52 protein-coding genes and 2 pseudogenes are annotated in these 89,107 nt (G+C 71.5%); 15 read left to right on the top strand and 39 right to left on the bottom strand.

Annotated elements, in window-relative coordinates; translation table 11 throughout:
• Positions 1-160 precede the first annotated feature (160 nt).
• The 10 genes and pseudogenes from sbnA to JM949_RS02535 all read right to left on the bottom strand — a co-directional run bounded on the left by sbnA (position 161) and on the right by JM949_RS02535 (position 14,589).
• Complete coding sequence (gene sbnA / locus JM949_RS02495) at positions 161-1,144, bottom strand: 2,3-diaminopropionate biosynthesis protein SbnA (protein ID WP_203146834.1); 984 nt, start codon at positions 1,142-1,144, stop codon at positions 161-163.
• 4 nt (positions 1,145-1,148) lie between these two features.
• Complete coding sequence (gene sbnB / locus JM949_RS02500; RefSeq protein WP_203146835.1) at positions 1,149-2,213, bottom strand: 2,3-diaminopropionate biosynthesis protein SbnB; 1,065 nt, start codon at positions 2,211-2,213, stop codon at positions 1,149-1,151.
• A gap of 27 nt (positions 2,214-2,240) precedes the next feature.
• The gene (locus tag JM949_RS38390) at positions 2,241-3,347 is read right to left on the bottom strand and encodes a non-ribosomal peptide synthetase (RefSeq protein WP_203146836.1); all 1,107 of its coding nucleotides are present in this window, start codon (positions 3,345-3,347) and stop codon (positions 2,241-2,243) included.
• The gene (locus tag JM949_RS02510; protein WP_203146837.1) at positions 3,296-4,612 is read right to left on the bottom strand and encodes a non-ribosomal peptide synthetase; all 1,317 of its coding nucleotides are present in this window, start codon (positions 4,610-4,612) and stop codon (positions 3,296-3,298) included. The genes JM949_RS38390 and JM949_RS02510 overlap by 52 nt, the downstream gene beginning before the upstream one ends.
• A gap of 367 nt (positions 4,613-4,979) precedes the next feature.
• A complete protein-coding gene (locus JM949_RS02515) occupies positions 4,980-6,233 on the bottom strand; it encodes a cytochrome P450 (RefSeq protein ID WP_203146838.1) in 1,254 nt (417 codons plus the stop codon).
• Positions 6,234-6,286: 53 nt separating this feature from the next.
• Positions 6,287-7,294: a glycosyltransferase gene (locus JM949_RS02520; protein ID WP_203146839.1), complete on the bottom strand. Its 1,008-nt coding sequence runs from the start codon at positions 7,292-7,294 to the stop codon at positions 6,287-6,289.
• A gap of 188 nt (positions 7,295-7,482) precedes the next feature.
• Positions 7,483-7,623: pseudogene (locus JM949_RS39525) on the bottom strand (glycosyltransferase); the annotation flags it as partial.
• A gap of 232 nt (positions 7,624-7,855) precedes the next feature.
• Entirely contained in the window at positions 7,856-9,013 is a 1,158-nt protein-coding gene (locus JM949_RS02525; RefSeq protein WP_203146840.1) for a sensor histidine kinase, read from the bottom strand.
• 145 nt (positions 9,014-9,158) lie between these two features.
• The gene (locus tag JM949_RS02530; RefSeq protein ID WP_203146841.1) at positions 9,159-10,361 is read right to left on the bottom strand and encodes an NYN domain-containing protein; all 1,203 of its coding nucleotides are present in this window, start codon (positions 10,359-10,361) and stop codon (positions 9,159-9,161) included.
• A 247-nt stretch (positions 10,362-10,608) separates the two neighbouring features.
• Entirely contained in the window at positions 10,609-14,589 is a 3,981-nt protein-coding gene (locus JM949_RS02535; protein WP_203146842.1) for a PA14 domain-containing protein, read from the bottom strand.
• Between the two features lie 542 nt (positions 14,590-15,131).
• Here JM949_RS02535 and JM949_RS02540 point away from each other — a divergent pair.
• Positions 15,132-15,782: a response regulator gene (locus JM949_RS02540; RefSeq protein ID WP_203146843.1), complete on the top strand. Its 651-nt coding sequence runs from the start codon at positions 15,132-15,134 to the stop codon at positions 15,780-15,782.
• Positions 15,783-15,803: 21 nt separating this feature from the next.
• On the opposite strand, the gene JM949_RS02545 is transcribed toward JM949_RS02540, so the two are convergent.
• Genes JM949_RS02545 through JM949_RS02555 form a run of 3 tightly spaced genes read right to left on the bottom strand, consistent with a single transcriptional unit; the run spans position 15,804 to position 17,842 of the window.
• Positions 15,804-16,640 carry an ABC transporter permease gene (locus JM949_RS02545; RefSeq protein WP_203146844.1) on the bottom strand — a complete coding sequence of 279 codons (837 nt, stop codon included), beginning with the start codon at positions 16,638-16,640 and terminating at the stop codon, positions 15,804-15,806.
• A gap of 16 nt (positions 16,641-16,656) precedes the next feature.
• Positions 16,657-17,607, bottom strand: coding sequence for an ATP-binding cassette domain-containing protein (locus JM949_RS02550; protein ID WP_309231967.1), 951 nt, complete (start codon positions 17,605-17,607; stop codon positions 16,657-16,659).
• A 13-nt stretch (positions 17,608-17,620) separates the two neighbouring features.
• Positions 17,621-17,842, bottom strand: a complete 222-nt coding sequence (locus JM949_RS02555; protein ID WP_203146845.1) for an MbtH family protein — start codon at positions 17,840-17,842, stop codon at positions 17,621-17,623.
• Between the two features lie 354 nt (positions 17,843-18,196).
• Between JM949_RS02555 and JM949_RS02560 the strand changes: the two genes are divergently transcribed.
• Positions 18,197-18,961, top strand: a complete 765-nt coding sequence (locus JM949_RS02560) for a thioesterase II family protein (RefSeq protein ID WP_203146846.1) — start codon at positions 18,197-18,199, stop codon at positions 18,959-18,961.
• 79 nt (positions 18,962-19,040) lie between these two features.
• Here the strand turns inward: JM949_RS02560 and JM949_RS02565 are convergent, their stop codons facing one another.
• Entirely contained in the window at positions 19,041-25,334 is a 6,294-nt protein-coding gene (locus JM949_RS02565; RefSeq protein ID WP_203146847.1) for a non-ribosomal peptide synthetase, read from the bottom strand.
• 134 nt (positions 25,335-25,468) lie between these two features.
• On the opposite strand from JM949_RS02565, the gene JM949_RS02570 reads away from it, so the two are divergent.
• Positions 25,469-25,921 (top strand): hypothetical protein, encoded by a 453-nt coding sequence (locus tag JM949_RS02570; protein ID WP_203146848.1) that lies wholly within the window; start codon positions 25,469-25,471, stop codon positions 25,919-25,921.
• 99 nt (positions 25,922-26,020) lie between these two features.
• Here the strand turns inward: JM949_RS02570 and JM949_RS02575 are convergent, their stop codons facing one another.
• Positions 26,021-27,202, bottom strand: a complete 1,182-nt coding sequence (locus JM949_RS02575; protein WP_203146849.1) for a cytochrome P450 — start codon at positions 27,200-27,202, stop codon at positions 26,021-26,023.
• Between the two features lie 197 nt (positions 27,203-27,399).
• Here JM949_RS02575 and JM949_RS02580 point away from each other — a divergent pair, with 197 nt between their 5' ends.
• Both JM949_RS02580 and JM949_RS02585 read left to right on the top strand, forming a co-directional pair.
• Positions 27,400-28,413, top strand: coding sequence for a TauD/TfdA family dioxygenase (locus tag JM949_RS02580; protein ID WP_203146850.1), 1,014 nt, complete (start codon positions 27,400-27,402; stop codon positions 28,411-28,413).
• 50 nt (positions 28,414-28,463) lie between these two features.
• Entirely contained in the window at positions 28,464-29,402 is a 939-nt protein-coding gene (locus JM949_RS02585) for a TauD/TfdA family dioxygenase (RefSeq protein ID WP_203146851.1), read from the top strand.
• A 155-nt stretch (positions 29,403-29,557) separates the two neighbouring features.
• On the opposite strand, the gene JM949_RS02590 is transcribed toward JM949_RS02585, so the two are convergent.
• The 19 genes and pseudogenes from JM949_RS02590 to JM949_RS38945 form a co-directional block, all read right to left on the bottom strand.
• On the bottom strand, positions 29,558-33,250 hold the full coding sequence (locus JM949_RS02590; protein WP_203146852.1) for a non-ribosomal peptide synthetase: 3,693 nt from the start codon (positions 33,248-33,250) through the stop codon (positions 29,558-29,560).
• Positions 33,139-34,527 carry an AMP-binding protein gene (locus JM949_RS38395; protein ID WP_203146853.1) on the bottom strand — a complete coding sequence of 463 codons (1,389 nt, stop codon included), beginning with the start codon at positions 34,525-34,527 and terminating at the stop codon, positions 33,139-33,141. The genes JM949_RS02590 and JM949_RS38395 overlap by 112 nt, the downstream gene beginning before the upstream one ends.
• On the bottom strand, positions 34,524-36,596 hold the full coding sequence (locus JM949_RS02600) for a condensation domain-containing protein (RefSeq protein WP_203146854.1): 2,073 nt from the start codon (positions 36,594-36,596) through the stop codon (positions 34,524-34,526). Before JM949_RS02600 ends, JM949_RS38395 begins: the two co-directional genes overlap by 4 nt.
• Positions 36,497-43,036, bottom strand: coding sequence for a non-ribosomal peptide synthetase (locus tag JM949_RS02605; RefSeq protein WP_203146855.1), 6,540 nt, complete (start codon positions 43,034-43,036; stop codon positions 36,497-36,499). The genes JM949_RS02600 and JM949_RS02605 overlap by 100 nt, the downstream gene beginning before the upstream one ends.
• Complete coding sequence (locus tag JM949_RS39530; RefSeq protein WP_407664681.1) at positions 42,922-44,481, bottom strand: non-ribosomal peptide synthetase; 1,560 nt, start codon at positions 44,479-44,481, stop codon at positions 42,922-42,924. Before JM949_RS39530 ends, JM949_RS02605 begins: the two co-directional genes overlap by 115 nt.
• Positions 44,461-61,295 (bottom strand): annotated as a pseudogene (locus tag JM949_RS02615) (amino acid adenylation domain-containing protein); the annotation flags it as partial. The gene JM949_RS39530 and the pseudogene JM949_RS02615, both read right to left, overlap by 21 nt.
• Before the next feature lie 95 nt (positions 61,296-61,390).
• Positions 61,391-61,858: a hypothetical protein gene (locus JM949_RS02620; protein WP_203146858.1), complete on the bottom strand. Its 468-nt coding sequence runs from the start codon at positions 61,856-61,858 to the stop codon at positions 61,391-61,393.
• Complete coding sequence (locus JM949_RS02625; RefSeq protein WP_203146859.1) at positions 61,768-62,346, bottom strand: prephenate dehydrogenase/arogenate dehydrogenase family protein; 579 nt, start codon at positions 62,344-62,346, stop codon at positions 61,768-61,770. Before JM949_RS02625 ends, JM949_RS02620 begins: the two co-directional genes overlap by 91 nt.
• Entirely contained in the window at positions 62,343-64,448 is a 2,106-nt protein-coding gene (gene pabB / locus JM949_RS02630; RefSeq protein WP_203146860.1) for an aminodeoxychorismate synthase component I, read from the bottom strand. The genes JM949_RS02625 and pabB overlap by 4 nt, the downstream gene beginning before the upstream one ends.
• A 38-nt stretch (positions 64,449-64,486) precedes the next feature.
• Positions 64,487-64,801 (bottom strand): chorismate mutase family protein, encoded by a 315-nt coding sequence (locus tag JM949_RS02635; RefSeq protein ID WP_203146861.1) that lies wholly within the window; start codon positions 64,799-64,801, stop codon positions 64,487-64,489.
• A gap of 35 nt (positions 64,802-64,836) precedes the next feature.
• A complete protein-coding gene (locus tag JM949_RS02640; RefSeq protein WP_203146862.1) occupies positions 64,837-66,045 on the bottom strand; it encodes a cytochrome P450 family protein in 1,209 nt (402 codons plus the stop codon).
• Positions 66,046-66,275: 230 nt separating this feature from the next.
• Positions 66,276-68,798 (bottom strand): ABC transporter permease, encoded by a 2,523-nt coding sequence (locus JM949_RS02645; RefSeq protein ID WP_203146863.1) that lies wholly within the window; start codon positions 68,796-68,798, stop codon positions 66,276-66,278.
• Positions 68,798-69,571, bottom strand: a complete 774-nt coding sequence (locus JM949_RS02650; protein ID WP_238432444.1) for an ABC transporter ATP-binding protein — start codon at positions 69,569-69,571, stop codon at positions 68,798-68,800. Before JM949_RS02650 ends, JM949_RS02645 begins: the two co-directional genes overlap by 1 nt.
• A gap of 356 nt (positions 69,572-69,927) precedes the next feature.
• On the bottom strand, positions 69,928-70,956 hold the full coding sequence (locus JM949_RS02655; RefSeq protein WP_203146864.1) for an isocitrate/isopropylmalate dehydrogenase family protein: 1,029 nt from the start codon (positions 70,954-70,956) through the stop codon (positions 69,928-69,930).
• A 9-nt stretch (positions 70,957-70,965) separates the two neighbouring features.
• Positions 70,966-72,135 (bottom strand): pyridoxal phosphate-dependent aminotransferase, encoded by a 1,170-nt coding sequence (locus JM949_RS02660; protein ID WP_309231968.1) that lies wholly within the window; start codon positions 72,133-72,135, stop codon positions 70,966-70,968.
• Positions 72,132-72,767 (bottom strand): 3-isopropylmalate dehydratase small subunit, encoded by a 636-nt coding sequence (gene leuD, locus JM949_RS02665; RefSeq protein WP_203146865.1) that lies wholly within the window; start codon positions 72,765-72,767, stop codon positions 72,132-72,134. Before leuD ends, JM949_RS02660 begins: the two co-directional genes overlap by 4 nt.
• Before the next feature lie 11 nt (positions 72,768-72,778).
• Positions 72,779-74,176, bottom strand: coding sequence for a 3-isopropylmalate dehydratase large subunit (leuC, locus tag JM949_RS02670; protein WP_203146866.1), 1,398 nt, complete (start codon positions 74,174-74,176; stop codon positions 72,779-72,781).
• Positions 74,176-75,411 (bottom strand): LeuA family protein, encoded by a 1,236-nt coding sequence (locus JM949_RS02675; protein ID WP_309231969.1) that lies wholly within the window; start codon positions 75,409-75,411, stop codon positions 74,176-74,178. The genes leuC and JM949_RS02675 overlap by 1 nt, the downstream gene beginning before the upstream one ends.
• Positions 75,412-75,595: 184 nt before the next feature.
• A complete protein-coding gene (locus JM949_RS38945) occupies positions 75,596-76,552 on the bottom strand; it encodes an ArsR/SmtB family transcription factor (RefSeq protein ID WP_309231970.1) in 957 nt (318 codons plus the stop codon).
• Positions 76,553-77,158: 606 nt separating this feature from the next.
• Between JM949_RS38945 and JM949_RS36310 the strand changes: the two genes are divergently transcribed.
• The 6 genes from JM949_RS36310 to JM949_RS02710 all read left to right on the top strand — a co-directional run bounded on the left by JM949_RS36310 (position 77,159) and on the right by JM949_RS02710 (position 82,073).
• Positions 77,159-78,094, top strand: coding sequence for an ATP-binding cassette domain-containing protein (locus tag JM949_RS36310; protein ID WP_309231971.1), 936 nt, complete (start codon positions 77,159-77,161; stop codon positions 78,092-78,094).
• A 25-nt stretch (positions 78,095-78,119) separates the two neighbouring features.
• Positions 78,120-78,965 (top strand): ABC transporter permease, encoded by an 846-nt coding sequence (locus tag JM949_RS02690; RefSeq protein ID WP_203146868.1) that lies wholly within the window; start codon positions 78,120-78,122, stop codon positions 78,963-78,965.
• 441 nt (positions 78,966-79,406) lie between these two features.
• A complete protein-coding gene (locus JM949_RS02695) occupies positions 79,407-79,559 on the top strand; it encodes a keywimysin-related RiPP (protein WP_203146869.1) in 153 nt (50 codons plus the stop codon).
• A 192-nt stretch (positions 79,560-79,751) separates the two neighbouring features.
• On the top strand, positions 79,752-81,437 hold the full coding sequence (locus JM949_RS02700; protein ID WP_203146870.1) for an asparagine synthase: 1,686 nt from the start codon (positions 79,752-79,754) through the stop codon (positions 81,435-81,437).
• Positions 81,400-81,654, top strand: coding sequence for a lasso peptide biosynthesis PqqD family chaperone (locus JM949_RS02705; RefSeq protein ID WP_203146871.1), 255 nt, complete (start codon positions 81,400-81,402; stop codon positions 81,652-81,654). The genes JM949_RS02700 and JM949_RS02705 overlap by 38 nt, the downstream gene beginning before the upstream one ends.
• Entirely contained in the window at positions 81,651-82,073 is a 423-nt protein-coding gene (locus JM949_RS02710) for a lasso peptide biosynthesis B2 protein (protein WP_203146872.1), read from the top strand. The genes JM949_RS02705 and JM949_RS02710 overlap by 4 nt, the downstream gene beginning before the upstream one ends.
• A gap of 18 nt (positions 82,074-82,091) precedes the next feature.
• On the opposite strand, the gene JM949_RS02715 is transcribed toward JM949_RS02710, so the two are convergent.
• A complete protein-coding gene (locus tag JM949_RS02715) occupies positions 82,092-83,555 on the bottom strand; it encodes a class II 3-deoxy-7-phosphoheptulonate synthase (RefSeq protein ID WP_407664680.1) in 1,464 nt (487 codons plus the stop codon).
• Between the two features lie 452 nt (positions 83,556-84,007).
• On the opposite strand from JM949_RS02715, the gene JM949_RS02720 reads away from it, so the two are divergent.
• Together JM949_RS02720 and JM949_RS02725 are read left to right on the top strand one after the other, a co-directional pair.
• Positions 84,008-84,373, top strand: a complete 366-nt coding sequence (locus tag JM949_RS02720; protein ID WP_203146873.1) for a hypothetical protein — start codon at positions 84,008-84,010, stop codon at positions 84,371-84,373.
• 134 nt (positions 84,374-84,507) lie between these two features.
• Positions 84,508-84,867, top strand: a complete 360-nt coding sequence (locus tag JM949_RS02725) for a hypothetical protein (RefSeq protein WP_203146874.1) — start codon at positions 84,508-84,510, stop codon at positions 84,865-84,867.
• Positions 84,868-84,923: 56 nt separating this feature from the next.
• On the opposite strand, the gene JM949_RS02730 is transcribed toward JM949_RS02725, so the two are convergent.
• From JM949_RS02730 to JM949_RS02740, 3 genes are read right to left on the bottom strand one after another with little or no spacing between them, the layout of a single operon-like run.
• Positions 84,924-85,256 carry a hypothetical protein gene (locus JM949_RS02730; RefSeq protein ID WP_238432445.1) on the bottom strand — a complete coding sequence of 111 codons (333 nt, stop codon included), beginning with the start codon at positions 85,254-85,256 and terminating at the stop codon, positions 84,924-84,926.
• Complete coding sequence (locus JM949_RS02735; RefSeq protein ID WP_203146876.1) at positions 85,232-86,113, bottom strand: phenylacetate--CoA ligase family protein; 882 nt, start codon at positions 86,111-86,113, stop codon at positions 85,232-85,234. The genes JM949_RS02730 and JM949_RS02735 overlap by 25 nt, the downstream gene beginning before the upstream one ends.
• 11 nt (positions 86,114-86,124) lie before the next feature.
• Positions 86,125-86,301: a hypothetical protein gene (locus JM949_RS02740; protein ID WP_203146877.1), complete on the bottom strand. Its 177-nt coding sequence runs from the start codon at positions 86,299-86,301 to the stop codon at positions 86,125-86,127.
• 61 nt (positions 86,302-86,362) lie between these two features.
• Here JM949_RS02740 and JM949_RS02745 point away from each other — a divergent pair, with 61 nt between their 5' ends.
• Positions 86,363-86,593: a thioesterase II family protein gene (locus JM949_RS02745; protein ID WP_203146878.1), complete on the top strand. Its 231-nt coding sequence runs from the start codon at positions 86,363-86,365 to the stop codon at positions 86,591-86,593.
• Positions 86,581-87,150, top strand: a complete 570-nt coding sequence (locus tag JM949_RS02750) for a thioesterase II family protein (protein ID WP_203146879.1) — start codon at positions 86,581-86,583, stop codon at positions 87,148-87,150. Before JM949_RS02745 ends, JM949_RS02750 begins: the two co-directional genes overlap by 13 nt.
• On the opposite strand, the gene JM949_RS02755 is transcribed toward JM949_RS02750, so the two are convergent.
• Positions 87,119-89,107 (bottom strand): thioesterase domain-containing protein (locus tag JM949_RS02755; RefSeq protein ID WP_203146880.1); only part of this gene is annotated, 1,989 nt, incomplete at its 5' end. The two genes, JM949_RS02750 and JM949_RS02755, sit on opposite strands and share 32 nt — an antisense overlap.

An 89,107-nucleotide genomic window follows, 5' to 3' on the forward strand; every position in this document is an offset into this window, starting at 1 on the left:
GGCGGGGTGGTGACGCCGAACCCGGCGCGGCCGAGGAGCAGCCCGCGCCAGCCGGCGGATCGGGGTCGAGCCGGTGCGCCGACCGAGCGCCACCCGCGCGTTCGGCCGGCGGGCGGCCTACGCTCCCGGGTGTTCGATCAGGACCAGACGCGACCGTCGGTCAACGTGGGTGCACCAGGGCCTCATCTGCTGCCAGCGCCTCAGATCCGTATATCTCACGGATCCAGCTCTGGTGGAAGAGCGTGTCGAGATACCGCTCGCCCAGGTCGGGCGCGATCGCCACGGCCGAGGCCACGCCGAGCAGGCCGTGATCGGTCAGCCAGCGCCGGGCGCCGCTGAGCACCGTGCCGGTCGAGCCCCCGAAGAGAAAGCCCGCCCGGGCCAGGCGGTGACAGGTACGGACCGTCTGCACCTCTGGCACGTAGATCGTGTCATCCACCAGCGACTGGTCGTAGATGCCCGGGCGGACTCCCGCGCCGAGCCCGGGAATCATGCGGGGGCCAGCCGGCCCGCCGAAGGTCACCGAGCCCTCGCTGTCGACGGCGACCACTGTCACCCCGGGCCGGTGCTGCCGGAAGTATCGGGCGCAACCCATCAGCGTGCCGGTCGTCCCGGCGCCCACGAACAGCACGTCCAGCGCCGGGAAACTCCCGGCGATCTGCGGCCCGGTGGTGCGGTAGTGCGCCTCCCAGTTGCTCGGGTTGGCGTGCTGGTTGAGCCAGACGTACCTGTCGTCGGAGGCGCACAGCCGGCGCACGTATCCCAACCGCGCACCGAGGAAACCCAGCTCGGGATCGGGCTCGGTAACGACAGTCACCTCACCGCCGAGCGCCTCCATCAACTGGCGGGTGGCCAGGTTGCAGCGCGGGTCGGTGACGCAGACGAACCGGTAGCCCCGGTTGGCCGCGACCACGCTCAGCGCCACGCCGAGATTGCCGGACGAGGACTCCACCAGGATGGAACCGGGCGACAGCACGCCCGCGCGTTCGGCCGCCTCCACCATCTCGGTGGCGGCCTTCAGCTTGATCGACCCGGCGAAGTTGAACCCCTCGCACTTGAGGTAGACGGGCAGGTCGATGACGGTGCGCAGATCGACGTAGAGGTCGTCCACGTTGAATTGATGGGCAGCGGAGATGACGGGCACGGCGTCACCCGGGTAGGCGCGCCGGCGCCACGTCGTCCCCGTACCGCCGCAGCTCCTGGAAGAAGTCGGGTACGGTCTGCAGCCGCCCTGACCGTGCCAACGCGTCGTGGACGTACTGGCCGACGGCGAGGTCCAACACGCCGAGCCCGAACGGCGAGAAGACAGTGGTGCGATCTCCGGAGTGCCGCGCGACGGTGCCGTTCAGCACGTCGACGAGCGTGCCGTCGATGAAATCCCGGCCACCGGTCACCTCCTCGGCGAGGTGCACCGAGGTCTGCGCCTTCAGGCAGTGCTCGACGTCGTCGACGATGTTCCTCGCGCTGAGGATCACCTCCGGCGACAGGTCGCGCAACGACAGGTGCAGCACCAGCGGATGGCCGCTGAACAGGTCCGGGTCGCTCACGTGCGGCGTACCCGCCGTCGTCGCGAACACCACCAGATCGCTCGACCGGAGCAGCTCCTCGGCGCTGGAGCGAATAGTCACCGGGCCGCCCCCGGCTCGCCGCACGTGCTCGGCGAACGCGCCAGAGTAGTCGGCGTCCAGGTCGTGCACGCCGATCTCGTCGAATTCCCACCCGGTCTTCACGAAGTACCGGTGGACGTACCGGGCGATGAGGCCGGTGCCGAAGTAGCCGATCCGCCGGGGGCGGCCGGCCGTCGGGCACAGCCGCTCCGCGGCGAGCACCGCCGAGGCCGCGGTCCGGGTGGCACTGATGATTGACGACTCCAGGCAGGCGAACGGGTAGCCGGTCGTCCGGTCGTTGAGGATCAACACCGCCGAGGCGCGCGGCAGACCGTCGCTGATGTTCGCCGGGAAGCTCGAAATCCACTTGATGCCCGCCACCGGCGCCTTGCCGTCGACCGCCGCCGGGAGGGCGATGATGCGGGATCCAGGGTCGTCGGGAAAGCGCAGGAAGTACGACGGTGGGTTGACCGTCTCCCCCGCCCCGTGCAGCCGGTAGGTGGACTCGACGAGTTGCACGATCTCGTGCTCGCCTCCGGTCAGCACCTGCTCCACCTGCGCGCCGGAGACCACCGAGAACGATGGGACCGATGCTGTCTCAGACATCCATACTCCTTCGCGTCCGTCGACCGCTCAGGTGCGCTCGACCAAGTCGGCCAGGTCAGCCAGCACCGGCCGGCGGGTGACGTCGCTGAGCGAAAACGCGCCGTCGAGTTTGACGATCATCCGGATCGCCGTGATCGATGTGCCGCCGCTGTCGAAAAAGTGATCGTCACGGCTTACCTCATCGAGGCTCATGTTCAGTACCTCTGCCCAGGCGGCCGCGAGGCGCTGTTCTGCCGAAGTTCGCGGCCTGGGGCGAGCCGCGGCGGTACGCGGCCGGTCGGCCAGCCACGCCGCGAGCGCCTTCTTGTCGATTTTCCCGTTGTCGGAAGTGGGCAGCGACTCCCGACGGTGCAGCACACTGGGCACCGCGTACTCGGGCAACCACCTGCCGAGAGCCGCGCGTACCTCCTGCTCCGGGACGTCGTCGGCACCGGTGGCGTAGAACCCGGCCAGGGCCCGGTCGCCGCCGGCTTCGCCGGTCACCACCACCGCGCTGCCGCGTACCCCGGCGACGCGCAGCATCTGCTCCTCGATCTCGCCCAGCTCCACCCGGTGGCCGCGAATCTTCACCTGCGCGTCGCGGCGGCCGAGAAACTCCAGCTTGCCGCCGGCTATCCAGCGCCCGATGTCGCCGGACCGGTAGAGCCGCTGTCCCGGCCGGTGCGGATCCCGCAGGAAGACCGCGCCGGTGCGTTCCGGATCGTTGATGTAGCCGCGGGCCACGCACACACCGGAAAAGACGATCTCGCCGGGCGCACCGAGCGGAACGAGTTCGAGGTTTTCGTCGACGACCCGCGCGGTGACGTTCTGCACCAACCGGCCGAGGGGCACCCGACGGTCCTCGGGCGCCCGGTCGAGCACCTCGTGGTTCGTGTCGTCCGAGGTCTCGGTCAACCCGTACGCGTTGACCAGCTTGATGTCCGGGAAGCGCCGGAACCAGCGGGCCGCCAGCTCCCACCGCAGCGCCTCGCCGGTCACCGAGACGAACCGGACCCGGCCCAGACCACCCGGGCGCTTCTGCAGGTGGTTGAGGATGACCTCGAGGTAGGACGGCACCAGCTGGACCACCTCGACGCCGCCGGTCACCACCTCATCGGTGAACCGGGCCGCGTCCAGGATGACGTCCTGCGGCACGATGGTGGTGCGGCCACCCACCATCGGGCGGCCAGGAGCTGCCACAGCGAGATGTCGAAGCACTGCGGCGCGGTCTGCGCCACGACGGTGTCCGGCCCGATGCCGAGGTCCGCGATCTTCGCGAGCAGATGGTTGAGCATGCCCGCGTGCTCGCACATGACCCCCTTCGGGCGGCCGGTCGAGCCCGAGGTGAAGTAGATGTAGGCGAGTTGGTCGGCCCCGACGCGCACGCCCGGGTCGTCGTCGGCGTAGCCGTCCAGCGCGCTCGGATCGAGGACCAGCCGCGGCAGTTGGGGGACCACCTCGTCGCGGTCGCTGCCGACGGTGACCGCCAGTAACCGGCAGCCGCTCTGCTCGGTCATGGCATGGATCCGGTCGGCCGGGAAGTGCGGTTCGATCGGCAGGTACACCGCGCCCGCCTTGAAGATGCCGATCACCGCGGCCATCCACCAGGAGTCCCGCTCGGTCATCACTCCGACCACGTCCTCGACGCCGAGGCCACGGTCGGCCAGCGCCCGAGCGACCCGGTTGGCCCGCCGGTTCAACTCGGCGAAGGTCAGCGTGACGGTCCCGGCGGAGACGGCCACCGCGTCCGGCCGCAGGCGGACCTGTTCCTCGAACAGCTCCGCGAAACGCCGATCCGGTAGCTCCACGACCGGCCCGCTGAACTCGGTCAGCTGGGCTGCCTGCTCCTCGTCGGAGACCAGTTTGCACCGATGGTGGTCGCCGGCCAGGCCCTCGGCCAGCGACTCGAGCGCGCTCACGTAGTAGCCGACCAGGCGGGTCGCCTGGGCCGCGTCCAGCACGTCGTGCCGGTGGCTCAGGTGCACCGACAGGTCAGCTCCGACACCGTGGAACTGAACCTGCAACTTCACGCCCCGCGGTAGCGGAGACGGCGTCGGGGCGTCCGCGCCGTCGGCCACGACGGTGTCGACACCATCGGTGGGCTCGCTCGCCGCCGTCTCCGCCCGCCGCACGCGATCCAGGAGGTCCTGCCACGAGCCGTCGGGCACGTCGATCCGGACCGGTCGCAGGTCCGCGCCGGGGTCGGAGCGGAGGGCGGTCACGACCGCCGTCTCGCCGGTCAGGGTGCGCAGTACCCGGGCATGCGCGGCGAGGAGCACCGACGTCATCGGTACGCCCGTGGCCGTGGCCAACTCGACCAACCGTCCGGCCACGTCGGCCGCGAGGCGCTGACTGCGAATGCCGACCGACAGCGCGCTCGACGTCTCGCCTGGGGTCCACCAGACGATGGGTGCAGCCATGGATCGCCTCCTCACTCGCCGTCCACCTGCGGGGACGCGGTGCCAATTTAGCTTCGGGCCAGGTCGCTGGCCGGTTCGGATCGAAGGATCAACATCGCCACCGGGAGCATGAAGCCCGCTTGCCTCGGCGGCGTCCTTCTGCTACTCGCGTGGCGACATCCGGGAGACCGCTTCAGCGGAACGTCCACACCGGCGCGTCCTCCAGGTGATGGTCGCCGGGCTCGGTCGTTCCGCCCCGGGACGCCCCGCCAGCGCATGGTGGACTGGCGGGGGCCGGGTGGCACCCGGGGAGATGCGCAGCGACCTGCGCGGCGCTACCGCGAACCGGGGTGGGTCAGCGTGTCGAATCCCGCGCCCGGGTCTCGTGCTACTGCCCGCCGGAGGCCAGACCGGCTTCGTCGGCGGCGAACCGGACCGGTAGGTACGACATGCCGGTCATGATGTTGGAATGGATGCGCCGGGGCGTGCCGGTGACCTCGAAGTCGGTGGTGAAGGTGCGCAACGCGTCGAGCATCTCCTTGACCTCCACCCGGGCCAGGAACGCGCCGAGACAGAAGTGCGGTCCGTAGCCGAAGGTCACATGCTTGTTCGGCGACCGGCCGAGGTCCAGGACGTCCGGGCGGTCGAAGGCCGTCTCGTCGAGGTTGGCGGAGCCGTTCCAGAGCGTCACCACGTCGCCCTCCGCGATGACACCGCCGGCCACCGGAATGTCGGTGAGCGCGCGCCGGCCGAAGCTCATGGCGGGCGTCGCCCAGCGCAGGACCTCCTCGGTCGCCGACTCCAGGCTCACCGAGCCTTCCTTGAGCCGCCGCCACTCCCCCGGGTCGCGGCTCAGCGTGTAGACGGCGTCGATCATCGTCAGCCGGCTGGTCTCGTCGCCGCCCAGGATCAGGCTGTAGCAGTTGAAGACGATGTCGTGGTCGGACAACGGCTCACCGTTGATGGAACTCTTGGTGAGCACGGTCAGCACGTCGTCCTGCGGGTCGTTTCGCCGCTCGTTCACCAGGTCGTTGAAGTACAGCAGGATCTCGTTGCGGGCGAGCCAGGCGTCCTCGGGAGTCTGGTCCGCCTCGTCGGAGCTCAGCGCCGACTTCGACAACCCGTGCAGATAGGAGTGGTCCCGCTCGGGCACGCCGAGCAGGTTGGCGATGGTGCTCAGCGGGATGAGCGCGGCGACCTCGGCGGCGAAGTCGGCCTCGCCGCGTCGCACCGCCTGTGAGACCAGCTCCCGGGTGTTGCTGCGAACCAGCTCGGCCACCTTGGACAGCGCCCGCGGTGAGAATGCCCGCAGCATCACGTTGCGCAGATCCTTGTGCCGCTGGCCGTCGGTCACCGCCAGCATCTGCCCGGACGCCGTGTCGCCACCCGCCAACAGCGTCACCAGGACGTTGCCTCGCTCGGAGGTGAGCCGCTGGTCGTCGCGGTAGAGCGCCATCACGTCGGGGTAGCGGGTCACCACCCAGAAGCCGGGCTTGTCGTCCACCGGGCGGTGCCAGTACAGCGGATGCTCGGTACGCAGGCGGCGCCAGAACTCGTGCATGTCGTGCTCGAAGTACGTGTTCGGGTCCACCAGATTCACTGCCGAAATCTCATCCGGCACGGCGGTGAGTTGATCACTCATATCGTCACCATTTCTGCTCAGGCGGGATCGGCCGGCGACGCGCTGGCCGGCGCTCAGGCCCGGGCGAGCACGCCGGTGCTGGCGGCCCGCTCGACGACCTCCACGGCCAACGCGGTGCCGGGCTCCGCCTGGATCGTCTCGCGGACCCGGCCCGCGGCGGCCCGCAGGGATTCGTCGGCAACGAGCCGCCGCATCCCCTCGGCGAGCGTCGACGCGGTGAGCTGCTGCTGCCAGATCGGCGCCAGCCCGGCGCCGGTACGGCGGACCCGCTCGGCCCACATCGCGGTTTCCCGGAACATCGGACACGGCAGGGTGGGAACTCCCGCCGCCAGGGCGTAGTGCGCGGTACCGGTCCCGCCGGAGTAGACCATGCCGGCGATTCGCGGATTGAGCCAGTCGAACGGCACGTTGTCCACGACGAACATGTCGTCGGTCGGCTCGTCGATGACGATGCCACCGCCGCCCCGGACCACGACGGCTCGCACACCGGCGGCGACCACCGCCTCCCGGATCATCCGGCCGGTCGCGCCCGGATCGGGGTTGGTCACGCTGCCGAACCCGACGGCGACCGGAGGGGGGCCGGCGGCGAGGAAACGTTCGAGCCCCTCCGGCGGGTTGTAGTCGGCGCGGGCCGGGAGGAACGGAAAGCCCATGTTGTGCACCGACGTGGGCCAGTCCGGCGCGGGTGGGCAGAGCGCGGTGCTGAACATGTGCAGCATCGGCACCCGCCGCCCCTGCGGGTCCGTGAGCCGGTCGTGCCGGCCCCGCCGCAGGGGCAGACCCAACGACTCGACCCGCCACCGGTCGACCACCTTGCGATTGGGCACGATGAGGGTCGACATCAGGTGGCTGAGCCGGTTCAGGGTCTTGGGCAGGTTCTTGGCCTGCAACGCCATGTTCGGGTAGTACCGCGAGGGTTGGTAGAAGGGGTACAACTCGGCCACCACACGCGGAACACCCATCTTCTCGGCGACGAAATGGCCGAAGTCGGAGTTGGCATGGGTGTGCACGATGACGTCGGGCCGATGCGTGCGTGCTGCCTGGTATTGCTCCTCGGACATTGTCGAGAAGAGCGTTTTCTGGATCGGCCGACCCGTTCCATGAGGGCCTTCGCCCGTACCTTGAGATCCCGGGACTGCTCCTTGGTCATGAGACCGAGCGTCTGGAAACCGTGCATGTACATCAGATACTGCACTTCGGGCTCTTCGAGGAGCTTGAGATTGGTGTCGTCGCGCGGGAAGAAATCGATCCCGTATTCCGCGGCCGAGGCCGCCGAGGGCGCCGGAGCTGCCAGCACCGCCTGGTGACCGGCCTGGACGAGGGCGTGCCCGAGCGCCAGATACGGCTGTACGTCTCCTCGACTGCCCCAGGCGTAGATCAGCACCTTCATAGCCGCCCCTTAGGATCGCTATCGCATCGGCCAATACCGTTGCAGGATGCTATAGGCCGGTCGGGGCGCTGACGTGTTGGAACAAGACTTTCGATACCGCCGCCCGGTCCGCGCCGGCAACTGAAGGCTGGCACCTGGGGCGACACATCGATTCGTCGGCAATTGCGTCCACGGGACCGTTACCCGTTATGACAGGCTCAGCCCCGTTGCCGGCGCGAGGAGCCGCCCGCTGTCAGCGGCAGCGCCGCGGTGACGCGCCAACCGCCGCCGGGCGCGGCACCCGCGACGAGTGTGGGCCGCCGAGCGCCTCGGCGCTGGCGGTCAACGCGAGCAGTCCCGAGCCGCCGTGGCGACGCCCCCCGTCGCTGGCCCCACGTCCAACGACTGTGCTGTTCACGACGCTCGCCTCGAGCACGTCCTCGACGCGACGCACTGTGACCCGGACGCAGTCCGCAGCCGGCGCGTGGCGGCGGATGTTGGTGAGCGCCTCGACCACGATGCGGTAGATGGTGATGCCCACCTCGCGAGGCGTCGCCTCATCGACCGCCACGTCGATGTCGGCGATCACCTGGGCGAAGCTCGACGCCTCGAAGCGGCTCACCAACGCGGGCAGGTCCCGCACGCCGCGCTGCGGGGTCAGGGCCACCGGGTCGTCGCTGCCCGTCTCGTCCCCCAGCATGTGCACAGTTCGGTCGAGCGAGGTGAGTGCCTCCAGCCCGGTCTGCTCGATCTGCCGGAACATGGCGACCGCCTCGGCCGGATCCCGCTCGGCCACGATCTGGCCGGCCTGCGCCTGGGCGAGCATGGCGCTGATGTCGTGCGCGACGAAGTCGTGCAGGTCACGCGCCAGCCGGGCTCGCTGTACGCGCCGGGCGTCCTGGACGCTGCCGGCTCGCTTGTTCTCCAACGCGCGCAGGTACAGCCCGACGACGCCAGCGCCGACGGCTGCCAGCCCCCAGATCGTGCAGCCGGCCAGCGTTTCGAGGGTCAGACTGGGCGAGCCGAAGCGCAGCACCCAGGTCGCCATGCCGACGCCGGCGGGGAACACCGCCGGAAGCACCAGCCGGGCCGGCACGTCCCGGACGATCAGCACGATCAACCCCGCCAGCGCACCGATCTCCAGCAGGGCGAAGCCGATGTCCGGGGAGTCGGCGTGCGCCGGGCGGTGCAGCAGCACGGCGCAGGCGGTGGCGGCCGTGGAGGTGACGCCCGCGCCCGCGGCGAGCAGCGGGTCCCGCAGCGCCCAGCGGGACCGGGTGACGAACACGACGCCCAACGCCGCCAGCCCGACCACCGCCGGTAGCACCACCAGCACCGCGAAGGAGACCACCGCCGCACCGGCCGCCGCCACCGGCGCGGCCATGGTCACCTGCCCCGCCGACACGGGCATCCGCCCCCGGCGGCGGTTCTCATGCGGCGATCGTACGACACCGCACCGCCGTCGTTCGGCGTCGCGACACCAGCGGCGTTCGGCGTCGCGACACCACCGTCGCGCGGCCTCCGACCCGCCGTCCGGACCGGACGGGTCGGACGGGTCACGCCCGCTCCGCCTCGACCGACCGGGTCCGGGCCTCGGTGGAGACCGGTTGCGCCTGACCGGCCGGCCGCGTCTCGCCCCGTCCGCAGACCGGGCAGACGGCGGTCCTTCGCCGGAGGTGGTAGGCGTACGTCGCGGCACCGAGAGCGAAACCCCACAGTGGCCAGAGCCAGGCAGGCCAGGTCATGGCCCAGGCCTCCGGCTTGAGCCCACGGATCGCGTCCATCCGGATCTCCATGATGCCGGCCGGGATGATGAACACCGCCACGATCGTGGCCGGGATGATGGCCAGCAGCGGTGGGACCCGCTTGCCCGCCTTGAACCAGATCCAGCGCGGGTAGATCTCGCCCCACCGCTGGACGAGCCCCAGGGTCAACACCGCTCCACCGATCGCCATCAACGCGATGAGCAGGCCGCCGAGGAACATGCCGCTGTGCTTGTTCTCCTCGTAGAAGTCCCGTGGGATGCCCAACGGCCAGCCGACGGCCCAGGCGATCCGAGTGGCCGCATAGAGGCACGGGATGGTGAACGCGACCCAGACGGCCCAGCGCCCCCACCGCAGCGCCTGCCCCGGCGAGGTCCAGTTGGGCGACGCCGAGTCGGCCCGACCGCAGACGTCGCACACGTCGGACGTGCGTCGCTGGTAGGCCGTCGCGGCCATCCCCCACAGCAGCCCACCGATGACGATGACCAGCAGGTTGAGCCGCGGCCAGGGCAGGAAGGCGCCGACGCTGTTACCGCCCGGCATGCCGAAGATCGGCGAGACGATGATGAACGGGATCCGGGTCAGCAACATCAACAACCGATAGTCCGGGATGATCAGGCACAGGCAGGCCGCGACCGTCCAACCGAACGTGAGCAGCACCCAGCGCAGCGCTCCCCTGCCGATCCCCCTGGCCATCAGCACCCCGACCAGCACGCCGATCACGCCCAGGGCCACGATGATCGGGCTGGCCACGGCGGAGCGGGCCCCGTCGAGGATCAACACCTCCTCGGATTCCGGGTCGCCCTCACCGAACGGGAACCCGGCGCCGCCCAGCGCCCAGAACAGGCCCAGCGCGCCGTAGCAGGCCGACCAGGCGGCCGCGGCGTATCCGGCGAACCAGGGCCAGTTGGACCACCACCGTCGCCGGACGCCCGGCTGAGCGGTCGCCGCCGCGTCAGCCGGCACCACCAACCGGTGCGGGTGCCCACGTGTCATAACGCCTCCTCGTATCCGCCCCGCCCGCGAACGGCCAGGGCGCGCTGCTCCTCGCTTCAGGCTGTCAACGGAAACGCCAACCGACCATGTGCCGTTCGGCAGGATTAGGGGCCTCCACCAGCCCGCGGCTGTGCCGGTCCGCACCCGACCCGGCCGTCCGCCTCGGGTCGGCTGCCGGACCACGCCAGCAGGTGAAACACGAATGGGGCCGCCGTCGCCGGCGGCCCCACCCATGTCACCTACCGGCTCAGCCGGCCCCACCGAGGTACTGCGGCAGCCCACCAAGGTCGGGCTGGTTCGGCTGGGTCTGGAACCCGTTCAGGTCAATCAGGTTGATCGGGTCGCCCTGTGCGTACTGGTAGGTCGCACCGCTCGGGTTGCCAACCTGGCTCATCGCCAGGGCACGCCCGGTCAGCTGATCCACGGGCGTCAGCGCCATGAAGACGGCCGACAGTGAACCCGCACCCTCGTGGTGCCGCCGGTACTGGCCGAGCCAGCCGAATTCCTGCCCACGGGGCTGGTTCGGCGGCTGGTGGTCCGCGTCGACGCGGCCGTCCGCCGTCAGCGGAGCACCGTGCGGCGTGTACCGGTACAGGTCACCCGACTGGGCCCCGGTCGCACCGGTGCCGAGCGCCACGTCGCCGTGCACGTTCGGGTGGCTCCAGTACTCGTTGGCGCCGGTCAACGTCACCAGCACGCCACCGGGCAGGGTGAGCGTCCGGCTCAGCACCCGCCGGTCACGGTCCATCACCAGCGATTCGGTGATGTCGGTCGGGTTGACGTGCAGCAGCGTCACCGAATCGTCGTCCTTGGAGCCGGTCACCGTACGGGTGACGACCTGGTCGAGGACGTTGCGCCCGTAGGTCACCCGGGCCGGATCCGGCCCGGCCACGGCGATGCTCGTGAACCGCTCCGCGATGTCCCACCCGAGCGTGACCCGGTCCTTGTCGGCGGTGTAGGCCGCCGTGTGGCCGGAGTCGGTGTACGAGACCTCGCCGATCGTGTGGGCGCCCGACGCGGCCAGGATGCGGTCCGCGCTGTCGAAGCAGTAGCTGGTGACGGCCCGACCCGCGGTGGTCTCGTCGGCCACCGCGACGGCGTTGGAGTTGGCACCCGCGTTCGGCGCTGTGCCGGTGGGGCAGCTCGACGCCGACGCCGAGGTGTAGTCGTATCCGAAGTGGTGTCCGACCACCCACGCCTCGGTCAGTCGCCCCGCGGCGTCGTAGCGGTAGTTCGGTCCGGACGGACGGGCGTCGACGCCGGCGAGCTGGTCGTCGACCACGGTACCGGCCCTGGACCGCTCGACGGCGCTGACCACCCGCTGGCCGTTGCGCAGCGACCAGGTGAGCCGGGTGACCCGACCCGTCGCGTCCCGCCCGACCTCGGAGAGGGCGGTGCCGTTCGCGTATCGCACGGACCGCAGTTCACCGGCCGCCGAGTACTCGCTCGTCGCCATCGAACGTCCGCCGTACCCGACCGACAGCAGCCGCCCGGCGTTGTCGTAACGACGCGTTGTCGTCACCGGGTTGGCGCCGGCCGCTCCGGACACCGACTTGGTCACCACGCGGCCGGCCCGGTCGTACGTGGACTTGGTCTGCACCCCGTACACGTCGGTGTAGGCGATGGTGCGGCCGGCGAGGTCGGTGGTGGTGCGGATCGTCCCGGTCGGGTCGGTGGCGCTCATCGTCAGCGGGTCCCCGCCGGTCGCGTAGTCGTAACGACTGCGCCGCTCCGGTCCGGCCGCGTTGCCGGGAACCAGGATGCCGGTCGTACGACCCCGGTCGTCGTAGAAGCCGCACGCCCAGGATCCGCTGCCGAAGTTGACAGCGACCTCGAAGCCCCGGCTGTTGTAGACGTACCGGTCCTCGCGGACCGCGCCGTCGGCCGCCGCGGGCGACCTGGTCGACTTCAGCAGGCCCCGCTGGTTGACCTGCGCTGCCTGCGGATCACACGGGTTGGCCGTCGTCTCCGTCGGCCCGTAGTATGCGAAGGTACTGGTGGCGCCGTTCGGCGCCGAGATGCTCGCGGGCCGGAAGAACGGGTCGTACTGGGTGGTGCTGGTCAGCCCGAGCCCACCCGGGTCGAGCGTCCGGGTGGCCGGCAGACCGACCGCGTTGAGCCCGAGCGCGACCCGCTTGTCCGGCAGCCCGTCGGACTCGAGCGTCGTCGTGACGAGCGCGGTCCCGTCGAACTCGGTGCGGCTGACCGGCACCCGCTCACATCCGGCCGGCGGTCCGCTGACCAGATTGCCGTCGGGGCCGAAGCACCGCGTCGGCGCCGGGCCGTTCGTCACCGTGCCGGTCTGGGTGGGCACGGTCGCCGTCCGCCGCCCCGCCGCGTCGGTCTTGGTGAGCGGCTGGTCGGTGGGGGTCCAGGTGTACGCCGTGCTGACACCGGTTCCGTCGGTGTCGGTGAGCATGCGGCCGGCGATGTCCCGGGTGACGATTCGGGACGGTCTACCGGTGTCCAGTCCGGCGACCTGGACCCGGGTCTGGGTTTCGCCGTAGGTGTACGACCGCTGCGGTCGCTGCGACACGGCGCGGGGCAGGCCCGTCGGCTCGGGCGCCGACACCCGCAGTGCTCGGCCGTCGGCGTCGTACTGGACCAGGTACGCCGCGGCGTCGCTGTCCCGTCGACGCGGGTCCACCGCGATCCAGTCGGTCACCGTCGGTGGGCGCATCGCGGTGAGCAGGTTCGCGCCGTTGTAGCCGAAGTCAGTGATCTCGCCGCCGGGGTTGCGGATCCGGGCCAGCTGACCGTTCAGGTAGGACAGGTACGTCACCGAGCCGTCCGGCAGGCTCACCGCGCAGAGGTACCCGGCGGGCGCCGAGGTGTCCGCACAGCGCTCGTCCCCGGCGAAGTGATACTGCATAGACGGCTGCTCGGCGGCGAGAGTCCGGGCCGACCCGGCCGACTTGGCCGCTGCCGAGGTCGCCGCCGGCCCGCGCGGCGCGTACGCCGTCGGTGCCTCGGCGGACAACGACCTGACCAGGGGGTTGATCGGCCGCACTAACGGCGACGTCAGCGAATCAGCGGCCGTGGTCGGGGCGTCTGCCGGCACGGCAGCGTCCGCTTTCCTGGTCGTCGACGCGGCGGCCGGCTGGATCGCCTGCGGCGGCGGGTTCACCGACCAGCCGGCGGGCAGGACGCCGCCCGGCTGGGTGAGCCAGGACGCCGGCACGGGAGCCTGTCGCTTGCCGTCGCCGGTGCTGATCCACAGTTGCGCGAGCGCGGGCAGCGCGCTGGCCCGGTAGTCGACCTCGATCGGGTAGTCACGGTTCGCCTGCAGGGTCACCCCGGTGCCGTAGTCGACATGGCGAGGGCTGCGCGGCTCACGGTTCCAGGCGTCGAGGACCTGCTGACCATCGACCCGGATGCGCAGGCCGTGCCGGTACCCCCCACCCAACCGGTAGACGCCGGTGGTGGGAACCCGGATGGCGCCGGTCCAGCGGACCCGGAACGCGGTCCCCTCGATGCCCGGCGGTCGCTTGGCGCCACCGCCCCAGAACACCGACACCTGCGGCTCGTTGCGGACCAGGGCCGGCTTGTCCGCCTCGGTGATGCCAGCGGGCGAGTCACCGGTGTAATAGGACGCCCGCAACCCCTGACGGGCCGCGGCGAGCGAGTTGTAGCTGAACTGCGCCGCCTGCGGACCCATACCGGTCAGGACGTAGGAGGAGTAGAGCGCGGTCGTCACGTTGCCGGTGGAGAGGTTCACCGTCAGCGGGCCGGTGGTCTCGGTGGGGATGGGACCTCCGGGCTGCTGCGGACCGAGCCTCAGGTTCACGCTGAGGGTGCGGGCCGTTGCGGACGGCCCACCCGGATCCGACGAGCCGGTGCGGGCCGACGCGCTCCAGGTGTACCGTCCGCCGTCGGCCAGGACGCCGGACGGCACCGTCCACTCCACCCTGTCGGTCCACCCCGACGTGGCGACGCTGCCCTCCTCCGCGGAGCCGTCGACACCGATGCTGAACCGGTACTGCGTCGCGCCCTCGGTGGGCTGGATCCGCAGCACCGGACGCGCGGTGGCCACCGTGGCGCCGTCGCTCGGCGACACCAGCCTGGGCGCGGCCGTGGTGGCGGACGTCGCCCGGGCGGAGCCGGTACGCTCGGCCGGGGTGAAATCGGCCGCGTCGGGCCAGCTGATCGTGGTGGTCGATCCACGCTGGTCGAGCATCGGCACGTTGCCGGGCTTGGCCGCGGCGCCGGAGGCGTCAAGGTTGGGCAACAGCGGGATCGTGACACCGGTGGCCAGCGCGACCAGAACCGCTATCGGGGCTATCGCTCTTCGGTTCGACCATCGATCGAGAAACGACATCGTGACTCTCTTCTCGGTACGGGAGTGGGAGCGGTCGGGGGTGGGTGACTGCCACGGTTGGCCGTCGCCGGTGGCCCGGAGTCGGGTCGACGATGGGATCGCTCAGCTGGACCTCGTGGCCTCGCCCCGGTGAGGGAGCTGACTCTGACTAGCGCGGGGCGTGTTTCCCTGGCTCATCGCCGCTCGTTCGGACGCCGTGGACCCCTCGAGAAACGGGCCGGGACCGGCCACAGTGACCTCGGCGGCACGCGTCGCCGGCGGTTGGTGAAGGGTGCTCGGGTGGCATCTCGGTCTTCCGGTCGGCCGGACGAGGGAAATGGGCAGGGTAATTCTGCTCAGCGCTACTCGTGGCCTACTACGGCAGATAGAAAGCCTGAATCCGGGCGGCGCGACGGGTCGCCGCCAGAGCCTGGCGACGGGTTTCGCGGGTGCGGTGATGGAAGGATGGGGTCATGTCGATTCGGATCCTGATTTGCGACGACCAGGAGAGCATCCGTAGCGCTTTCCGCATCATTCTCGACGCGCAGCCGGACATGACGGTGATCGGAGACGCGGCGGACGGGCTCACCGCGATCGAGCAGGCCCGCCATCTGCGCCCCGACGTGGTCCTGGCCGACATTCGCATGCCGGGGGCCGACGGGCTGCACGTGACCAGGGTGCTGGCCGGCCCGCAGGCCACCGACCCGATGCGGGTCGTCATCGTCACGACGTTCGACCTCGACGAGTACGTGCACGCCGCGCTTCGGAACGGGGCGTGCGGATTCCTGCTCAAGCGGTCCAGCCCGGCCCTGCTCGCCGAGGGCGTGCGGGCGGCACACGCCGGCGACGCCCTGATCAGCCCGCAGGTGACGACGCGGCTGCTGCGCAGTCTGACGCTGCCGGAGGCGCGCGGCGGATCGCCGGCCGAGGCGTTGACCGAGCGCGAGTCGCAGATCGCCCAGATGATCGGGCAGGGCCAGACCAACGCGCAGATCGCCGAGGTGCTGTTCCTCTCGCCGGGCACCGTGAAGAACCACACCGCGGCGATCCAGCGCAAGCTCGGCACTCGGAACCGGGTCGGGATCGCCATCTGGGCGTACGAGAACGGCCTCGTCACCGGATAGCGGCCCAGCTGGGACGAGCGGTCACCGCCCGGTTCGATCGAGCCCGCGCGCGGCGAGCACGCTGCAGACCGCGGAGAGCACCAGACAGATCGCCAGCGTTCCCACCACGCTGGTGCCGACCGGGCGACCGAGGATCAGGCCTCGGGCCGCGTCGATGCCGTACGAGAGGGGGTTGACCGTCGCGACGGCACGCAGGTAGGTCGGCATCGAGGCCACCGGCACGAAGGCGCTGGAGGCGAACTGCAGCAGCATGGTGATCAAAATCCCGCAGGCCTGCACGTTCTCGGAGCCGCGCAGCCACGTCGCCAGTGCGAGGAACAGCCAGCCGAGGCTCCAGCCGACGGCCAGGGCCAGCAGCATGGCCACCGCGGTACCCAACAGTCCACCCGGTGGGTCGAACCCGAAGATGAGCAGGGCCATGATGATCATGACGGTGAGTTCGAGCGCGCCGCGGGCCAGGTCGGCGATGCTGCGGGCGGTCAGCACGCTGAACGTCCGCACCGGCATCGACCGGAACCTGGCCAGCACACCGTTGCGCATGTCGCTTGTCATACCGACGCCCGCCTGCGCGGACACCGTGGTCGCCGTGGTGAAGAGGATGGCCGGCACCAGGTAGTTGATGTAGGAGACGTCGGGCGGAAAGAGCGGCGTGTCGGCCATGCTGCGGAACACCTGGCTGAACAGGCCCAGCATGACAAAGGGCTGGATCAGACTGACGACCAGCCGGCTCGGTCGCAGAAAGACCGGACGCACCGCCCTGCCCGCGAGGATCACGATCTGCGTGCCGACCCCGCTGCCGTGCCAGGCGGTGGCGCTCGGCGCCGGTCCTGTTCGGACGGGCTGGACGGTATCAACCACGATGCTCTCCCGAAGGTCAGACAGACACTTTGTGCTCGTCGGCGGCGAGCGCCAGATAGACGTCGTCGAGCGTCGCTTCGGTCAGCGCGACCTCGGCGGGCTCGATGCGCGCCTCGCCGAGGAGCCGCACGATGGTCGACAGGTCCTGGAAGCCCTGGACCGGCACGATGAGGCTGTCCCGGCTCTCGTCCAGCGCCGGGGCGAGGCCGCCGCGTTCGAGGACTGTCCGGGCGTCCAACGCCTCCAGGTTCGTGCGGAGCCGGGCAGTGACGGTACGCCGGCCCAGGCCGGCCTTCATCGCCGCGGACGTGCCCGCGGCGACCACCCGACCGTGCGACAGCACGACGATCGAGTCGGCCAGTCGGTCGGCCTCCTCCAGATACTGGGTGGTGAGCAGGATGGTCGTACCGTCCCCGACGAGTCGCTGGACCACCGCCCACATGGCGTTCCGGCTGACCGGGTCGAGCCCCGTGGTCGGCTCGTCGAGGAAGACCACCTCCGGCTGACCGACGAGGCTGGCCGCCAGATCGAGCCGGCGGCGCATGCCGCCGGAGTATCCCTGCACCGGCCGGGTCGCGGCGTCGGACAGGTCGAACGCCGCCAACAGCTCGTCGGCGCGCTCGCGGGCCTGCTGGCGGCCGGCGCCGAGCAACCGGGCGATGAGCACCAGGTTGGCCATGCCGGTGAGGTCCTCGTCGACCGAGGCGAACTGTCCGGTGAGGCCGATCCGCTGGCGTACCTTGCTGCCGTCACTCACCACGTCGTAGCCGGCGACCCGCGCCGTACCACTGCTGGGCGTGATCATCGTGGCCAGGATGTTGACCAGGGTCGTCTTTCCCGCGCCATTGTGGCCCAGCAGGCCGAGCACCGACCCGCGGGGCACCTCGAGACTCACCGAGTCCAGTGCGGTCACCTTGCCGAACCGCTTTCCGACATCGAGCGCCTCGATCATGAGGTCGCCGATCACGGTAGTTCCCCGTTCACGACTGGGCCGCGCCGTCCATGGCGGCGATCAAACTCTTCGGCCGCATGTCGGTCCAGTTCTCCTCCACGTACTGCAGGGCCGCCGGGCGCAGCACCGGACCGTGCACGACCGTCCAACCCTGCGGCACCTCGGCGAAGACCGGCCAGATCGAGTGCTGGCCCTCGTGGTTGACGAGGACGTGGTAGTCGGCGCTGTCGTCTTCGAACGGGTTGCTCATCTCGCTCTTCCTCTCATCGAACGTCCGCGACCGGACGAGCCGACCGGCTCCACGGACAACGAACCGGGTGGAACACCTCGGTCGCGAGGGCGCCGCCGGTCGCACCCGGAATTACGTGTACGAAAAGCTTCGGACGGCAGCGGGAACCTGGCGAAATTCTATTCGTCGCACCCCTCGGTAACCAGAACTGAGGGATTCGAAGCACCTATATAGGAAACTTCGAGGCAGCCTGGCGACGGCCACCGTAACGAAATTGTGAAAACCGGCTTGCCCCGACTCGAGCCGTGCTGTTGCGTCGGTTTCTGGCCATAGTCCGATCCTCGGGCGTCTCAGGGAGGGCCGATCGTGAGAAGCATGACAGGGGCACGGGTGATACGCCCCGCGCCCCGACCAGACGCCGACCGGGTGCTCATCTGTCTGAGCTATTCCGGCGGCGGTACGGCGAAGTTCCGATCCTGGGCCGCGGCGACTCCGGACCATGTGGAGGTCGCCGCGGTCTGCTACCCCGGCCGGGAGGGCAGGTTCACGGAGCCGTTCGCCCGGAACTGGGACGAGTTGCTCGACGATGTGATGACGGCGATCCGGCCGCTGACCGACCAACGCCCCTACGTCCTGTTCGGGCACAGCCTCGGCGGCTGGGTCGCCTTCGACGCCGCACTGCGGCTGGTCAGGTCGGGTGCCCGGCACCCGTCCGCCCTGGTCGTGTCGGCCTGCGAGGCGCCGGTCGACTGGCATCTGCGGCAGTCCCGGACCCCGCACCCGGACGACTCCGACGAGGCGTTGCTGTCCTGGATGCGCCGGGTGGGGCAACTCTCGCCCCTGGTGCTCGCCGAGCCGGACCTGCGGGAGATCGCCGTCGACCTACTGCGCGCCGACATGCGGGTCAGTCGCTCGTACCGGCACCGGCCCGGGGATCTCGTGACCGTGCCGGTCCAGGTCCTGCACGCGGCGCACGACCCCGCCGTGAGCGCCGAGGCCGCCGGTCGCTGGCGGCTCGTCGCGGACGGGCCCATCCAGATCGAGGAGCTGCCCGGCGAGCACTTCTACACCGATGCGGTCTGGGCCACGCTCCCCGAGCAGATCGCCGCGCTGGCCCCCGCGCCGGCCACCCCGATCTAGCTCCCCGACCTCGAACTCCCGCCGGTCGACGACACCGGTCGGCCCCGGCCTCGCAGGCCGGGGCGACCGGTTCATCGCGTTACTGGAGACTGCGCCATTCGGCCTCCAGGGACTCGATGTCGTCCTGGGACAGGTCGACCAGGGCGAGGTCCGAGGGGGTGTACCCACCGGCGCTCGGGTCGAGGCTGTGCCGGACCAGGCCCTCGATCGCCGCGAACCAGTCCTCGGCGATCTCCTCGATGTCCGCGCGGGCGAACAGTGCCGCCGGGAACGTCCAGGCGGCGGTCAGTCGGCTACCGTCCGGCGTGTCCTCGACCAGGGCGTTGATCTCGATCGGATGCGACACCGGCATGGTGTCGGCCACTCCGGAACTCAGGTGCATGGCGTCGGCCAGCGGCACCCACGGTGCGCTGCCGTCGCCGGTGGCGAGCCGACCGAGGTAGTTGAAGAGGATCTCCGGCGCCGGCAGCTCGGCCAGTTCCTTCCCGGCCGCCGGGTCCAGGAATCGCAGCAGCCCGAAGCCGACGCCGCCACCGGGTACGTCCCGCAGGCGTTCCTTGACCGTCCGCAGCGCCCGGCCGGCCGCCGCTCCCCCGGCGAGGAACTCGTCGACGTCGACCGGACCGGGGTCCAGCCGAATGGGATACATCGCGGTGAGCCACCCCACGGTGCCGGTCAGGTCGAGGTCGTCGGCGAGGCCGTCGCGGCCGTGCCCCTCGACGTCGACGAGCAGGCGCGCACCGCCGGGCAGCGCATGCCGGGCCCGCCAGCGCGCCACCGCGACCGCCAGCGCGGTGAGCAGGGCGTCGTTGACGCTCGCGTGAAACGCCTCCGGCACCCTGGTCAGCAGGTCGGTGGTCAATGGCACGGAGAGGGTCTGGTCGTGGCGGAGCACTGTGGCGGCGACGTCCCGCTCCGGATCCGGCGCCACGGCCGTCAACCGGACGGTGGGACCCCGCAACGTCTCGCGCCAGAACGGCAACTCCGCGCCGGCCCGGACGACCCGATCGTCGAGCCCACCAGCCCAACGACGCAGCGAGGTGGGGACCGGCGGAAGCGCCGGCTGGGCACCGGTCGCCAGCGCGGTGGTCGCCGCCGCCAGCTCGGACAGCAGGAGCCGGACCGAGACCCCGTCGACGGCCAGGTGATGCGCGACCACCAGCAACCGGCCGGGCCGCGCCGGACCACCGTCGAACCAGACCAGGTCGAGCAGGATCCCGTCGGTAACCGACAACCGGCCGGCCGCCAGACCGACCTGCTCCTCCACCAGGCCCGCCCAGGCCGCCTCCGGCACCTCCCGGACATCGATTCGGCGTACCAGCGGCGACGCCGGCACCCGATCGCGTTCCTCGACCCGGAGCGTGACGTCACCGGGTGAGCTGGCCGACGCGCGCAGGCGCAGCGCGCCGTGCCGGCGGAGCAGCGCCCGCACCGCGCCGGACAGGTGCTCCTCGCGTACCCCGGCGGGGGTCGCCACCACGACCGCCTGGTGAATTCCGTCGATCGGTCCGCCCCGTTCCAACAGCCAGTGCACCATCGGAGTGAGTCGCAGCGGTCCGGCGTCGTCGTCGTCCGGCACGGCCGCTGCCGCCGGGTCCTGCCGCTTCGCGTTCGCCCGTTGCACCGCCAGGGCGGCCAGGGCGGCGACCGTCCGATGCTCGAAGACATCCTTCGGCATCAGGTCGAGGCCGTCCTGCCGGGCCCGGGCAACGAGTTGGAGCGACACGATGCTGTCGCCGCCCAACTCGAAGAAGTTGCCCTCCACGTCGAGGTCCTCGACGCCGAGCAGGTTCCGGAAGTGCGTGTGCAGGATGCGCTCCTCGGCACCGTCGACGGCCCGACCGCCAGGTGTCCGCTCGTTCTGCGGGGCGGGCAGGGCCGCGCGGTCGACCTTCCCGTTGCCGGACAGCGGCAGGGCGTCCAGCTCGACCAGGACCGCCGGCAGCATGTACTCCGGCAGCCGCGCGGCCACCTGCTCGCGTACGGCGTCGAGGTCGATGCGCGCACCGGCGCGCGGCACCAGATAGCCGACGAGTCGGCGCAGGCCGGGCTGGTCCTCCCGAACGGTGACCGCTACCGCGCCGACAGTGGGCACCTCGGCGAGCGCGGCTTCGATCTCGCCCAGCTCGATCCGGAAACCCCGGAGTTTCACCTGATCGTCGTCGCGTCCCAGGTAGACCAACTCCCCCTCGTTGGTCCACCGGGCCAGGTCACCGGTGCGGTACATCCGGTCACCCGCGGGCCCGAACGGATCGGCGACGAATCGCGCGGCGGTCGCCCCCGGCTGGCGCAGGTACCCGCGGGCCAGCTGATGGCCACTGATGTAGAGCTCGCCCGCGGTGCCGGTCGGTACCGGGCGCAGGGCCGGGTCCAGCAGGTACAGCCGGGTGTTGAAGGTCGGGCGGCCGATCGGCACCGCGCCCGGCGGCGTCGGGGCGGCCGGCTCGGCCCGATAGACCACACATCCGACGGTCGCCTCGGTCGGACCATACTCGTTGATCACCGTGAGGTCCGGGTACCGCTGACGCAGCTGCGCCACCGCCGGCCCGAGCAGTTGCTCGCCACCGACGACCAGTTCGCGGGTCGGGGCCAGGTCGTCCTGGGCCAGCGCGAGCAGCGTCAGGTGCGCCGGGGTCACCTTGCCGAACGGTGGGCGGACGCCGGTCTGCTCCTCAAGCTCGCCTACGCGTACCCAGCCGCCGCTGGTCAAGGGCGCGAACAGGCTGGTGACGGTCAGGTCGAACGACACCGGCGAGTGCAGCAACGCGCCGCCCGCGACCGAGGGGTACCGCTCCCGCGCGTACTGCAGGTACTGGGCCACGGACTGGTGCTCGACCACCACACCCTTGGGCCGGCCGGTGGACCCGGAGGTGTAGATGACGTAGGCGGTACCCGACAGGCCGGTCCGCTCGGAGCCGTCGGCGGGGTCCGGCCGCCGGTCGGGCAGGGCGGCCAGTCGTTCGACGGTGCCCGCCGCGTCGAGGACGATCGTCTCCGCTCCGGTCGCGGGCAGGCCGGCGACGTCGTCACGGGTGAGGACCAGCGTCGGTCGGGCCTCCGAGAGCACCTGTGCCAACCGTCCGGCCGGGTGGTTCAGGTCGAGCGGTAGGTAGCCGCCGTCGGCCTTGAGCACACCCAGGATCGCCACCACGAGGTCGATCGACCGGGGCAGCGCCAGCGCGACCAGGGACTCGGTGCCGACGCCCGAGGCCCGGATCAACCGCGCCAGGCGGTTGGCGCGCCGGTCAAGCTCGGCGTAGTCGAGCGTGACCTCACCACAGCTCAACGCCGGGGCGTCCGGGGTCTTGGCTACCTGCTTCTCGAAAAGCTCCACCACGGAGGCGGTCGGTACCGGCCGCGCGGTGTCGTTGACCTCCACCAGCAGGTGGTGCCGCTCGCCGGGCGTCAGCACGTCGACGCCGTCGATCGGCCGGTCCGGGTCGCCGACCACCGCGTCGACGACCAGCAGCAGGCGACGGACCAGGGCCTCGGCGGTGGCCGGGTCGAACAGGTCGAGGCTGTACTCGAGCCGGCCCAGGATACCGGCGGGCGTGCCGCCGTCGCCGGTCTGCTCCTCGAACCCGAAGAGCAGGTCCACCTTGGCGGTACGCGGGTCGATCTGCTGTGGGCGGACGGTCAGCCCGGGCAGCGACACCTCGGTGCGGCTGGCCTCCTGGATGTCCAGCAGCACCTGGAACAGCGGGTTGCGGCCGAGGACACGCTCCGGGTTGAGCGCCTCCACCAGCAGGTGGAACGGCACGTCACGGTTGGCGTACGCCTCCAGGTCGTTCTCCCGCACCCGGGACAGCAGATCCGCGAACGACGGACTCCCCGACGTGTCGGTGCGGAAGACGAGGGTGTTGATGAAGCAGCCGATCAGGTCGTCGAGGGCGTCGTCGGAACGACCGGTGACCGCCATGCCGAGCGGGATGTCGGTGCCGGCGCCCACCCGGGTCAGCGTGGTCGCCACCACCGCGCGTAGCACCATGAAGAGACTTGCCCGCCGTCCGAGTCCCAGGGCCACCAGGGCCTGGTGGGTCTCGACAGGTATCTCGAACCGAGCCGTACCGCCGGTGTAGCTGTTGCTCGCCGGTCGGGGGCGGTCCACCGGCAGGGACAGCTCCTCCGGCAAGCCGGCGAGCGCCTCCCGCCAGTACCCGAGTTGTCGCGCCAGCGGGCTGGCCGGGTCGTCCTCGCTGCCGAGCACCGAACGCTGCCAGAGGGCGTAGTCGGCGTACTGGAGGCGAAGCGGCACGAACGCCGGCTCCGCGCCGGACACCCGGGCCCGGTACGCGTTGGCGAAGTCGCCCGCGAGCGGCGCCAGTGACCAGCCGTCGGCCGCGATGTGGTGCACGACGATCAGCAGCACGTGCTCGTCCGGCCCGAGCCGCAGCAGATGACCGCTGAGCGGCAGGTCGTGGGTGAGGTCGAAGCCGACGGCCACCAGCTCGGTCATCGCCTGGTCCAGGCCGCTCTCGTCGACCTCGATCACCGGGACCGGCAGCGAGATCGCGTCGGCCGCCAGGATGTGCTGCGTCGGCCGGCCGTCGTGCTCGGGGTAGACAGTGCGCAGGCTCTCGTGCCGTCGTACGACGTCCGTCAGCGCCGCGGTGACCGCCTGTCGGTCCAGGTCCCCGGAGAGCCGCAGGGCGAGTCCGGTGCTGTACATGCCGTTGCGCACGTCGGTGCGGTTGATGAACCACAGGCCCTGCTGCAACAGCGACAGCGGAAGCCGCTCGGGTCGGTCCATCGGCTGCGGTGTGGGTCGGCTCGGCGCCTCGGCGGCGAGATAGGCGGCCAGGCCGGCGAGGGTGCGGTGCTCGAAGATGGTGCGCAGGGTCAGCTCGACGCCGAGTTCGGCGCGGACCCGGCTGGCCAGCCGGATCGCCGTCAGGGACTGCCGCCGAGGGTGAAGAAGTCGTCCTCGGGCTCGACGGCCGGTCGGCCCAGCACCTCGGCGGCCAGGCGGCACAGCGTCTTCTCCTGGGCGCTGCCCGAGGCGACGCCCGGGGGCTGGCCGCGCCGCCCGAGCGACCTGCGCGACGGCAGCCGGCGGCGGAACCGGCGCGCCGAGAGCCAGCTCCGTCAACGGTCGGTCCAGGTCGGCTCCGGAGGCGTCCCGCAGCACGGTGAGCAGCCGGTCGCGGTGCTCGGCCAACACGTCCGGCGGATACATCGCGGCGTTGGCGTGCAGGTCCAGGTTGATGCGGGTACCGGCACGCCCGTCGATGACCACCATCAGGTCGTCCTCCGCGCCGACCTCGTTGGCCAGCACCGTGGCCGGATGCCCGCCGAAGGCGAGCTGCTCGCCGTACAGGAGCAGGTTGACCTCGACCGTCCACAGGCGCTGGCGCTCCCCCACCAGCCCGAGGTCCCGATGCAGCCACTCCTGGCGGTACCGCTGGTGGCGGAGCGCCTGCCGCAGCTCCACCGCGACCTGCCCGATCAGCGTGCGCATCGTCGTGCCCGGCGGCACCGGCAGCAGCAGCGGCACGGCGTTGGAGACCATGCCCGGCACGGTGCGGCAGGTCGGGCCGGTTCGGGCGGTCACGGCGAGCCCCAGCACGACCTCCCGGCGACCGGTCATCAGGTGCAGATAGGCGGCGATCGCCGCGATCGTCACCGTGGGCCAGGCAGCCCCGCTGGCCCGGGCCGCGTCCTTCACCCGTTCGACGTCGACGGTCTCCAGCACGCCGGTGCTGCGCTGGTGTGCCCGGGTCGGGCCGGCCGGCTGCGGGGCGAGGCTGGCCGGCGGGTCGACGTCGGCGAACCGGTCGACCCAGTAGGCGCGGTCCCGCTCCCTCACCGGGTCCGGGTAGTCGGCGTCCCACTCCACGAGGTCGCGCAGCCCGCCGGCAGGGGCGGGTGGGACCGGTTCGCCGACGACCAGGGCGCTGTAGACCGCCGCGGCGCGGCTGAGGATCAGCGCGGCGCTGTAACCGTCCAGGATGATGTGGTGCAGTCGCATGTGGCAGATCGACGACTCCGGGCCGGTACGCAGCAGCGCGAACGAGAACAGCGGACCCGTCAACACGTCGACCGGCGCGGACGACGCGGTCGACATCCACGCGCACGCCGCCGCTCGCGGGTCGGCGTGCTCGCTGAGGTCGAGGCGGGTCAAGGCCCAGTCCATCCGGGGCAGGACCCGCTGCCGGGCCTCGTCGCCGTCGACGACGATTCGGACCCGCAGCGCGTCGACCTCGGCGACCACCTGACGCAGCGCCTGTTCGAACACGTCCGGATCGACAGGGCCGTGAATCTCGATCGCTTCCACGAGATTGAAGAGCGGATTGTCCGGCGCCACCTGCTGCGCCAGCCAGATGCCGGTTTGCGCGGCGGTCAGGGGCAGACTGCCACTTCCCAGATCGGACATCGCACACTCACCTCATGTTGCGAGTAGGGGGCTGGCGGAGAAAGTCAAGCAACGGTGAAAATCTCCGGCTACGCCAGTTCGAGAAGCTTTATCAACGATCGATGGCGGAGCCCACCCCGCCACAGACTGGGACCATGTCGAAACCTGCCACCGTGACACTGCTGGACCAGTTCATCCCCGAGTGGGACGTGCACGAGCATCACCGGCTGCGCATCGACGCCGACGTGGAGCGGGTGATGACCGCCGTCACCGAGGTCACCTGGGCCGAGGCGTCCCTGGCCCGGGCGCTGTCCGGCCTGGTCGGCAACAAACTGCCTGCGGACAAGCCCCTGATCGACACGTTCGGCGGTCTCGACGGGGCGCTCGCCCGCGCCTCGGACGAGCTGGTCTTCGGCGCGATCAGCCCGATGCGCGGCGACGGACCGGCGCACAAGAACCTGGACGCGGAGGCGTTCCGCACCTTCGCCGAGCCCGGGTTCTCCAAGATCGCCTTCAATTTCCGGTTCGCGGATGGCGAACTGACGACGGAGACCCGGGTCGGGCTGACCGACCCCGGGTCCCGCCGAAAGTTCCAGTTCTACTGCTGATCATCCGCGCCGGCAGCGGACTGACCCGCATCTCGATGCTGGCCGCCGTGCGCCGCCGGGTCCGGGAGCAGCAGCCGACGCACTGAACCACAGCCGGGCTCAGGCCCGCTTGACCACCACCGGCAGGACCCGTGCCCCGTTGATGCCCGGGTTGGGGAACCACTCCAACGGGCGCTCCTCGTCGAGCCGGATGTCGGCGTACCGGTCCAGCACGTGCTGAAGCGCGATCTGGCCCTCCATCCGGGCCAGCGGGGCACCGAGGCAGAAGTGGACGCCATGGCCGAAGGAGAAGTGCCGGGTGACGTTCGTCCCGACGAAGCGCTGCGGGTCGAACCGCTCCGGCGACTCGAACGCCTCGGGATCGAAGTTGGCCCCGATGAGCCACGCGGTGACCGGCTTGTGCGCCGGAATCGTCACCCCGTTGACCTCGACGTCGGTGGTCGTCAGCCGGGCCGCGATGGTGAACGGCGGGTGGTAGCGCAGCACCTCCTCGAGCACCGGCGGGATCGCGGTCCGGTCGGCCCGCAACTGGTCGGCGAGCCCGGGTTGCTCGTGCAGCACCCGGACCGTGCTGCCCAGCAGCAGGGTGGTGGTGACGTGACCGGCCAGCAACAGGATGATGAGGAAGGTGACGATCTCCTCGTCCTGGAGACGCTGCCCCTCGACCTCGGCGCGGACCAGGCCGCTGATCATGTCGTCCCGCGGCGTCTTACGCCGGTCCCGAACGTGCTCCCGGAAGTACTCCCCGAGTGGCGCGACCCGCTCCTGCGGCGAGAGCCCGGGCCCGGCGCTCGGGTCGTCCATCGCCCGGGGGTCGAAGATCCTCTCGGTCAGCGTGCGGAACAGGTCACGATCGCTTGTCGGCACGCCCAGCATCTCGGAGATGACGATCACCGGCATCGGGTAGGCAAGCGCCGACACCAGGTCGAACCGCTCCTGGTCGTCGACCGCGTCGAGCAGCTCCCGGGCCACCTCGTGCATCCGGGGCTCCAGCGCCGCGACCGCCTCCCGGGAGAACGCCTGGCCCACCAGGCCGCGGTAACGCCTGTGCATCGGCGGGTCCATCGTGGTCAGGTTGCCGACGCTGAACGCCGAGTCGCCCGAGGCGTACTCGCCGAAGTCGGCCGCGAAAGTGCCGTAGTCGGTCAGCATGCGCTGCACGTCGGCGTGCCGGAACAGTCCCCACATTCCGGTCCGCTCGTCGTACGCGACCGGGTTACGGTCGCGCATGCGGTTGGCCCAACTGACCAGCACCGGCTCGCCCTCGGTCGGCATCGGCATCGGCTCACTCAGTGAATGGTCAACCATCTGGATCCTCCCGGAATGTACCCGGCCAATCGACCGAGGCAACGCCTTCCTATCAGTGGACCCGGAAGTCGCCCCGGCTCAATTTCAATTCCTCTAATGCGCCGGATCGGTAACTCGTAAGGCTCATACAGTTGGCGCGATTTGTCACCGAGATCGCAGTGAGGTAGCACATGACCAGCAGCCAACAACTGGCCGATGACGTACTCGCCTCGCTCGATGTCGGCGCGCAGGCCGAACTCGTCGAGCACAACGGCACCCGGTTGGTCCGGGTGCACCCGGACGGCGATCCGCACGCGTGGCTGGCGGAGCACGTCCCGGACATCCGCAGGGCCCTGCTGAACTACGGCGCCGTCATGGTCAAGCAGGTGCGGACCGACGACGACGCCCACCTGGGCCGGGTCGCCGAGCTCATCGGCGGTCCCACCCTCGACTACACCGAGCGCTCCACGCCGCGCAGTGTGGTGAGCGGCAAGGTCTACACCTCCACCCACTACCCGGCCGACCAGTCGATCCCGCAGCACAACGAGAGCGCATACTCGATCAACTGGCCGGACAACGTCTTCTTCTACTGCGCCCTGGCCTCGGAGACCGGCGGCGAGACGCCGATCGCGGACAGCGCGGCGGTGCTCGCCAACATTCCGGCGGACGTGGTCGAGCGGTTCAGCACCCACGGCGTCATCTACACCAGGGCGTACCACGAGGCGGTCGGCCTGCCCTGGCAGGAGGTCTTCCAGACGTCCGACCGCGACGAGGTCGAGGCCTACTGCGCCGCCAACGAGATCACCACCACCTGGTCCGGCGACATGCTGCGCACCACGCAGCGGCGTCCCGCCGTGATCGACCACCCGCTGACCGGCCGTACCGTCTGGTACAACCAGGCGCACCTGTTCCACGTCAACAACCTGCCGCGCGCGGTGCGCGACAGTCTGCTGAGCATCTACGACGTCGAGGACCTGCCCCGGCACGCGTACTGCGGCGACGGCACCCCGATCACGGACGACGAGTTCGACGCGATCACCGCCGCGTTCCAGCCGCCGGTGCTGGCCGAGCCGTGGGAGACCGGCGACCTGCTGGTGATCGACAACGTGCTGGTGTCACACGGCCGGCGGCCCTTCACCGGTGACCGTCGCATTCTCGTCGCGATGACCAAGCGTCCCGCCGACGCGACCGGTTGGCCCCAGTGACGACCGGAACGAGTTCTGCTGTCCGGTCCGAGCACGCACCTCCCGGCGCGGTGCCCGTCCTGGTGGCACCGGACGGCGCCGGGAGCGCATGGGTCGAGCAGCGGCGGACCGAGATCCGTGCCACAGTGGCCGAATCCGGGGCGGTCCTGCTGCGCGGTCTCGGTCTGGCCGACGTCGCGCAGGTGACCGCGGCCGCGACCGCGCTCGCCGACGAGCTGGCCGTCGAGCGCGAGGGTTTCGCCAAACGGGTCGAGCACTCCCCCGGCGTGTACTCCTCGTCGGTGTGGGCGAGCGACCTGCCCATGTGCATGCACCACGAGCTCAGCTACGCCCGGACGATTCCGCAGCTGATGATGTTCGGCTGCCTCCGGCCGGCGGACAGCGGCGGGACCATCGGCCTCGCCGACGGCGCGGCGATCGCCCAGGCGCTGCCGACCGCGCTCGTCACCCCGTTCGTCCGCGACGGGTGGCTGCTCACCCGCAACTTCTACCCCGAGGCCGGCCTGTCCTGGCAGGAGGCGTTCGGCACGACCGAGCCGGCCGAGGCGGAGGCGTACTGCCGGGACAACGGCATCATCGCCGAATGGCGTGCCGACGGTGTGCTGCGCACCCGGCAACGACGCGCCGCGGTGGTCACCCCGGCCGGCCGACCGGATCCGGTCTGGTTCAACCAGATCGCGTTCCTGAACCGGTGGACCCTCGACCCGGACATCCGCGACTACCTGGTCGGCGAGTTCGGCGTGCACGGCCTGCCCGTCGACACCGCCTACGGCGACGGCCGCTTCATCAACGCGCCGGTCATCGAAGAGATCAACGCGGTGTACGACAGCCACACCGTGCAGGTGCCACTGCGGGCCGGCGACCTGCTGGTCGTCGACAACCTGCGGATGACGCACAGCCGCGAGGCCTACACCGGTCCCCGCGAGGTCGTGGTGGCGATGGGCGACCCGACCGACCGGGCCGGCTGGGATCCCGCCTGGCAGCGGTGACCCGCTGACCACCGAACGCGCCCCGGGGCAGTTGCCCCGGGGCGCCGTTCTGTTCGCGTCTTCCGTTCGCCGCCGTGCCGATCGGCCGGCCGGTCACGATCCGGGACCTCTGGGCCGGCTGGTGCGGCCCAGAGGTCCCGGCGCGACCGCGACGCTCACTCCACCAGGTACTGGCGGAGAATCTGGGCGACCTCGGCGACCGGGCCCGGTTGCAGTAGCTGCCGGTGCTCGCAACGCACGTCGACCGCGTCGATCCGACCACTGACGTACGGCCGCAGTTGCGCCGTCCGCTCGGTGGTGACCTCGGCGGCGGTTGCCGGATCCGCCGCCGCCACGACGAGGAGCAGGTCGCCGTCGAAGACGCCCGGACGGTAGTCCACCACCAGGTCCCAGTTGTTGTTCGTCACCTCGCCGATGCGCAGGATGTGCTGCTCGTCGAAGCTGGCCAGTGAGCTGCCCTCGGCGCGCAGGACCGTCATCACCTCGTCGTGGTCCAGCGGCCCGGTGCCGAACGTGGCCGGGTCGTGGCCGACAAAGTCGAGCAGCGCGCCGAGCACCTTCTCCTCGTCGGCGACCGGGATCTGCCCGGCGACCATCTCACGGGTCATCGGCGGCTGGTCCAGATTGGCCAGCAGGGCGACGCGCTCGCCCCGTGCCTGCAACTGGAGGGCGACCTCGTGGGCCAACAGGGCACCCATCGACCACCCGAGCAGATGGTACGGGCCGTTCGGCTGGACGGACCGGATGACGGTCAGGTACTCCTCGGCCATCTCGGGGATCGAGCGGGGCAGCTCGGCCGGGGCGGAGAGCCCGCGTGCCTGGATGCCGTACAGGCCGACCTCCGCCGGCAGGTGTCGCAGCAACCCGCCGTACACCCAGCTGACACCACCGACCGGGGGCAGGCAGAACAGCGGCGGGCGGGAGCCCCCGGTGCGCAGCGGCAGCAGCAGGCCGAAGCCGTCGCCCTGCCCGGCACCGCCGTCGAGCAGGTCGGCGAGTTCGGCGACGGTCGGCGCCGCGAACAGGCCCCGGTTGGTCAGCGTGCCGCCCAGCGTGCTCCTGATCCGGCTGGTGAGCTGGATGGAGACGATGCTGTCGCCGCCCAGCTCGAAGAAGTTGTCGTCGATGCCGACCCGGGGCACGTTGAGCACCTCGGCGAAGAGTTGGCAGAGCACCTCCTCGCGTGGGGTACGCGGGCCACGGGAGGTGGCCGAGCCACCCGCCGCGGGAGCGGGCAGCGCCGCCCGGTCCACCTTGCCGTTCGCCGTCAACGGCAGGTTCGCCAGCGGCACGACGACGCTCGGCACCATGTACTCCGGCAGTGTCCGGGCGATCCGGGCACGCACGTCCGCCGGGTCGACCGCAGCCGGCACGAGGTAGGCCACCAGCTGTTTGCGCCCCGGCTCGTCCTCGCGGACCAGCACGGTCGCCTGAGTCACGTCCGGATGCTCGGTGAGCGCCGCCTCGATCTCCCCCAGCTCGATCCGCAGGCCGCGGACCTTCACCTGGTGGTCGACCCGGCCGGCGAACTCGAGCTGACCGTCGGCGTTCCAGCGCACCAGGTCGCCGGTGCGGTACATCCGCCCGGCCCGTGGGTCGAACGGATCCGCCACGAAGCGCTGCGCCGTCAACCCGGCCCGCCCGAGGTAGCCCCGGGCCACCCCGGCACCGGCGATGTACAGCTCGCCGAGGACGCCGGCGGGGGTCGGCGCCAGCCGGTCGTCCAGCACGTAGACGCGCATGTTGTCCAGCGGGCGGCCGATCGGAACCGTGTGCGTGACGCTCTCCGCCACGGTCATCCGGTACGACGTCGCGAACGTGGTCGTCTCGGTGGGTCCGTAGCCGTTCGACACCGCGAGGTCCGGGCACGACTCCAGCACCCGACGGACCACCGCGGGCAGCAGTTGGTCACCGCCGGCCCACAGCTCGCGCAGGCCGGCGAAGCAGCTCGGGTCCTGCTCGGCGAGCAGGTGCATCAGCGCCGCGGTGAGCCAGAGCGCGGTGATGCCGTGGTCGGCGACGAGTTGGCGCACCGCCGAGGCATCGAGCTGCCCGGGCGGCGCCAGCACCAGCTCACCGCCGTTGAGCAGCGGCACCCACAGCTCGTAGGTCGAGGCGTCGAACGCCAGCGGCGAGTGCACCAGGACCCGTTCGTGCCCGTCGCGCCAGCGCCGGTCGGCGGTGAGCGCCAGGATGTCGCGGTGCGTCACCCCGATGCCCTTCGGCCGGCCGGTGGAGCCGGAGGTGTAGATGATGTAGGCGAGCTGGTCGGGGTGGGGGTTCCCCGGCAGTTCGATGCCAGCATCGTCGGCGTCGGCGTCGGCGTCGGCGACGAGCACCGGAACGTCGGCGGCGAACGGAAGCGGCATCGAGGCGCTGTCGGCGAGGACCAGCCGCGCGTCGGTGTCGTCGAGGATCAGCTCGATCCGGGCCGCCGGGTATCGACTGTCCAGCGGCACGTACACCGCGCCGGCACGCAGCACCGCGAGCAGCGAGACGATCTGGGTCAGCGAACGCTCCTGCAGCACGGCCACCCGCGACTCCGGCCCGACGCCGGCGGCGACCAACCGACGGGCCAGCCGGTCCGCCCGCGCCGCCAGGCCGGCGGCGCTGAGGATCCGCGCGCCGTCCACCAGCGCGATCGCGGCGCCGGACCGTCGGACCCGGGCCGCGAAGGCCTGCGGCACCGACATGTCCCTCGGGCCGGCGGCGGTGGTGTCGTTGTACTCCTCGACCAACCGGCGTCGTTCCGCCTCGGCCAGCAGCTCGATCTGGGTGATCGGCCGGTCCGGCTCGGCCATCGCGGCGGTCAGCAACAGCACCAGCCGGGCCGCCATCAGTTCGACGGTGGCCCGGTCGAACAACGCGGCGTCGTAGTCGATGACCCCGTCCAGCCCTCTTCCCCCAGCGCCCTCGCCACCGGCGAAGTTGAAGAAGAGGTCGAACTTGGTGACGCCGGACCGCACGGTCAGCGGCGTCATCGACAACCCCGGCAGCGCCAACTCCCCCGCGCCGTCGGCGGTGAGGCTCACCAGCACCTGGAACAGCGGGTTGCGGGCCAGCGACCGGGCCGGGTTGAGCTGCTCGACCAGCCGCTCGAACGGCACGTCCTGGTTGGCGTACGCGGCCAGGTCAACGGCGCGGACCCGGTCCACCAGGGTCCGGAAGTCGGGATCCCCGCTGGTGTCGGCCCGCAGGACCAGCGTGTTGACGAAGAACCCGACCAGGTCGTCGAGTGCCTCGTCGGTACGGCCGGCGACGACCGTGCCGAGCGGAACGTCGGTGCCGGCCCCGAGCCGGGTCAGCAGCGCGGCGACGCCACTCTGCAGAACCATGAACAGGCTCGCCCCGCGTTCCCGGGCGAACGCCGTGAGCCGGGCGGCCAGCGGCGACGGGATCGACACCCGCACCTGGCCACCCCGGTTCCCGGCGACCGGCGGACGGGGCCGGTCGACGGGCAGGCGCAGCTCCTCCGGCAGGCCGGCCAGGGCCCGCGTCCAGTAGCCAAGCTGCTGGCTGATCGGGCTGTCCAGGTCCTCCTCGTCGCCCAGGACGTCGCGCTGCCAGAGGGCGTAGTCCGCGTACTGGACCGGCAGCGGCGGCCACGAGGGCGTTCGCCCGTCGGTCCGGGCCGCGTACGCGGTGGCCAGGTCGCGCCCGAGCGGCCCCATCGACGCGCCGTCGGCCGCGATGTGATGCAGCACCAGCAGCAGGATCGACTCGTGTTCGGTGACGGTCAGCAGGTGCGCCCGCAGCGGCGGCTCGACCGCCAGGTCGAAGCCCCGCAGCGCCAGCCGCTCCAGCACCTCCGGAACCTGCTCCTCGGCGGCGGTGAGCTGGTCCAGCACCGGGCCGCCTCGGCGGCGGACAGGATGCGCTGATGCGGCACCCCGTCGACGTCCGGGTAGATCGTCCGCAGGCTCTCGTGTCGACCGGCCAGATCGGCGAGCGCCCCGCGAAGCGCGGCCACGTCGAGCTCGCCGGTGAGCCGCAGGGCCAGTGGCATGTTGTACGAACCGCTGCTGCCCTCCACGGCATTGATGAACCAGAGGCGCCGCTGGGCGAACGACAGCGGCAGCACAGCCGGGCGCGGTCGGGGTTCCAGCGCCGGCCGGGCGGTCGCGGCGGCGTTCACCCGCTCGGCCAGCGCGGCGACGGTCGGTGCCTCGAACACCGCCCTGATCGGCAGGTCGACGCCCAGGACGGCACGAACACGGTTGACCAGCCGGGTGGCCGACAGCGAGTGGCCGCCCAGATCGAAGAAGACGTCGTCGACCGTGACCGCCGGCAGCCCGAGGACCTCGGCGAACAGCTCGGCGAGCGCCCGCTCCTGCGGCGTGCGGGGGGCTCGTCCACCGGTGCTGACCTCGTAGCGCGGCGCGGGCAGCGCCGCCCGGTCGAGCTTCCCGTTCGCGGTCAGCGGCAACGCGTCCATCGGCACCACCGCGGCGGGCACCAGGTGCTCGGGCAGCCGTTGGCGCAGCCACGCCCGCAGCGCACCGCTGTCGACGGCGGAGCCGGTGACGTAGGCGACGAGCTGCCGCTGGCCAGCCTGGTCGGCGCGGACCAGCACGGCGGCCTGGGTCACGCTGGGATGGTCGACCAGCACACCCTCGATCTCGCCGGGTTCGATCCGATGGCCGCGTAGCTTGATCTGGCTGTCGCTGCGACCGACGAAGTCGAGCGATCCGTCGCCACGGCCGCGCACCAGGTCACCGGTCCGGTACAGCCGCCCGCCCGTGCCGTGCGGGTCAGCGACGAACCGGGTCGCGGTGAGCCCGGGCCGTCCCGCGTAGCCGCGGGCGAGCCCGTCGCCGGCCAGGTACAGCTCGCCGACCACGCCGACGCCGACCGGACGCAGCCGCTCGTCCAGCACGTACAGGCGAACGTTCCACAGCCCGGTGCCGATGGGCGGATGGATCGCCCCCGACAGCGGCGCGCTCATCGACACCGCGACCGTGGCCTCCGTGGGCCCGTACGCGTTGAGCAGCCGCCGATCGCGCGACCAGCGCTCGACCAGCTCCGGCGCGGGTGCCTCACCGCCGACCACGAGCGTGCGCAGGCCGGACAGCGCGACGTCCGGCAGGGTGGTGAGAACGCCGGCCGACACCTGTACGTGCGTCACCTCGGCGGTGTCGATGAGGGTGACCAGGTCGTCGCCGGTCGCAGTCGTCCACCAGGGGCCAGCACCAGCGTCGCCCCGGACAGCAGGGTCATCGCCACGTCGCCGATCGACGGGTCGAACGAGGGCGACACGGCCTGTAGCACCCGGTCGCCGGGTTGGATGGAGAGCCGTTCGGCGTGCGAGCCGGCCAGCGCCGGGAGGCCGGCGTGCGACACCACCACACCCTTGGGGGTACCGGTGGAGCCGGAGGTGTAGATCATGTAGGCCGCGTGCTCCGGCCGCAGCCGCACCGGCGGCGCGGTCGCGGCCCGCGCGGCGACGGCCGCCTCCACCGCGGCGTCGTCCAGGACGATGGTCCGGCCCGTCCAGGCGCCGGAGACCGCTGTGGCCACCGAGGTGACGGTCAGCACCAGTGCCGGCGCGGCGTCCGCGAGCAGCCAGCTCAGCCGCTCGGCGGGCAGCTCGGCGTCGACCGGGACATAGCTGCCACCGGCCCGCCAGACGGCCAACATCGCCGTCAGCCACAGCGCCGAGCGGGGCACCACGACCGCCACCACGGATTCCGGTCCGACGCCCTGATCGGCCAGGTGAACCGCCAGCCGGGTGCTGGCGGCGGCCAGTTCGGCGTACGTCAGCTGCCTCCCGCTGGCGACGTCCGTCACCGCGGTCCGGTCCGGCCAGGCCGGCAGGGCGGCGTCGAACAACTCAGCGAACCCGCCGGACGGCACCGGTCGGACCGGGCCGTGCCACTGGGTCAGCACCTGCTCCCGCTCGGCGGCCGGCAGCGCCTCGGCGTCCGTGACCGGCTGCTGCGGGTCGGCGGCGAACGCTTCGAGGATGCCTTCCAGCCGCTGCGCCAGCAGGGCGACGGTGTCGGCGTCGAAGACGTCGGTCCGGTGGTACAGCCGCACTGAGAGCTGCTGGCCGGTCTGCCCGGAGGCGAGGGCCAGCGGATAGTGGGTGGCATCGCGGATGGTGCCGTCGACCACCCCGAGGCCGTGGGTCGCCTCCGCCAGGCCCCCGACGTCGACCGGGAAGTTCTCGAACACGGTCGCGGTGTCGAACAGCTCGGAGTGGCCGGCCAGCCGCTGGATCTCGCCCAGCCCCAGATGCTGGAACGGCAGCAGGCCCAGTTGCTGCTCGCGGAGCCGGACCAGCACGTCGAGGAGGGTGTCGGCGGGCTCGACGCGAACCCGGACCGGCAGGGTGTTGACGAAGAGACCGACCATCCGGTCGACGCCCGGCACATCCGTCGGACGGCCGTTGACCGTCTCGCCGAAGACCACGTCCCGCCGCCCGGTGAGCCCACACAGGAGCAGGCCCCAGGCCCCCTGAACGACCGTGTTCAGTGTGAGACCGTGCCGACGCGCCTGCGCCCCCACCAGGGCGGTGGTCCGGGCCGGCAGCAGCCGCGCGACCGGGTCGGGCCGCATCGGCGGGCGGTCCCGCCGGGCCGGCGCGACGAGGGTCGGCTCGTCGAGGCCGGCCAGCGCGGCGCGCCAGGCCTCGGCGGCGGCCTGCGGGTCCTGCTCGGCCAGCCAGGCGAGGTAGTTGCGGAACGGCACCACCGGGGGGAGCCCGCTGTCGTCACCGCCCGCGCCGTAGAGCGCGAACAGCTCGCCCAGCATGATCGGGCCGGACCAGCCGTCGAGCAGGATGTGGTGATGGGTCACCAGCAGCCGGTGCTTCTGCTCGCCGGTACGCACCACGATGAACCGGATCAGCGGGGGCCGCCGCAGCTCGAAGCGCTGCGCGAGGTCCGCCGCGGTCAACCTGTCGAGTTCCGCCGCGAGCGCGTCGTCGGCGAGCCCGCGCAGGTCGGTCTCCACCCACGGCACCTCGACGGCACGGTGGATGGCCTGCACCGGTTGTCCGTCACTGTCGGAGCGGAACTCCGCGCGCAGGTTCTCGTGCCGGCGCAGCACCGTCTCGGCCGCCCGGCGCAGCGCGACCCGATCCAGCTCACCGGTCAGATCGAAGACGAGCTGGACGTTGTACAGGTCGACACCGCGCTCGTCGTAGCGGGCGTGGAACAGCAGCCCGGCCTGTAGCGGCGCCAGCGGCAGCACGTCGGGTTCGTCGGCGGCGCCGGAGCCGACGCCGGCCCGGCGGAGAGCGCCGCCACCGCCTCCAGCATCCGGAACCACTCCGTCGCCAGGTCGCGGACCTCCGCCTCGGTCAGCACCTCACGTGGCCAGGTCCAGTGCGCGACAAGGCGCACACCGTCGGCATGGGTGACCGCTGTGGCGTTCACGTTCAGCGCGTGGGGCAGCGCCATGTCCGCGTCCGCCATCCGGCTCAGGTCCGGACCACCGCCCTCGGCCGGTTCGTCCGGGCTGTCCTGCGGCTCGCTCGCCGAGCCGAGGCGGCCCAGGTAGTTGAAGCCGATCTGGGGAGCCGCGAAGCGGGCCAGCACCGGGCCGGTCTGCGGGTTGAGGTAGCGAAGCAACCCGTAGCCCAGCCCGCTGTCCGGGATGTCGGCCAGTTGCCCGGCCACCCTGCGCAGTGCCGCCGCGAGGTCGGGGACCCGGCCGTCCTCCCCCACCACCGTGCCGGGGTCGATCCGGGCGGGGTAGGAGCTGGTGAACCAGCCGACGGTCCGGGACAGGTCGACGTCCGGGAACAGCTCCTCACGCCCGTGCCCCTCCAGATTCACCAGCACGGCGGAGCCCTCGTTGCGGCCGGTCCGGCGGCGCCAGCCCGCCACCGCGAGAGCCAACGCGGTGAGCAGGACGTCGTTCACCCCGACACCGTGCCGGGCCGGAACCGCGCCGAGCAGCGGCTCGGTGATCCCGGCCGGCAGCCGGCACTCGATGAGCCCGGCGGTGCCGAACGTGTCGCGGGCCGGGTCGAGGGGGCGCGTTCCGAGCGGTGGGTCGTCGGTACCGAGCAGCTCCCGCCAGAGCGTCAGCTCGCGCATCCGGTCGGGCTGGTTGGCTTCCACGGCGAGCTGCGCGGACCAGCTCCGCAGCGAGGTGCCGACCGGCGCCAGCTCGACCGGCCGACCGTCGAGGCACGCCGCGAACGCCTCCTGCAGGTCGGGCAGGAGCACCCGCCAGGAGACCCCGTCGATGACCAGGTGGTGGGCGATCACGGCGAGCTGTCCGGGACGGCCCGCCCCGGAGTCGAACCAGACGCAGCGCAGAACCACGCCGTCGTCCGGGCTCAGCTCGCCCTGCGCCGTCGTCACCCACTCGGCCGCCCACGCCTCGAGCGCCGGGTCGTCCGGGTCCTGATCGGAGCCGTCCACGTGCCGCACCACCTGGTCGGCGCGGACCGCGCCGGGCGGCGCGATCGTCAGCGACCAGCCGAAGTCGGGGCCGAGCCGGTGCAGGGTGCAGCGCAGCGCGTCATGGTGGTCAAGCACCGCCTGCACCGCCGCGAGCACACCCGCCCGGTCCAGGCCCGCCGGCACGGGCACCGACATGGTCTGGTTGAAGTGTTCGATCGACCCACCGCTCTCCCGCAACCAGTGCATGATCGGGGTGAGGGGCAGCTCTCCGGTTCCGTCGGTGGACGCGGCCGTGCGGGCCGGTTCCGGCTCGTCCAGCACACCGATCGCCGCCGCCAGCGCGGCCGGGGTCCGGTGGGTGAAGATGTCGCGCGGAGAGAACCGCAGACCGGCCGCCCGGGCCCGACTGACCAGCTGCATCGAGACGATGCTGTCGCCGCCGAGCTCGAAGAAGCTCTCGTCGACGCCGACCCGGGCCAGCCCCAGCACCTCGGCGTACAGGTCGCAGAGCAGCCGTTCGGTAGCGGTACGCGGTGGGCGGGCCGCCGCACCCGCACCGAACTCGGGGGCGGGCAGGGCGCGGCGGTCGACCTTGCCGTTGCTTGTCGACGGAATCGTCTCCAGGACCACGAACGCCGCGGGCACCATGAACTCCGGCAGCGTCGCCACCGCGTGTTCCCGGAGCACCGAGACGCTGATCGAGCGGCCGGCACCGGGAACCACGTAGGCCACGAGCTGGCGACGTCCGGGCTGGTCCTCACGCGCCAGTACGACAGCCTGTTCGACGTCGGCGTGCGCGGTGAGCACCGACTCGATCTCGCCCAGCTCGATGCGGATACCGCGGATCTTGACCTGGGCGTCGCTGCGCCCGGCGTACTCGAGACTGCCGTCCGGCCGCCACCGGGCGAGGTCGCCGGTGCGGTAGAGCCGGGAACCGGGCGGGCCGAACGGATTCGCGACGAAGCGCTCGGACGTCAGACCCGGCCGGTTGGCGTACCCGCGGGCAAGCCCCGGACCGCCGACGTACAACTCCCCCACCACCCCGACGGGCAGCGGCTGCATCCCCGCCGTCAGCACGTAGACCGACGCGTTCCACAGCGGACGGCCGATCGGCGGCACCTCGCCGTGCTCCAGCGGGTCGCTGATGGTGGCGCAGACGGTGGTCTCGGTCGGCCCGTAGGCGTTGACCATCAGTCGGCCCGGTGCGTACCGCGCGACGAGTTCCGGCGCGCACGCCTCACCGCAGGCCATCAGGGCCATGCCGGCCGGCAGGCCGGGCACCGGCAGGGCGGCGAGCGCCACCGGCGGCAGCATGGCGTGGGTGATCCGCCGCTCGGCGAGCAGCGCCGACAGATCCGGGCCGGGCAGCAGCCGCTCCGCCGGGGCCAGCACCAGCGTGGCGCCGGCCAGCAGGGTCGCCGACATCTCCGAGAAGGCGGCGTCGAAACTCGGCGAGGCGAACTGCAGCATCCGGCTGCCTGGCCGGACCTCGAACTTCTCCGCCTCGGCACCACCGAGACTCGCCGCGCCGCGGTGGGTGACCACGACACCCTTCGGCCGCCCTGTCGAACCGGACGTGTAGATCACATAGGCGGCGTTGTCGACGGAGACCGAACGTGGCGACCACGGCGCGCCGGCGGTCGCCGTCGGGTCGTCCAGCAGCAGGACGACGGCGTTCGTCGACGGCAGGGTGGGGGCGAGCGCGCCGGTGGTGAGCAGGGCGGTCGGGGCCGCGTCGGTCAGCACGTAGTCGATGCGCTCCGGGGGATAACCCGGGTCCACCGGCAGATAGGCCGCGCCGGCCTTGAAGACGGCCAGCACCGCGACGACGAACTCCACGGATCGTGGCAGCACCAACGCGACCCGCTGCTCCAGGGCCACCCCGGCGGCGACCAGCCGGGCCGCCAACGCCTCGGCGCGCCGGTTCACCTCGGCGTAGCTGAGCACCAGGTCGCCGTCCTCGACGGCGGGCGCGTCCGGAGTGTCGCGGACCCACCGCTCGAACAGCTCGGCCCAGGTCTGCTCCGGCACCGGGTGTGCCGAGTCGTTCCACTCGACGAGGACGCGGTGCCGCTCCTGCGCCGACAGCAGGTCCAGTCGTCCGGCTGGTTGCCGGGGCGCGGCCACGAAGCCCTCCAGGGCCGACACCAGCCGGGCACCGAGCGCCCGCGCGGTTGCCGCCTCGACCAGGTCCGGCCGGAACGACAGGTGCAGCGACAGCTCCTCGCCGCGCAGCGCCGCGGCCAGGCTGAGCGGATAGTGGGCGGCGTCCTTGACCTCCGCGTCCGCGACACCCAACTCGTCGGCCGAACGCTGCAGGCTCTCGACGTCGATCGGGTAGTTCTCGAAGACCACCAGGGTGTCGAACAGCTCACCGACCCCGGCCAGCCGGGTCACCTCGGCCAGCCCGAGGTGCTGGTGCGCCATCAGCCCGGCCTGCCGCTCCTGCAACTCGCCGAGCAGGTCGGCCAGCGGCGTCGCCGGATCGATTCGCAGCCGGACCGGCAGGGTGTTCACGAACAGGCCGATCATGGCCTCCACGCCCGGAAGCTCGGGCGGACGGCCGGCCGAGGTCGCGCCGAAGAGCACGTCGGAGCGGCCGGTGAGCTGACCGATGGTCAACCCCCAGGCGCCCTGCACGACAGTGTTCACGGTGAGGCCGGCGGTGCGGGCCGCGCCGGCCAGATCCGTGGCGAGACCCGCGCGCAGCGGCAGCGCCACCCGCTCGGGCACCACCGGATCGCGTCGCACGTCGCCGGCCACCACGAGCGTGGGCTCGTCGACCCCGTCCAGCGCGTCCCGCCACGCCGCGTGCGACGCGGCGCGGTCCTGCCCGGCCAGCCAGACGAGGTAGTCGCGGAACGGCACCGGCGCCGGCAGCGCCGAGTCGTCGCCCCGGGTGCCGTACAGCGCGTACACCTCCGCCATCAGCAGCGGCATCGACCAGCCGTCCAGCAGGATGTGGTGCACCGTCAACACGAACCGGTGCTCGTCGTCGCCCAGCCGGATCAGCGCGCAGCGCAGCAGTGGCGCACGGCTCAGGTCGAACCGGGTGGTGCGGTCCTCGGCGAGCACCCGGTCGAGTTCGCTCCCCCGGATCGCGTCCGGCAGGTCCCGCAGGTCGGTCTCGACCCAGTCCGGGTCGACGTCGTCCGCGATCACCTGCACCGGCGGGCCGGACGCGCGCATGACGAACGACGCGCGCAGATTCGGATGCCGGCGCAGCACGGTCCGGATCGCGGCCCGCAGCGCGACGGCGTCGACGGTGCCACGCAGTTCGATGGCGGCCTGGATGGTGTAGACGTCGGGCACCTTGTCGTCGTCGTACTGCGCGTGGAACAGCAGGCCCTCCTGCAACGGCGCCAACGGCAGCAGGTCGGACAGCGCCGGGCAGCCGGCGGCCAGTTGGTCGATCTCGTCCTGCGTCACCTCCAGCAGCGGCACGTCCGAGGGAGCGAGGCCGGCGACGTCCGGCCGGTCGGCGAGCGCCGCCAGGTCGGCGAGGGCGGCGAACCACAGCTCCGCGAGGGCACGAACGTCGGCGTCGGTCAGCAGCTCCGCGGAGTACGTCAGGGTCGCGACGACCCGCTCGCCGTCGGAGGTCTTCTGGACTGCGGCGTTGAGGTCGACGGCCAGGGAGAGCGGCATGTCGGCGTCGGCGCCCGCGAGCTGGCGGACCGGCGCGGTCGAGGGTTGGTCCGGACCGTCGTCGACAGACACCCCGATCCGCCCGAGGTAGTTGAAGCCGACCTGCGGCTCGGCGAGGGCGGCGAGCTGCACCGAGGTCTCCGGATTGAGGTGACGCAGGAGGCCGAAGCCGAACCCCTTGTCGGGTACGCCGCGCAGTTGCTCCTTCACCGCCCGCAGCGCCGCCGACACGTTGGCCGCCGTGCCGTCGTGGCCGCCGCCGGCGTCGAGGCGGACCGGGAACAGGTTGGTGAACCAGCCCACCGTGCGGGAGAGGTCGACTCCGGGGAGGTCGTGGCGACCGTGCCCCTCCATGGCCACCAGCACCGAGGTGCCGGCCCGGTCGGCGCGCCAGCGCGGCAGCGCGAGCGCCAGCGCGGTCAGCAGGATCTCGTCGATCCCCGCGCGGAACATCGTCGGCACCCGTTGCAGCAGCGCGTCGGTGAGCGCGGCCGGCAGCCGCACCGGCAACTGCCGGCCCACGGCGACCACGTCGCGGGCCGGATCGAGCCGACGCGGGGTCAGCAGCGGGTCCGGCGCGGCGAGCACGTCACGCCAGTAACCCAGCTCGGCCACCCGGACCGGGTCGGCGGCCAGCTCGACCAACCGGTGTGCCCAGCCACGCAGCGAGGTGCCCACCTGGTCCAGGAGCACCTCCGCGCCGTCGGCGGCCGCGCGCAGGCCCGCCTCGACGTCGGGCAGCAGGATGCGCCACGACACGCCGTCGACCGCGAGGTGGTGCACGACCAGCAGGAGTTGCCCCGGCGCCTCGGGGCCGGCGTCGAGCCAGACGACCTGGATCATCCGACCGGCGCGTGGGGAGAGCCGCGCCGACGCCGCGCGGATCTGCTCGGCGGCGACCGCGTCGATCCGGGCGGGCGACAGCCCGGTGACGTCGACCCGGCGGACGCAGTCGGCGGGCGAGACCGTGCCGGGCCGGGGCACCTCGAGCGACCAGCGGTCCTCGGCGTCGACGACCAGACGCAGCCGCAGCGCGTCGTGCCGGTCCAGCAGGGCGGCCACCGCGGCCTGTACGTGCGCGCTGCGCAGCCCGGCCGGAACCTGCGTGGACATGGTCTGGCTGAACCTGTCGACAAGCCCGCCACGTTCCCGCAGCCGATGCATGATCGGGGTGAGCGGCAGCTCGCCGACGCCGTCGTCGGTGACGACCGGCGCCACCGCGGCCACCGGTCGGGCGGCCCGGGCCAGCCGTTCCACAGTGCGGTGCGTGAACACGTCCCGGACGCTGAGCACCAGCCCGGCCTTACGGGCCCGGCTGGCCAACTGGATCGAGACGATGCTGTCGCCGCCCAGCGCGAAGAAGTCGTCATCGAGGCCGACCTCGGGTTGGCCGAGCACCTCGGCGACCAGGGCGGCCACCGTCGTCGCCGGTTCGCCGACGGGTGGACGCCGCCGGGGCGCGGTGGGCGCCTCGGGCGCCGGCAACGCGGCCCGGTCGAGCTTGCCGTGCGCGGTCACCGGCAGCGCGTCGAGAACCACCACCGCGGACGGCACCAACTGCTCGGGCGCGAGGCCGCGGGCGTGCTCCAGGATGTCCTCGGTCGTCGGCGCGCGGCCCGGCCGGGCCACCGCGTAGGCGACAGCCGGCGCAGCCCCGGCACGTCCTCGCGGACCACGGCGGCGGCCCGGTCCACGTCGGGATGGTCCGCCACGACCGCCGCGACCTCGCCCAGCTCGATGCGGAAACCGCGCACCTTGACCTGGTCGTCGCCGCGACCCTGGAAGCGCAGCGCGCCGTCGCGGCGCCAGCTGCCCAGATCGCCGGTGCGGTACAGGCGGGACCCGGGTGGCCCGAACGGGTTGGCGACGAACCGCTCGGCCGACAGTCCGGCGCGGCCCAGGTAGCCGCGCGCCAACTGGGCCCCGGCGATGTAGATCTCGCCCGACACGCCAACCGGGACCGGCCGCAGGGCGGCGTCCAGCACATAGATCCGGGTGCCCGCCACCGGTCGGCCGATCGGCACGGTACGCGGCTCCGGGTCGTCCGGAGTCCACGTCATCGAGGTCACCTGGATCGTGGTCTCGGTCGGGCCGTACAGGTTCACCACCCGCACGCCCCAGTCGCGGGCCACGTCCCGGGCGAGCGCCACCGGCAGGGCCTCGCCGCCGGCGAAGACCCGAGCGAGCCGGTGCTGCCCACTCGGTGCCGGCAACGCGGCCAGCAGCGACGGCGGGAACTGCGCGACGGTGACGCCGACCCGCTCGACGAACGCGACCAGGTCGGCCCCCTCCCGGCCCACCTCGGCCGGGGCCAGCGCCACGGCCGCGCCGTTCAGCAGCGGCAGCCACAGCTCCCAGCCGGCCGCGTCGAAGGTCACCGCGGTGCGGGCGAGCACGACGTCGTCAGGCCCCACCGGGTGCGCCGCGGCAAGCCAGCGCAGTTGGTTGGCGAGCCCGGCGTGGGTCACCACGACTCCCTTGGGCCGGCCGGTCGAGCCCGAGGTGTAGATGACGTACGCGACGTTGTCCGGCCCGACCGGGTGCCGGCGCACCGGCTCGTCGCGCCAGGTCTCCGGCCGGTCGGCCAGCACCGGGCGGTCACCGAGTTCGGGCCGGGCGTCCGCCGTCGCGGCACTGGTCAGCACCAGTTCGGGCGCCAGGTCGGCGAGCAGGGCGGCGATCCGGGCGGCAGGCTGCGCCGGGTCGATCGGCGCGTACCCGGCGCCCGACTTCAACACGGCCAGCAGACCGGTCACGAGGTCGGCGGAGCGCGGCAGGGCGACCGCCACCAGCCGTTCCGGACCGGCGCCTCGCCCGGTGAGTTCGCCGGCGAGACGGTCCGAGGCGGCGTCGAGCTCGGCATAGGTCAGGGTGCGCTCGTCGGTGATCACGGCGAGGGCCTCGGGGGTTCGCCGTGCCTGCGCGGCGAACAGCTCCACGACGTTCGCGTCGGTCCGCGCGGTGTCCGTGCTGTTGAACTCGGTCAGCACCAGTGCCCGCTCGTCGGGGGCGAGCAGGTCGATGGTGCCCACCGGCCGCTCGGGCGCGGCGGCGAAGGCGGCCAGCGCCCGCACGAACCGAGCCAGGATCCGTTCGGCGTCCGCCGCCCCGAACGCGTCGTTCAGGTGGTCCAGTCGGACGGTGCAGGTGTCCCCGCGAAGCGTCGCCGCCAGGCTGAGCGCGTAGTGGGTCGCGTCGACGGTGCCGCCGGAGACGGCGCCGAGGCCGGCCGCGGCGCGCTCCAGGTTCTCCGCGTCGAGCGGGTAGTTCTCGAAGACCGCCATGGTGTCGAACAGGACCCCGGAACCGACGGACCGTTGGATCTCGGACAGCCCGAGGTACTGGTACGGCACCAGCTCGGCCTGCCGGTCCTGAAGGGACCGCACCACTTCTCTGACCGGCGTCCCGCCGGCCAGCCGGACCCGGACCGGCTGGGTGTTGATGAACAGACCGATCATCCGCTCGGCGCCGGGCAGCTCCGGCGGCCGGCCCGACACCGTGCCACCGAAGACGACGTCGTCGCGGCCGGTCAGCTGGCCGAGCACCAACCCCCAGCACGCGTTGACGACACTGCTCATGGTCAGCCCGAGTGACCGGGCTCGGGCGACCACCGACCGGGTGAGGTCGACCGGCAGCGTCTCGACAAGCATGCCGGGCAACGCGGATTCGCCACCGGCGGAGTCCCCGTCGCGGTGCGCCCCCAGGTCGGGGGCGACCAGGGTCGGGCCGTTCAGCTCGGCCAGGCAGTTCCGCCAGGCGTCGATGGCCTCGGCCTGATCCTGCGCTGCCAGCCAGGCGAGGTAGTCGCGGTAGGGCGGTACCGGCGGCAGCACGCTCTCGTCGCCGTCGGCGTCGTACAGCGCGAACAACTCCCCGGAGAGCAGCGGCACGGACCAGCCGTCCAGGAGGATGTGGTGGGCGGTCAGCACGAACCGGTACCTGTCGGTGTCCAGCCGACGAGCGTGAAGCGCAGCGGCGGCCGGCTGAGGTCGAAACCCCGGGCCCGGTCGGTGCCGAGCAGCCGGAGCAGCTCTGGTTCGCGCTCGTCCGGCGGCAGGCCGCTGAGATCGAACTCGTCCCAGTCGGGTGCCGCCTCGCGCTGGATGACCTGGACCGGCTCACCCGAGCGGCGGTTCCGGAAGCCGGCCCGCAGGTTGTCGTGTCGCCGCAGCACGACCGCGGCGGCCCGGCGCAGCCGGTCGGCGGACACCTCACGACGCAGGTCCAGCGTGAGCTGGATGACGTAGATGCCGCTCGCCGCCTCCTCGTACAGCGCGTGGAACAGCAGACCCTTCTGCAGCGGGGACAACGGCCACACGTCTGCGAGGCCCGGCTTGGTCATCGTGTTGATCCTCTCCGCGAACAACCGCAGCTCAGATGAGGTCGTCCTCAAATTCGTCGATCTCGTCCTGAGACAGGTCAAGCAGTGCCAGGTCGGAGGGGGTGAAGCCGGTCGCGTCCGACGCCCGGCGTAGCTGACGATCGCCTCCATCGCGGCGAGCCAGCAGTCCGCCAGCAGGCGCACCTCGGCCTCGCTGAGCAACTCGCTCGGCCAGGAGAAGTTGGTCAGCAGCGACACACCGTCCGCCCGGTCCTGGGCAAGCGCGTTCACGCTCACCGTGTAGGCCAGCGGGGCACCGGGGTCGTTGCCGCCACCGATGCTCTCGACCGCCTCGGCGGCGATCGACCAGGCCGCCGGGTCCGCCTGCCCGGTCGGGGCGCTGCGCGTCTCGAACCGGCCCAGGTAGTTGAACCCGACCTGCGGCTGCGGCGCGGTCGCCAGCAACGGAGCGGTCAGCGGGTTGAGGTGACGCAGCAGCCCGTAGCCGACGCCCTTGTCGGGCACCGACCTCAGTTGCTCCTTGACGGCCTTCAGGGCCAACCCCGCGTCCGCCTCGCCCGACCAGACCGGTGCGCCGGTTCCGGCGTCCACACCCGGGTCGAGGCGCACCGGGAACAGGTTGGCGAACCAACCGACGGTACGGGAGACGTCCATCCGGTCGGTCGGCTCCGGGCGGCCGTGCCCCTCCAACCCGACCAGGAGACCGCCGTCGGGCAGGTCACGCTCACCCCGCCACCGGTTGACGGCCAGCGCCAACCCGGTGAGCAGCACCTCGTCGAGGCCCGCGTTCAGGACCACCGGCACCCGGTTGAGCAGCGGCTCGGCGACATCCGCCGGCACCACGACCACGAGTTGCCGGGCCGAGGCGACCACGTCGCGGGTCGGATCCACCCGGCGCGCCGCGAGCAGCGGATCGGGTGCCGCGCCGACACCACGCCAGTACTCGAGCTCGGCGGCCCGGGCCGGGTCCTCCGCGCTCTCGGCCAGCTGCCGGGCCCAGGTGCGGAACGAGGTTCGGCTCCGCTCGAGCTGAGGTTCGGCGCCGGCGACCACCGCGTCCCACGCGGTGCGCAGGTCCTCGTTCACGAACCGCCAGGAGATGCCGTCGACGACCAGATGGTGAACCATCAGCATCAGCCGACCGGAGGTCTCGGGGCCGGCGTCGAACCAGACCGCGCGCACCATCACCCCGTCGCGCGGCGCGAGCGCCGTACGGGCCCGCGCCTGCTCGGCGGTGACCACGGCGAGCAGGTCGTCGCTCGGCACACCGGCGGTGTCCACCCGGTCGATGATCTCGGCGGCCCGGACCGCGCCCGGCTGGGCGATCTCCAGCTTCCAGCCACCGCTGCCCGGGCCGCCGCGGAGCCGGGCCCGCAGCACGTCGTGGTGGTCGAGCAACGCCTGCACGGTGGCGGCCAACCGGGTGGCATCGCAGCCGATCGGCAACTGCAGCAGGTTGGCCTGATGCACCCCGTCGATCGGTCCGCCCCGCTCCAGCAGGTCCAGCATGATCGGCGTGACCGGCACCTGACCGAGCGCGTCCTCGGGTCGCTCGACCGCCGACGGCTCGTCGGTGAGCGTCCGGGCCACCCGCGCCACGCCGCGGACGGTTCGCTCGGCGAAGACCTCGCGCAGGGTGAAGGAAAGTCCGATCTTGCGGGCCCGACTCGACAGCTGGATCGAGACGATGCTGTCGCCGCCCAGCTCGAAGAAGTCGGCGTCCGGGTCGATCGACTCGAGCCCGAGCACCTCGGTGAAGATTCCGGCGAGCACCCTCATCCGCTCGTCCATGTCGAACTCCGGGACGGTGTCGTCCGGCTCGTGCGCCGTCGACGCGCGCTCCGCCGTGGCGGTGGGCCGCCAGCGGTCGAGGCCCCCGCCGTCCAGGTCACCGACCGGGCGGTCGGGATCGACGGCCAGCTCGGCCAGCAGCGACCGCAGCCCGGCGACGAACCGGTCGACCTCCTCGGTCCGGAACATGTCCGGCCGGTACCCGAGCCGGAACCCCATCTCCGCACCGGCCAGGCCGGCGTCGAGGGTCAGCAGGTAGTGCGTCGCGTCGCTGGTGTGCAGCCCGGCGACGCGCACCTCCATACCGCTCTCGGGGTCGTCCCCCGCCCCGGCCGGCATGTTCTGGAACACCACCAGGGTGTCGAACAGCTCGCCCTGCCCAACCGAGCGTTGCAGGTCCACCAGGCGCACGTGCTGATGGTTGACCAGCGCCGTCTGGCGTTCGCGCAGTCGCCGCAGCGCCTGGCCGACCGACTCGGCGGGATCCAGCGGCACCCGGACCGGGACGGTGTTGATGAAGGAACCGACCATCCGCTCGACGTCGGGCACCTCGGGCGGACGGCCGGAGACGGTCGCCCCGAAGACGATGTCGTCCTGCCCGGTCAGCCGGCGCAGCAGCAGGGCCCAGGCGAGCTGCACAACGGTGTTCATCGTGACGCCCTGGCCGGCCGCGAGCGCCACCAGCGCGGCCACCTGGTCACCGGGCAGGTCGACACTGACCTTGCCGGGCAGCACCGAGGCACGGTGCGGGTCGTGGTCGGCGAGCAGGCTCGGCCCGGCCAGGCCGTCCAGCTCCTGCTCCCAGGCCAGCCGCGTCGCGTCGCCATCCTGCACCACCAGCCAGGCGAGGAAGTCCCGGTAGGCCGGTGCCGGCGCGACGCCGTCCGCGCCGGCCGCGTACAGCCGCTGCAACTCGTCGATGACGATCGGGGTGGACCAGCCGTCGAGCAGGATGTGGTGCAGGTTGATCGCCAGGCGGTACCGGTCCGGACCCAGCCGCAGCAGCAGGCAGCGCAGCAGCGGCGGGTCGGCCAGGTCGAACCGGTGCGCCCGGGCCGCGGTCAGCTGCCGGTCGAGTTCGGCGGCCCGCTCGGCGTCGTCGAGACCGCCCAGGTCAAGGTACGACCACGCCGGCCGCGCCGCACGGGGAATGACCTGGTAGGGACGGTTCAGCCCGTCCTGGAGGAAGCCGGCCCGAAGGTTCGGGTGGCGCCGCAGCAACGCCAGCACCGCGTCCCGCAGCCGATCCGGCTCCACCGGTCCGTGCAGGTCGATGCCGAGTTGCAGGTTGTAGACGTCGACCCCGTGCTCGTCGTAGAGCGCGTGGAAGACCATCCCCTCCTGTAGCGGAGTGAGCGGGAGCACGTCGTGCAGGTCCGGGCGTGCGTGGACCAGTCGGTCCACGTCGGCCTGGTCGATGGCGACGAGCGGGAAGTCCGACGGGGTACGAGCGATGGTGTCGTCCTGCCGGCCGTGCTCGGCCAGCTCGGTCACCACCTCCCGCCACGTCGAGACGAACTCGTCCACCTCGGCCTCGGTGAACAACCCGGCCGGCCACGACCACCGGCTGTACAGGCTCGGGCCGTCCGGTCCGTCCAGGGCGGACATCTGTACGGCGAGCGCGTGCGTGACCGGGACGTCCGAGTGGTCGACGCTGCCGGCCAGGGCCTCGTCGTCGGCCTCCCAGGCGCCATCCACCGGTGCCTCGGAGCCGACCGTCCGCCCCAGATAGTTGAAGGCGATCTGCGGACTGGCGAGCTGGGCCAGCACCGGCGCGGTCTGCGGGTTGAGGTGTCGCAGCAGGCCGAAGTGGAAGCCGTGCGCGGGCAGCGTCGCGAGCTGCTCCTTGACCCGCTTGATGGCAGCGCCGAGGTCGGCTCCGTCGGTCAGCGACCGCAGCCGGACCGGCGCGTACGCGGTGAACCAGCCGACCGTGCGGGACAGCTCGGCGCCGTCGATCTCCTGGCGTCCGTGCCGCTCGACGTCGACCAGCACACCATCGGTACGACCGCGTCCCCGGGCGGCGCTCCACCGTTCGACAGCCACCCCGAGGGCGGTCAACAGGATGTCGGCCGCGCCGGTGGCGTAGCGGGCCGGCAGTCGGGTCAGCAGCGGTTGCGCCTCGTCGGCCGGCACCGTGAGTTCGACCGAGCGCAGCGCGCCGGTGACGTCCTGACCGCGGTCGAGCGGTCGGTGCGCCAACTGTGGATCGCCGGTGCCGAGCAGGTCGGTCCAGACCGGCAGCTCGTCCAGCACCTCCGGCCGGCTCGACCGGGCCACCAACTTCTCCGCCCAGGCCCGGAACGAGGTGCCGATCGGCGCCAGCGCCACCGGTCGTCCGGCGCTGACGGCCTCGTAGGCCTCGCGCAGGTCGGGTAGGAGGATCCGCCAGGAGACCACGTCGACCGCCAGGTGGTGCACGACCAGCAGGAGCTGGGACGTGCCGTCCGGTCCCGCGTCGAACCAGACGGCCCGCAGCACCTCGCCGCGCTCGGGGTCGAGCCCCTGCTGCGCCTGCGCCTCCGCGGTCCGCAGCGCCTCGGTCAGCGCCGCACCGGACAGGCCGTGCACCGGCACCCGGCGCAACAGCCCGTCGGCGAGACCGGATTGCTGCGGTTGGGTTTCCAGGCTCCACAGTTGGTTGCCGCCCCGACGCGTCAGCCGCAGTCGCAGCATGTCGTGGTGGTTCACCAGCGCCTGTAGCGCCGTGGTCAGCCGGTCCTCGTCGCAGCCCGCCGGCAGGCGCAGCATGACCTGCTGACTGAAGCGGTCGACCGGGCCACCCCGCTCACGCATCCAGTGCATGACCGGCGTCAGCGGCACCGCGCCGATTCCGTCCGCGTCGCCTTCCTGCCGGGTGGACGTGTCAGTGCTGGCGGCGGCCGCGAGATCCCCGATGGTGCGGTGGCGCAGCACGTCGCCGGCGGTGAACCGGATACCGGCGCGCCGCGCCCGGCTGACGAGTTGGATGGACACGATGCTGTCGCCGCCGAGGTCGAAGAAGCCGTCGTCGATGCCGACCGAGGCCACCCCGAGCAGCTCGCCGACCAGCGTGCAGAGCACCTCCTCGGTGCGGTTGCGTGGCGGCCGGGCGCCGTCCGTACTGGCGATCACGGGTACCGGCAGGCCGGCCCGGTCCACCTTGCCGTTCGGGGTCAGTGGCACCGCGTCGAGCACCACGACGACTGCCGGGACCAGCTGCTCGGGCAGCCGGTCGTGCAGCCAGGCCCGCAGGTCGGCGCCGGTCACCCCGTCGCCGGCGGTGACGTACGCGACGAGCTGCCGTTGCCCCGGCTGGTCCTCACGCACCACGGCGACCGCCTGGGCCACCGCGGCGTGCCCGGCCAGGACGGCCTCGACCTCACCGAGTTCGATCCGATGCCCTCGGATCTTCACCTGGTTGTCAGCGCGGCCGACGAACTCCAGCTCCCCGCCGGCACGCCAGCGCACCAGGTCCCCGGTGCGGTACATCCGGGCCCCGACGGCGCCGAACGGCTCCGCGACGAAGCGTTCGGCGGTCCGGCCGGGCAATCCGAGGTAACCACGGGCGACGCCGTCACCGGCGATGTACAGCTCGCCGACAGTGCCGACACCGACCGGCTGCAACCGGGCGTCCAGCACGAACAAGCGGGTGTTCCACAGCGGGGTACCGATCGGCGGGTGCTCCGCGCCGTCGAGCGGGGCGCTCATCGACGCGGCGACCGTCGTCTCGGTCGGGCCGTACACGTTAAGCAGTCGCCGGCCCCGCGACCATCGGCCCACCAGCTCCGGCGCCGCCGGCTCGCCGCCGACGACGAGGGTGCGAAGGCTGCTCAGTGGTACGTCGGGAAGCGTCCCGAGCACACCGGCGGTGACCTGCAGGTGGGTGATGCCGTGCCGGTCGATCAGATCGGTCAGCTCCTCGCCGACGGGAAGCCGGGACCCCGGGGCCAGCACCAGCGTCGCGCCGGACAGCAGGGCCGTCGCCAGGTCGGCGATCGACACGTCGAACGACGGTGAGACGGCCTGCAACACCCGGTCGCCCGGGGCGATGCCGAGCCGCTCGGCGTGCGCGCCCGCCATGCTGGCGAGGCCGGTGTGCGTTACCGCCACCCCCTTGGGCACGCCAGTGGACCCGGAGGTGTAGATGAGGTAGGCCGCGTTGGAGGCCAGCACCGGCAGCGTCGACTCGACCGGCGCGCCCGCCGCCACCTGGGCGGCGACGCGCGGCTCGTCCAGGATGACGCAGCTACCCGCCCACGCCTCGGTGACGGCCGTCTCGACCGCGCCCAGAGTGAGCACCACCTCGGGCGACGCGTCGGCGAGCAGGGTCCGCAGCCGCTGCGTGGGCAGCGCGGTGTCGATGGGCAGGTACACGCCGCCGGCCTGCCAGACCGCCAGTACGGCGGTCAGCCAGGACACCGACCGGGGTACGGCGACCCCGACGACCGACTCGGCGCGCACGCCCAGGCCGGTCAGGTACGCCGCGAGCCGGTCCACGTCGGCCGCCAACTCGGTGTACGACAGCGTGGCTCCGGTCGTCGCGTCCACCACGGCCGGCAACTCCGACCATGCGGCGGGACGCTCGGCGAACAGTGCCGCCATCGATCCCGATGACACCGGGCGGGTGGCGGCGCCCCACTCGACGAGCACCCGCTCGCGCTCCGCCGCCGGCAGCAGGGGCAGGTCGTGGACCGACACCTCCGGCTGAGCGGCGGCAGAGCGCAGCAGCGTGCCGAGCGCGGCGGCCAGCCCCTTGATGGTGCCCTGGTCGAACAGCTCGGTGAGGTAGTTCAGCCGGCCGCGCAGACCGGCCGGCCGGCCCTGCGCGTCGAACTGCTCGGCGATCTCGACGCACAGCTCCGCCTTGGCGGCGGCGTTCTCGACGGTGACCGGTTCGACGGTCAGCCCGGGCATCTCGAGTCGTGCCGGCAGGTTGTTCTGGAATACCAGGAACACCTGGAAGAGCGGGTTGTACACGGTCGACCGGCCGGGCCGCAGCGCGTCGACGAGCTGTTCGAACGGCAACTCCTGGTGGGAGTACGCGGCGAGGTCGCTGGCCCGGACCCGGGCCAGCAGTTCGACGAAGGTCGGCTCGCCACCGGTGTCGGTCCGCAGGACCAGGGTGTTGACCAGGAACCCGACCAGTTCGTCGAGTTCGGGCTCGGTACGCCCGGCGACCGCGGTACCGATCGCTATGTCGGTCTCCGAGCCGGAGCGGGCCAGCAGAACGGCGAGCGCGGCCTGGAGCACCATGAACAGCGTGACGTGGTTGGCGCGGGCCAACTCGGCCAGGCGCTCGTGCGACTCCGCGTCGAGCGCGAAGTCGACGGTGTCGCCGGCCGTTCCGGTCTGCCCGGACCGGGGCCGGTCGGTCGGCAGCGGCATCTCGTCCGGCAGGCCCTCGAGCGCGCTGCGCCAGTGGTCGAGCTGCTGGTCGCCGAGGCCCTCCAGCAGCTCCCGCTGCCAGAACGTGTAGTCGGCGTACTGCACGGCCAGCGGGGTGAACGACGGCGGGTGGCCGGCGTGCCGAGCCGTGTACGCCACGGACAGGTCCCGGGCCAGCGGGGCGTTGGACCAGCCGTCGGTGGCGATGTGGTGCACGGTCAGCAGCAGCACGTGCTCGTCCGGACCGCAGGCGAACAGCGTGGCCCGCAGCGGCAGCTCACCGGCCAGGTCGAAGCCGCGATCGGCGGCCTCGGCGAGCGCGACGTCGAGGTCGTCCGGCCCGGTCACCACCTGCTCCACCACCGGCAACTCGACGTGCTCCACCGGGAGGATCCGCTGGTACGGCCGGCCGTCCTGGTCCGGGTAGACGGTGCGCAGGCTCTCGTGCCGACCGACCACGTCGTTGAGCGCCGCGGCCAGCGCGTCCCGGTCGAGCCGGCCGGTCAGCCGGATGCCGATCGGAACGTTGTAGGCGCCGCTGGGGCCGTGCAGCCGGTTGAGGTACCACAGTCGCAGCTGCGCCGACGACAGCGGAATCCGCTCCGGTCGCGGACGCGGTACCAGCGCGGGTCGCACCGCGTCGCCGAGCGGGCTCGCGGCGAGACGCGCCGCCATGCTGCCCGGCGTCGGCGCGTCGAACACCGCCCGTACCTCCAGCGCGGGGCTGAGCGTCGCCCGGATCAGGCTGGTCAGCCGGATCGCGCTGAGGGAGTTTCCGCCGTGGCTGAAGAAGTCGTCGTCGACGCCGACCTCGTCGACGCCGAGCACCTCCGCGAACAGGCCACAGAGGATCTCCTCCTGCGGCGTGCGGGGGGCCCGGGCATCGGCCGCGGTGGTGAAGTCGGGCTGCGGGAGGGCGGCCCGGTCGAGCTTGCCGTTCGCGGTCAGCGGTAGGGCGTCGAGCACCAACACGGCGTCCGGGACCATGTACGCCGGCAGCGCCTCGGCCAGCCGGCTCCGCAGGGTCGCCGGGTCCAGCCGGTGCCCGGCGGCCGGCACCGCGTAGGCGACCAGCGCGGCGTCGTCGGCGCGGTCGGTGCGGACGATGACGGCCTGGCCGGCCACCCCCGGGCAGGCGGCCACCGCGGCGGCCACCTCGCCCAGCTCGATCCGGAACCCGCGCAGCTTGACCTGGTCGTCGGCCCGGCCGACGAAGACCAGATCGGGCCGGTCCGGGTCGGCGTCCCGGCCGGGCACCCAGCGGGCCAGGTCACCCGTGCGGTACATCCGCTCGCCCGCCGGGCCGAACGGGTCCGGGACGAACCGCTCGGCGGTGAGCGCGGCCCGGTTGAGGTAGCCGCGGGCCAGACCCGAGCCGGCCAGGTAGAGCTCACCCGCGGTGCCGAGCGGCACCGGGCGCAGGCGGGCGTCCAGCACGTAGGTGCGGGCGTTGCCCTGTGGACGGCCGATCGGCACCGGGCCGGCCAGCGCGGGAGCCTCCGGTTCGATCAGGAACTCGGTGCAGTTGACGGTGGCCTCGGTCGGCCCGTAGACGTTCCACACCCGGGCGTTCGGGTGCTCGGCGCGCCAGGACTGCAACGCCTCGCCGTTGAGCGCCTCGCCGCCGAGGAGCAGTTCGGTGCTGGGCGAGAACCGCGCCGGCAGCGCCGCGAGCAGCGGCAGGTGGCTTGGCGTGGCCTTCATGAAGGTGGCCGGAGTGTCCGCGAGGCGGCGGCCGACCTCCGGGTCGTCGTGCAGCTCGGCGAGCAGCACGGTGCCGCCGACGACCAGGGGGGTGAACAGCCCGGTGACGGTCAGGTCGAACGACACCGGGGAGTGCACGATGGTCAACCCGGTGGCACCCGGGTAGGTCTGCCCGGTCCAGGTCAGGTAGTCGACCACCGAACTGTGCGTGACCACCACGCCCTTGGGCCGTCCGGTGGAGCCGGAGGTGTAGATGACGTAGGCGGGGTGCCGCACATCCAACGGGGCGATCCGCTGCCCGTCGGTCGGGTCGGTGGTCGGCTGTTCCCGGGTCGCGCCGGCGACGCCCGGGGCGTCGAGCACCAGCCGCGGCACGTCGGTGCCGGGCAGCTGTCCGTCGATCTCGCGGTTCGTGACCACCAGCGCGGGGGCCGCGTCGCCCAACATGTAGGCGATCCGCTCCGCGGGATAACCCGGATCGATCGGCACGTACGCCCCGCCGGCCTTGAGCACCGCCAGCAGGGTGACCACCAGCTCCGGGGACCGGTCCAGGGCGACCGCGACCAGCCGCTCCGGGCCGACGCCACGGGCGATCAGCTCGTGGGCGAGGCGGTTGGCGCGCGCGTTCAGCTCGGCGTAGGACAGCTCCGCGCCGGCGTGCACCACCGCGGTCGCCTCGGGCGTGCTGGCCACCGCGGCCTGGAAGAGCTCGACGACGGTGACCGGCGGGACCGGGACGATCGGCCCCCGCCACGCGGCGTCGCGCGGCACCTCGCCGGCGGCCGCGTCGAGCTGGCCGACCGGGGTGTGCGGCGCGGCGACGAACGCCTCGATCAGCTGGTTGAACCCGACGGCGGCGGTGCTGACGGCGGCGGCACCGATCACCTCCGGCTGGAAGTACCAGTTCACCAGCATGCGGCGTTGCTCGTGCATCACCACGATGCCCAGCGGGTAATGGTTGTCGCCCCGGGTGTCGACGTCGGTCAGTTCGAGGCCGGCCACCACATCGGTGGTCGCGGTCGGGAAGTTCTCGAAGACCACAGCGGTGTCGAAGAGGGTGGACAGGCCGGCCAGCCGTTGCAGGTCGGTCAGTCCGAGGTAGTGGTGGGCGAGCAGCTCCGCCTTGCGTTCCTGCAGCTCGGTGACGATGGCCAGGAGCGAGCGTTGCGGGTCGACGCGCACACGTACCGGCACGGTGTTGCTGAAGAGGCCGACCATGCGCTCCACGCCGGGCAGGTCGGCGGGCCGACCGGAGACGGTCTCGCCGAACAACACGTCGTCACGCCCGGTGAGGCGGCCGAGCAGGATGCCCCAGAGACCCTGCACCACGTTGTTGACGGTGAGGCCTTCCCGGCGGGCGGCGGCGAACAGCTCGGCCGCGAGTTCGTCGGGAACCGTCGACTCCAGGCGCTGCGGCAGCCCACCGTAGCCGTGGCCGCCGTCACCGAGCAGGCTCGGTTCGGCGACCCCGTCGAGGGCCTGCGCCCAGGCTCGCTCCGCCACGGAGCGGTCCTGCGCGGCCAACCAGGAGAGATAGTCGCGGTACGGCTCCACCGCCGGCAGCTCCGCGCCGGCCTCGCCGGCGGTGTAGAGCTCCAGCAGCTCCCCGGTCAGGATCTGCAACGACCAGCCGTCGAGGAGCATGTGGTGCGCCCCCATCAGCAGCCGGTGCAGGTCGTCACCGATCCGGATGAGGGTGAAGCGCAGCAGCGGTGGGCTCTGCAGGTCGAAGCGGTGGACCCGCTCGGCGTCGAGCAGCCGGTCCAGTTCGACAGCGCGCTCCGCCTCGGTGCGGTCGCGCAGGTCGATGGTGGTCCAGGGCACCTCCACCGTCGCGGGGATGACCTGCACCGGGCGGCCGTCCTCGGTGTAGGCGATCCCGGCGCGCAGGTTGTCGTGCCGTCGCACCAGGGCGTCCGCTGCGGTGCGCAGCGCGGCGACGTCCAGGTCGCCCCGGATGTCCATCGCGGCACGGGTGATGTAGACGTCGGCGGCGGACCGGTCGTACTCGGCGTGGAAGAGCAGCCCTTCCTGGAGCGGAGAGAGCGGCAGCACGTCGGTGAGGCCGGGATGCGCGTCCGCCAGCCGGTCCAGCTCCGCCTGTGACAGTTCGAGCAGCGGCAGGTCGGACGGGCTCAGCGCGCTGAGCGCCGGACCGTGCGCGACGTGCCTGGCCAGCACCTCGATCGCCCGGAACCAGGCGTCAGCCAGCCGTCGGGTCTCCTCCTCGCCGAGGTGACCGCTGGCCCAGGTCCAGGTCGCCTTGAGGACGTAGCCGTCGGGGCCGGGCACGGTGACCGCGTTGAGCATCATCGCGTACGGCATCGGCATCGCCGGGTCGGGATCACCGCCGATGCCCTCGTCCTCCACGCCGTTGTCGACGCGGCCCAGGTAGTTGAAGGCGATCTGCGGCTGGGGCAGCCGGGCCAGGACGGCGGCGGCGCGGGGGTTGAGGTACCGCAGCAACCCGTAGCCCAGACCGCTGTCCGGGATCGCTCGCAGCTGCTCGCGCACCGCCCGCACCGCGGCGGTCAGGGCGGCGCCGGTCAGTGTCCCGCCGGTCCGCGGGCCCGGATCCAGGTGCACCGGGTACAGGCTGGTCAGCCATCCGACGGTCCGGGACAGGTCGGTGCCGGCGACGCTCTCGTCCCGGCCGTGTCCCTCCCGGGCGACCAGCACACCGGTCCCGGTGCCCTGGTGGGACGAGCTGGATCGGGCCCGCCAGTCCGCGACGGCCACGGCGAAGGTGGCCAGCAGCACCTCGTCGATCTCGGCGTGCAGGGCGGCCGGCAGCGGGCCGAGTAGCGTCCGGGTCACCGTGGCCGGCAGCGTCACGGTCAACGAGCGGGCGGTCGCCGCCGTGTCGGTGCTCGGGTCGAGCGGCCGGTCCACCAGCAGCGGATCCGGGCAGCTCAGGATCTGCCGCCACAGCGGCAGCTGCCGGATGGTGCCCGGCTCGGCGGCGAGTGCGATCAGGTGCTGCGCCCAGCTTCGCAGCGAGGTTCCCACCGGCGCCAGTCGCACGGCCTCGCCGGCCTCCAGCGCGGCGAACGCCTCCGCGAGGTCGGGCAGCAGGATCTGCCAGGAGACCGCGTCGACGGCGAAGTGGTGCACGAACAGCAGCAGCCGTCCGGGGGTGTCGGCACCGGCGTCGAGCCAGACCGCCGACAGCAGCCGGCCCGCTGCGGGAGCGAGTCGGGAGATCGCCTCGTCCGACGAGCCCACCGGGGCGGTCGGGTCGTCGACCCGGACGTGGTCCAGGCAGTCCGCGGCCCGCACCGTTCCGCGCGGCCGCACCTCGAGGCTCCACTCGTCGATCTCCTCGAGCCGGTTCAGCCGCAGGCGCAGGGCGTCGTGGTGGTCGATCAGCGCCTGGAGGGCCGCGGCGACCTGGTCCCGGCTCAGTCCGGCCGGCACCGGCGCGGGCATCGCCTGGTGGAAGCGGTCGATCGGGCCGTTCTGGTCGTGCACCCAGTGCATGATCGGCAGCACCGGGACGGAGCCGGTGCCGTCGTCGCTGACCGGCGCCGCCGGCGCCTCCGGCTCGGCTGGCGGCGTCGACTCCGCGATCGCCTCGGCGAGACCGGCGACGGTCTTGCGGGTGAACAGGTCGCGGGGGCTGATCCGCAGCCCGGTCTTGCGGGCGCGGCTGACCAGCTGGATGGAGATGATGCTGTCGCCGCCGAGCTCGAAGAAGTTGTCGTCGATGCCTACCGTGGGCACCTTCAGGACCTCGGCGAAGAGCTGGCAGAGCTGCTCCTCCAGCGGGTTGCGAGGCTGCCGCCCGGTGCTCGACGGCTCGGTCTCCGGCTCCACCAGCGCGGCCCGGTCGAGCTTGCCATTCTCCGTCACCGGCAGCGCGGCGAGCGCAACCACCAGTGCGGGCACCATGTATTCCGGCAGCAGCTCGCCGACGTGCGCCCGCAACACCTCCGGGTCGACGACGTCCTGCGCCGTGGGCACCACGTAGGCGACCAGCTGCGGCTGGCCACCCGAGGCCGACCGGACGATCACCGCGGCCTGATCCACCGAGGGGTGCCGGGCCAGCGCCGACTCGATCTCGGCGAGCTCGACCCGGAACCCACGGATCTTGATCTGGTGGTCGCTGCGGCCGAGGAACTCCACGAGACCGTCGGCCCGCCAGCGCACCACGTCACCGGTCCGGTACATCCGGGCGCCGCCATCCTCGAAGGGGCAGGCGACGAAGCGGTGCGCGGTCAGCCCGGGGTGGTGCAGGTATCCCCGCGCCAACCGGCCGCCGGAGACGTAGAGCTCACCCGCGACACCCGGCGGGGTGGGGCGCAGTTCCGCGTCGAGCACGTAGACCCTGGTGTCCCGTACCGGCCTGCCGATCGGCGGTGGGTCGGACAGCCCGTCCAACGGATCGCTGTAGCTGACCGCGACGGTGTTCTCGGTGGGGCCGTACCCATTGGTCATCTGCCGTCCGCCGGACCATCGGCGAACCAGTTCGGCGGGCACCGCCTCGCCGCCGACGATCAGGTGCCGCAGGTCGGGCAGCTCCGTGGCCGGCGCGCTGGCCAGCACCGCCGGCGGGATGATCGCGTGCGAGACGCGACGCTCCGCCATCAGGGTGGCCAGCGGTTCGCCGGCGAGGGTGACCGGCGGCGGCACGACCAGGGCGGCGCCGGACAGCAGGGTCACGGTGAGCTCGAGCACCGACATGTCGAAGCTCGGCGAGCAGAACTGCAGCACCCGGCTGCCGACGCCCAGCCCGAACATGCTGATCTCGGTAGCGACGAAGTCAGCCATGCCGGCATGGCTGACCACGACGCCCTTCGGCTCGCCGGTCGAGCCGGAGGTGTAGATCAGGTACGCCGGGTTCGTCACCCGCAGCGGCACCGCTCGCTCGCCGTCACCGATCGGGCCGGCGTCGTACCCGGCGATCGCGGCCTGGACCGCCGGATCGTCGAGCACCACGACGGTCGCGCCCGGGGTGGGCGGGAGCGTGTCGACGAGAGCCGCGACGGTGAGCACCACCGCGGGGCGGGCGTCAGCCAGCATGTACGCGAGCCGCCCGGTCGGGTACTCGGGATCGAGCGGGAGGAACGCGGCACCGGCCTTCAGCACCGCGACCGTGGTCGACGCCGACTCCACCGAGCGGTACAGCATGAACGCGACGACGTGCTCGGGCCGCACGCCGAGCGTCATCAGGTGCCGCGCCAACTGGTTGGTGTTGGCGTCGAGCTCGGCGTACGTCAGCGACCGTCCGGCGGACTCCACCGCGACCGCCGCCGGATTCTCCGCGACCCGCTCGGCGAACAGCGCGGGGAACGTGGCTCGGGCCCGGGGCTCGCCGGTCTCGTTCCAGTCGGCCAGGATCCGGCCACGCTCCGCGGACGACAGCAGGTCGACCCGATCCACCGGCATCGTGAGGTCGGCGGCCATGGCGGTGAAGGCGCGCCGCAGCCGCTCGCCGAACCGCTGGACGTCGGCGGTGTCGAACATGTCCGGCCGGTAGCGCAGTTGCAGGCGGAGCTGCCCGTCCAGCACGTGCACGTTGGCGTAGAGGGGGTAGTGACTCGAGTCGAGCACGTCGAAGTGCACGATGTCCAGGTCGCCGGCGATCTTCTGGGCGGCGTCGAGGTCGAACGGGAAGTTGTCGAAGGCGACCGAGGTGTCGAACAGTTCGCCCTGCTGCCCGGCGACACGCTGCACGTCGGCCATGCCGAGGTACTGGTAGGGCAGCAGATCCTGCTGGTCGCGCTGCACCTGCTCGAGCATCCGCAGCAGCGAGGTGCCGGGCGCCAGGCGGACCCGCGCCGGCAGCGTGTTGATCAGCATGCCGACCATCCGCTCGACACCGGCGATCTCGGGTGGCCGGCCGGCGACGACCGTGCCGAAGACGACGTCCCGCGCGCCGGTCAGCGCGCCGAGCAGCATCGCCCAGGCGCCGTACACGGCCGTACCCATGGTCAAGCTGTGCCGGCGCAGGTTGGTGGCGAGTTCGGCGGTGACGTCGGCCGGGACTGTGACAACGACCTCCTCCGGCACCACGGCGGTACGGTTCGGCTCGACCGCGGTGAGCCGGGTCGGTCCGTCCATACCGGCGAGGGCGGCCTGCCACGCCGCCTCAGCCTTGCCGGAGTCCTGCCGGTTGAGCCAGGCCAGGTAGTCACGGAACGGCACGACCGGGGTCAGCCCGACCTCGGCGCCGGCCTGCTGGTAGAGCCGGAACAGCTCCTCCAGCACGAGCGCCATCGACCACCCGTCGAGCAGGATGTGGTGGAACGACATCAGCAGCCGGTGCCGACGCTCGCCGAGCCGGATCAGCACGAAGCGCAGCAGCGGCGGCTTGGCGAGGTTGTAGGAGCGCCGCTGCTCGGTGGACTGCACCCGGGCGAGTTCGGCGTCCCGCTCCTCGGCGGCGAGGCCGGTCAGGTCGACCTCGGTCCAGGGCAACGTCACGTCGCGCGCCACCACCTGCACCGGGCGTCCGCCCTTGGGTTGCAGGAAGCCGACCCGCAGGTTGGCGTGCCGACGCAGCAGCGCCTCCGTGCTGGCGCGCATGGCCGACGTGTCCAGATCGCCGTCGAGATCGAGGACCAGCTGAACGGTATAGACGTCTGGCGCCTGCTCGTCGTAAAGGGCGTGGAACAACAACCCTTCCTGCAACGGAGACAGCGGGAGAATGTCCTCAGGTGCCGATTGCGTCATTTCCAGCATCCTCCAACTCGCCTGCGGAAACGGCCGATCCGGGCAGACGCTACGGGCGTTGCCCGGCGGATTCCGGGGCGTATACAAGACTTGTAAGCACTTGGTCACCGGGTCGGCAGCTCGGCGAAAAGCCGCGCGCAAAGCTTCCGGTATTCGTCGAGGTGCGGACCGAAGAATTCGCGTATCCCGGCCAGTTCCGCGTGGAAGGCGGCCGAGTCGTCCCGGTCGATGAGGGCGGCAAGGCGGTGCAGGGTGGCGGCCAACGCCGCGCGGGCCGGACCGGCCAGCGGATTGCCGTGCTGCACGTCCCAGTAGACCTCGCTGGTGCCGCCGCTGATCCGGGCCAGCAGCGCGAGCAGCGTCTGGTGCGGCGGGGGGCCCACCGCTGCGATGGTGGCCAGGTCGAGACGCGGCTCCGCGCCCGCCGCGCCCGGGGCGAGGTCGGCCAGGGCCATCCCGAACCCGAGCACCGCGGCGTGGGTCAACGCCTGGGTCGTCGCCGCGATCTGGTCGTGCTCGGCCGGGCCGAGTTCGACGACCCGACCACCGAGCCGGTCGAGCAGACCGAGCATGGCTCGCGCTCGTGGACCGTCACGCAGGACAACCGCCGCGACGGCCGCCCGGGCAGCCCGAGCGAGGGCGCGAACATCGGGTTGATGCTCAGCACCTGCACCTGCACCGGGTCCGGGCCGGCACCGACGGCGGACGCGATGCGGCTCTTCACCGAGAGGGTGTCCACCAGCAGCGATCCCGGGGCGAGCAGCGTGAGCAGCGGCCCGATCACGGTGAGCGCCACCTGCTCGGGTACGGCGAGGACCACCGTGTCGGCGGCGGCCAACTCGGCGACGAGCGACGGTGGCGCCTCGCCGGCCGCGCTGAGCGCGGTGATGTCACCGGTCAGGTGGCGGTGGTCGGATCCGACCGGTGGCACCCGATCCACCAGGCACACCTCGGCGCCCGCGCCGGCGAGCAGGTCGGCGAGGAGTCCGCCGACCGCCCCCGCCCCGCCGACCACGACGCAACGGCGGGGAGCCGGTCGGTGCTCGACCCTCGGCGTCATGCCGGTCCGGTGGTCACGGCCGATCGGGGCGGAGACTGCTCGGTCGACGACGCGATCGCCGCGATCATTGCCCGTGCCTTCACCGCGGTCTCCTCCAGCTCCTCCTCCGGCTCGGAGAGGGAGACGATGGCGCCGCCCACACCGAAGGTGACCTTCCCCTCGGTGAGCACCATCGTCCGGATGACGATGCTGAGGTCCACCGCTCCGCTGAGCGCGAACCATCCCATCGCTCCGGAGTAGACGCCGCGCGGGCCGCCCTCCAACCGGTCGATGATCTCCATCGTCCGGATCTTCGGCGCTCCGGTCATGGAACCCCCCGGGAACGCCGCCCGGATGCAGTCGACCGCCGACACATCTTGGCGCAGGCGACCGCGGATGGTCGACACCAACTGGTGGACCTGGGCGTACGTCTCGACCACGAACGAGCGCGGCACGTGCACCGAGCCGATCTCGCAGACCGTGTTGAGGTCGTTGCGGACCAGGTCGACGATCATGAGGTTCTCCGCCCGGTCCTTCTCCCTGCCGAGCAGGTCGCGGCGCAGGTCGTCGTCCTCGGCGGCGGTGGCACCGCGCGGCCGGGTGCCCTTGATCGGCTTGGACTCGACCGCACCGTACGGATCGATCGTGAGGAACCGCTCGGGTGACGCGCTCAGCACGGCGACGTCCGGGAAGCGCAGGTAGGCACCGTACGGGACGGGGCTGATCGCGCGCAGCTTGGTGTATGTCGGCAACGGGTCGAGGTCCGCCTCGACGGTCATCTCGTTGGTCAGGCAGATCTCGTAGGACTCCCCGTCGCGGATCTCCGCCAGGCACTCGGCGATCTGCCGCAGATAGTCGTCCTTCTCCGCCCGCGGCTGGAGTTCCTGCCGCAGCGCCGCGGCACCCGCGGCCAGCGAGGCCGGCGCCGACCGGACGGCGTCCACCGGCTGATAGCTCGGCACCTCGGCGAGCGCCTGCTCGGTCTGGACCAACCACGCCTCGGCCAGCTCGGCCTGCTCGGCGTTGGAGCTCAGCGCGAGCAGATGACCGACCCGGTCGACGTGGTCCAGCACCAGCATCCGGTCAGCGAACAGCAGAGCCGCGTCCGGCGTCTCCGACCGGTGCGCGGTCGAGCCGCCGGTCTCGGCCTTCAGCTCGTATCCCAGGTAGCCGACGTAACCGAGGTTGAAGTCCGTCGGCAGACCGGCGGGCACGGGCACCTTGCGGAGCCGCAGCTGCTCGTCGAGGTACTCGAAGAACCCCTGCTGCCGGGTCTGCGTCCGGCCGTCGGAGCCGCGCACCGCGACACCCTCACCAACCCGGTACGTGACGTACTCGGCCAGTGGTCCGCTGCCGTCGCCCATGAAGGCGAAGCGCGACAGCCCTTCGATCACCGCGCTGGCGTCCAGCCAGAACCCGTGCTCCGCCCTGCCGAACAGCCGCTCGTACGCGCTTTCCGGGTCCGGCAGCCGTGAGATCATCCGGCTGTGCACACGGTAGGTCGGAGCGTGCTCCGCCGCCGAGCGGACGTTTATCGTCGAGCGGGGACGGTCCGCCTTGGCCAGGTCGGCGAAGTTGGCGAGCAGTTCCCGACCGTAGTCACTGTTGATCGACTCCGGGTGGAACTGGACTCCCCAGACCGGGAGGTCCCGATGACGCAGGCCCATGATGGTGCCATCGCTGGTCCAGGCGGTCGCCTGTAGTTCGTCGGGCAGTCCGGTGGCGACCAGCGAGTGGTAGCGGACCACCGAGAACGGCGACGGGATCCCGGCGAAGAGGTCGGTGCCGTCGTGGTGCACCGCCGAGACCCGGCCGTGCATCGGCTCCGCGGCGTGCACCACCGCGCCACCGAAGAGCTGGGCGATGCCCTGGTGCCCGAGGCACACCCCGAGCAGCGGCAGCCCCGACTCCCGGATGGCCCGCTGGCTGATCCCGAAGTCGCGTGGACGGTCGGGCCGTCCGGGGCCGGGCGAGACGATGATCCCGTCGAAGTCGGCGGTGGACAGCGAGTTCCAGTCGGTGTCGTTCCGCACCACCGTCGGCGCGCGGCCGGTGACCTCGCCGATGAGTTGGTGCAGGTTGTACGTGAACGAGTCGTAGTTGTCGATGAGCAGCGTGCGCATCAGGCGGCCCTCCTTCGTCGCGGCGCCGACGGGTGTGCCTAACCAGCCGGCTTGTCGCCGATGACCAGGTCCTCGATGCGGCAGGTCTCGGTGATGATCAGGTCGTAGAGGCTGTGCAGGAAGCTCTCGTCGATGCCGTGTTCGGCGCCGTAACGGGCTGCCCGCTGATGGACCAGGCCGACACGGTGCGGCTGCATCATCGGCACCCCGTGCAGGCGTTTGTACTCGGCGATCCGTACGCAGACGTCGAGCCTTCGGCGGATGGCGTCGAGCAGTTGGGCGTCGATCTGGTCGAGCTCGGATCGCAGCGCCACCAGGCCGTCGGTCTGGTGCGGGGCGTGCCCTGTCGACATGGCAGTTCCTTCCGGCTGTCCGCCGCGGCGCGGCGTCACCAACGAGCCGGCAGCGCGGCCAGGGGGCGGGCGAGAATCTGTTGCAGGTAACGCAGCTCGCTCGGCGCGACCGCGAGGTCGATCGACGGGAGTCGCTCGAAGAGCCGGTGTGCGCCCACCTCGGTGATCACCTTGGCCAGGTGCGCTCCCGAGCAGTAGTGGATGCCGTGACCGAAGCTGAGGTGTGGCGGCTTGGGTCGGTCGAGGACCAACTCCTCGGGGCGGTCGGGGAAACGCCGCTCGTCGTGGTTTGCCGACATCACCGAGATGACCACCACCTCGTCCGCCGGGATGGTCACGCCACCGATCTCCACCGGCGCCACGCTCACCCGGTGCAACGCGTCGCGGATCGGGTTGACGTAGCGGATCAGCTCATCCATCGCGGTGGTCCAGCGCTGCGGGTCGGCCAGCAGCGCGGCCCGCTCCGCCGGGTGGGTGAGCAGCGTCGCCAGGACGCCGCCGAGCAGACTGGCGGTGGTGTCGTTGCCGCCGCTGATCAGCGCGAAGCCGGTCGACAGGATCTCGGTGTGGGTGAGCTTCCGCTCGGGATCCGCCTGGAGCAACGCGGACAGCAGGTCGTCACCGGGCGCACGTTCCTTCTCGGCGATCAGGCCCGACATGCACTGCGACAGCTCCTCGATGTTCCGCTGGAGCCGCCCGGCCGGGTCGTCGACCGAGTAGGCGCGCAGCGCCTGCGACCAGCGCAGGAAGTCCGGCCACGCGTCGGCGGAGGCCCCGAGCAGCTCGGCGATGACGATCACCGGCAGCGGGTCGGCGTACTCGGCGATGAGATCGGCCGAGCCGCGTCCGGCCATCCGGTCGAGCAGCTCGCCGGCGATCTCGCCGATACGCGCACGCATCGACTCGGCCCGCCGGGGGGTGAAGGCGAAACTGATGGCCTTGCGCAGCGGTGTGTGCCGTGGCGGTTCGAGGTTGGCCAGGTGGTTGGAGTACTCGGCCGGCGGTGAGACCTGCCGGCCCAGGCGCTTCGACAGCAGCGCGTAGTGCACGTTGATGTCCCGGCTGAACCGGGGATCCGCCAACGCGGCCCGGGCGTCCTCGTAGCGGGTGATGATCCAGGCCCGACCGCCGTCGGGCATCGCGACCTCGCACACCGGGCGCTCTTCGCGGATGTGCTCGAGCACCGGATATGGATTCTGGATGAAATCGTTGGTGAGCATCCAGTACTTGGAAAGGGTGCGCATGCCGCTCCAGACGAATCAGAGGTGAGCGGAATCGAATTCCTTTTTCGATGCCATTTCTTGGCCCGCCCGCAGGTGCCGCCCGATGCCGGGGTGTGATGCCGATCAGTGTGCTGACCACGACGGCGCCGACGCCATGCCAGATCGAAAGCGTGAAAGCCGCGACAGCAGGCAGCACGCCGGCCGGAGCCCGCAATTCGCGGACTCCGGCCGGGAGGTGCTGTGGCGGTTTCTCAGGCGTGCCGGACGGCCGCCAGAATGTTGAGCTTCGCGGCGCGGCCCGCCGGGGCCAGCGCGGCGAGCACGCCGACCACCGCCGCGGCGACCACATAGACCAGCATGAGCTGCCAGGGCAGCGCCATCTGGTTGATGCCCTGACTCTTGAGCGCCTGCACCAGCGCCAGGCCCAGGCCGGCTCCCAGGACGACGCCGAGCACCGCACCGAACAACGACATGACCACCGATTCGACCATGATCATCCGACGGACGTCGCCTCGGTACATGCCGATCGCGCGGAGCATCCCGAATTCGTTGGTCCGTTCGAGCACCGCCAGCACGAGCGTGTTGACCACACCCAGAATCGCGATGATCATCGCGACCGCGAGCAGCACCTGGACGACGGCGACGATCAGACCGATGGCCGAACCCGCCTGGTCGATCAGCTCCGACCGGGTCCGCACCTCAACCTCGGGGTTGTCCCGCAGCAGCGCGACGACCTCGGACTTGGTGGCGGTCAGTGGCGCGCCCTCGCGCAGCTTCACGTAGGCCTGGTTCGGCTGGTCGGTCCGGAAGCCGGTGCTGGCGAAGCTCCACGGCAGCACGATGCCGTCAGCGACCTGGGTGTCTCCGAAGACCCCGCCGACCTCGAGCGTTCGCTCCTCACCCCGGCCCAGCTGAACCGTGAGTTGATCGCCGGTCTTGGCGTCGAGCCGCTTGGCGGTGCCCTCGTTGAGCAGCACCTTGTCGGTGCTGAGACCACCGGCGACGAACTGGACCGAGGCGATCTTCGTCAGTGCCGAGACGTCGTCCCACGACAGAACGTAGTCGTCCTTGCCGTTGACCTTCGCCGGTTCGAACGCGTACCCGGCCACCGCTGCCACGTCGGGCAGCTCCCGCATCCGCCGCAGCGACTCCGGGTTGATGGTGGGCGGAACCGACCCGGCCGAGACCGCACCGCTGTTGACGATCAGCTCGGCCTTGAGGTTGGCGTCCACCACGTGCGTGGCGGTGCTCTGCAGCGAACTCAGGACCGTGCTGACGATGGTCACCAGCATGACGCCGATCATCAACGACACGGCGGTCAGCGCCGTCCGGCGCGGGTGCCGCGTCGCGTTGAGCCGGCCCAGTCGCGCCGGCACCGACCGGGTCAGGCCACCGACGAGGCTGATCACCGGAGCGATGAGGACGGGCGTGACCAGGATGACTCCGACGAACGTCAACAGCGCACCGCCGCCGACCGCGGCGATCGCGTCACCAGCCAGACCGGCGCCGATGACAGCGGCTCCGGCGACCAGCAGGACCGCACCGATGATGGTGTTGACCTTGCTCGGCCGTTCCTTCTGGGTGGTCAGGCGCATGGCGGCGACCGGCGCCACCCGGGAGGCGCGCGCCGCGGGGAGCAGCGCGGACAGCAGGGTCACCCCGACACCGACCAGGAACGAGACGACCAGCGCCGCGATCGGAAGCTGGAAGCCGGCTATCGGCACCCCGTCGTCGCCACTGGCGAGCGCGGACGCGGCGAGCCGGCCGACCAACAGACCGAGGGCGAACCCGCCGATCCACGAGAGGAAGCTGACGATCAGCGCCTCGAGCAGCACCGACCGGCGTACCTGGCCCCGACCCGCGCCGATCGCCCGCAGCAGCGCCAGCTCCTTGGTGCGCTGGGCCACCACGATCGAGAACGCGTTGGCGATCAGGAAGACGCCAACCAGAACCGCGACACCGGCGAAGCCGAGGAGAACGTAGGTGATGCCGGTGAAGGTGCCGCGCGCCGGACCGGAGGCGTCGTGCGCGACCTCGGTACCCGTGCGGACCAGGAAGCCGTCGCCGAGTGCGTTGCGCACGTCGGCCTTCACCTTGCCGGTGTCGGCCCCGGGGGCCAGCCGGACATCGATCGAGCTGAACGCACCGGGCGCGCCGAGCATCAGCTCCTGGGCGGTCGGCAGCGCGAAGCTGATCGTCTGCTCGCCGTTGACGAGATCGTCACGCCCTTCGTAGGTCGCGATGCCGACCACTGTGAACTGCTGTCGCGGCTTCATCGTGAGGACACCGACGGCGTCGCCAACCCGGTAGCCGGTCTCCTTGGCCAGCCCGGCGTTGATGACGATCTCGCCGGGCGCGGCCGGCGCCCGGCCCTCGGTCAGCGTCGCCCCGCTCCCCTCGGCCCAGGAGACGCCGATGCGCTGCCCGCTCGTCTCCGGCACCCGGCCGTCGCGGCCGATGATGCGTGCGCCGTTGGCCCGCACCTCACCGCGGGCGCTGGCGACGCCGGAGACGCCGGACGTCCGGGCGACGACTGTGTCGTCGAGCGGGACGGGCGGCGCGGTCCCCGGATCGCCGCCGAGCGGCGAGGCCGCCGTCACCTGTAGCTGGATCCGCTCGAACGCCGAGTTGAACGCGGTGTCGAAGGACCGATTGAGCGTGCTCTGTAGCACCAGTGCCGCCGACACGAAGGTGACGGCCAGGATGATGGCTATCGCGGAGAGCGCCAGGCGCAGCTTGCGGCCCAGGAGGCTCTTGAGTGTCGCGCGCAGCATCAGGCCGTCTCCATCACGCGGTTGGCGTTGGCGTCGAGCTGCTTGATGGTGTCGAGGACAACGTCCTCGGTCGGGTCGTTGATCTCGCTGACGATGTTGCCGTCGGCCAGGAAGACCACCCGGTCGGCGTAGGACGCCGCATTGGGGTCGTGGGTCACCATGACGATGGTCTGGTTGAACTCGCGCACCGACGCCCGGAGAAAGCTCAGCACCTCCGCGCCGGACCGCGAGTCGAGGTTACCGGTCGGCTCGTCGGCGAAGATGACGTCCGGACGGGACAGCAGCGCCCGCGCGCAGGCAACTCGCTGCTGCTGGCCGCCGGACAGCTCCGACGGCCGGTGGCCGAGCCGCGGACGCAGCCCGACGGTGTCGACCACCCGATCGAACCACTCCTGGTCGTGCTTGCGGCCGGCGATCGCCAGCGGCAGCAGGATGTTCTCCTGCGCGGTCAGCGTGGGCAGCAGGTTGAACTGCTGGAAGATGAAACCCACCCGGTCCCGGCGCAGCTGGGTGAGCTGCTTGTCGGACATGCCGGTCAGCGTGGTGTCGCCGACGAACAGCTCGCCCCGGTCGACGGTGTCGAGCCCGGCGAGGCAGTGCATCAGGGTGCTCTTGCCGGACCCCGAGGGCCCCATGATGGCGGTGAACTTGCCGGCCTCGACGCTCAGGGTGATCCCGCGCAACGCGGCCACCTCGGTCTCGCCGCTGCCGTACACCTTCCACACGTCGACCGCGCGGGCGGCAGCCGGCTGCGCCGCATCCAAAACGCTCATGGTGATCCTCCAATGTCGCTGTTCGTTGGTCGTCGGTACCGCTTCGATGCCCGGGAGCGATCCGGCACAGCTGGCACCAGAGCGTGTCCACTCCCGCCCCGCCGTGCGGAGCGCCGAATGTGCCCGGGCCTGCCGGTCCACCGCCGACCAGGCGGTCCAACCGGCCGCGGCCGCGCCCGCGACGCCGACCGGGGCGTGGCGGGGACGGCCGCGGCGGGCGGAACACCGTGGACACGGCAGGCCGGGTGCGAACTGGGCATGGGCCAAGTCTGCTGAGGCCTGGTTACCCGCACATGTGCCGAACCGCCCCTTCCACAACCACGGCAGTGGCACGGGGGTGCCGATCGGCACAGCCCCTAGCCGAGTTCGGCCAGCACCGCGGCACCGACCTCCTTGGTGTGGAGATCGCCGCCGAGATCCGGGGTGCACCGACCGGCTGTCACGGTGGCCTCGACCGCGCGGGTGAGCGCCCGCGCCTGCTCCTCGCGCCCGATCCGCGCCAGCAGCATCGCTCCGCTCAGGATGGCGCCGAGGGGGTTGGCGACACCGGTGCCGGCGATGTCGGGCGCGCTGCCGTGCACCGGCTCGTACAGGCCGTACCCGGTGTGCGGGTTGATGTTCGCCGACGCCGCCGCACCGATGCCGCCGGCCACCTCGGCCGCCAGATCGCTCAGGATGTCGCCATAGGAGTTGTTGGTCACGATGACGTCGAATGACGCCGGGTCCGAGACCAGCTTCATCGCGGCCGCGTCGACATAGAGGTGGGTCACGGGCACGTCAGGGTTCCGCTGCTTCGCCTCCGCCCAGCAACGCTGCCAGAGGCTTCCGCCGGACCGGACCGCGTTGGACTTGTCGACCAGGCACACCCCCCGTCTGGCGATCGAGAAGGCGTACTCCAGGACGCGGTCGATCCCGTAGTAGGTGTTCACCTCCGCGTCGATCGCGACCGCCTCGGTCGATCCGGACCGGAGGATGCCGCCGATTCCGGCGTACAGCCCCTCGGTGTTCTCCCGCACGATCACGCAGTCGATGTTCCGCCGCTGTTCGTCGCGCAGCGGGCTCAGCCGGGCGTCGAGCAGCCGGGCCGGGCGATGGTTGACGTAGAGGTCGAGGTCGGACCGCAGGCGTAGCAGGACGCCCCGGGCATACTCGGAGGACGTCACCCGCGGATCACCCACCGCCCCCAACAACGTGCCCTGGCTGGCACTCACGCGTCGGAAGTCCACATCGGAGAGCGCGACGCCGGTACGCAGGAACGTGCTCGCGTTCACGTGGTCCAGTACGTCGAACTCCAGGCCGGTACCGAGCCCGTCCATGACGACCAGCGCCTGCTCGATGACCTCGGGACCGATTCCATCGCCCGGAATGACAGTGATGACGGACAAGCTCGCTCCTCAGCTTTTCCGGGCCAGGCCCGACAGGTTCTGCCTGGCCGCCTCGAGCGTCTCGATCGACCTGTTGAACGCGATGCGGACGAACTGCCGACCGCGCTCGGCATCGGCGAAGAACGGCGCCGCCGGCACGAGCAGCACCGCGTTCTCCTCCAGCAGGCGCGCGACGAACTGGTTGCAGTTCTCGTCGGTGACCCGGCTGATGTCCCCGAACAGGAAACATCCGCCGTCCGGAGGTCGAATCTCCAGGCCGAGGCCGGTGAAGATGTCGATCGCCAGGTCCCGACGCACGGCCAGCTCGCCAGCCGGTCGCCACCACTCTCCGGCCACCACCCCGGCGCGGCCGGCCGCCAGTTGCAGCGGCGCGGCGGTGCCGCTCGTGGTCACCTCGTGCAGCCGTCGGAACACGGCCGTGCGGTCCGCGGCAGCCCGGAGGTACCCGAGTCGCCACCCGCTCACCGCCAGGCTCTTCGACAGCGACCCGATCACGACGCCCCGCTCCCGCAGTCGCGGGACGTCCGACACCGACAGGTGCACCCGGTTGTCGAAGACCAGGTGCGAGTACACCTCGTCGGAGATGACTGTGACGTCCCACCGCTCGGCCAGATCCGCGATCTCGTTGAGTTCGTCGAGGCTCAGCATCCGGCCGGTGGGGTTGCTCGGGGTGTTGAGCAGGATCGCCCTGGTGCGCGGCCCGAACGCCGCCGCCAGCTCGGCGGGATCGAAGTCCCACGTCGGCGGCCGGAGGCGGACGAACCGGGGAATGGCGCCGGCGAGCGCGATGGCGCTGACGAAGTTCTCGTAGAACGGCTCCAGCACGATCACCTCGTCGCCCGGGTCGACCGAACCGAGCAGCGCTATGCAGAGCGCCTCGGTCCCACCGACCGTCACCGTCACCTCGGTTTCCGGGTCGGGCGGGGTGTTCAGCGACTTGGCGATCTCCTTGCGGAGGCTCGCCGCGCCCACCGGCGCCTCGTACTGGTTGTAACCCGACCGGAGGGCGGAGATCGCCTCCTCGATGAGAACCTGTGGCGTGTCGGGAAAGCTCGGCGTACCCACCGCGAGGTTGATCGCGTTCCGGTCCCGGGCCAGCACGAGCAGCTCCGCCAGGCTGCTGCCTTGTAGCTGGGATGCTCGTTCGGAGATGTACCCGCGCCGGGTCGCGGCCGTCACCGGGCCACCCCGTGCTCGGCGGGCCGTCCGGTCGCGAGCTCGCCCCGGCGCAGGGCCGGCAGCCAGGAGTGGCGGCGCCCCTCGTACTCCCCGATCGCCTGCGCCGAGCCGAGCGTGACGCCGATGTCGTCCAGCCCGTTCAGCAGCAGCCAACGTGCTCGCCTGTCGACCTCGAACGTCCAGGTTCCCCCGTCCGCCCGGACGTCGCGGCGGTCCAGGTCGATCTCGATCTCGAAGGCGGGGTCGCGCTCCGCGCAGCCGGCCAGACGCTCGACGACGTCAGGGCTCAGGGCCACGGCCAGCAGTCCGTTCTTGAACGCGTTGCGGAGGAAGATGTCGCCGAAGCTGGTGGCGATCACCGCTCGGAAACCCCAGTCCCGCAACGCCCACACCGCATGTTCGCGCGAGCTGCCCGTACCGAAGTTGTGCCCGGCCACCAGCACGGACGCGCCGGCCCGCGCTGGGTCGTTCAGGACGAACTCGGGATCCTCACGCCAGTTCGCGAACAGCGTGTCGGCGTACCCGGTCTTGGTCAACCGCTTGCAGAACTCCGCCGGGATGATCTGGTCGGTGTCGACGTCGCTGCGACCAAGCGGTGCGGCTCGTCCGGTGTGGGTCGTGAATACCTGCATGTAAGCCTCCGTCAGAGATCACTGGGCGCGGCGAGACGACCGGTCACGGCGGTTGCCGCCGCGACCGCCGGGGAGACCAGGTGGGTGCGTGCGCGGGTGCCCTGCCGACCCTCGTAGTTGCGGTTGGACGTCGACGCGACCCGCTCGCTGCCCTGCAACCGGTCGGAGTTCATGCCCATGCACATCGAGCATCCGGACAGCCGCCACTCGGCACCGGCCTGCTGGAAGATGATGTGCAGCCCTTCCTCCTCCGCCTCGCGGCGAACGTCCATCGACCCGGGCACGACAAGCATCCGGACCCGGGGCAGGACCTGCCGGCCCTTGATCACCTCGGCGGCGGCGCGCAGGTCCTCGATCCGTCCGTTGGTGCAGGAGCCGAGGAACACGGTGTCGATCTCGAGCTGGCGCATCGGGGTCGCCGGGGCAAGCCCCATGTACTCCAGGGCCCGCTCGGCGGCGGCGCGCTGCGTCGGCTCGCTCAGGGTGGCCGGGTCGGGCACGCTGTCGCCCAGCGGCACCGCCTGGCCGGGGTTGGTCCCCCAGGTCACGAACGGCGTCAGGTCCGACACGTCGAGGGTGACCTCGTGATCGAAGACGGCGCCCTCGTCGGTCCGCAGCGTCCTCCAGAAGGCCAGCGCCTCGTCCCACGCGGCGTCCTGCGGCGCCACCCGGCGGCCCCGCAGGTACTCGAAGGTGCGCTCGTCCGGGGCGACCAGACCGGCCCTGGCACCCGCCTCGATGCTCATGTTGCACATGGTCATCCGGCCCTCGACCGACATCGCGTCGACAACCGGTCCCCGGTACTCCAGGACGTAGCCGTGCGCGCCGTTCGCACCCAGGCTGGCGATCAGCGCCAGGATGAGGTCCTTCGGGGTGACGTCAACCGGGGGCAGCCCGACGAAGTTGACCGCCATCGTCCTGGGGCGTACCAACGCGAGCGTCTGGGTGGCGAGGACGTGCTCGACGTCGCTGGTGCCCACGCCGAACGCCAACGCGCCGAACGCGCCGTGGGTCGACGTGTGGCTGTCCCCGCAGACGACAGTCATGCCCGGCTGCACCAGTCCCAGCTCGGGCGCCACCACGTGCACGATCCCCTGCCGGGCGTCGCCGTGCGGCAGGTGCTCGATGCCGTACCGCGAACAGTTGTCGCGCAGCTGTTGGACCTGGGCGCGGCCCATGGTGTCGCGGATGAAGAGGCTGTCCGTGGGTACGTTGTGGTCCTCGACGGCCAACGTCAGGTCGGGTCGCCGCACGGCGCGCTCGGCGAGCCGCAGCCCGTCGAAGGCCTGCGGTGAACTCGCCTCGTGGATCAGGTGCAGATCGATGTAGAGCAGGTCCGGCTCACCCGGCGCCCGGTGGACGACGTGCTGATCCCAGATCTTCTCCACCAGGGTGACGGGACCGACCATCAGCGCTCACCGCCGGTGGTGGCCAGCTGCTTGTCGGCCAGCCGACGGCCGATGATCGCGCGGACCACGTCACGGTCGATGCAGTCGCCGCCCACCCGCCCGGCGATGTACTCCTCGTACAGCTCCTCGACCAGGACGTCGTCGACCGGGGCGCCGATCTCGTCGAACAGGTTCCGGATGACGTTGCGACCGGAGTGACGTCCGATCAGGATCGTCCGCCTGCGGCCGAACCTGGCCGGCTCGGCGTACTCGTACGTGATCGGGTTGCGCAGCATGCCCGCCTGGTGGATGCCCGCCTGAGTCGCGAACGCGTTCGTTCCGAAGATCGCCTTGTTCCGGGGCGCCTGCAGGTCGATCGTCTCGCAGAGCAGTTGGAACGCCTCGAAGAGTCCCTCGGTCCGCAGCGTCGTGCTGACGTTCAGCTGTTCGTGCTTGTAGACGAGGACGGCGGCCAACTCCTCGAGGGGCGTGTTGCCGGCCCGCTCGCCGATTCCGGCCAGGGTGGCCTGCACCTCGTCCGCACCGGCTTCGACACCGGCGAGCGCGTTGGCCAGGGACAGCCCGAAGTCGTGGTGGCAGTGGGTGGAGATGATCACCGAGGGCGGTATCCAGGACCTGATCCGACCGATCAGGTCACCGAACTCGGCGGGCAGCATGCAGCCGGTGGTGTCGGCCACGATGATGGTGCCGGCGCCCTCCTGAACGGCAACGTCGATCAATGGGCGGAGCAGATCGTCGGTGCCGCGGCTGGCGTCCTCGACGCCGAGGGAGATGTCGGTGAAGCCGAGCGAGCGGGCGTATCGGAAACTGTCCGACACCTCGCGGAGCCCTTCCGCGCGGGTGATGCCCCGCTTGTGTTCCAGATGCACGTCGCTGCCGGTCACCATGATCTGGATCTGGTGGTTCTCGACGCCGCCGGACTCCGCCGCCGCGTTGATGTCGTCGATGGTCGCCCGGTTGAGCGTCGCCACCTTCGCAGTCGTCAGCGCCTGCGAAATCAGCTGCGTGGCCTTGAAGTCACTCGGCGACGAGCTCGGAAAACCGGCTTCGATGGTGTCCACGCCGAGCGATTCGATTGCCAATGCCACCTCCAGCTTCTGCTCCGGCGACATCGCATTTCCGGGTGCCTGCTCCCCGTCGCGCAGCGTCGAGTCGAAAACCCTCAGACGCCGTGGTTCTGTACTCATGCCCGCTCCATTCTTTACTGGATACCGTGCGCTGGCGAACTGACTCACACCAGGCGGCATGCCTCCACAACGCCAGCATCCACAGAATTCTTATCGCCGGAGCACGGCGCAATGCCTTTAAGCCGAGCCTGAAATCGTCGATTCGACGCCTTTGTGGATTAGCGCGGACATGCTAATTGCCGCGCCCGGCAATGGCCGGCGCGGTGGTCAATCCCGCTGGGGTGTCCGCTGGTTAGTTCGTCGCGGTCGGAACTCTCAGCCGGGACAGCGGTTCAGGTCGGATCGGCGGGTCGCAGTCGTACGCCATCCCGAGAAGCACCGCGGCGCCGAGTCCGGTCAGGGTGTGCAGCACCGTCTGACGATTTCGGCGAGTCGTGATGAGCCCGGCCTGACGGAGTACCGCGGTGTGCTGACTCACTCCCGCCGAGGAGATGCTCAGTTTGTCGGCCAGTTCTCCGGTCGTGCAGCTGTCGGCGAGTGTCCGAAGGATGCCGGCCCGGGTTCGGCCCAGCAACGACTCGAGCGCCTGACCCCCGTCGTCCGCCCCGTTCCAGAGCCTCGGGGCCGTCTGCCGATCCGGCGGCACCGAGAAGAACAGGACCGGCGGATCCGTCGACGGTTGCACGTCGAGCAGGACGCAGCATCGGGTCGGCAGGAACAGCGACGGCGCCAGGATCAGGCCGCGGCCGTTGAGATGAACGATCCCGGGCTGGTCGAGCGGCAACTCCAACACCGGCAGTTCCCAGCGGGCGCCGGCGTGCAGCATCGACAGGAGCTTCTCGACCCCGCCGTTGACCAGGACACGGCCGCGGGCATCCCGCTCCGCCTCCAGGTACCGGCGGATCCGTCCCCAGTACGGCAGGATGGCGGTGCGGCAGAAGTCCTGGATCGCCATCGTGGCCGCCTGCCGGCTGAGACCCGCGGCGCTGAGGCGGTTGTCGTCCACGGCGGAGGGCCCCTGCAGCAACCACAGGAGGTCGGGAATGGGGCGCAGACGCTGCTGCAGCAAAATGCTCGCGACCGATCTGGTCCGGCTGGACTCGCGTACCCGCTGACGCCAATCCTCATAGACCACGCTGCTCGGGCGACTGAGCAGATCGAACGCGAACACCCCTTCCGTGAGCGGCCCCAGAGTGATCGTCAACCTCACCCGGGACAGATCCCGGTCAGTGAAGTAGATCTTCGCCACGACACCCCCATTGGCGTTGCGGGATATCACCGAGCGGATGAGACTGGGTTCGCGGACGGCGGGCCGGCACATTCCCACCGGCCGACGGCCGAACCCAACCAGGGAGGAGACCGGCCTCCGGCAGCGATATCGAAATTCCGAAATTCGCCACCGGAGCCAGCGTCGTGCGGTTTCGCGGCACCACGGCCGCCGCGATATGCGTCGCGCGCTGGTTCTGGGTGCTGGGCAACCCCATGGAGTCCCTTTCCGCGGATACGAGCGGCAGCCGCCAGCCGCAAACTCCGGCGCTCGGCGGCGAAGGCCCCTCGGATCCCCGAGCCGGTCTGGGCGCCACTCCTCGTACGGGCAAGCAAAGCAATCCGGTTGTCCGGCCCTCAAGGACACATCAAAAAGTCAATCCTTGGCCGGCCTGGTCGGCGGTCGGGGTTCGGCACCTGCTGGGCGACCAGGATCAGCCGCACCCGTTCACCACGAAGCGGCGATTCAAATTCTTTTCCGGCCCGGCTACCCGCGGCGTCGTCGCCAGTAGCGTCGAGCCCGGCGGTACTGGTCCCGGCCCGGCCGTTTCTCTGCTCGCCGGGCTGGAGCGGAAGGCCGGTAACCGGCGTGATCGAAGTAGCTGGGTTGACCAAGGCGTTCGGCGCCACCAGAGCGCTGGAGGGGGTCAGCTTCACCGTGCCGGAGGGAACCGTCCTCGGCCTGATCGGGCACAACGGCGCCGGCAAGACCTCTTTGATCAACATCCTGAGCACCCTGCTCCCACCCACCAGCGGGACCGCCCGGGTCGCCGGCTACGACGTGGTCAGACAGGGGGCGCAGGTCCGGGCACGGATCGGCCTGACCGGACAGTTCGCGTCGATCGACGAAACCATGTCGGGACGGGACAACCTCATCCTGCTCGCCCGGCTACTCGGGGCCGGCCGCCGGGCGGCCGCCAGTCGGGTCGCCTACCTCCTGGAGATCTTCCGCCTCTCGACGGTCGCCAACCGGGCGGCGCGTACCTACTCCGGCGGGATGCGGCGGCGGCTCGACCTCGCCGCCAGCATCGTCGGACGCCCTCAGGTGATCTTCCTCGACGAGCCCACCACCGGTCTGGACCCGGAGGCCCGGCACGACGCCTGGGACCTGGTGCAACAGCTCGTCGACGACGGCACCACCGTGCTACTCACCACCCAGTACCTGGAGGAGGCGGACCGGTTGGCGAAGTCCATCGTCGTGCTGGCGGCCGGACGGGTGCTCGCCTCCGGCACGCCCGCACAGCTCAAGGCCGAGGTGGGAGAGCGGTCCGTCACTGTCGTCCTGGGCGACGGCGCGGTCGGTCCGGCCGCGCTGGCCGCGCTCGAACGAGCCAACCTGACCGGCACGTACGACCGGGCCCGTCGCAGCGTCACCGTGCCCATCCACGACGCCGCGATGGTGGCCGAGGTGGTGGGCTGCATGAACGAGGCCGGCGCCCGACTGGACGGACTCACAGTTGTCGAGCCCACCCTGGACGACGTCTACCTGAGTCTCAAGGGCAGCGCCGCCACCGGTTCCGAATGATCACCAACCTCGCGGGGGAGGTCCGATGTCGACCACGCTGATCCCAGCCACCGCGCCACCACCCGCGCGGGTGGACCTTTCCGGGATCGGTCCACCACTGCACGGCGCGGGAGCCCTGCGGCAGGTGCTGGTGCTCTCCGGTCGTTCCCTGCGGGTGCTGCGTGAACCAGCCCTGCTGGTGCCCAACCTGATCGAGCCGTTCCTCCTGCTCCTGCTCTTCAGCCAGGTGTTCCGCAGCCTTGCCCAGGTGCCCAGCTTCCCCGACGGCGTCAGCTACATCGACTACCTGCTGCCCGCGGTCCTGATATCGATGGGCATGACATCCGGGGTGAAGAGCGGTCTGCTGCTGAGTACGGACCTGCGCAACGGCGTCATCACCCGGTTTCGGACCATGCCACTCTGGACCGGGGCGGTCCTGCTCGCTCGCAGCTTCGCCGATGCCGCTCTCAACGCCGTGGAGCTGCTCTTCCTGCTGGTCATCGGCGCACTACTGTTCGGCTACGCACCGGCCGGTGGAATTGCCGGCGCCCTCGGCGCCATGCTTGTCGCCCTGAGCCTCGCCTGGTCCGTCGGCTGGGTCTTCATGGCGCTGACCACCCTGCTCCGTCGACCGGAGAGCCTGCAACAGATCGGCGGGATGCTCACCTTTCCGCTGATGTTCGCCTCGAACGCGTTCGTCACCACCGACGGGCTGCCGACCTGGTTGCGGGCCTTTGCCGAGGTGAACCCGCTGACCCACGCCATCAACGCGGCTCGGGGCCTGGCCCTTGGTGCCGCGACCCCGTCGATGGTCCTCTGGCCGCTCTGCATGTGCGCCGTCACCGTTCTGGTCGCCGCACCGGTAGCGATGCGCGGCTTCCGGCGCCCGTGACAGCGCCCGCCGCGGAACGGCGGTACCGCCCGGCGCCGAAGACCGTGCCGGCGGCGAACGCGGGAGCCGCGTCGGCCCGGCCGCGGCGAGGTCGGCAGGGCGGCGCGCGCTCCGGGCTGAGCGGCCGAGCGTCGACAGCGGCATGCGGGCAGACACCCCGACGGCGTACCTCGGCGTCGCCCCCGGGCACACATCCCACGGCAGGCTGACCGCGCCGTCAGTAGCTGCCATTAACGCACGGCAATTTACGCACGACTATCCGATCGGATTCCCGAAATGTAAGACCGAGCCACGTTCGGGTCACCAGGTGCGCCAGGGATCTGACAACCAGCCTGGGTCAGGAGTCAAGCACGATTAGCAACCTGCTATCTCCGATAGCCTCTGCTCGCTGCGACATCTAATCTGCTAGAACCGGCCGGAACATCTATCGGGAGGAAAAGAATGAACAACAACAACAACGCGAACAACAACAACACGAACAACAACAACCTGTACGAGACCCCGTCCTTCACGAAGGTGGGCAGCTTCCGCAAGCTGACCGGCTTCAGCATCACCACGATCAGCGCGGAGCTCTTCCTGCGCCGCTTCATCTGACGGGTTGAGCATGCCAGGCCATGATGGAACTCCCTGCTTCGTTGTGTTACCGGACAACGCTGCTCTGGCCAGCTTGGCCTGGCATCCGTCACTGACAGGGCCGGGCATCCGGACCCTGCGCCACATGACCGGGCGCCGTGGATCATCGGCCGATGGTCCACGGGCGAGCTCGTCGCCAGCACGGACGGGCCGGTGCGAGTGGCGATGATCGGTCAGTTCGGAGCCAGCGCCGACGATCTGACTCGGCTGGTGGCCCGAGCGACAAGCGTCAGCGACGTGGACCACGTGCACGATCTCCCCGGATCGTTCGCCGTCATCGCGGCCGACGGTGACGCCGTCAAGGTGCAGGGCACCGCCTCCGGATGGCATCGCGTCTACCATGCCGAGATCAACGGCTGCACGGTGGCAGCGAGCCGGGCGGACCTGCTCGCCGCGTTGACCGGGGCGGAGCCGACGGCCAGCGCGCTCGCGATCCGGCTGCTCGAGCCGGTGCCGTATCCGCTCGGCGAGGCGCCGATGTGGCAGAACGTGACCGCCGTCGACCCGTACGACCAGCTGGTCGTGACCGGCCACGGCCGGCACGCCCGCAGTGTGCGGTGGTGGTCGGCACCGGAACCCGCGCTCGGTCTCGCCGACGGGGCCCAGGCCGTGCGCGCGGCCCTCACCGCGGCCGTGGACGCCCGGATGCGGCCCGGCCAGCCGATGAGCACCGACCTGTCCGGTGGATACGACTCCACCGCGCTGGCCTTCCTGGCCGAGCGCAGGGGCGCCGACCTGGTGGCCTGCACGGCCCACAGTGACGATCCGCTCTCCGACGAGCTCGGCTGGGCCCGCCTGGCGGCAACCCACCTGCGCCTCCGGGAGCACATCGTCCTGCCGCCCGAGGAGTTCACCCTGCCGTACGCCGAGATGGGCATCGGCGAAGATGTCCTCGACGAACCATCGATGATGGTTCCGTACCGGGGCCGCGCGATGTCCACGATCCGGCGGATGGCCGGCACCGGCTCGACGATGCACTTCACCGGATTCGGTGGCGACCAGCTCTTCACCGGAAGCCCGATCTACCTCCAGCGGCTGATGCGGCGGTCCCCCCGGCGAGCCGTCGCGAACCTGCGCGGTTACCGCGCTCTGTTCTCCTGGCGACGCGGGGCACTCCTGCGCGAACTGCTCGACCGCCGATCGCTGCGGAGCAGCCTGCTCGGCGTGAATCTGGACGAACCCCCGAGCGTCGACATCACCATCCCGAGTTTCGGCTGGGTTCCCACGCCACGGGTACCGCAGTGGTTGACGCCGATGGCCCGGGACATGATCAACGAGGCGCTCCGCGCCGCGGCGACGTCTGCCGTTCCGCTGGTCGAGGAGAAGGGCACCCATCTGGAGCTGCACGGGATCCGCGCCGCGACCCGCGAGGTAAGCGTCCTGGACGCGATGGCGCGGACCGTCGGCCTGCCGCTGGCCGCGCCGTTCTTCGACGACCACGTCATCGCGGCGGCGTTCTCGGTTCGCAGCGAGGAGCGGGTGACGCCGTACCGGTACAAGCCGTTGCTCGCCGCGGCCATGCGCGGCATCGTTCCGGACGACTGCCTCGACCGGCAGACGAAGGCCCAGGGCGGCGTCGAGGGCGCCGAGGGGCTGCGCCAGGAGCGGGTCCGGCTCGCGCAGCTCTGGGAGGACTCCCGCCTCGCCGATCTCGGCCTGGTCGACGCCGGTCGGCTACGCCAGCTGTGCTCGACCCCGTCCGCGCCGGAGCTGGCGGACGGGGCCCTGCTGAGCACGATCGCCTGTGAGTCGTGGCTTCGCACCCGGCCCGCATCCATCCGCCCGACACCTTGGGGACCCGATGAGCCTGCGTCTACACCAAGACTTCACCCTCACTGAAACCGACTTCGGGGCCGTGCTGCTGCATCGGCGGCGCGGCACGTACTGGCAGCTCAACCCCAGCGGCGCGCTCATCGTCACGAGCCTGCTCGGCGGCTCCGACGCCGACGGCGCGGTGCAGCGGCTCGTCGAGCAGTACGACGTGGACCCGGGGCAGGCCCGCCGGGACGTCGACTCGCTGGTGGCCGACATGCGCGCGGCGGGAGCACTCCGATGACCTTCGAGATGACCGTCCACCGTGGTCCGCGGGACCCGTCACTGCGCCGCCGCCTGGTGACCAGGGCGGCGATCGTCCTCGGGCACACGCTCCGGCCGCTTCCGCCCGCGCTGCTGGCAAAGGTGCTGGGCCGGGTCAGCCGGGGTGCCCGGCCGGCCAGCTACGCGGAGGCCAAGGCCAGCCGCGACCGGGTGATGTCGGCCAGCCTCGGGATGAACGCGCTGCAGGCCTGCCTGCAACGGTCACTGGCGGTGGCCCTGCTCTGCCGGATGTCCGGCTGCTGGCCGACCTGGTGCGCCGGGGTACGCCAGAGCGAGCCGTTCACCGCCCACGCCTGGGTGGAGGCCGAGGGGCGCAGCGTCGGCGAGCCGGGGGTGTCCGAGCGGTTCGTGGCCCTGGTCCGGGTCAGCGCCGGCTAGCGGCCGGCGCCGGCTGGGTCACCGGATCGGGCGGGGCCATTCCCGCAGCATCTCCGCGACCAGGAGGGCGAGTTCGAGGCTCTGCCGGGTGTTCAGCCGCGGGTCACAGGCGGTCTCGTAGCGGCCGGGCAGGTCGAGGTCGCCGATGCCCTGCGCGCCACCCAGGCACTCGGTGACGTCCTCGCCGGTCAGCTCGATGTGGATACCACCCGGATGGGTGCCCAGGCCACGGTGCACCTCGAAGAATCCGAGCACCTCATCCACGATGCGGTCGAAGTGGCGGGTCTTGTAACCGTTCGACGACTCGTGGGTGTTGCCGTGCATCGGATCGCACTGCCACACGACCTTGGCCCCCGCCGCGTGGACCTTCTCCACGATCGGCGGCAGGACGTCCCGCACCTTGCCGTTGCCCATCCGGCTGATGAACGTCAGCCGGCCCGGCACGTTGTCCGGGTTGAGCTTCTCGCACAGCTCGATCGCGGTCTCCGGCCCGGTGCCCGGGCCGAGCTTGACGCCGATCGGGTTGGCGATGCGGGAGATGAAGTCGATGTGCGCGTGATCGAGCTGGCGGGTGCGCTCGCCGACCCACAGGAAGTGCCCGGACAGGGCGTAGGCGCGGCCGTCGGAGACCCGGGTGAGCGCCCGGTCGTACTCCAGGGCGAGGGCTTCGTGCGAGCAGTACAGGCGGACCGTGCGCAACGCCTCGTTGTCGGTCATGCCGCAGGCGCGAATGAAGTCCAGGGCGCGGTCGATCTCGCGGGCGATGGCCTCGTAGCGCTCACCAGCCGGGGACGCCCGCACGAAGTCCCGGTTCCAGTCGTGCAGCCCGTGCAGGTCGGCCAGGCCGCCGGCGAGGTAGGCGCGGAGCATGTTCATCGCCGCGGCGGAGTTCGCGTACGCCCGGATCATCCGCTGCGGGTCCGCGACCCTCGCCGCCGCGTCCTCCTCCAATGAGTTGATCATGTCGCCGCGGTACGCCGGCAGGCCGGACGAGTCCGTCAGCGCCGACCGCGGCTTGGTGTACTGGCCGGCCACCCGGGCGACCTTGACCACCGGCATGGACGCGCCGTACGTGAGCACAACGGCCATCTGCAACAGCGTCCGCGCGTTCCCGAGCAGGTGACTTTCGGTGTTGTCGGCGAAGGTCTCGGCGCAGTCGCCGCCCTGGAGCAGGAACGCCCGCCCCTCGCACACCTCGGCCAGCCGCATCCGCAGCTGATCGACCTCGTACGGGGCGACCAGCGGCGGGACGTCGTCGAGCACCTGGCACACCGAGGCCACTTCCGCCATGTCCGCCCACGGCGGCAGCTGGACCCGTGGCAGATCACGCCATCGGTCGAGACCGAGGGCGGCGTCCTCGGCGGAGCCGGTGAACGGACGGGACGTCCGCTCGGCCGTAGCGCCCACGCCCGGATGACCAGGCCCGCTCAACGCACCGCGCGCGCTACGAAGGTCGGGGCCGGCGGGAACGTCCAACACCATGATCCACCCTCTGCTAACGGTCCACTGTCGCGCCGACTGTCGGCGCTCGCCGCCCGGTACGCCATCCCGACCTGCGTCGGCAGGGCTCAGGGTGCGACGGGTATGGCGGCGCCACCAGAGCTTCCACCAATCCGCACGCCCCGCGCCACGACACATCCGGAACTTCGATCACGCCCGCCCGACGGCAGCCGACGGAGGCGGGAACTCGGCCCATCCACCACGGGTCGACGGCTCATGAATTGAAAATGCGCCACCCCCGCCGCAAAGATTTCTAATCGCGCTGGAATGTCGGATGTCGATACTGCGAAAGTCGGGCGACCGAGATTTCCGGTCAAACTTCAATGGCGTACACCGCCACTCTTCGGGCTTTCCGTCTGTTCCCAGAAAGTCCTGCGCTGTTCACTGTTCACAGTTTGACCGGCCGCTGGGAATGTCACACGAAAGGGAACACCATGAAGAAGCAGCTCGCCGCGATTCTGGCGACCACGCTCGGCGCGGGCGCCCTGATCCTCGGCGCGGCCGCACCCGCCTCCGCCGCTGTCGGTCCCCCGACCGCCACCACTCCGGACGGTAAGACGATCGCCATCCGCGAGTTCGTCGGAGGCATGTACGCCCTCCTCCAGCCGGCGTCGGCCGGCGACTCGGCGTGGACGCAGCGACAGGGTTCCACCGCACAGCTGGGCAAGGTGACCGCCACCAGCGACACCGCGAAGCTCGAGTCGACTCTGGTCGGCCCGATCTTCTACGCCTACCGCGCGTGCGCGCAGACGTCGGGCGGCGTGACCTGCACCGCGTACTACAGCCCGCTCGGCCGCTAGGCACGCCTGGACAGCCCGGGCCTCCATGCCCCAGCCGCACCGGCTGGCCACGCCCGCGGACCGCGCGCAGCACCGACGGTCCCCGGGTGCCATCTCGCCGACCCCCCTCGGCGGAAGCAACAGAGAGGAACACCATGAGGAAGCGTTCTGCCGCACTCCTGGCTACCGCGATCGGCGCCAGCGCAATGTTCATGGGAGCCGCACCGGCGTCCGCCGCGGTCGACCCCACCCCGAGCACCACCACTCCCGACGGCAAGACCGTCCGGGTGTTCGAGTTCGTGTACGACTACCGCGCCCACCTGCTGCCGGCGCAGACCGGCGACTCGGTGTGGCTGGAGGTGTACGGCTCCACCGCGCCCAACACCAACAAGGTCACGGCCACCTCGAACACCGACCTGCTGATCTCGGGCTCGGTGGTCTGGGGCGTCTACGCGAAGCTGCGCGCCTGCGCCCAGACGTCCGCGGGCGTGACCTGCACCGCCTGGAACAAGTAATCCCCTGAGGGGCCGGTACGGCCGGGACATCCCGGCCGCACCGGCCCCTCGCCACGTCAGCGGGACACCGTGGAGAACACCGTGCGCAACTTGCCACCCGGGGTGCGCTGCGGGGCCTCCTCGTCGTGCTCGACCCGCACGTCGGTCAGGCCGTGGCTGTCGAGCAGGCCGCGCAGCGCCCGCTGGACCTGCGCCCAGACCTGGCCGGCGTCGGCGCGGTCCTCGATGACCAGCCGCACCGCGAGACGGTGCGGGTCGGTCTGCACGATCTGGAACATCCGGACCCCGGCGGTGCTGTCGACGAGGGTGCCGAGCGCGAGCGGCGGCAGCTCGACCGTCCGGCCGTCCGGGGCCGGGAAGGCGATCACCTCGGAGGTGCGACCCTGCACCCGGACCGCCGGCAGCGGATTGCCGCACGGGCACGGGTCCGGCCGCATCGTGAGGCTGTCGCCGAGGTCGTAGCGGATGATCGGCTGCACCCGGTTGGCCAGGTTGGTGAGCAGCACCGTGTGCGACGGCTGGCGGGCGGCACCGGGCGGAACTGCTCGTCGACCGGCTCCAGGATCGCCCAGTCGGCGTTGACGTGCAGCCAGTCGTGCTCGCAACCGTGTGCCAGCCCCATGAACTCGGAGCAGGCGTACTGGTCACGGACCTTGGCCTGGAAGGTCTCCCGGATGCGGACGCGTTCCTCCGGCGGCAGGCTCTCCGCCGAGGTGATCACCAGGACCGGGCGGATGCCGAGGCGGCCGGCGCGCTGCTCGCGGGCCAGCAACGAGACGGCGCTGGCGTACCCGTTGAGGATGGTCGGGCCGAAGGCGCCGACGCCACGCACCAGCTCGTCCAGCGGGGAGTGCACCGAGAAGATCCGAATGCTGCGCCTGCGGATCGGGCGTTCCCGGATGAGGCGCTGGGCGGTGGAGTAGCCGGCGAAGTGGCCGCCGACCGCCCAGATCGCGGCCACCTTGTTGCCCCGGCGCAGCATCGACAGGTAGTCACGCCCACCGAGCCACGAGCCGCTGGCCCGGGCCACCGTGATCCCCGACAACACGGCGTACGTCCGGTCGTCCTGCACGAAGACGCCACGGAGGCCGCTGGTGCCCGACGTGGTGACCACCTGGTAGCGGTCCCGGTAGAGCGTGCCGATCCGGTCGGTGTCGGCGACGAACGCGCGCACCTCGTCCAGCGACACGGCGCGGTCGGTGACCCAGTCGTCGTACCGGCTCATCAGCTCGGCCTTGGTGGTCACCGGCAGCGACCTCACGTCGTCGACCCGGTCGGGCAGGTCGCGGTACAGCTCCCGGTAGTACGGCGAGTCGGCCCGGCCCGGGCCAGCAGGTCGGCGAGGCGGGTGCGCTGCCGTTCGGCGACGAGCTCCGGTCCGCCGCGGCGGACCCGGCGGAGATCCCAGACGACGGACATCAGGCCCTCGGCCATGATCGCTCCTCACTTCGGTTCATGCACGGTCGCGGATGCTACGCTCCGGCGGGTGACCCCGATGCGGCCAAGCCGATGGTTCCTGCGGCTGAACCCCCAGCCGGACCCGCTGTTCCGGCTGGTCATGTTCCCCAACGCCGGCGCCGGGGCGGGGGTGTTCCGGTCCTGGTCGACGGTGTTCGATCCGCGGGCCGAGGTGTGTGTGGTGCGACCGCCCGGCCGCGACAACCGCAGCGACGAGCCGCTCTGCGCCGACCTGGAGGAGTTCGCGGCGGCGCGGTGCAGGCGCTGACGCCGCTCGGGCCGGCGCCGCTGGCCCTGTTCGGGCACAGCATGGGCGGTCTGGCCGCGTACCTGGCCGCCGTCGAGTGGCGGCGGCGGACCGGCGCCCCTCCCGTCTGGCTCGGTGTCGCGGCCCGGCGGGCGCCGCAGTTCCGGCGTCGTCCGGACGCGTTGCTGGCGCTGCCCGACTTCGAACTCGCGATGGTCCTCAACGGCCGGTACGGCGGCATTCCCGCCGAGGTGGCCGCCGACGCGGACCTGCTGGCGCACTACGCGCGGATCCTGCGCGCGGACATCGCGGCGATGGACGGCTACCCGCACCGGCCCGGCGACCCGCTGGACTGCCCGGTCGAGGTGTTCGGTGGACGGCGCGACCCGGACGCGACCGAGCCGGAGCTGACCGGGTGGCAGGAGGTGACCAGCCGTCCGCTGCGGCGGCACATGTTCGACGGCGGTCACTTCTTCCTGCACGATCACCGCGAGGCCGTCGCGACCGCCGCCACCCGGGGCATCCTGGCCGCGTTGGGCACGGACCTCACCGGCCCAGCTCCCGCGCGATGGTCGTGACGACCTGCTCCTCGGCCTGGTCGCCGTGCAGGAAGAAGTGGTCGCCGGGCACCACCTGGAGGGTGAACGGGCCGGTGGTCAGCCTGCCCCAGGCCCGCATCTCCTCCTCGCTGACGAAGGTGTCCCGGTCACCGTGGAAGGCGGTCACCGGGATGGTCAGCGGCGGCTCGTCCGGGTCGTGCCGGTAGGTGTGCACGAGCCGGAAGTCGGCCAGCCCCACCGGTTTCACGGCGGCGCGCACCTCGGCGTCGACGTCGATGCCGAACTCCTCGCGGATGAACGTCTCGTAACGCCTGTGGTCCCGCGCGGACGCGCCGGCCAACTCCTCCACCGCCGGCACGTCGTCGAAGCCGAACACCTTGAAGGTCTCCATCACCCGGCGGTACACCGGGTTCGGCTGGTCGCTGGGCGCGGTGTACGCGCCGACGAACAGGTGGCTGACCCGGCCGGTCCCGCTCAGGCGACGGGCGACCCGATACGCGACGAGCGCGCCGACGCTGTGCCCGTACAGGGCGACGGGCCGGTCCAGCCGGGTGGTGAGCACCCGTTCGAGGGCGTCGACCGCCTCGGTGAGGTCGGCGATCGGACGTTCCCGGATTCGCTGCTCCTTGCCGGGGAACTGGATCGGGCAGACGTCCACGTGCTCGGGCAGCCGTTTCGCCCACCGGGCGTAGAGCGACGCGCCCTTGACGCCGTACGGCACGCAGAACAGCCGGACGTCCGCGTCGGCCCGGTCGCTGCCGTGCGTGAGCCACGACTCGGGGCGCAGGTCGTAGTCCCGGCCGTACGCGTCGCCGGGGTCGCCGTCGTCGCCGGAGCCGGTCAGCAGGGCGGCCAGGTCCCGGATCGACGGGCCCTGGAGCAGGTACTCGACCGGAACGTCGTGCCCCAGGTCGGCCGTGACGCGGCGGCGTAGTTCGAGCACGGCGAGGGAGTCCATGCCGTACTCGGCCAGCGGCCGGTCCACCTCGGGCGTCTCCCCGGCGAGCAAACCGCGCACCGTGTCGGTCAGGTAGCCCACGACGTCCGCGCCGGCGGCGGCGTGCGGGTGGGTGGCCGCCTGCCGCGCCAGCTCCACCCGCCGCCGGTTGTCGATGCGGGTGATCTCCACATCGGTGGCGCGGGCGACCAACTCGCCGGAGTCGGCGAAGACCAGGATGTCGCCGCGCAGCCCCTGCCGAACGACGGCGTGAGCCCACAGCGGCCCGGCGACCGGCCGGTCCACCACGAGCAGTTCGGCGACGCGGCGGGTGATGAACGCGTCGCCGCTCAGCTGCTCGCGGCCGGCGACGGCGAAGAGCTGCACGGCCGCGTCCAGCACTCCGGGGTGCACGGCCAGCCCGCAGGTGTTCTCGTCCGCTCCCGTGGGCCGGAACCGGGCCAGCGCCTCGCCGTCGCCCGCGCTGACCCGGTCGACCCAGGTCACCGCCGGTCCCATGGTGAAGCCGCGCTCGCGCAGGTCGGCGTGGAAGTCGTCGGCGGAGATCGGGCGGGGGCACCGGCCTGCCAGAGCGGCACGGTCCGCCGCCGTGGTGAGCATGCGGGTGGTGGTCGGCTCCGGGAAGAGCGTCGCCCGCAGGTGCGCGCTCCACTCGCCGTCGCCGGTCGGCCGGCTGTGCACGGCGCAGGCCCGTTCCGCGCCGTCGGCGGCGGGCTCCACAGTCACCTGCACGGTTCGCTCGGACTCGTCGGAGAAGTGCAACGCCTCGACGAACTCCAGGCCGCGCAGCAGATAGCTGCGGGAGCCGGCGAGGTCGCGCACGGCGGCGGCGACCATCGCGTGGTAGTAGCCGATGTGCAGGACACCGTTGTTGTCGCGCAGCTCCGGCAGCGTGCCGGGGCCGACCCGCGCCTCGTACTGCGCGGTGGGCAGCGGCGACGAGACCCGGCGGCCGGGCAACGGCACGGCCGAGGCCGGCACGGAGGGCGCGGGCGGCGCGGAGGGCGCGGGCGGCGC

This window comes from Micromonospora tarensis, from assembly GCF_016803395.1.
Classification (GTDB): Bacteria; Actinomycetota; Actinomycetes; order Mycobacteriales; family Micromonosporaceae; genus Micromonospora; species Micromonospora tarensis.

What these genes read in the sequence shown, in the direction of transcription:
- JM949_RS02580 (WP_203146850.1), top strand. Translation starts at nt 27,400, where the DNA reads ATGACCAGCAGCCAACAACTGGCCGATGACGTACTCGCCTCGCTCGAT.
- JM949_RS02740 (WP_203146877.1), bottom strand. Translation starts at nt 86,301, where the DNA reads ATGGCCGAGGGCCTGATGTCCGTCGTCTGGGATCTCCGCCGGGTCCGC.
- JM949_RS02520 (WP_203146839.1), bottom strand. Translation starts at nt 7,294, where the DNA reads ATGTCCGAGGAGCAATACCAGGCAGCACGCACGCATCGGCCCGACGTC.
- JM949_RS02565 (WP_203146847.1), bottom strand. Translation starts at nt 25,334, where the DNA reads ATGTCCGATCTGGGAAGTGGCAGTCTGCCCCTGACCGCCGCGCAAACC.
- sbnB (WP_203146835.1), bottom strand. Translation starts at nt 2,213, where the DNA reads ATGTCTGAGACAGCATCGGTCCCATCGTTCTCGGTGGTCTCCGGCGCG.
- JM949_RS02710 (WP_203146872.1), top strand. Translation starts at nt 81,651, where the DNA reads ATGACCTTCGAGATGACCGTCCACCGTGGTCCGCGGGACCCGTCACTG.
- leuC (WP_203146866.1), bottom strand. Translation starts at nt 74,176, where the DNA reads ATGGTCGGTCCCGTCACCCTGGTGGAGAAGATCTGGGATCAGCACGTC.
- JM949_RS02650 (WP_238432444.1), bottom strand. Translation starts at nt 69,571, where the DNA reads ATGAGCGTTTTGGATGCGGCGCAGCCGGCTGCCGCCCGCGCGGTCGAC.
- JM949_RS02690 (WP_203146868.1), top strand. Translation starts at nt 78,120, where the DNA reads ATGTCGACCACGCTGATCCCAGCCACCGCGCCACCACCCGCGCGGGTG.
- JM949_RS02625 (WP_203146859.1), bottom strand. Translation starts at nt 62,346, where the DNA reads ATGACGCCGAGGGTCGAGCACCGACCGGCTCCCCGCCGTTGCGTCGTG.
- JM949_RS02695 (WP_203146869.1), top strand. Translation starts at nt 79,407, where the DNA reads ATGAACAACAACAACAACGCGAACAACAACAACACGAACAACAACAAC.
- JM949_RS02575 (WP_203146849.1), bottom strand. Translation starts at nt 27,202, where the DNA reads ATGCCGATGCCGACCGAGGGCGAGCCGGTGCTGGTCAGTTGGGCCAAC.
- JM949_RS02705 (WP_203146871.1), top strand. Translation starts at nt 81,400, where the DNA reads ATGAGCCTGCGTCTACACCAAGACTTCACCCTCACTGAAACCGACTTC.
- JM949_RS02725 (WP_203146874.1), top strand. Translation starts at nt 84,508, where the DNA reads ATGAGGAAGCGTTCTGCCGCACTCCTGGCTACCGCGATCGGCGCCAGC.
- JM949_RS02635 (WP_203146861.1), bottom strand. Translation starts at nt 64,801, where the DNA reads ATGTCGACAGGGCACGCCCCGCACCAGACCGACGGCCTGGTGGCGCTG.
- leuD (WP_203146865.1), bottom strand. Translation starts at nt 72,767, where the DNA reads ATGCAGGTATTCACGACCCACACCGGACGAGCCGCACCGCTTGGTCGC.
- JM949_RS02515 (WP_203146838.1), bottom strand. Translation starts at nt 6,233, where the DNA reads ATGAGTGATCAACTCACCGCCGTGCCGGATGAGATTTCGGCAGTGAAT.
- JM949_RS02570 (WP_203146848.1), top strand. Translation starts at nt 25,469, where the DNA reads ATGTCGAAACCTGCCACCGTGACACTGCTGGACCAGTTCATCCCCGAG.
- JM949_RS02525 (WP_203146840.1), bottom strand. Translation starts at nt 9,013, where the DNA reads ATGCCCGTGTCGGCGGGGCAGGTGACCATGGCCGCGCCGGTGGCGGCG.
- JM949_RS02745 (WP_203146878.1), top strand. Translation starts at nt 86,363, where the DNA reads ATGCGGCCAAGCCGATGGTTCCTGCGGCTGAACCCCCAGCCGGACCCG.
- JM949_RS02640 (WP_203146862.1), bottom strand. Translation starts at nt 66,045, where the DNA reads ATGCGCACCCTTTCCAAGTACTGGATGCTCACCAACGATTTCATCCAG.
- pabB (WP_203146860.1), bottom strand. Translation starts at nt 64,448, where the DNA reads ATGCGCACGCTGCTCATCGACAACTACGACTCGTTCACGTACAACCTG.
- JM949_RS02720 (WP_203146873.1), top strand. Translation starts at nt 84,008, where the DNA reads ATGAAGAAGCAGCTCGCCGCGATTCTGGCGACCACGCTCGGCGCGGGC.
- JM949_RS02620 (WP_203146858.1), bottom strand. Translation starts at nt 61,858, where the DNA reads ATGCTCGGTCTGCTCGACCGGCTCGGTGGTCGGGTCGTCGAACTCGGC.
- JM949_RS02715 (WP_407664680.1), bottom strand. Translation starts at nt 83,555, where the DNA reads ATGGTGTTGGACGTTCCCGCCGGCCCCGACCTTCGTAGCGCGCGCGGT.
- JM949_RS02555 (WP_203146845.1), bottom strand. Translation starts at nt 17,842, where the DNA reads ATGAGCAACCCGTTCGAAGACGACAGCGCCGACTACCACGTCCTCGTC.
- JM949_RS02510 (WP_203146837.1), bottom strand. Translation starts at nt 4,612, where the DNA reads ATGGCTGCACCCATCGTCTGGTGGACCCCAGGCGAGACGTCGAGCGCG.
- JM949_RS02560 (WP_203146846.1), top strand. Translation starts at nt 18,197, where the DNA reads ATGACAGGGGCACGGGTGATACGCCCCGCGCCCCGACCAGACGCCGAC.
- JM949_RS02645 (WP_203146863.1), bottom strand. Translation starts at nt 68,798, where the DNA reads ATGCTGCGCGCGACACTCAAGAGCCTCCTGGGCCGCAAGCTGCGCCTG.
- JM949_RS02540 (WP_203146843.1), top strand. Translation starts at nt 15,132, where the DNA reads ATGTCGATTCGGATCCTGATTTGCGACGACCAGGAGAGCATCCGTAGC.
- JM949_RS02530 (WP_203146841.1), bottom strand. Translation starts at nt 10,361, where the DNA reads ATGACACGTGGGCACCCGCACCGGTTGGTGGTGCCGGCTGACGCGGCG.